Annotated in this window: 100 protein-coding genes (1 of these 100 running past the window's edge); 56 read left to right on the top strand and 44 right to left on the bottom strand. The window is 32.2% G+C overall.

The window, feature by feature from the left end; all coding sequences use genetic code 11:
- Positions 1-267 precede the first annotated feature (267 nt).
- From HSX10_RS06515 to HSX10_RS06550, 8 genes are all read left to right on the top strand, one after another.
- Complete coding sequence (locus HSX10_RS06515) at positions 268-741, top strand: hypothetical protein (RefSeq protein WP_173587413.1); 474 nt, start codon at positions 268-270, stop codon at positions 739-741.
- Positions 742-885: 144 nt separating this feature from the next.
- Positions 886-1,251, top strand: coding sequence for a hypothetical protein (locus HSX10_RS06520; protein WP_173587414.1), 366 nt, complete (start codon positions 886-888; stop codon positions 1,249-1,251).
- A 26-nt stretch (positions 1,252-1,277) separates the two neighbouring features.
- A complete protein-coding gene (locus HSX10_RS06525) occupies positions 1,278-1,703 on the top strand; it encodes a DUF4328 domain-containing protein (RefSeq protein ID WP_367651262.1) in 426 nt (141 codons plus the stop codon).
- A gap of 185 nt (positions 1,704-1,888) precedes the next feature.
- Entirely contained in the window at positions 1,889-2,863 is a 975-nt protein-coding gene (locus HSX10_RS06530; protein WP_173587415.1) for a GH25 family lysozyme, read from the top strand.
- A gap of 284 nt (positions 2,864-3,147) precedes the next feature.
- Positions 3,148-3,732, top strand: coding sequence for a hypothetical protein (locus HSX10_RS06535; RefSeq protein WP_173587416.1), 585 nt, complete (start codon positions 3,148-3,150; stop codon positions 3,730-3,732).
- Between the two features lie 131 nt (positions 3,733-3,863).
- Complete coding sequence (locus HSX10_RS06540; RefSeq protein WP_173587417.1) at positions 3,864-4,484, top strand: hypothetical protein; 621 nt, start codon at positions 3,864-3,866, stop codon at positions 4,482-4,484.
- 65 nt (positions 4,485-4,549) lie between these two features.
- On the top strand, positions 4,550-5,062 hold the full coding sequence (locus tag HSX10_RS06545; protein WP_173587418.1) for a DUF6933 domain-containing protein: 513 nt from the start codon (positions 4,550-4,552) through the stop codon (positions 5,060-5,062).
- Between the two features lie 61 nt (positions 5,063-5,123).
- The gene (locus HSX10_RS06550) at positions 5,124-5,675 is read left to right on the top strand and encodes a GRAM domain-containing protein (RefSeq protein WP_217363242.1); all 552 of its coding nucleotides are present in this window, start codon (positions 5,124-5,126) and stop codon (positions 5,673-5,675) included.
- Between the two features lie 153 nt (positions 5,676-5,828).
- On the opposite strand, the gene HSX10_RS06555 is transcribed toward HSX10_RS06550, so the two are convergent.
- Positions 5,829-6,509: a Lipl32 family lipoprotein gene (locus tag HSX10_RS06555; protein WP_173587419.1), complete on the bottom strand. Its 681-nt coding sequence runs from the start codon at positions 6,507-6,509 to the stop codon at positions 5,829-5,831.
- A 300-nt stretch (positions 6,510-6,809) separates the two neighbouring features.
- Between HSX10_RS06555 and HSX10_RS06560 the strand changes: the two genes are divergently transcribed.
- From HSX10_RS06560 to HSX10_RS06575, 4 genes are all read left to right on the top strand, one after another.
- Positions 6,810-7,439 (top strand): hypothetical protein, encoded by a 630-nt coding sequence (locus HSX10_RS06560; protein WP_173587420.1) that lies wholly within the window; start codon positions 6,810-6,812, stop codon positions 7,437-7,439.
- A gap of 18 nt (positions 7,440-7,457) precedes the next feature.
- A complete protein-coding gene (locus HSX10_RS06565; RefSeq protein ID WP_173587421.1) occupies positions 7,458-7,979 on the top strand; it encodes a hypothetical protein in 522 nt (173 codons plus the stop codon).
- 13 nt (positions 7,980-7,992) lie between these two features.
- Complete coding sequence (locus HSX10_RS06570; protein ID WP_173587422.1) at positions 7,993-8,835, top strand: aldo/keto reductase; 843 nt, start codon at positions 7,993-7,995, stop codon at positions 8,833-8,835.
- Positions 8,836-8,990: 155 nt separating this feature from the next.
- The gene (locus HSX10_RS06575) at positions 8,991-10,511 is read left to right on the top strand and encodes a pyruvate kinase (protein WP_173587423.1); all 1,521 of its coding nucleotides are present in this window, start codon (positions 8,991-8,993) and stop codon (positions 10,509-10,511) included.
- Here HSX10_RS06575 and pheS read toward each other — a convergent pair.
- Positions 10,508-11,527 carry a phenylalanine--tRNA ligase subunit alpha gene (gene pheS / locus HSX10_RS06580; RefSeq protein WP_173587424.1) on the bottom strand — a complete coding sequence of 340 codons (1,020 nt, stop codon included), beginning with the start codon at positions 11,525-11,527 and terminating at the stop codon, positions 10,508-10,510. The genes HSX10_RS06575 and pheS overlap by 4 nt on opposite strands.
- A 140-nt stretch (positions 11,528-11,667) precedes the next feature.
- Positions 11,668-12,024 (bottom strand): hypothetical protein, encoded by a 357-nt coding sequence (locus HSX10_RS06585; protein ID WP_173587425.1) that lies wholly within the window; start codon positions 12,022-12,024, stop codon positions 11,668-11,670.
- 204 nt (positions 12,025-12,228) lie between these two features.
- On the opposite strand from HSX10_RS06585, the gene HSX10_RS06590 reads away from it, so the two are divergent.
- Entirely contained in the window at positions 12,229-12,762 is a 534-nt protein-coding gene (locus HSX10_RS06590; RefSeq protein ID WP_173587426.1) for a CvpA family protein, read from the top strand.
- Between the two features lie 55 nt (positions 12,763-12,817).
- Here HSX10_RS06590 and HSX10_RS06595 read toward each other — a convergent pair whose 3' ends face one another.
- From HSX10_RS06595 to HSX10_RS06655, 13 genes are all read right to left on the bottom strand, one after another.
- Entirely contained in the window at positions 12,818-13,444 is a 627-nt protein-coding gene (locus HSX10_RS06595) for a carbonic anhydrase (protein WP_173587427.1), read from the bottom strand.
- A 164-nt stretch (positions 13,445-13,608) separates the two neighbouring features.
- Positions 13,609-14,247, bottom strand: coding sequence for a carbonic anhydrase family protein (locus HSX10_RS06600; RefSeq protein WP_173587428.1), 639 nt, complete (start codon positions 14,245-14,247; stop codon positions 13,609-13,611).
- A gap of 158 nt (positions 14,248-14,405) precedes the next feature.
- Positions 14,406-15,998: a SulP family inorganic anion transporter gene (locus HSX10_RS06605; RefSeq protein WP_173587429.1), complete on the bottom strand. Its 1,593-nt coding sequence runs from the start codon at positions 15,996-15,998 to the stop codon at positions 14,406-14,408.
- Positions 15,999-16,089: 91 nt separating this feature from the next.
- Positions 16,090-16,386 carry a hypothetical protein gene (locus tag HSX10_RS06610; protein ID WP_173587430.1) on the bottom strand — a complete coding sequence of 99 codons (297 nt, stop codon included), beginning with the start codon at positions 16,384-16,386 and terminating at the stop codon, positions 16,090-16,092.
- 47 nt (positions 16,387-16,433) lie between these two features.
- A complete protein-coding gene (locus HSX10_RS06615) occupies positions 16,434-17,192 on the bottom strand; it encodes a tetratricopeptide repeat protein (protein ID WP_173587431.1) in 759 nt (252 codons plus the stop codon).
- A 1-nt stretch (position 17,193) separates the two neighbouring features.
- Positions 17,194-18,966, bottom strand: a complete 1,773-nt coding sequence (locus HSX10_RS06620) for a BatD family protein (protein ID WP_173587432.1) — start codon at positions 18,964-18,966, stop codon at positions 17,194-17,196.
- Between the two features lie 94 nt (positions 18,967-19,060).
- The gene (locus HSX10_RS06625) at positions 19,061-19,912 is read right to left on the bottom strand and encodes an aerotolerance regulator BatC (protein ID WP_173587433.1); all 852 of its coding nucleotides are present in this window, start codon (positions 19,910-19,912) and stop codon (positions 19,061-19,063) included.
- 149 nt (positions 19,913-20,061) lie between these two features.
- On the bottom strand, positions 20,062-21,102 hold the full coding sequence (locus HSX10_RS06630; protein ID WP_173587434.1) for a vWA domain-containing protein: 1,041 nt from the start codon (positions 21,100-21,102) through the stop codon (positions 20,062-20,064).
- The gene (locus HSX10_RS06635; RefSeq protein WP_173587763.1) at positions 21,095-22,099 is read right to left on the bottom strand and encodes a vWA domain-containing protein; all 1,005 of its coding nucleotides are present in this window, start codon (positions 22,097-22,099) and stop codon (positions 21,095-21,097) included. Before HSX10_RS06635 ends, HSX10_RS06630 begins: the two co-directional genes overlap by 8 nt.
- Positions 22,099-23,787 carry a hypothetical protein gene (locus HSX10_RS06640; RefSeq protein WP_173587764.1) on the bottom strand — a complete coding sequence of 563 codons (1,689 nt, stop codon included), beginning with the start codon at positions 23,785-23,787 and terminating at the stop codon, positions 22,099-22,101. The genes HSX10_RS06635 and HSX10_RS06640 overlap by 1 nt, the downstream gene beginning before the upstream one ends.
- A 74-nt stretch (positions 23,788-23,861) precedes the next feature.
- The gene (locus HSX10_RS06645; protein WP_173587435.1) at positions 23,862-24,728 is read right to left on the bottom strand and encodes a DUF58 domain-containing protein; all 867 of its coding nucleotides are present in this window, start codon (positions 24,726-24,728) and stop codon (positions 23,862-23,864) included.
- 98 nt (positions 24,729-24,826) lie between these two features.
- Positions 24,827-25,828: an AAA family ATPase gene (locus HSX10_RS06650; protein WP_173587436.1), complete on the bottom strand. Its 1,002-nt coding sequence runs from the start codon at positions 25,826-25,828 to the stop codon at positions 24,827-24,829.
- Positions 25,829-25,987: 159 nt separating this feature from the next.
- Positions 25,988-26,554: a DUF4382 domain-containing protein gene (locus tag HSX10_RS06655; protein ID WP_173587437.1), complete on the bottom strand. Its 567-nt coding sequence runs from the start codon at positions 26,552-26,554 to the stop codon at positions 25,988-25,990.
- Between the two features lie 105 nt (positions 26,555-26,659).
- On the opposite strand from HSX10_RS06655, the gene HSX10_RS06660 reads away from it, so the two are divergent.
- Genes HSX10_RS06660 through HSX10_RS06675 form a run of 4 tightly spaced genes read left to right on the top strand, consistent with a single transcriptional unit; the run spans position 26,660 to position 30,123 of the window.
- Positions 26,660-27,523 carry an aldo/keto reductase gene (locus HSX10_RS06660; RefSeq protein ID WP_367651256.1) on the top strand — a complete coding sequence of 288 codons (864 nt, stop codon included), beginning with the start codon at positions 26,660-26,662 and terminating at the stop codon, positions 27,521-27,523.
- 49 nt (positions 27,524-27,572) lie between these two features.
- Complete coding sequence (locus tag HSX10_RS06665) at positions 27,573-28,331, top strand: SDR family NAD(P)-dependent oxidoreductase (protein ID WP_173587438.1); 759 nt, start codon at positions 27,573-27,575, stop codon at positions 28,329-28,331.
- Complete coding sequence (locus HSX10_RS06670; RefSeq protein WP_254453208.1) at positions 28,331-28,957, top strand: HD domain-containing protein; 627 nt, start codon at positions 28,331-28,333, stop codon at positions 28,955-28,957. The genes HSX10_RS06665 and HSX10_RS06670 overlap by 1 nt, the downstream gene beginning before the upstream one ends.
- A gap of 32 nt (positions 28,958-28,989) precedes the next feature.
- Positions 28,990-30,123, top strand: coding sequence for an ATP-binding protein (locus HSX10_RS06675; RefSeq protein ID WP_173587439.1), 1,134 nt, complete (start codon positions 28,990-28,992; stop codon positions 30,121-30,123).
- 13 nt (positions 30,124-30,136) lie between these two features.
- Here HSX10_RS06675 and HSX10_RS06680 read toward each other — a convergent pair whose 3' ends face one another.
- The 3 genes from HSX10_RS06680 to amaB form a co-directional block, all read right to left on the bottom strand.
- A complete protein-coding gene (locus tag HSX10_RS06680) occupies positions 30,137-30,841 on the bottom strand; it encodes an outer membrane beta-barrel protein (protein ID WP_173587440.1) in 705 nt (234 codons plus the stop codon).
- Positions 30,819-31,511, bottom strand: a complete 693-nt coding sequence (locus tag HSX10_RS06685; protein WP_173587441.1) for a carboxypeptidase-like regulatory domain-containing protein — start codon at positions 31,509-31,511, stop codon at positions 30,819-30,821. The genes HSX10_RS06680 and HSX10_RS06685 overlap by 23 nt, the downstream gene beginning before the upstream one ends.
- Before the next feature lie 124 nt (positions 31,512-31,635).
- A complete protein-coding gene (gene amaB, locus HSX10_RS06690) occupies positions 31,636-33,189 on the bottom strand; it encodes an L-piperidine-6-carboxylate dehydrogenase (protein ID WP_173587442.1) in 1,554 nt (517 codons plus the stop codon).
- A 314-nt stretch (positions 33,190-33,503) separates the two neighbouring features.
- On the opposite strand from amaB, the gene HSX10_RS06695 reads away from it, so the two are divergent.
- On the top strand, positions 33,504-39,077 hold the full coding sequence (locus tag HSX10_RS06695) for an Ig-like domain-containing alpha-2-macroglobulin family protein (protein WP_173587443.1): 5,574 nt from the start codon (positions 33,504-33,506) through the stop codon (positions 39,075-39,077).
- 232 nt (positions 39,078-39,309) lie between these two features.
- Positions 39,310-40,161: an SH3 domain-containing protein gene (locus tag HSX10_RS06700; protein WP_173587444.1), complete on the top strand. Its 852-nt coding sequence runs from the start codon at positions 39,310-39,312 to the stop codon at positions 40,159-40,161.
- 48 nt (positions 40,162-40,209) lie between these two features.
- Here HSX10_RS06700 and HSX10_RS18875 read toward each other — a convergent pair whose 3' ends face one another.
- Positions 40,210-42,660: a T9SS type B sorting domain-containing protein gene (locus tag HSX10_RS18875; protein ID WP_173587445.1), complete on the bottom strand. Its 2,451-nt coding sequence runs from the start codon at positions 42,658-42,660 to the stop codon at positions 40,210-40,212.
- Between the two features lie 78 nt (positions 42,661-42,738).
- Here HSX10_RS18875 and pbpC point away from each other — a divergent pair, with 78 nt between their 5' ends.
- Entirely contained in the window at positions 42,739-45,090 is a 2,352-nt protein-coding gene (gene pbpC / locus HSX10_RS06710; protein WP_173587446.1) for a penicillin-binding protein 1C, read from the top strand.
- Positions 45,091-45,139: 49 nt separating this feature from the next.
- Complete coding sequence (locus HSX10_RS06715; protein WP_173587767.1) at positions 45,140-45,580, top strand: hypothetical protein; 441 nt, start codon at positions 45,140-45,142, stop codon at positions 45,578-45,580.
- A gap of 75 nt (positions 45,581-45,655) precedes the next feature.
- On the opposite strand, the gene HSX10_RS06720 is transcribed toward HSX10_RS06715, so the two are convergent.
- Positions 45,656-46,717, bottom strand: coding sequence for an endonuclease/exonuclease/phosphatase family protein (locus HSX10_RS06720; RefSeq protein WP_173587447.1), 1,062 nt, complete (start codon positions 46,715-46,717; stop codon positions 45,656-45,658).
- Positions 46,718-46,853: 136 nt separating this feature from the next.
- On the opposite strand from HSX10_RS06720, the gene HSX10_RS06725 reads away from it, so the two are divergent.
- The 3 genes from HSX10_RS06725 (at position 46,854) to HSX10_RS06735 (ending at position 51,626) form a co-directional block, all read left to right on the top strand.
- On the top strand, positions 46,854-49,625 hold the full coding sequence (locus HSX10_RS06725) for a TonB-dependent receptor (RefSeq protein ID WP_173587448.1): 2,772 nt from the start codon (positions 46,854-46,856) through the stop codon (positions 49,623-49,625).
- A 78-nt stretch (positions 49,626-49,703) separates the two neighbouring features.
- On the top strand, positions 49,704-51,137 hold the full coding sequence (locus HSX10_RS06730; protein WP_173587449.1) for a DUF5689 domain-containing protein: 1,434 nt from the start codon (positions 49,704-49,706) through the stop codon (positions 51,135-51,137).
- A gap of 129 nt (positions 51,138-51,266) precedes the next feature.
- Entirely contained in the window at positions 51,267-51,626 is a 360-nt protein-coding gene (locus HSX10_RS06735) for a hypothetical protein (RefSeq protein ID WP_173587450.1), read from the top strand.
- A gap of 84 nt (positions 51,627-51,710) precedes the next feature.
- On the opposite strand, the gene HSX10_RS06740 is transcribed toward HSX10_RS06735, so the two are convergent.
- Positions 51,711-52,250, bottom strand: a complete 540-nt coding sequence (locus HSX10_RS06740; RefSeq protein WP_173587451.1) for a cation transporter — start codon at positions 52,248-52,250, stop codon at positions 51,711-51,713.
- 315 nt (positions 52,251-52,565) lie between these two features.
- Here HSX10_RS06740 and HSX10_RS06745 point away from each other — a divergent pair, with 315 nt between their 5' ends.
- Positions 52,566-52,796, top strand: coding sequence for a DUF3781 domain-containing protein (locus HSX10_RS06745; protein ID WP_217363244.1), 231 nt, complete (start codon positions 52,566-52,568; stop codon positions 52,794-52,796).
- A 196-nt stretch (positions 52,797-52,992) separates the two neighbouring features.
- Here the strand turns inward: HSX10_RS06745 and HSX10_RS06750 are convergent, their stop codons facing one another.
- Together HSX10_RS06750 and HSX10_RS06755 are read right to left on the bottom strand one after the other, a co-directional pair.
- Positions 52,993-55,050, bottom strand: a complete 2,058-nt coding sequence (locus tag HSX10_RS06750; RefSeq protein ID WP_173587452.1) for a M16 family metallopeptidase — start codon at positions 55,048-55,050, stop codon at positions 52,993-52,995.
- A gap of 19 nt (positions 55,051-55,069) precedes the next feature.
- A complete protein-coding gene (locus tag HSX10_RS06755) occupies positions 55,070-56,389 on the bottom strand; it encodes a M16 family metallopeptidase (RefSeq protein ID WP_173587453.1) in 1,320 nt (439 codons plus the stop codon).
- Positions 56,390-56,678: 289 nt separating this feature from the next.
- Between HSX10_RS06755 and rplU the strand changes: the two genes are divergently transcribed.
- The 5 genes from rplU (at position 56,679) to HSX10_RS06780 (ending at position 63,344) form a co-directional block, all read left to right on the top strand.
- The gene (gene rplU / locus HSX10_RS06760) at positions 56,679-57,320 is read left to right on the top strand and encodes a 50S ribosomal protein L21 (protein ID WP_173587454.1); all 642 of its coding nucleotides are present in this window, start codon (positions 56,679-56,681) and stop codon (positions 57,318-57,320) included.
- Between the two features lie 41 nt (positions 57,321-57,361).
- Entirely contained in the window at positions 57,362-57,622 is a 261-nt protein-coding gene (gene rpmA, locus HSX10_RS06765) for a 50S ribosomal protein L27 (RefSeq protein ID WP_173587455.1), read from the top strand.
- Between the two features lie 141 nt (positions 57,623-57,763).
- Positions 57,764-59,335, top strand: coding sequence for a tetratricopeptide repeat protein (locus HSX10_RS06770; protein ID WP_173587456.1), 1,572 nt, complete (start codon positions 57,764-57,766; stop codon positions 59,333-59,335).
- 156 nt (positions 59,336-59,491) lie between these two features.
- Positions 59,492-62,326 carry a TonB-dependent receptor gene (locus HSX10_RS06775; protein ID WP_173587457.1) on the top strand — a complete coding sequence of 945 codons (2,835 nt, stop codon included), beginning with the start codon at positions 59,492-59,494 and terminating at the stop codon, positions 62,324-62,326.
- A 4-nt stretch (positions 62,327-62,330) separates the two neighbouring features.
- Complete coding sequence (locus HSX10_RS06780) at positions 62,331-63,344, top strand: phytase (protein WP_173587458.1); 1,014 nt, start codon at positions 62,331-62,333, stop codon at positions 63,342-63,344.
- A 59-nt stretch (positions 63,345-63,403) separates the two neighbouring features.
- Here the strand turns inward: HSX10_RS06780 and HSX10_RS06785 are convergent, their stop codons facing one another.
- The 5 genes from HSX10_RS06785 to HSX10_RS06805 form a co-directional block, all read right to left on the bottom strand.
- Complete coding sequence (locus HSX10_RS06785; protein ID WP_173587459.1) at positions 63,404-65,176, bottom strand: MutS-related protein; 1,773 nt, start codon at positions 65,174-65,176, stop codon at positions 63,404-63,406.
- 112 nt (positions 65,177-65,288) lie between these two features.
- Positions 65,289-66,035: a succinate dehydrogenase/fumarate reductase iron-sulfur subunit gene (locus tag HSX10_RS06790; protein ID WP_173587460.1), complete on the bottom strand. Its 747-nt coding sequence runs from the start codon at positions 66,033-66,035 to the stop codon at positions 65,289-65,291.
- Between the two features lie 10 nt (positions 66,036-66,045).
- Positions 66,046-68,058 (bottom strand): fumarate reductase/succinate dehydrogenase flavoprotein subunit, encoded by a 2,013-nt coding sequence (locus tag HSX10_RS06795; protein ID WP_173587461.1) that lies wholly within the window; start codon positions 68,056-68,058, stop codon positions 66,046-66,048.
- A gap of 12 nt (positions 68,059-68,070) precedes the next feature.
- Positions 68,071-68,733 carry a succinate dehydrogenase cytochrome b subunit gene (locus HSX10_RS06800; RefSeq protein ID WP_173587462.1) on the bottom strand — a complete coding sequence of 221 codons (663 nt, stop codon included), beginning with the start codon at positions 68,731-68,733 and terminating at the stop codon, positions 68,071-68,073.
- A 183-nt stretch (positions 68,734-68,916) separates the two neighbouring features.
- Positions 68,917-70,533 (bottom strand): aspartate:alanine exchanger family transporter, encoded by a 1,617-nt coding sequence (locus HSX10_RS06805; RefSeq protein WP_173587463.1) that lies wholly within the window; start codon positions 70,531-70,533, stop codon positions 68,917-68,919.
- Positions 70,534-70,843: 310 nt separating this feature from the next.
- Here HSX10_RS06805 and HSX10_RS06810 point away from each other — a divergent pair, with 310 nt between their 5' ends.
- Positions 70,844-72,133: an aminopeptidase P family protein gene (locus tag HSX10_RS06810; protein WP_173587464.1), complete on the top strand. Its 1,290-nt coding sequence runs from the start codon at positions 70,844-70,846 to the stop codon at positions 72,131-72,133.
- A gap of 82 nt (positions 72,134-72,215) precedes the next feature.
- Here HSX10_RS06810 and HSX10_RS06815 read toward each other — a convergent pair whose 3' ends face one another.
- From HSX10_RS06815 to HSX10_RS06825, 3 genes are all read right to left on the bottom strand, one after another.
- Positions 72,216-73,544 carry an aspartate kinase gene (locus HSX10_RS06815; RefSeq protein ID WP_173587465.1) on the bottom strand — a complete coding sequence of 443 codons (1,329 nt, stop codon included), beginning with the start codon at positions 73,542-73,544 and terminating at the stop codon, positions 72,216-72,218.
- A 152-nt stretch (positions 73,545-73,696) separates the two neighbouring features.
- Complete coding sequence (locus tag HSX10_RS06820; protein ID WP_173587466.1) at positions 73,697-74,992, bottom strand: branched-chain amino acid transport system II carrier protein; 1,296 nt, start codon at positions 74,990-74,992, stop codon at positions 73,697-73,699.
- A 3-nt stretch (positions 74,993-74,995) separates the two neighbouring features.
- Positions 74,996-76,546, bottom strand: coding sequence for a serine hydrolase (locus HSX10_RS06825; protein WP_173587467.1), 1,551 nt, complete (start codon positions 76,544-76,546; stop codon positions 74,996-74,998).
- A gap of 93 nt (positions 76,547-76,639) precedes the next feature.
- On the opposite strand from HSX10_RS06825, the gene HSX10_RS06830 reads away from it, so the two are divergent.
- The 3 genes from HSX10_RS06830 (at position 76,640) to HSX10_RS06840 (ending at position 78,036) form a co-directional block, all read left to right on the top strand.
- The gene (locus tag HSX10_RS06830) at positions 76,640-77,416 is read left to right on the top strand and encodes an alpha/beta fold hydrolase (protein WP_173587468.1); all 777 of its coding nucleotides are present in this window, start codon (positions 76,640-76,642) and stop codon (positions 77,414-77,416) included.
- A gap of 65 nt (positions 77,417-77,481) precedes the next feature.
- Positions 77,482-77,724, top strand: coding sequence for a DUF1660 family phage protein (locus tag HSX10_RS06835; RefSeq protein WP_173587469.1), 243 nt, complete (start codon positions 77,482-77,484; stop codon positions 77,722-77,724).
- A gap of 81 nt (positions 77,725-77,805) precedes the next feature.
- Entirely contained in the window at positions 77,806-78,036 is a 231-nt protein-coding gene (locus HSX10_RS06840) for a DUF1660 family phage protein (RefSeq protein ID WP_173587470.1), read from the top strand.
- Here the strand turns inward: HSX10_RS06840 and thiL are convergent.
- Positions 78,020-79,072 carry a thiamine-phosphate kinase gene (thiL, locus tag HSX10_RS06845; protein ID WP_173587471.1) on the bottom strand — a complete coding sequence of 351 codons (1,053 nt, stop codon included), beginning with the start codon at positions 79,070-79,072 and terminating at the stop codon, positions 78,020-78,022. The genes HSX10_RS06840 and thiL overlap by 17 nt on opposite strands.
- Positions 79,073-79,370: 298 nt before the next feature.
- On the opposite strand from thiL, the gene HSX10_RS06850 reads away from it, so the two are divergent.
- From HSX10_RS06850 to HSX10_RS06910, 13 genes are all read left to right on the top strand, one after another.
- Positions 79,371-79,610: a hypothetical protein gene (locus HSX10_RS06850; protein WP_173587472.1), complete on the top strand. Its 240-nt coding sequence runs from the start codon at positions 79,371-79,373 to the stop codon at positions 79,608-79,610.
- A 147-nt stretch (positions 79,611-79,757) separates the two neighbouring features.
- A complete protein-coding gene (locus tag HSX10_RS06855) occupies positions 79,758-80,087 on the top strand; it encodes a HesB/IscA family protein (protein WP_173587473.1) in 330 nt (109 codons plus the stop codon).
- A gap of 65 nt (positions 80,088-80,152) precedes the next feature.
- Positions 80,153-81,601 (top strand): Fe-S cluster assembly protein SufB, encoded by a 1,449-nt coding sequence (gene sufB, locus HSX10_RS06860; protein WP_173587474.1) that lies wholly within the window; start codon positions 80,153-80,155, stop codon positions 81,599-81,601.
- 63 nt (positions 81,602-81,664) lie between these two features.
- Positions 81,665-82,075: a hypothetical protein gene (locus HSX10_RS06865; RefSeq protein ID WP_173587475.1), complete on the top strand. Its 411-nt coding sequence runs from the start codon at positions 81,665-81,667 to the stop codon at positions 82,073-82,075.
- A gap of 4 nt (positions 82,076-82,079) precedes the next feature.
- Positions 82,080-82,832, top strand: a complete 753-nt coding sequence (gene sufC, locus HSX10_RS06870) for a Fe-S cluster assembly ATPase SufC (RefSeq protein ID WP_173587476.1) — start codon at positions 82,080-82,082, stop codon at positions 82,830-82,832.
- Between the two features lie 93 nt (positions 82,833-82,925).
- Positions 82,926-84,239 carry a Fe-S cluster assembly protein SufD gene (gene sufD, locus HSX10_RS06875; RefSeq protein ID WP_173587477.1) on the top strand — a complete coding sequence of 438 codons (1,314 nt, stop codon included), beginning with the start codon at positions 82,926-82,928 and terminating at the stop codon, positions 84,237-84,239.
- 60 nt (positions 84,240-84,299) lie between these two features.
- Positions 84,300-85,514: an aminotransferase class V-fold PLP-dependent enzyme gene (locus tag HSX10_RS06880; protein WP_173587478.1), complete on the top strand. Its 1,215-nt coding sequence runs from the start codon at positions 84,300-84,302 to the stop codon at positions 85,512-85,514.
- A gap of 45 nt (positions 85,515-85,559) precedes the next feature.
- Positions 85,560-86,381 (top strand): META domain-containing protein, encoded by an 822-nt coding sequence (locus tag HSX10_RS06885; RefSeq protein ID WP_173587479.1) that lies wholly within the window; start codon positions 85,560-85,562, stop codon positions 86,379-86,381.
- Positions 86,382-86,414: 33 nt separating this feature from the next.
- Positions 86,415-86,837, top strand: a complete 423-nt coding sequence (locus HSX10_RS06890) for a SufE family protein (protein WP_173587480.1) — start codon at positions 86,415-86,417, stop codon at positions 86,835-86,837.
- Positions 86,838-86,898: 61 nt separating this feature from the next.
- On the top strand, positions 86,899-87,225 hold the full coding sequence (locus HSX10_RS06895) for a DUF59 domain-containing protein (protein WP_173587481.1): 327 nt from the start codon (positions 86,899-86,901) through the stop codon (positions 87,223-87,225).
- A gap of 13 nt (positions 87,226-87,238) precedes the next feature.
- The gene (locus HSX10_RS06900) at positions 87,239-89,074 is read left to right on the top strand and encodes an ABC transporter ATP-binding protein (protein ID WP_173587482.1); all 1,836 of its coding nucleotides are present in this window, start codon (positions 87,239-87,241) and stop codon (positions 89,072-89,074) included.
- Positions 89,075-89,092: 18 nt separating this feature from the next.
- Positions 89,093-89,599 (top strand): DUF2480 family protein, encoded by a 507-nt coding sequence (locus HSX10_RS06905; protein WP_173587483.1) that lies wholly within the window; start codon positions 89,093-89,095, stop codon positions 89,597-89,599.
- 196 nt (positions 89,600-89,795) lie between these two features.
- A complete protein-coding gene (locus tag HSX10_RS06910; RefSeq protein WP_173587484.1) occupies positions 89,796-90,743 on the top strand; it encodes a DUF3078 domain-containing protein in 948 nt (315 codons plus the stop codon).
- Between the two features lie 80 nt (positions 90,744-90,823).
- Here the strand turns inward: HSX10_RS06910 and HSX10_RS06915 are convergent, their stop codons facing one another.
- A complete protein-coding gene (locus tag HSX10_RS06915) occupies positions 90,824-93,094 on the bottom strand; it encodes a penicillin-binding protein 1A (RefSeq protein ID WP_173587485.1) in 2,271 nt (756 codons plus the stop codon).
- Between the two features lie 15 nt (positions 93,095-93,109).
- Positions 93,110-94,321, bottom strand: coding sequence for a GTPase HflX (gene hflX / locus HSX10_RS06920; protein ID WP_173587486.1), 1,212 nt, complete (start codon positions 94,319-94,321; stop codon positions 93,110-93,112).
- 73 nt (positions 94,322-94,394) lie between these two features.
- Here hflX and HSX10_RS06925 point away from each other — a divergent pair, with 73 nt between their 5' ends.
- The 4 genes from HSX10_RS06925 to HSX10_RS06940 all read left to right on the top strand — a co-directional run bounded on the left by HSX10_RS06925 (position 94,395) and on the right by HSX10_RS06940 (position 103,685).
- Positions 94,395-95,345 (top strand): endonuclease/exonuclease/phosphatase family protein, encoded by a 951-nt coding sequence (locus HSX10_RS06925; protein ID WP_173587487.1) that lies wholly within the window; start codon positions 94,395-94,397, stop codon positions 95,343-95,345.
- A 240-nt stretch (positions 95,346-95,585) separates the two neighbouring features.
- A complete protein-coding gene (locus tag HSX10_RS06930; protein WP_173587488.1) occupies positions 95,586-100,805 on the top strand; it encodes an FIDD domain-containing protein in 5,220 nt (1,739 codons plus the stop codon).
- Between the two features lie 34 nt (positions 100,806-100,839).
- Positions 100,840-101,745 (top strand): PorP/SprF family type IX secretion system membrane protein, encoded by a 906-nt coding sequence (locus HSX10_RS06935; protein ID WP_173587489.1) that lies wholly within the window; start codon positions 100,840-100,842, stop codon positions 101,743-101,745.
- Positions 101,746-101,765: 20 nt separating this feature from the next.
- Positions 101,766-103,685, top strand: a complete 1,920-nt coding sequence (locus tag HSX10_RS06940) for an OmpA family protein (RefSeq protein ID WP_173587490.1) — start codon at positions 101,766-101,768, stop codon at positions 103,683-103,685.
- Positions 103,686-103,739: 54 nt separating this feature from the next.
- Here HSX10_RS06940 and HSX10_RS18880 read toward each other — a convergent pair whose 3' ends face one another.
- Genes HSX10_RS18880 through HSX10_RS06950 form a run of 3 tightly spaced genes read right to left on the bottom strand, consistent with a single transcriptional unit; the run spans position 103,740 to position 104,749 of the window.
- Entirely contained in the window at positions 103,740-103,934 is a 195-nt protein-coding gene (locus tag HSX10_RS18880) for a YciI family protein (RefSeq protein WP_367651257.1), read from the bottom strand.
- A 21-nt stretch (positions 103,935-103,955) separates the two neighbouring features.
- The gene (locus tag HSX10_RS18885; protein WP_367651258.1) at positions 103,956-104,288 is read right to left on the bottom strand and encodes a hypothetical protein; all 333 of its coding nucleotides are present in this window, start codon (positions 104,286-104,288) and stop codon (positions 103,956-103,958) included.
- Positions 104,282-104,749, bottom strand: a complete 468-nt coding sequence (locus HSX10_RS06950) for a CYTH domain-containing protein (RefSeq protein WP_173587491.1) — start codon at positions 104,747-104,749, stop codon at positions 104,282-104,284. The genes HSX10_RS18885 and HSX10_RS06950 overlap by 7 nt, the downstream gene beginning before the upstream one ends.
- A 92-nt stretch (positions 104,750-104,841) precedes the next feature.
- Here HSX10_RS06950 and dinB point away from each other — a divergent pair, with 92 nt between their 5' ends.
- Positions 104,842-105,951: a DNA polymerase IV gene (gene dinB / locus HSX10_RS06955; RefSeq protein ID WP_173587492.1), complete on the top strand. Its 1,110-nt coding sequence runs from the start codon at positions 104,842-104,844 to the stop codon at positions 105,949-105,951.
- A gap of 89 nt (positions 105,952-106,040) precedes the next feature.
- Here the strand turns inward: dinB and pyk are convergent, their stop codons facing one another.
- The 5 genes from pyk to HSX10_RS06980 form a co-directional block, all read right to left on the bottom strand.
- Positions 106,041-107,480 carry a pyruvate kinase gene (gene pyk, locus HSX10_RS06960; RefSeq protein WP_173587493.1) on the bottom strand — a complete coding sequence of 480 codons (1,440 nt, stop codon included), beginning with the start codon at positions 107,478-107,480 and terminating at the stop codon, positions 106,041-106,043.
- 4 nt (positions 107,481-107,484) lie between these two features.
- Positions 107,485-107,964, bottom strand: coding sequence for an IPExxxVDY family protein (locus HSX10_RS06965; protein ID WP_173587494.1), 480 nt, complete (start codon positions 107,962-107,964; stop codon positions 107,485-107,487).
- Between the two features lie 134 nt (positions 107,965-108,098).
- Complete coding sequence (gene rnc, locus HSX10_RS06970) at positions 108,099-108,839, bottom strand: ribonuclease III (protein WP_173587495.1); 741 nt, start codon at positions 108,837-108,839, stop codon at positions 108,099-108,101.
- Positions 108,840-108,846: 7 nt separating this feature from the next.
- A complete protein-coding gene (gene fabF, locus HSX10_RS06975; RefSeq protein WP_173587496.1) occupies positions 108,847-110,097 on the bottom strand; it encodes a beta-ketoacyl-ACP synthase II in 1,251 nt (416 codons plus the stop codon).
- Positions 110,098-110,110: 13 nt separating this feature from the next.
- A complete protein-coding gene (locus HSX10_RS06980; protein WP_013869581.1) occupies positions 110,111-110,344 on the bottom strand; it encodes an acyl carrier protein in 234 nt (77 codons plus the stop codon).
- Between the two features lie 272 nt (positions 110,345-110,616).
- Between HSX10_RS06980 and purN the strand changes: the two genes are divergently transcribed.
- A complete protein-coding gene (gene purN, locus HSX10_RS06985) occupies positions 110,617-111,177 on the top strand; it encodes a phosphoribosylglycinamide formyltransferase (protein ID WP_173587497.1) in 561 nt (186 codons plus the stop codon).
- Positions 111,178-111,278: 101 nt separating this feature from the next.
- Positions 111,279-111,920, top strand: a complete 642-nt coding sequence (locus tag HSX10_RS06990) for a ribonuclease H1 domain-containing protein (RefSeq protein ID WP_173587498.1) — start codon at positions 111,279-111,281, stop codon at positions 111,918-111,920.
- 119 nt (positions 111,921-112,039) lie between these two features.
- Here HSX10_RS06990 and HSX10_RS06995 read toward each other — a convergent pair whose 3' ends face one another.
- Positions 112,040-113,641 (bottom strand): T9SS type A sorting domain-containing protein, encoded by a 1,602-nt coding sequence (locus tag HSX10_RS06995; protein ID WP_173587499.1) that lies wholly within the window; start codon positions 113,639-113,641, stop codon positions 112,040-112,042.
- 327 nt (positions 113,642-113,968) lie between these two features.
- Here HSX10_RS06995 and HSX10_RS07000 point away from each other — a divergent pair, with 327 nt between their 5' ends.
- Positions 113,969-114,682, top strand: a complete 714-nt coding sequence (locus HSX10_RS07000) for a phage tail-like protein (RefSeq protein WP_173587500.1) — start codon at positions 113,969-113,971, stop codon at positions 114,680-114,682.
- A 232-nt stretch (positions 114,683-114,914) separates the two neighbouring features.
- Positions 114,915-115,343: the 5' portion of a PfkB family carbohydrate kinase gene (locus HSX10_RS07005; protein ID WP_173587501.1), read on the top strand. The gene runs 498 nt beyond the window's last position; the window shows 429 of its 927 coding nt (coding positions 1-429); its start codon is at positions 114,915-114,917; its stop codon lies off the right edge, out of view.

The raw sequence follows: 115,343 nt of genomic DNA on the forward strand, positions 1-115,343 counted from the left end.
AAGGACAAGCTACGCGAGTTTCAACGACTTAAAATCGAGGTCTAAACGCCTCATAGAACTGTACGAAATCTGTGTAGTAAAAGAGAGGGGATTTTCAATGTTGACGAGATCTGTAGTCTCTGCGTATATATTAACCTTATTCCTCTCTTTTGTGCTTTCTTTTTATAGGTCTTAAATTTAGTGTTTTTATTAAAATGCTAACTTAAGCCGTGTATAATTAATTGCTTAAACACGTAACAATACATACACACGTTAGCAAACATTTGAATGGAACAAAGAAAGAAAATATCATCTAACATTAAATTCAGAAAATACTTCCTTTCTTGGTTTGTGATGTTAATAGCTTATTTAATTACTCAATTTTTTAATTTAAGTCGATTATGGGATTATGGAACTTGGGCTATAGCATTACTGACGTTCACTTTATTTATCACTTTAAAAAAAGTAGAATTTTCAAAAAGTGCTGTTTATTTTGATAATAAAAGAGTTGAATACAAATCAATAATTGATTTAAAAATATTCGAAATTCAGAATAGACCTTTCTATCTATTTAAAACAAACAACGAGAATATATTTAACCGTTATTATCTAACCCAATTAGAAGGTATTGGTTATTTTTCTATTATTAAAATTTTAATTTCTAAAAAAAATACTGCTAAATTACCTCTCGCTGAATTTTTGGCTCTTTTGGATGAGAAATCAAATATTCAAAAAAAAAAACTAAAAATGAATAAAAAATGATTTTACAAACACCATATTTATTTATGGCTTGTACAATTGCTTACTTAGAAAAGTACTTCGAAATATTATTTTGCTCGTGTTTGTTCACTAAATTAGTTGCTTAACAAAAAATACGTTACCACAAATAAAATATTAAACTCTAAAATGACAGTAGAACAATTCGAAAATTGCAAACAATGTTTAAATCGAAAAAAAGGAGTAATTGAAAAAGAAAACATCTGTAATCTAAAAGGAAAAAGTATAGAATTCGAAAATACTTGTACAGACTTTAACCTTGATAATCGTGTTGTTTTAGGAAAAGAAAATAAAATCAATGCCATTAGACCAAATTTTAAGAGAGCAAAAATCGCCCAATTATTCATTTGGATAGTCATGGCTTTAGATGTTGTTTCAATATTTTCTTCTTACTCACAATACAACCTTCTTAAGTCATTACAAAACAATGAAGAGGTAACGGATCAAATGTTAAACTCAAATGACACAAGACAACAAATTATAGGGATTTTATAGTTTTTATAATTTCTGCGGTAACTTTTATACAATGGTTTAGAAGAGCTTATTATAACCTGAATATTAGAACAAATTGCAACCATTCTGAGGGTTGGGCATCCGGAAGTTGGTTTGTGCCAATAATTTCATTGTACAGACCATATCAAATAATGAAAGAGATGTCGACTAAAACAACCCAATTAATAAAATCTAAAAATTCAGATTATTTAGAGAGCAACACAATGACAATTGGTCTTTGGTGGACTTTATGGATTGTATCTAATTATATTGGAAATTATGCTCTAAAAAGTGCTTTTAAAGCAGAAACAATAGAAAACTATATAAACAGTACAACTGGAGATATAATATTATCAATAATAGGAATCCCATTAGCTGTTATAACGGTAATGATTATTAAATCATACGCTTTAAAAGAAGAAGAAATTTCAAAATTAGAAAAAACAGAAAATTAAAATGTGGGTATTTAACCAAACCGTTAGGAAATTAATGAACGAAACAACTTAAACACAGCTAAAAACCAACATAAAACACATATAATTCACTGTATTTATATTTATTACAAAAATCCAACCGGATTTTATATTCAGTTTTTATTTGCTAACTTTCGAGCTCTCAAGACAAAAGAAACTACAGATAAATGAATGACGTTTACTATTATTTAATAAATTATAAAGAAATTCATCCTCTTAGATTCTGGATAATACTTGTAGGCATAACACTCCTATTTATTGCAATAATTTTTATTCTTTATAAAAACTTCCTACCTCTTATAACTAAGATATTAAATATCCAGAAAAAAGAGACTATAGTAACTTCAAAAAAGAATAGAAAAACACCCAATGTAAAAAAAGAAAAGAGAAGTATTTTAAAAGATTCAAGATTCTTAATTAGTGTTATTCTAATTCAATTTCTAATAATAGCATCTGTTATTTTCTACAATTATGCTAAGTCAACAACTAAAAGACCAGAAAACTTAGCAATCTCGAACTCAGAATATCTTTTCGGAATTGACATTTCTCATTATCAGAGTAAAATTAATTGGAGTGAACTAAGAACATCACATCACCCAATTGAGTATATTTTTATACGAGCAACAATGGGACAGAATGGAGAGGACATACAGTTTGACAGAAATTGGGAAAACGCAAAAAAGCACAATTATTTACGTGGTGCATATCATTACTACAGACCTAACGAAAACTCAACACAACAATTTGAAAATTTCAAATCTGTAGTAAAATTAGAAGAGGGTGATTTTATCCCCATACTTGATATAGAAAAAGACAGCAAATTTGGGAGAGACAACCTCAGAAAAGGTGTATTAAATTGGTTACAACTAGCAGAAAAAGAATATGGAAGAAAACCAATGATATACACAGGTTTAACCTTTTACAAACATGTTTTAAAAGGCCATGTTGATGACTACCCTTTATGGATTGCTGCTTATTCTGGTAAACATCGTTTAAAAAATGTTGACTGGAAATTCCATCAATTCACTGAGCAAACTAAAATTAAAGGTATTATAACAACAGTAGATGGCAATGATTTTATAGGTGATATAACCGAATTAAACAAAATGAAAATCAGCAATTCAACACCAACTACTAACTAAAATAAATATGAGGAAATTGTTGCAAGAATTCATAAATCATTCAGCTTAATTAGAAAGGGAGAATGTGAAAAAGCAGAAATTGAATTAAAAATAATTAAAAGGTATATCAACAAAATTGACAACTTAGAATTTCAAGCTTAAATGGAATTACTGACACAACAGCAAAACAGGTTAAATTATTTTTTCCTTAATGCTTTTAGGAGGAATAATCGGAATGTATTTAATTACGAACTTAGTTACTTTCCCAAACAATATTCTATCCACAAACACACTAGACATACATTTTGAGAAAAACACTGTCCATACTGTCTATTTTACTGATTTTAAGTTGTGAAAACAAAACAACAGAAATTCGATATTATCCGACCGATCGAAATTTTTCTGTTGAAACTAAAGAAATAATCGGACTTGATACTACTCAATTAAATTTTAGAGAAATAACAAATAAGGTTGGAACATTCGATAAAGATTATGGGAAATTGGTTGTAGAATTCGATGATGGAAAAATAAAAAAAAGAGTTACTCCATACGTTTATGATAACGGACTAATTAAGTCTAAAAATATATTGCGTATAAAATCTGATTCAATTCTAATAGATAACAAATACTCAATTAACGAACTGAAACGCATTTTAAAAAGACATTATTTAAATAAAGATAAAGTTCCATACTATCCAGACTCCCCTAAAAATGGTCTTGTAGAAATTACTATTAATACAAATAAAACTGGAAAGGAACTCAAAAAGGTTTTGAGTAAATTAACACAGGTATTTGACGAGATAAAAGAAGAAGTAAACGACACTATTGAATTGAGAATATATTTTGATTATTTAAGGCAAATTCCACCACCTCCACCACCTCCAAAATGAAAACCTAAAGAGAAAGATTTCTATGAAGTCTATTAGAAAGTTACAGACGCAAAACTATAGATAATTTATTGCTAAATTAGCTAATGAAACAAACAGTATATTGACTCGCTATCAACTATAATTTTAAATAAATGAAAAATCTAATTATAATTTGTTTACTAATCTCTTTTAAACTTTTTTCACAAGACAAAAAAGTTGTTTATCTCAATGATAGTCATCAAGAAATAGATAAAAGCGAATTTGTAAAAGGAAAAAGTTCTAGAGAATATCTTGACTTATATTTTGAAAATGATTCTTTAGTTCAATGCTTACTAGTAAGAAGAAAACCTATTGGGAAATTGAATAAAAATCAGCTTAATGAATTAAAAGACAATTTAGCTATCAAAGATAGTATTGATAATAAACTAATTGTAATAATTTATTATCCAGGTAAAGACAATTGTAATGGTATGGAAGAATACTCTACGTGGAATATTTTTGACAAAGACTATTTAAAAAACTTAGAAAAAATTAGTGATATCAGTCATCATTGGATTTATAAAGATGATGAAAACTTAAAATATTATTATAAAAGAAAGAAAGGATGGAAAAAGGATAGTAAGCAATTTGTTGAAAAAATGTTTTTTAAATATCATTACCCTTGTTTTAGTTGTGTAGTTATTGACTCTAAAGGAAATTTTATTGCCAACTATGGCGAATTTGGTAAACAAACAGTTTGGGAAATTTCAGAAGAACTTAAAAAAATCAAATAAAAATGATACCTAATGCCATCTGTAATTTACCTGCTTAATTACGCATAAAAATCTTACAAAAACTGATGACAGAAATATTCACAACAAAAAAACTAGAAAAAATAATAAAAAAAAGAGTTGAAAATAAGACCATAACTGTTGAAAATATTTTTGGAAAATGGAACGCTTCAGTCTTATATATTGCCAGAAAAAAATGTCTGATTTTTGTAAATTCAAAAAGTTTCTACTCTGTTATTATTCCAAGATTCTCAACTAATGAATTAGATAAAATTCATTTATTATTTCTTGAAAGTTTTTACGCCCAATTAGATTTTGAAAAAATTAAGGTTGATGCCGAATTTCTTGTTAGCAGTGTTGGAGAGTTAAAATTCTACCCAACGGATAACGATAGAAAAATGACAGGAATCATCAACTATAATATTTCAAAAATAGATTACCTTAAATATGAATATGATATTTTTAATTCTTCTGTTATTAGAGAGTTAACAGAGAAACTAAACCTTACACCTTTTAAGCAATTAAACTGGAGCATCCCTAAAGAAGTAATGACTGAAATAATAGAAAAAGCTAATGTGTAATTAAAACAAATGTACAAGAAAAGCATAAAGACACGCAAATTTAGAAATTAATAAAAACATCATGGAAATAGGTACTAAATTAACCAAACCAAGCTTAAAATTCCGAATACTATTCGTAATCATAACTACAATTATGTATTCTATGACGCTTTGGTTATTTGATTATTTTTCTGAAGAAAAACTGTATTCAGTAAATAATTTAATCATTCAAGGAATCTTATTTGGACTATTTTTCGGAATCGGATTTCCATATATAAATGAAAAGCTTGCTGGTAAATTCACTAATAAAATTGGAGTAAAAATAAAACCCGATTTAGAAGAAAATGAAAATATTGAAATTGAAGGACCTGCAAATTTGTATCAAGGAATCGAAGGCGTTGGTGGAAAAATTTTTCTAACAGATAAAAAACTGATATTTAAATCTCATAAAATCAATATTCAAATAAGGCAAACAAACATTGAATATAAAAACATAGATAAAATCAGTAAAAGAAAAACGATAAAACTAATAAACAATGGAATTAGAATAATAACCAATGACGGAAATAAATATGATTTTGTGGTGAACGAAAGAGATTTGTGGTTAGAAAAAATAAATGAGCGAATTGAATAAATAAATTTAAAGAGAATAACATTTCAATTGGAGATATAACAGAACTAAAAGACTAAAAAATAATTACAGTAACATAAAAAATGGTTATAATTAAAAACACCTCTTTATAAAAATAAAGAGGTGTTTTACAAAATACGAATGTCTGCTTTTGTATTATAGTCCTTTTAAAAGTTCTTCTATAGTTTTAGCCATTACAACACCTGGTAATTTTACCGGAGCCGCAACTTCTGCTAAAAATGTTCCTTTAACTTCACCTGTTTTATAAGTTGTAAAACCAATACGGTATAAACCAGCTGTTAAAGCTTTTGTAGGGCTACCTACTTCACTTTCATATCTTAATAAAGAGTTGTAGCTGCTTCCACTTGGTTGCTTTGGCATTTCACTACTATCATCATTCTTAGCAAGTGTAGTCCAAGTTGCACTTTTAGCAGCTTCTTCTGTAATATCTTCTTTTTTCAAAATAGTAGAACGCTCTAAAGTAATGTAAGTATCAAAATAATCACTAGAAGATTCGTTTGCTTCGTAAGCCTCAGACTTAATAGCATCTTTAACTTTAGTTTTAGCAACAGGAGAAAGCATTCTTACACCCAATTCTGGTGCAACAGCAGGAACCCATAAATAAATGTAATAGAATTTTTTACCATCAACTACTTCATCTTCATTCCCTTCAGAAGCATATCCTAAATAAGAGATCACATCTGTGTAAGGTACTTTAATTGTTTTTGGTCCAATTTTCTTTTCAACTGAACTTCCAAACTTTTTTAATTTTTGAGCTTCTGCGTTAAATACACAACAGAAAGCGAATACTGATAATACTAGTAATTTAATTTTCATATTTGTTTAAGTGATTTTAGTTAATTTATAGACATTCGTAATGGTTTTAATTTAAAACAACAGCTAATTTATAAGCTTGTAATGTTTAACATAATTAATTATGTTTCTTACATTTCGATGCAAATATATAGAACTTAACTCTTCAGCAAAACCCTTAATTTAGTAAAACGAAAACCCCTGAAAACAGGGGCATAAATATGTTTAACTCAAAACGAATAGTTTGCAGTATTCAATTTTTATTTCCTAAATTAGGTCTTTCATAAGCTAAAACATATTTAACGCAACTAAATAAATCTTCTTATGCTTTCAAATGAAGAAATTGGTAACCAATTAAAAAGTGAATTAGAAATCGCTATTTCTGAATATAAGTCATCCAATAAATTTAAAAAAACTGAAAAAGTCTTTAATAAATTAATGTCTTATGATTTTGATGAATACAAAAGCGACTTAAAAAAGAAGGTTGTAAAGAAAATTAAAAAGAGATGGACAAATCCTAAAGAAGGGATAAACCCAGAACAAAAATTAGATGCCATTTTATTTGAACACGAATTCCCGCAAGAAAAAGATCAAAAAACCAAACTATACGGAATTATTAATTGGAAGAAAGAAACCATTAAACATGTAAAGGTTAAAATGGGATTCTCTTATGATTTCGCTGACGGATTAGAACAAATTAAAGGTATAAAAACTCAATTCTTTAATCCATTTGTAAAAAAGAAATTAGGGAAATCTTATTACGAAAATGGGGTTTTAATTACCGAAGACAGAGAGTTAGCAAAATGTTTTCAGCTCAAAGGAATTATAGCCATTCATGAAGTATTTAATGAACTAAATGACAAAAATGCTTTTGATAAAATAAACAAAAACGAGAATTTTCATTTCGTTTTTGGCGAACATGATGATGAATACTATTTAATTCTATCCATATAAAATTCAACTTATCATTTAATGGATTTAGCAAGACATTGTCGTTTATGCGATCACCAAATAACGAGTTTAAAAATTGGTACAACCTGTGGTCTAAACAATCGAAAGCCAGAATTTAATAAAACTTGTTCTAAAATCGAGCTAAATAAAAAGTTTGAAGATCAACTAGAATATGTTAACATAGATTACCAAAATTATAAGCGAAAAAAGCTTTTAACCTACACCTATTTTGTTGTATTTGCCGTAATGGGAATCGCAGTAATAATTGGAGGATTTTTATTTGGTAAATTCACCTTAGAAAGCAGAATTATATCCTCAGTAACAATAACGATTATAGTTATCGGGATTACCTTACTCGGAAAAGCATTTGGAACATTAAACACATACCGACAAGACATTGAGATCGCTAAAAGCAAAAAAGATAACATTGATGAAGTTCTAAAAGAATACAACATTACATATGATATTCAGATGATGTTTGGAAAAGAAATTCACGGAGCTCAAGATGTTTATGCAGAATTAAAAATAAAAGGAATTAGATAAAAATAGATTACTAATGAAAACATATTTCACACTTAACAACGGTATTAAAATTCCATCTTTAGGTTTCGGAACCTGGAAAACACCCGATGGAGAAACGGCTATAGAATCAATAAAAAAAGCAGTTGAAATTGGTTATAAACATATTGATGCAGCAGCCATTTATGCAAATGAAGAAGGCGTTGGAGCAGGGATTAAAGCCTGCGGAATTGAGCGCAAAGACCTTTTTATAACCAGTAAACTATGGAATGCTGAACGTGGATACGAAAGCACATTAAAAGCGTTTGAAAAAACCTTAGAAGACTTACAACTCGATTATTTAGATCTGTATCTTATACATTGGCCAGCTGCAGCACATCAGTTTGAGAATTGGCAAGAAATAAATGCAGAAACATGGAGAGCCATGGAAAAACTACACAATGAAGGAAAAATTAAAAGCCTTGGTGTAAGTAATTTTATGCCGCATCACTTAGAGCCTTTAATGAAAACAGCTAAAATTCAACCCTCTATAAATCAGATAGAATATCACCCAGGATTTACACAACCAGACTGTGTAAAGTTCTGTACGGATAACAATATTCAAGTTGAAGGTTGGAGCCCGCTTGGTCGTGGTGAAGTATTAGATAATGAAATGCTGAAAAACATCGCTGAGAAATACAATAAATCAGTCGCTCAGGTTTGTATTCGTTGGGCTTTACAAAACAATGTAATTCCTTTACCAAAATCTGTAACACCTCATCGCATAGAAGAAAACTTTAATGTCTTTGATTTTGAAATTTCAGAAGCAGATATGATTGCAATTGATGCGATGGAAAATATTGGAGCATCAGGATTAACCCCAGATACAGTTGAGTTTTAATCGCTGAATATTTTAAATATAATTGAAAGAAAACAAAGGTCATATCCACAAAGATATGGCCTTTGTTTATGATGGAAATCATGAAATATCTTCAACATCATTGCTACCTTTATATCTTATATTTCAGATAAATAAAATATTAAAATTTGCGTCTTATGAAATTGGAAAAATTAACCAACGGACTAGAAAATATTCTTCATACACTAGAAAAAAATGAAGATAATATTAATAGAATCACAGAGGAAATTCACGACAATTATAAGCTTAGTGCAAAAAACCTGTGTCGCTATTTAATTTTAAGAACTTTCGATTTAAGAAAGTACCAAGACAATTTATCTGAAGTTGGTGTCTCCTCTATAAGAACATCTGAAGGTTATGTATACAGCAACATTTTTAACGTAGTAAGAAATCTAAAACTGCTACAAGGCTTACCAAAATCAGAGCCTTCTAATGTGGAATTAATTGGTTATAAAAAAAGCAAAAAACTGGTTAAAAACCACGCTAATCTTTTATTTAAAAGACCACGCACAAAGCATTTTGCTGAAATTATGGTCACTTTACCTAATACAGCTGCAAAAGACAAATCTATCATTAGAGAAATGGCTGAAAACGGCATGGAAATAGCCCGAATAAATCTAGGTCATGATACAATAGAAGAATGGACACAAATGGTCACTTACATTAAGGAAATTAACAACCAGACCAATTTTAATATTAAAATTTATATGGACTTAGCAGGTCCAAAATTTAGAACATCAACCATAGAGATTAGAAATGAAAATGGTAAAATAGGAAAAAGTATTCCTATAAAAAAAGGAGATCATATCATTCTAACAAAACGAAATACTAAAGGAAAAGCTTCTAAATTTGATAATAGCAATACACAAATTGAAAAAGCCGAAATTGGAGTAATGCTACATGAAATCGTTGATGAAATTAAAGTAGACGATGTTGTGTTTTTTGATGATGGAATGATAAAAGCACAAGTACTTTCTAAATCTAAAAAAGATGTTGAACTTTTAATTACAGATTGCTATAAATCTAAATTATCATCAGAAAAAGGCATCAATCTGCCACATACCAAATACAAATTACCTGCGCTTACCGAGCAGGATATTAAAAACTTACCTTTTGCTTGCGAAAATACAGATTTACTAGGCTATTCTTTTGTACGAAACAAAGAAGATGTAGAATGTTTGTATGAACAGTTAAGAAAACAAAAAGCAAAAGATATAGGCGTTGTCTTTAAAATTGAAAATGTAGAAGCTTTTGAAAACTTACCAGAAATATTATTAGAAGGCATGAAACACCACAGAATTGGAGTAATGATTGCTCGTGGAGATCTTGCTGTTGAAGTTGGATTTGAACGAATTTCTGAAGTACAGAACCAAATATTATGGATTTGTGAAGCGGCACATATTCCTGTAATTTGGGCTACTCAAGTACTTGAAAATTTAGCAAAAACCGGAATTCCAACCAGAGCAGAAATTAGCGATGCTACACAAGGTGCTTATGCAGAATGTGTAATGCTAAACAAGGGTTCTTATATCAATAATGCTATAAAAACCCTTGAGAATATTTTGATTAGAATGGAATCTAATTCTTTTAAAAGAAAGAATGCTTTACGACCTTTAAACATCGCAAAACAAGCTACCGATAAGATATTTAACGGTTAAAGTGAACTTTTAAACTGTTCTAAGAAGCGAACATCGTTTTCGCTTAGTAAACGAATGTCACTAATTTGGTTTAATAACATTGCTATACGATCAATTCCCATTCCGAATGCAAATCCAGAGTATACTTTTGAATCAATACCACAATTTTCTAAAACATTAGGGTCTACCATACCGCATCCCATAATTTCTAACCAACCTGTACCTTTAGTAATTTTATAATCGGTCTCAGTTTCTAGTCCCCAATACACATCAACTTCTGCACTAGGTTCTGTAAATGGAAAATATGATGGACGCAATCTAATTTTAGATTTCCCAAACATTTCAGTTGTAAAATATTGAAGTGTTTGCTTTAAATCTGCAAAACTGACATCCTTATCAATGTATAAACCTTCTACTTGATGAAAGAAACAATGTGCACGTGCAGAGATAGCTTCATTTCTAAATACACGACCTGGAGAAATTGTTCTAATTGGAGGCTGATTGTTTTCCATATAACGTACTTGTACCGAACTGGTATGCGTACGTAATAAAATATCTGGATCCGTTTGAATAAAGAACGTATCCTGCATATCTCTTGCCGGATGGTATTCTGGCAAATTCAATGCTGTAAAATTATGCCAATCATCTTCAATCTCTGGTCCTTCACTTACATTAAAACCAACACGAGAAAAGATGTCTATAATTTCATTTTTTACAATAGAAATTGGGTGACGTGCACCTAAAGCAATAGGTTCACTAGGTCGAGATAAATCACCATAGATTCCTTTGTCTTCATCTGCACTTTCTAAAGCTTCTTTTAAAGTGTTTACTTTAGCTTCTGCCGTAGTTTTAAGCTCATTAATAATTTGCCCGAATTCTCTTTTTTGATCATTCGCCACATTTTTTAATTCGCCATAAAACGCTTTCAAATGTCCTTTTGAGCCTAAATATTTAATTCTAAAAGCTTCAACTTCTTCTTTTGATTGTGCTTTAAAAGCTTCTGCTTCTGCTATAAGTTCTTTTATCTTGTCTATCATAGTATGTAAAAGTAGGAGGCAAATTTAGTGATTTTATGTAAAAACCTTATTGAATATTTATATTTAATAATACTTCTTTTACCCTATTAAGAGTAACTCTAATCAATATTAAAAGTAAAACCCTATAAAATTATAAATTGCTATTTTATATACTCTGATTCTACAAAGTAATTGACAATAGCTTCTTTCATTAGTACACTTTGTTCACCTGCTCTAAGGTGTGGCAATTGCGCCAATACTTTGTAGTGTGGCCAACCATCATCATCTACATAATCAAATTCATAAAAACCATAAGGCTCTAACACTTTACAAATAGCAATATGCATTAAATCTAGTTTATGATCTTTTTTGTATTCTCTATGTAACTGACCAAGCTCTTGCACTCCAATGAGATATATTATAGAATCGAGATCTAATCTATCACCATCTGCAAATTGATTTGAGAGTTTTTCTACCACCAAATCCCATCGTTCTTTTAATTGTTCGTCTCTTGCCATGCTCATTTCCCATAAAAACGGGAATTTCTTTAATTATTAAAAATCTTATTCTTAGTTGAAAATTATAACTTCAGATTCAACTCTTATTCAAGACTTCAAAGTTAAGAAACAAAAGTAGCTTCAATTAGGTTATTATTTATTTAATTGAAAAGCTCAAATTTCAACTTAAAAAATTCATGTATTTTTGCCTAAACCGCCAATTATATGAGTGTTATAGATATTGTTTTAGCTGCCCTATTATTATTTGGGTTTGTTCGTGGATTATTTAAAGGACTTTTTGTAGAAGTTGCTTCTTTGGTGGCATTAGTTTTAGGAGTTTGGGGCGCAATTCATTTTAGTGATTATGCCGCTAATTTTATAGAACCTTATGTTGATTGGGATGAAAAAACCATGAATATTGTAGCCTTTGCCATCACTTTTGTGGTTATTGTTTTAACTATAGGTCTCGCCGGAAAAGCTTTAACAAAATTAGCAGATTTTGCTGCTTTAGGATTAATAAACAAATTAGCAGGTGGTGTTTTTGGCGCACTTAAAATTGGTTTAATTCTAAGTGTATTATTAGGTGTATTTGATAAAATGAATGATACACTTCCCTTTATGGAAAAGGAAGATTTAGAAGAAAGTATACTTTATAGCCCAATACAATCTTTAGCACCAATGATTTTTCCGACTATAATTAAGAAATCTGAAACTATAGAAGAAAACACTTCTAATGAAGAAGAAAAAGAAGAGGTTTAATTTCTAAAAAAAGACCTGTAAGTTTTAAAACTCACAGGTCAATAACTATCTTTTTTTAGTCTAAGTGATAGATTTCCATAATATCCTTAAGGTATTTATCGAAATCTATTTTTAAGTCTATCAATTTTCCTGTGTGGACATCAAAAACCCACCCATGTACTTTTAATCCACGCTCTCTATAAGCTTTTTGTACTGCTGCTGTTTTAATTAAATTAACACATTGTTCCTTTACATTAAGCTCTACTAAACGATCGTACTTTTTTTCTTCACATTCAATGGCATTAAGCTCATCCTTATGCATTCTATACACATCTCTAATATTTCTTAACCATCCGTTTAAAACACCTAAATCTGCTGATTCCATAGCTGCTTTTACACCGCCACAAGCATAATGCCCACAGACTAAAACATGATCTACTTTTAGATGTGTTACTGCATAATTGACTACAGACATACAATTAGAGTCTGTACCAACCACCATATTGGCAATGTTTCTATGTACAAAAACTTCACCAGGACCTAATCCCATTAAATCCTCAGCAGTAACTCTGCTATCAGAGCAACCAATGTATAATAACTCAGGAGTTTGCCCTTTACCTAATTTCTCAAAATAATCGGGTTCTATAGCAAGCTTTTCTTTTATCCAACTTTCGTTATTCTTAAATACGTTATCTATATCCATATTATTTCAGGTGTTTTATACCATATACAGTTTTAATCAAATTTACTAAAAATGCTATGTATTAAGATGAATCTTTTTAATTATCTCAACTATAAAAAAATTAGGCAGTATTAACGTTTATGTCAATACTGCCTAACTATATAAATTAAAAAAGTCTTATTAGACTAATTCTCATATTCGTAAAAATCTACAGCTCCTGTATTTACATCATACATAGCGCCAATGATTTGAATCTCATTGTTTTTTTCCATTTCTGTAAGTACCGGACTTTCAGCATGGATTCTTTTTATGGTTAAATCTACATTCATATGAGATACCTCATCAACAAACTTTAAATTCTTAGAATTTCTTAAACTGGCATCTTGAGGCTCTTTAACCGCTTCTACTGCCGGCTTAATTTTCTCTATCAACTTGGTTAAGTTTCCTAATTTTGCGTCATCACAAGCCCCTTTTATAGCTCCACATCTTGTATGTCCTAAAACAACAATAAGTTTAGTACCAGCTAATTTAGAAGCAAATTCCATACTTCCTAAAATATCTTCATTTACAAAATTACCTGCAATACGTACACTAAAGACATCGCCTAAACCTTGATCAAATACTAATTCTGCAGATACACGAGAATCGATACAGCTTAATATTGTTGCGAATGGAAATTGCCCTTCGCTTGTATCATTAACTTGTTCTAATAAATTTCTATTCGCTTTTAAGTTATTTTGAAATCTAACGTTTCCTTCTTTTAAAAAATCTAAAGCCTTTTGAGGCGTCATTGTTGATTGTGTTTCTCTTGTATGTGCTTTCATGTGTTTTCTTTTCTCTTAATAATTACTATTAATACCCATCAAAAAACTTAGGACATATCATTAAACTCTTATTTAAATAATATGTACGACTAATTGTTCTTCATTTTCAACAGAAGGGTTTTTCTGTTTAGTTAAAACTTACGATTAATCATCTTGTTTTAACTTAAACTGATTTTAGATTTAGGTCTCAGTTTAAAGAACTCTATAAAGCTTTCTGGATTTTCAACAATTCCACGCTTAGAAATTAATTTGATATTAATATTTCGTTCTTTAGCTTTAAAAGCAAAATCTTCTAATATTTCAATAATATCATAATCGAGATATCTCGTTTTGGTAACATCAAATTCTAAATAACTACCTTTTGGTAAATTATCTAATTCTTTTAAAATAGCACCTTTATTAAAGAAAGTTACTTCTTCTGCAAGTGTCATTTTTATAACACTCTTTCCGTTACTTTCATCTTCAATATGAAGGAAGTGTGAGTTTTGGTAGTTTTTCAATAAAATAACTACAATACCTACTAATAACCCTAAACTAATACCTACTAATAAATCTGTAAATACAATTCCTGCTACGGTTACAAAAAATGGCACAGATTGCTTCCAACCTAAATCGTACATCTTTTTAAATAATGATGGCTTAGCTAATTTATAACCTACTAATAATAGGATTGCTGCTAATACAGATAATGGAATTTTATTTAATAATGTAGGAATTAAAACTACAGATATTAAAAGTAAAAAACCGTGAAAAATAGTCGACATTTTAGATTTTCCACCCGATTGGATATTCGCAGAACTTCTAACAATAACTTGAGTAATAGGTAAACCTCCAATTAAACCAGAAACAATGTTACCTGCACCCTGAGCTAATAATTCTCTGTTTGTAGGGGTTACATTTTTATCAGGATCAATTTTATCAGATGCTTCTACACATAATAATGTTTCTAAACTTGCTACTAAGGCAATTGTAAATGCTACGATCCAAACTTCAGGATTTGTAATGACACTAAAATTAGGGAAACGAAATTGACCAATAAAAGAGTCAAAACTATCTGGAATAGGCACACTTACCAAATGAGATTCTGCAATAGCAAAGCTTTCACTAGATTGTGTTAATACATAAAAAATAATACCAACTACTACAGCAACTAATGGTCCTTGAATAATTTGGAAAAACTTACCTTTTTTAGATAATACGTTACTCCATAGTAGCAAAATACCCAATGCTATAAAGCCTGCAACCATTGAGCCTATAATAATGTTATCGAAAATACCTAATATTGCTGAAAACGTATTTTCTCCCGAAGTTTCTATAAAACTATCTGCTCCTTCTGGTTCTGCATCATAACCAAAAAAGTGAGGAATTTGCTTAAGGATAATGATTATACCAATACCGGTTAACATTCCTTTAATTACAGATGAAGGAAAATAATAACCAATAATACCGGCTTTTAATACCCCAAAAATTAACTGAATAACTCCTCCTAACACAACGGCTACTAAAAAGTTTTCATAGCCTCCCAATGATCCAATTGCAGTTAGCACAATTGCTGCTAAACCTGCTGCAGGTCCACTAACTCCAATTTTAGAACCACTTAAGGCTCCTACTACAATTCCTCCAATAATACCAGAAATTACTCCTGCAAAAAGAGGCGCGCCACTGGCTAATGCAATACCTAAACATAAAGGTAATGCCACAAAAAATACAACGATACTTGCTGGGAAGTCGTTTTTAATAGTTTTAAACATGTATAAATAATTAGGGCAATAGGGTGTTCACTAAAGCCAATTTTCAATAATTTTTTTTGAGACTAAAGATGGTCTCCCTTTTTTACAAAAATTATGAAATAGAATCCGGGGGTGGAGAAATTAAATTAAAATGCGGTTTTGGATAATGCCCAAATGTGTACCCCACTAAATGTTTATCTGTATTATTTTCAAACACACACTCTGATGTTTGGTGATTTTTATCAAAAAGAATCTTAACACTGTGGTTGTCTTCTTCTTCACTTATGCTAAAGAAACAAGTCGTGTCTATAGAATCATCTACAGACATTATTACTGAAGGCGCAGAAATAAGCGCCACAAATAATATGAATAAAAAAGCAGTAATTATATGTTTTGAAGCTTTTGGCATAAGCGCCAAATATAATAAGTTAGACTTAAAAAACCGTTAAATAAGTTCTAAAAAACTTTTAATAATTTAATTTCTTTTGAAGGAATCCAACCTGTAGAATTATCAGATAGTTTAATTTTATTCCAATCCTCATAAGTTTCAACAACTTGAACCTTTGTTCCCTCATGTAATCTAAACACCTCTTCACTAGTAGGATTAGGGTCTGATTTCACTCTACTTTCTTGTACAAAAACAATTGCTGGATTATTCTTTTTATCTAAACCCGACTTTTGAAAAGCCATGGCTACGGCTAAAAAAGCCACTATTAAACTCACAATACTCACAACAAAAGCAACACGTTTTTTTGATGTTGAATACGAAAAATGATACATTAAAAATATAATCACAAATAAAAGAACACCTCCAATTGCAATTTCTGCCCAAGTATCCGTATTAAATGTGTTCACAATATTATTAATAATCTTAGAAAAACCAACATCAGGCACTTTCTCAATAGCATCAATCGTCATGTTTTGTGCAAATGCTAAGTTGCTCTGTATATCCTTATCTTTTGGATCTAGCTGTAGTGCTTTTTCGTAATAATATATACTAGGTGCAATATTATTAAGCTTATAATTCGCATTTCCTAAGTTAAAATATAATTCTGCTGAATGCTCTTTTGAATCTAAAATAGCTTCATACTGATCAATAGCTTCTGCGTATTTTCCGTCGTTGTATAACGCATTAGCTTTATCAAATTGTTGGTCATTTTGAGAAAAACCAATAACGCTAAAACAACAAAAAAGTAAAATGGTAAGCGCTCTCATATTATCTGAGTTGTTTATCTATTAATGAAATTGTTTTCGCTGCTTTATCATAATCATTCTGCATCGTAACCTGTGTAATTGGCGTATAACGTGCTAATTCGCAATTTTCTAAAATTGAAATAAAATCTGAAACAACTTCACTTTCAACATGACGATCAATTAATAAGCTTTCAATTTTCTCTTTATTAAAATCACTTGTTTCGATATTTAATTTTGCTTTTAAATAATTATGTAAAGCTTTCTCTAGAGCTAAGTAAAATGCTTCCTTTTGACCCATAGCTTTTTTAGCCTCGGTAAGATATTTTTTAGCTAAACGATCTGCTTTTCTTATACGATTACCTTGAACATCTGCACTACGAGCATCTTGCTTTCTTCTCACAATAATAGCCAAAGGAATTGCTAAAAACGGCAACAATAACAATGACCAAAAGCTTTTTGATTTAAAGAACTGTTCTGATTTTACAGACGTCCAATTAGATGATGTTTTAATAAACGCAAATGTATTAGTATTAGCAGTAACTGTTTGCTTAGCGTTTTCAGCTGTAGCATTTGAATTATCATTAGCTGCCGTTGGACCTTCAACTACATCAATTACAATTTCGTCTGAGGTAATACGATTATAAGTTTCCGTATTTGGATTAAAATATGAAAATGATATACTAGGCACAGGATATTTTCCTCGATACTGAGGTACAATCGTATAAGTATCCAAAATACTTCCCTGCATACCACTTAAATTAGTTCTAACTTTTTCTTCATGTTCAGGCTCATAAACCTCTAACGAACTTGGAACAGTCAGTTTTGGCAATTCAAATAATTTTAAATTCCCTTTCCCTTTCACTTCAATTTTAGCTTGAAGGGATTCTGTTGCATTTAATTCCGTTTTAGAAGTTGATACCTTAAATGAAAAATTACCTACTGCACCTTTAAAATCTGAAGGTTTACCTTTTTCTGGTAATGGTTTTACATTAATTGTTCTACTACCCGCAGTAACCACCTGTGGTACTTTTGTAGGTATTTGTCTTCCAAAAATATCTACACGACCTGTTGGAACTTCAGCTATAATATCCATAACTAAAGGATCTATTTTAAGAGGTCCTGTTTTTTGTGGATATAAAACTGTTTTTCTAAGTATAACATAACGGTATTTTTCACCTTTATATTCACCTTCTAAAATATTAAGCCCTTTAATTTCTATATTTTGACTCCAAAAATCATTAAATCTAGGCGTTTCTTTTTCACGCCAGTTACTACTTACTCCAATATCTGGAGAAACATACAACTTATAAACTACAGTTATAGCTTCGTTTAAATATGGACTTGAATTAGAAATTTCTGCAACTAAATGAATTTTATCTGAGGCCACATCTGAAGCAGCCCCATTACCATTAGGAGCTTTAACAGCTTCTGTTACGGTAACTTTAATAGGGAACGTTTTATAAGATTCTCCATCAATTTCAATTGTAGCTTGCTTAATGGTAAAATTTCCTCTTTTTTTAGGAGATAAAAAATAACTATATGTTTTAGAATACGAACGCTTTCCGTTTCTAGAATAATTACTTACAGATGTATTAGGACCACCAACAACATCAAAATCAGAAAAACTAGGCGGTACAAAATTATCACCGTCCTGATTCATTTCGAAATCTATACGTAAACGTTCATTAACTCCTAATTGCTTTTTACTGACTTTAGCTTCAAATTTCACTTGTGCAGAAGCTATACTTGTTGCAAGTATGAAAAGTAAAATTGATATGTTTTTAATTAATCTCATAGCTATTTCTGTCTTAAAGACATCTTTAACTCTATTTTTTTGTTGTAAATACCGACTTTTATAAGAAAACGCAAACTAACGACTTTCTGCAAGTTTACCAATCTTTTTCAGTCTTAACCTTAGCACCTTTTTGTTTTTCGGCATTCATTTTCTCTTGAACTTTTTGTTCTTGATTTTGCATCGCCTCTAAAATATTCTTTACCTGCTGAGGAGACATTTGTCCTGGTTGAGGCTTAGGTTTTTGGTTCTGATCCTTGTTATCTTCATTCCCTTTACCATCATCCTTTTTATCATCTTTAGGTTTTCCGTCTTCATCTTCATCTTTATCACCATCCTTTTTATCCTGATCTCCTTCGTCTTTCTTATCCTTATTATCTTCTTTATCGTCCTTTTTATTCTCGTCCTCTTTCTTTTCTTGATCTTCTTTATCTTGCTCTTGATCCTTATTTTCGTCTTCCTTATTATCATCACCTCCACCATCTTGCTTTTGTTGCTCTGCACATTCTTTAGCTAAAGCGTAATTGTATCGTGTTTCTTCGTCAGTAGGATCATTTCTAAGCGCATTCTTAAAAGCTTCAACAGCCTCTTTACATTGTTCATTTTTCATTAAAATATTACCAATGTTATGAAATGCTCTGTGTTTTTCGTCTTTACTCGTTGCATTTTTAGCTGCTTCTTGACTTCTAAATAAAGCCTCATTAAAGCTTCCTTTTTGATAATAAGAATGTGCTAAATTATAAGAACCTACAGCTTTTGATGGGGCTTCTGAAATGGCTTTTCTATATTCCATTTCTGCTTCAATATAACTATCATCACTAATTAAAGTATTCGCTTTATAAACTAAATTAGTGGCGTTTTTGTCTGCTTCAAGTTGTTTCTCATTTAATTCTTGAGAAAAACCTAAACCTCCAATAAAAAGTATGATAAGTAGTATGTAAAATTTCATATGTTTCTTTATTATGAAAACGACCTCTAAATTACTAAAGCCTTTAATGACTTAGCGTTAAAAAAAATCTAAAAAAGTTAGAATTCTATAAGCTTTTGTTTTTGTCACAAATTGAATAGCTAATTTTTAACAATTATTCAATGCAAATACTAAACTCCAGATTCGTTAAATAGATTCAACTTAGTTAACCAAGCTGTTTTTCGCTCTAGGAAGAAGATATCAATAAATAAAAGCAAAATTCCGATCCCTAAAAACCACTGAAATTGATCTTTAAAATCTGCGATTTGTTTAGACTCAAATTCTTGTTTGTCCATTTTATCTAATTCGCCTTTAATAGCACTTACAACATCTGCTGTATTACGACCATTAATATAGACACCGTTTGCTTCTGAAGCAATATCCTTTAGAGTAGTTTCATCTAAACGCGTAATAACAGTTTCTCCATTATTATCTTTTTTATAGCTTAGAATAACACCATTTCGTTTTATAGGAATTGGCCCTCCTTTTAGATCACCAACACCAACCGTTAGTATTTTTATACCTTGTTCTGCTGCTTCTTCTGCGACATTTAGTGCTTCTCCATCATGATCTTCTCCATCTGAAATGATGACTAAAACACGATTGGTTTGATCTTCATTATCGAAATAAGTTTTAGAAAGTTGAATCGCTTCGCTAATTGCTGTTCCTTGTGAAGACATCATATCGGTATTCATATTCTGTAAAAACATCTTTGCAGAAGCATAATCTGTGGTTATTGGTAATTGCGGAAATGCTTTACCCGCATAAGCAATAATACCCACACGATCACTCACCAAACTATTTACAATTTGCGTTACCAATTGTTTAGATTTCTCTAAACGGTTAGGTGCAATATCTTCAGCAAGCATACTTTTAGAAACATCTACTGCAAATACTATATCTACACCTTCACTACGTACGGTTTCTAATTTTGTTCCGATTTTTGGGTTGACCAAAGCAATAGATAAACATGCAAAAGCAGCACAAAGTACAAATACTTTTAGCACACTTTTAAATAGGGATTGATTTGGGCTTAAACGTTTTAATAAGCTAGAATTTGCGAATTTCTTTTGTACAGAACGCTTCCAAATTTGAAGTCCTATAAACAAAAGAATAATTACCGGTATGACCAATAACGTCCAAAACCATATGTTTTCATCGAGTCTAAACAAAGCTTCTAAATATTGTGTTTCTTAATAATAATTCTATCAATAATAATAGTCCAGCTAGTAATACTAATGGTCTATATTTTTCTTCGTAATTGTAATATTTCTTTTCTTCGACATCGGTTTTTTCAAGCTTATTGATTTCGCCATATATTTCAGCTAACTTGTCATTATTAGTTGCTCTAAAATATTTTCCACCGGTTTCTGCTGCAATATCTTTTAATAAGGCTTCATCAATTTCTACTTGAGAACGGCCATATCTAAAAGTTCCGTTTGGATTAATACCAATTGGTGATAATGCCATTCCATTAGTCCCTAAACCAATAGCATAAACTTTAATTCCGTATTCTACGGCTAATTCACTAGCAATTTTAGGATCTATAAACCCTGAATTGTTAACACCATCCGTAAGTAGAATAATAACTTTACTTTTTGCTCTACTATCTTTTAATCGGTTTACAGAAGTTGCGAGTCCCATACCGATAGCGGTTCCTCCTTCAATAATATTATTGTAATTAATATCTCTCAAAGATCTTTTTACAATAGATTTATCACTTGTAATTGGTGTTTTTGTATACGCTTCACCAGCATACTCTACTAAACCAATTCTATCGTTAGGTCTACCATCTATAAAATCTGCAGCGACCTCTTTTAAAGCTTCTAATCGGTTGGGACGTAAATCTTTTGCCAACATACTAGCCGAAACATCAATTGCCATAACAATATCAATTCCGTTAGTGGTTTTTGTCTTTGTAGATACATCTACTGTTCTTGGTCTTGCTAAAGCTGTAATTAAAAGGGCTAAAGCAATTAAACGTAAAGCAAAAAGAGCATGTCTAAATTTAGACCAAAAAGACGATGATGTCTTAAAGCCTTTAGTGGTAGACATTTTTAGCTCTGCCGTTTGCTTACTGTGCTTTAGAACATACCAGATTATCGCTATTGGCAAAAGCAATAACAACCAGAATAATTCTTTATTTAAAAATTCTATATTTTCAAACATCATTTTGTCTCTTCTTGTAACTCTTCAGGGTTCAGTTCTATAGAGTTTGTAATTCGCTCTACCATATCATTGGCATAATCATCATCAGTTGGCCAAGTAATTATAATTTGCTGTAATACATTTTCGTTTGCAAAACACAGTACTACATATTCTGCGTCTACTGTGCTTTCAGAATTTGGATTTTTTAAAGTTAAAGTTCCAAATGTTTTTAATCCTTCCGCTTTATTTGGTGTAATGTATTTATCTTTCTTAACCGCAATGTTACTCGCACCTTTTGCTTCGAAATCTTTAATGGTTTGTTCTGAAACTTCTAATAAATCGAAAGTTGGATTTTCTTTATTTTCTTCACCTTGTGCAGGTTGTTGTTTTGGCACATTTAGCGTTGTTGTATTTATAACAACACTAAAGACATCTGTCATTGATCCATATGCAAACGTAGTCATTGACATTTTTTGCTTAACCTCATCTGGAAGTTCAGTCTCAACACGTTTTAAAACTTTTGGTGTTTCTATAAAAACAGGTGGAAAACCATAAGCGCTTTCTACCCAGTTACCTTCTAGAAGCTCTTTATTTTCTTGACCAAAAATAGTATCTGCTACATAACCAAATCCGTATTTAAGCCCAAAACCAACATAAGTCGCAACAAGAAGAAATACTGAGACACCAACAGTAATCCATACTTTTTGGCGTTTCTTTTTACGCGCTTGTTCTTCCTTATATTTTTGATCTAATAATTTTTCTTCTTCAGAAGGTTCTGGAAGACTCACTTTTACATGGTCGATTGCTTTACCAATGGTTGACTTATCCATTTCGGCAAGTGCTGTATCTGGTGCTGATTTTGCAAACTTTACTAAATCGGCACGTTGAAGAATCGATTCTATATGTAAAATTGTTTCTTTAGAAAGTGGTATTTGATTGCCTTCTTTTAATAAATTTAAACGTGTAATTAATTCTGAAGTTGTACTTTCTAAAGCACGATCATAAACTTGCTCATCTAAATATTTTCTAACAATAAAAGTCAATTCAGAATAATATTCCTTAACCTCTGAACGTATTAAATATTGACTTTCATCTAATTTCTGTAATGCTAATTTTGCACGATCGTAAGGTGGTAATAAGGCAATTTCCTCTTCTTCTGTTAGTGGTTTTTTCCTCCAAATAAACCAATACAATAAAAATGCCACTAATGCTACGATTAATACGCCCCCCAATAACCATTTCCACCAATTGCCGCCTACTTCTTCAACCTCTATAATTGGTTTTATATCGTAAAGCTTTTGTTTTGTAGTATCTACTACAATGGTATTGACATCAACTTTTAACGAATCTGTAAAAAAAGCTTTTTCGCCTATAATTACTTTCTGTCTTGGAATGGTATACGAACCCGAATCGAATTGGGTTAATTTATAAACTCTAGATAATAAAAACTTCGCTTCTCTTTTTGTAGTGTCTATTTTTAAAGCCTCAACATTTTCTAAAGGCATAAAAGTTTGCCCTTCTGGAAAAACAACTAAAGCCAAAGAATCTGCTTCGACATTAATTTTATAGTTGATTTGCTCTCCAACTCTAATTTTGGTGGTATCTATTTCTGTTTTTACTTGAGCCGATACAAGTGTTGAAGACAGAAAACAAAAAACAAAAAACAAGCCTAAAACCGAAGCCTTTTTAGAGACAACAGTTAAGCCAATATTTCTTGTTAATACGTTATATATGGATTTAAAACTTTTCACTTTTTCAATTCTTACTTTTACTTCTTAGAGCTTTATCCTCTTCTTTTAAAATAGCCTAGTAATTTTTTTACATAGCTTTCATCAACACGGCAATCAATAGTACCAGCTCCAGATTTGGTAAAACTATCTTTATAATAAGTCACTTTATCATCGTAAAACGTACTATAATCAAGTCTTACTTGTTTAGAACCCGTATTAACCAACATTATCTCACCTGTTTCAGCATCTTCCATTTGCACCATTCCTAAATTAGGAATTTCAGCTTCGTGCTGATCGTAAACTCTAATCCCTGTAATGTCATGTCTTCCTGCTGAAATTTTTAAGTTTTGCTTATAATCGTCTGCTATAAAATCTGAAAGCACAAAAACAATCGCTTTCTTCTTCATTACATTAGATAAAAACTTAAACGCATTAGAAACATTTGTTTTTTTACTTTTAGGCTGAAACTCTATTAATTCTCTAATAATTCTAAGCACATGAGAACGTCCTTTTTTAGGGGGAATATAAAGCTCAATGTCATCTGAAAATAAAATCAACCCTATTTTATCATTATTCTGTGTTGCAGAAAATGCTAAGGTTGCTGCGATTTCTGTTACAATTTCATTTTTAAATTGATTGTGCGTACCAAACATTTCACTACCAGAAACATCTACCATAAGCATCATGGTAAGCTCTCGCTCTTCCTCGAATACTTTAATGTGTGGCTGACTGGTTCTTGCCGTAACATTCCAATCTATATTCCTTACATCATCTCCAAATTGGTATTGACGTACTTCAGAAAAAGTCATACCACGACCTTTGAAGGTAGAATGGTATTCGCCTCCAAATATATGATCAGACAAACGACGTGTCTTAATCTCTATTTTTCGTACTTTTTTGAGTAATTCCTTAGTATCCATTTTTTCAGTTTGCAGTCTTCAAGCTTCAGTTCACAGTTAATATAAATCAGATTTCTAGTCAGCGATCACTAACGGATTACTGATTTATCAACCGCCATTTATGGTACTTCGATAACATTTACAATCTTATTGATAATATCTTCTGAAGTTATATTTTCTGCTTCAGCTTCGTAAGTAATACCAATTCTATGACGTAAAACATCATGCACAATAGCACGTACATCTTCTGGAATTACATAACCTCTTCTTTTTATAAAAGCATAACATTTAGCTGCTGTTGCCAAGTTAATACTACCACGAGGTGATGCACCAAAAGAAATTAAAGGTTTTAAATCTCCTAGTTTATATTTTTCAGGGTAACGCGTTGCGAAAATAATATCGAGAATATATTTTTCAATTTTCTCGTCCATGTAAACTTCTCTAACTGCTTTTTGAGCACTTAAAATCTGAGCTACAGAAACAACAGGATTTACTTTTTCGTAAGTTCCTCTTAAGTTTGCTCTAACAATCATTTGCTCTTCATCAATTTTTGGATAATCGATGACAGTTTTCAACATAAAACGATCCACTTGTGCTTCTGGCAAAGGATATGTTCCTTCTTGCTCAACGGGGTTCATTGTTGCCATTACTAAAAATGGTTTATCTAAAATAAAAGTTTCATCTCCAATAGTCACTTGCTTTTCTTGCATTGCTTCTAACAAAGCAGATTGCACTTTTGCTGGCGCTCTGTTAATCTCATCTGCTAAAACGAAGTTTGCGAAAATCGGTCCTTTTTTAATTTTGAAGTCATTCTCCTTCATATTATAAATCAATGTACCAACAACATCGGCTGGTAAAAGATCTGGAGTAAACTGAATTCTACTAAAACTAGCATCTATTGCTTTAGAAAGTGTATTAATCGCTAATGTTTTTGCTAAACCAGGAACACCTTCTAATAAAATATGCCCTTGACCAAGTAAACCAATAAGCAAACGTTCTACCATATGCTTTTGCCCTACGATTACCTTATTCATTTCTAAGGTTAGTAAGTCTACAAATGCACTTTCTTTTTCTATCTTTTCATTAATTGATTTAATATCAACTGTACTCGTTTCTTCCATTTTTTGTGGGTTTAAGAACAAAACTATTTTTAGAAATATTTTATATGTTGCAAAGTGTTAAAATTATTTGTTAGTTGCTGTTAACAATTGGTTAAAAAAAAGAAAGAGTAACACCGAAGCATTACTCTCTTTATAACTATTAATCATGGATTAGGATAATTAATATTCAATTTGTCTTATTTCTGTATATGACTTAGGCTTAAAAGTCATCATGCTTTCATTTTCATCAAAGCTTACAGACTCATCTAAATCTAAGTTTATAATCACATTATAAAAGTGATTGGCATTAAATTCAGTTTCAATTATATTAGATGGTGTTTTACATCCTTCTCCTGTAACATCTAAGCTTACTAAAGTTTCATTCATGTTTAAAAAATTATTATCACCTAATACCAATCTAATTTCATAAATATAAGTCGATGACATTTCAGATTGATTAACAAGCATTAATTCTAAGTCACCATTAAGATCACTTACATTATGTATCCCTGAGTTAATCGTTTCTAAACTGGTCCAAGAACTCGCTAAACTAGCATCTTTACCTATTCTAACCTGCACATCTTCAATCTCTAAAAATACAGCATTAGTATCATTAGAAGTTGTTTTAAGACTTACTGTAATGCCTGATAATTCTCCATCAGAAAGCTCATCTTGAGAGCAACTTGTAATACTTAATAAAATAATAAAGGCGAATGCGAAAAGTTTGGTTAGGTGTAAATGTTTCATAATTTGGGGTTTAGAATAATTACTCTACAATGATACCTTCATTGCTAATGTTTTGAGTACTTTTATACATGAATAGCATAAAAACCCGTATAAACAGAAAACAAAGTGAAATATTCTCGATTAATAGCAGGTACAATGACTTGGGGGAGCTGGGGAAAACAACTCTCAAAGAAAGGAATGGAGTCATTAATAAACTTCTGCATTTCTAATAACATAACCACATTTGACCACGCAGATATTTATGGTGGCTACACCACTGAAGCCGAATTTGGAAAAGCTTTAAAGGACTCTAATATAGACCGTGAAGCTATTCAGCTTATATCAAAATGTGGTATTCAACTTCTATCTGGTAACCGAAGTAATGTTGTTAAACATTATAATTACTCTAAAGAACATATTATTCAGTCTGTTGAAACATCTTTAAAAAATCTAGAAACAGAATATTTAGACCTATTACTTCTTCACAGACCCAGCCCTTTAATGGTGGCTGAAGATATTGCGGAAGCCATAACACTATTAAAAAAAGATGGAAAAATAAGAGATTTTGGAGTTTCTAATTTTACACCACCACAAATGGAAATGATTGGTTTACGTATGGATATTGACGTCAACCAAATAGAATTTTCGCTTACAGAACATTCTGCAATGTATAATAGCACTCTAGATTACATGACAACAAGTGGTATAAAACCCATGGCTTGGTCACCGCTAGGAACTGTTTTTAAAGAAGACCATGAGCAAAACAGGCGTATACACAAACAACTTGGTGAGTTAATGGAGAAATACAATGCTACTGAAGACCAATTATTATTGGCTTGGATTATGAAACATCCCTCAGGCATTCACCCTGTTGTAGGCACAACAACTGAAAAAAGATTAAAACTAGCTATTGAAGCTACAAAAATTGAATTAGAAATAGAAGATTGGTTTTTAATCTTAGCTGCTGCACAAGGACACGAAGTTCCTTAAAACAAAAGCACTTCATAAAAACAAACTTTTACAACTCAAAAACAATATTATGAACACAAAAAAAGTTGCCTTAATTACTGGAGCAACAAGCGGAATTGGACGAGCAACGGCTCATGAATTTGCTAAACACGGCATTAAGTTAGTTTTATGCGGCCGTCGCCAACAGCGATTAGACAGCATAAAAAAGGCTTTATCTAAAGAAACTGACGTGCATACTCTAAATTTTGATGTGCGTGATAAAACACAAGCTTTAGAAGCCATTGCATCATTACCAGAAGAATTTAAAAACATAGATATTTTAATTAATAATGCCGGAAACGCACACGGCTTAGACCCAATACAAACTGGAAATTTAGACGATTGGGATGCCATGATGGATATTAACGTAAAAGGTTTACTCTATGTTAGCAAAGCCATTATCCCCGGAATGACAGAACGTAAATCGGGACATATTATTAATATTGGTTCTTCTGCAGGAAAAGAAGTTTATCCTAATGGTAATGTTTACTGCGGAAGTAAACACGCTGTTTTAGCTATAACCGAAGGCATGCGAATTGACTTAAATCCATTTGGAATAAAAGTAGGTGCCGTGAATCCTGGTTTGGTAGAAACTGAATTTTCAGAAGTAAGATTTAAGGGGGATGCTGCAGCAGATAATGTTTACAAAGGCTACAAAGCATTGCAGCCCGAAGATGTTGCTGACGTTATTTATTTTGCGATTTCTAGACCTGCACATGTAAATATTGCAGATGTCTTAATGTTTTGTACAGCACAAGCAAGCTCTACAATTGTAAAAAAAGAATTGTAATGAATCATTGGCTAGAGAATGAATGGAACAAATTAGTATTAAACTATACTGACAATTCTCTAGCCAAAATTATGTGGAAAGATATTGAGAATCATTACAATTCTAAAAGCAGACATTACCACAATCTTTCTCACCTCTACAACATGCTGCTTCAATTAGAAGATTTTAAAAATGACATTGAAGATTTAAACGCTGTAAAATTTGCCATTTGGTATCACGATATTATTTATAAATCAACCCATAAAGACAACGAAGAGCAAAGTGCCAATTACTGTGAGAAAGGCCTGAAAACATTAAAGATTGATGATTTTAAGATTGAAAAGATAAAAACACTAATCATTTCGACTAAAAAACACCAATTAGCTTTAAATAAAAATACAGATAACGCCTATTTATTAGATTTAGATTTATCCATTTTAAGATCCGATTGGGAGACCTACAAGAGCTACACGGAATCTATAAGAAAAGAATACGCAATTTATCCAGATATTCTTTACAAACCTGGACGAAAAAAAGTTCTCAAACAGTTTCTAGAAAGAGATTCGTTATATTTTACAGATAGGTTTAAAACTAAATTTGAAAAACAAGCCATAGAAAACCTAAAACAGGAAATCGAATTACTTTAATAATGAGATTTTTAATTTTATAAGAAGTAACCATGATCAATAAACGCCTTCTCATAAAACATCTGCTTGCTCATAACGATGAGAACAGTTTTTATGACAAAAAGCGAAAAATTGATATTGGTTCTAAAGAAGGAAAAGGGAAATTTTTAAAACACATCTGTGCACTTTCTAATAGTAATCCAGAAAACAATTCTTACATTGTAATTGGGGTTGAAGATGAAGATAACAAAATTATTGGGGTTGATTTTTTTGACGATAGTAAAATTCAAAATCTCATTAATGCCTATCTCACCAATCCTCCAATTGTTCAATACGAAAACATTCCTTTTCCGCATTTACCAGAAAACAAAGTTGTAGGCTTAGTTACCATTAGACCTATTGACAGCATAACATCGCTAAGAAAAAACATCTGGAAATATTATGGTGGTTCTGTATTTTTTAGAGACGGAAGCATCAGTATGCCTAAAGTTTTTGATCTTGAAATTAAAGATGTGAACTCTAAAATTGTTGCTGCGATTGAAAACAATGCTCAGAACAATATTCAACTCACACTCGATGGTGTTTTTCATTTCTTAAATAAACGCCAAGATTTTAACCCACAATACATGGTTTTTAAAGAGTACTTTGTGCTGTGTTGGTCTGGTGCTAAAAAACAGGTGAAGAACGAAATATTCTTTTCTAGGGTTGACATTGAAATGGTAAACGAACATGTTCTTCTGTTTTATTCTGCTTTAGATGAAGTGGCTATTTCATATACCGAAGATTCTTTTAAAATAGTTGAATATGTAAAACTCGGTCTGCACCAATCTTACAAGTACTATAAACTTGAAGAAAAAATTATTCACTTTAATGATAATGCCAATTACTCTATTGAAACAAATCTTATTTTCGAGCCGCCTCAATTTGACAAAAAAGTATTGCATCATATCTACAATACAAACAATACTATTTTAAAAAAGCTTCAAAAAAACAGACCTCTTAAACGAAATGAAGAAGAGGATCTAAAGGATTTAGCGGCTAGTTATTTAATCTGTTATTTTAATGGCTTTGAAAACGCGCTATTAAAACTAGAAATTGCTAAGCCCTATTTAAAAAAACACAGCTTAAAACTATATAGCGCCTATAAAGAAACGATTAGGATACTTAGAAAGGTTAGATATAATTAAATTTTTCAATCCATTATTTTATAAAACGAGATATTAAATCACGACTACCAATTGTAAAAGCGAGCCCCAAACCTATGGTGCTATAATTCCCTTTTCCAAAAAAATCGTTTAATTCTGATGGCACTTCAATATCTGTTTTACTCACATTATAACCATAATCGAGATAAATCATAAAGTGTTTTCCTAGCTCATAATTGAGATAAAACCCATAACGATTTAAAGTTGCCGTATCCTTTTGATGATTAATATCTAGCGTATTAAAATCATAATTTTTGTAAGCTAGGTTGCCATCTATGGAGATATTAACACCTAGTCTTAGTTTATCGGCCGGAAAAAACTCATAACCTATATAGACATAATCGTAGGCAACCCTTGATTTTTTATACAGACCTAATAACTCTTGATTTTTAACTTCAAAATAACTCGAACCCGTTGAGAGACCAACAAACAAGTGCTTATACACATACATCTGCACTTTAAAATCAAACCCTGATTTACCTTCTAATCCTTCACCCATAAAATTATCTCCACTAGTAAAAGGAATATGACCACCAACCGTAATGGCAAAAAATCGTTGACGTTCTACTGCGTTATAAAAAGTACTACGCTGCTCCGTTACGGGTTCATCTGCATCTAACGTATTTTGGCTAAAACCAATAGAGCAGAATAATAATCCTAACGTTATTATCAATCCTTTAATAGCTGAAGGTAAAGTCATAATTTTCTTGATTAATGGTGATCATTTCAGTTATTTCAGGCTCGTCATTTATGGTATATGTAAACTGTACAGTCTCACCAAATGGTACACGTAAAGTAGTATCGTAATTTGGGTTATCATCATTCGCAGATCTATTTAAAATATACTCTTGGTAACACATACTTTGAGACGCATTAAGTTGCATGCCTTCATAATATTCTAAACAGAAATCCTCAATATATTTAATACTATAATTGATAGAGTTAGAATCTCCACTCGTTCTAACCATATTAAAATTAAAGTTTGCCAGCCTTTTTAAGGCTATAGATTCTAGATTAAAAGTTAAGTCTAAGGGTGTAAAATCTAAGGTATTTGTTTTATAGACATAAGTACTATAGTTTTCACCGGCATCGATTTCAATTGCAAAATCCATATCCTTATCATAAAATGAGAGTATCGAAAAACTACCGTCATTGTCACTATATCCTTCTCCTATAACATATTGTTCCTCTCCAAAGCTGTAATTACTTCTTCTAGTCTGAACACTGATTTTCGCGTTTGAAATAGGTAAATTATCTTGATCCGTTACAGTTCCTTTGGCTAAAATTCTAACATTAGGTTCTAATTGAACATCACAACTTACTAGTGTTATTGTGAAGCCGTATAAAATTAATAGTAATAGTTGTTTCATGTAAACAAAGACTTTTATTTACCAATAGATGTTATTTAAACAAAAAGGTTGCGTCTCACAATATAAAAAAATAAAGCCACATCTTTCGATGTGGCTTTTATTATTTTTATAACTTAACCTTCACTTAAAGGTCAAACTTTATTCCTTGAGCTAATGGTAATTCATCAGAGTAATTAACTGTGTTAGTTTGTCTACGCATGTAAACTTTCCAAGCATCAGACCCAGACTCGCGTCCACCTCCTGTTTCTTTTTCACCACCAAATGCTCCACCAATTTCCGCACCAGAAGTTCCGATGTTTACGTTAGCAATTCCACAATCAGAACCTGCATAAGATAAAAACTTCTCAGCTTCTTTTAATTCGTTAGTCATAATCGCAGAAGATAAACCTTGAGCAACTCCGTTTTGTTTATCAATTCCATTTTCAACCTCTCCAGAGTACTTCATTAAATATAAAATTGGAGCAAATGTTTCATGCTGTACAATTTCAAAATGATTTTCAGCTTCAATGATGGCTGGTTTAACGTAGCAACCACTTTCATACCCTTCACCTTCTAAAACACCACCTTCTACTAAAACATTTCCACCTTCAGCTTTTGCTTTTTCAATAGCAGCTAAATAAGTATTTACAGAATCCTTATCTATTAATGGTCCAACGTGGTTATTTTCATCTAACGGATTCCCTATTTTAATTTGTCCGTAAGCTCCAACAATTGCATCTCTTACTTTATCGTAAACCGATTCATGAATAATTAATCGACGTGTAGAAGTACAACGCTGACCACAAGTCCCAACAGCACCAAAAACAGCACCAGGAACCACTACTTTTAAATCTGCAGTTGGTGTAATTATAATAGCATTATTCCCTCCTAATTCTAATAAAGATTTACCAAAACGTTCCGCTACTTTAGCACCAACAATACGTCCCATTCTTGTAGAACCTGTTGCAGAAACCAAAGGAATTCTAGCATCTGTTGTCATCATTTCACCAACTTTGTAATCACCATTAATGATACAAGAAATACCTTCTGGTAAATTATTCTCTTTTAATATTTCTGCTATAATATTTTGACATGCTATAGAGCATAACAATGATTTTTCAGAAGCTTTCCAAACACAAACATCACCACAAATCCAAGCTAAAGCAGTATTCCAAGCCCAAACAGCTACAGGAAAGTTAAATGCTGAGATAATACCAACCACACCAATAGGATGCCATTGCTCTCTCATTACGTGACCTGGTCTTTCCGATGGAATAGTTTGCCCATTTAATTGACGAGATAATCCAACTGCAAAATCACAGATATCAATCATTTCTTGAACCTCACCATAACCTTCTTGCAAAGATTTCCCCATTTCGTAAGACACTAATTTACCTAACGGTTCTTTTAAGTCTCTTAATTTGTTTCCAAACTGACGTACAATTTCTCCACGCTGTGGTGCTGGCACATCTCTCCAAGTTTTAAATGCACCAGTTGCTGCATCCATTACTTTATCGTAATCTGCTCTTGTCGTCGTTTTTACTTTAGCAATTAACTTGCCATCTACAGGAGAATAGGATTCAATAACTTCTCCGTTAGAAAAACTATTAGACCCCGTAGAAGACCCTTCATTTATAGCGTTAACACCCAACTGTTGCAAGGCTTCTTTTATTCCGAAATCGGCAGATACTGCTTCCATATGTGCTTATTTTTTATAAATTATTAAATTTCTTTACGAAGTTACTAATAAAATGTTAGTTAGTCGAAACACAACTCTCTTTAATAATGTAACTTTGAAGTGCAATTAAATTGATAAAATTGCTTGTCTCGTTTAATAAAAAAAACAAAATTGTATAATAAAACAGTTTTGATTTGATTAACTCATTTAAATATAAAGACAAACTTTAAGACCAATTTAACAAAAACAACAAGTCCAAATACTAAAAAATTAGCGTACTTATTTAACAAGAATAAACTTACCTTTATCTAGCCAAGATTTTAATTATACACATCATGAACATCAAAAAACACCTCATCCTACTTTTTATTTTAGCTTTTGCGTTTTCTTGTAAAGACAAAACTGTAGAAACTGATAATATTTTTAAGTTTAGAGATTACATTAGCTACACAACCTCTGGTTTAGTTTCTGTTACTGACCCAATAAAAATTAGTTTATCAGACACCGTTAGCGGATGGGAAATTGATAAAACTTTACCTTCAGAATTGGTAAAAATAACACCTCACGTTCAAGGAGAATTAAAAGCAATGAACAATCATACGCTTCTTTTTACTCCAGATGAAAATTTAGAATCAGCAACAGAATATACCGTAAACGTAGATTTAAGTGATATCTATCAAAATATACCATCAGAATTTGAAGGTTATACCTTTCAGTTTAAAACCATAACTCCAAGTTTTAATATTACCACACAAAATTTACAATCTTACAGTAAAGCGTGGCAATATCTACATGCCCAACTGCGCTCTGCCGATATTATTTCTTTAGAAAAAGCTAAACAATTGGTATCTGCTTCGCAAACCAATAAATCTTTAAAATTAGTATGGAATGAAGCCAATACAAGTTCAAAATTCTTTGAGTTTAAAATTGACAGTATCAATAGATTATTAGAAGACAGCAAAATTGATGTACAATGGGATGGAAAAGCTATAAAAGCAGAAAACAAAGGTGAAAATTCTATAACAATTCCTGGCAAAAATAATTTTACAATCGTTAATACTGATATCATTCAGAGTCCAGAACAATTCTTATCTCTAAATTTTTCAGACCCCTTATTAAAGCAGCAAAATTTTTCAGGATTAGTATCTATTCAAGGCGTTAGAAATCCAAAATATATTGTAGACGGAAACGTATTAAAGGTTTACCCGAATACTAAATTAACTGGAGATATTAGAGTTGAAGTATTTAAAGGTATCAAAAGTACAGATGGTTTTAAATTAAAGAATCCTTATTCTGAAATCTTAACTTTTGAAGAATTAAAACCTCAAGTAAGATTAATCAGTAACGGAACAATTCTTCCAAATTCAGATAACTTAAAATTCAATTTTGAAGCTGTTAGTTTAAGCAAAGTAGATGTTAGGATTATTAAAATATTTGAAGATAATGTACTTCAGTTTTTACAAGATTATAATATTGATAACACTAATCAATATGCTATTAAAAAAGTAGGAAGACGTATTGCAAAAGAAACCATAACATTAATTCAAGACGAAAACCAAAACACAGGTAAATGGAAAGCTTATAGCATCGATTTATCTAAATATCTTACATCAGACCCTGGTGCTATTTACAGAGTAGAGTTGAGCTTTAAAAAGGACTATTCTTTATATAATTGTGACTCAAATGCTACTACAACTAATATTGAAGAAGACGATTATTACGACGACTATTATGATGACGATTATTATGCTCCACAAGATTTATCAGAAGCCGAAGAAGATCAATTAGAAGAACGCTATTGGGATAATTTAAGTTACAGCTATAAAAACACAGATTACAGATGGAGAGATAGAGAAAACCCTTGTACAAATTCTTACTACAACTATGAAGGCCATACTGTATCTCAAAATATCATTAGTTCTAATCTTGGTATAATTGCCAAACAGGGCACAGACAATAATTACTTCTTTGCAGTAACTAATATTTTAAACACAAAGCCAGAAAGTGGAACAAAAATCACTTTATACAATTACCAACAACAAGAGTTAGCAAAAGGAACCACAGACGACCAAGGAATCTTAAAAATTGATGCTAAAAACAAAGCTGCATTTGCCATAGCAATCAAAGGTAAAAGTGTAAGCTACATAAAACTAGAAGATGGAAATTCTCTATCTCTAAGTAAATTTGATGTTTCAGGAAACAGACTTCAACGCGGATTAAAAGGTTACATCTATGGAGAACGTGGTGTTTGGAGACCTGGTGATAGCTTATTTTTAACTTTTATGCTGAATGACAACGCCAATAAATTACCAAAACGTCATCCTGTAAAATTAGAAATCACAGATCCTGTTGGAAAATTAGTTTACAGAAAAATCTCTATAGACAACCTCAATCATTTCTATGATTTTATAGTTCCAACCTCAACCGATTACAAAACCGGAAACTATAATGCAAAGGTTTCTGTTGGTGGTGCTACATTTTCAAAAAGTTTAAAAATTGAAACTGTAAAACCAAACCGACTTAAAATAAAAATAGATTTCGAAAACGAGATTTTAAACAATAACCAACCACTTCAAGGTGACTTAAACGTGACTTGGTTACATGGTGCACCTGCAAAAAACTTAAAAGCTGAAGTTAAAGTGAAATTCGCATCGACTTCAACAAGTTTTAAAGGCTATAAAAATTATGTTTTTAACGACCCTACACGAACGTTTGATTCTGAAGAAACTAATGTTTTCGAAGGTAATTTAGACGAAGAAGGTAATGCAACAATTAACTCTAGACTAAATATTGGTAGAAACGCACCAGGGATGCTAACGGCTCAGTTTTTAGTTAGAGCTTTTGAAAATGGAGGTGATTTTTCACTAGATGCTTTCACCATGCCTTATGCACCTTATCAAAGTTTTGTTGGTCTGCAATCACCAAAAGGAAATAGTTATGGTTCATTTTTTACAGATGAAAATCAAAAGTTTGATGTAGCAACTGTAACAGCTGAAGGCAAACCTGTACAAAGAGAAAATGTTGAAGTAAAAGTTTATAAAATTGAATGGCGCTGGTGGTGGAATTCTTCTTACGATAACTTATCGAGCTACATATCTAGCAGTTACCACAGACCTGTTCAAACATTTTCTATAAATACAGACGCAAACGGTAAAGGTCATTTTAACCTTAAGATTCCTGAAGAAGAACGCGGGCGTTATTTAATTAGAGTTGTAGACCCTGTAAGCGGACATGCAACAGGTAGAACGGCTTACTTCTATAAAAACTGGTGGTCTACAAACCCTTCTAGTGATAAAGAAGCTGCTAAAATGTTAGTGTTTTCAACAGATAAAGAAAAATATAATGTTGGTGAAACGGCTAAATTAACATTCCCTTCAGGTTCTGAAGGAAGAGCATTGGTAAGTATAGAAAATGGTTCAGAAGTATTGCAACATCAATGGGTAAAAACAACCACTGGAGAGACTACTGTTGATATTCCGGTAACACCAGAAATGGCACCAAACGTATTTATCAATATTTCATTATTGCAACCACATGCCATTACGTCTAACGATTTACCAATTCGTTTATACGGTGTAATTCCGGTGATGGTAGAAAATCCAGCAACAAAATTAAAGCCTGTAATAAACATGCCAGATGTTATTCAACCAGAGCAATCTTATAAAATAGAAGTTTCTGAAAAAAATGACAAAGCCATGACGTATACTATTGCAGTTGTTGAAGAAGGCTTACTAGATTTAACGCGTTTTAAAACCCCAAATGCTTGGGATAGTTTTTATGCCCGTGAAGCATTAGGTGTAAAAACTTGGGATATTTTCGACGATGTTATTGGTGCTTATTCAGGTAGTATTGATCAGGTATTTGCTATTGGTGGTGATGGAAGCGCAGCTGGCGGAAAAAACAAAAAAGCAAATCGTTTTAAACCTGTAGTTACCTATTTAGGACCTTTTCTTTTAGACAAAGGGCAAACCAAAATACACCAACTTAAAATGCCAAATTATATAGGAGCTGTTCGTACTATGGTTATTGCTGGTAACAATACAACTGAAGCTTACGGAAGTGCTGAAAAATCAGTTCCGGTTAGAAAACCACTAATGGTATTAGCAACTTTGCCACGTAAATTAAGTCCAGGTGAAAAAGTAACCCTTCCTGTGACTGTTTTTGCCATGGAAAATAAAGTAAAAAATGTAAAACTATCTTTAAAATTAAGTGATGGAATTACGGTAAAAGGAAGCGCTACGCAATCTCTAAAATTTGATAAACCAGATGAAAAAATGGTGTATTTTGAATTAGATGTTACCAAAGCAAAAGGTGTAAACACCGTGGAAGTGATCGCGACAGGAAATGGTGAAAAATCAACGTACAAAGTAGAGATTGATGTAGAAAATCCTAATCCGTATACGTCTCGTGTTATGGATTATGAACTAGAAGCTAATGGCAAACAAAATATAGATATTACCACTTTTGGAGTTACAGGAACAAATTCTGCAACCGTAGAATTCTCAACCTTACCACCAATGGATTTTACAGGTAGGTTACAATACTTGGTTCGTTATCCACACGGCTGTTTAGAGCAAACAACCTCTAGTGTATTCCCTCAATTATTCTTGGGTGATATCTTTGATTTAACGACTCAAAAGAAAAAAGAAGTACAGCAAAACATAGAAAAAGGCATTAAGCGCTTGGGTAATTTTCAACAACCTAGCGGAGGAATGAGTTATTGGATGGGAGAAAGTTCGGCCAATGACTGGGGAACAAGTTACTCAGGTCATTTTATGATTGAAGCAGAGAAAAAAGGATTCGTATTACCGTTAACTTTTAAAAGCAACTGGATTGCGTACCAAAAGCAAGCGGCTAGAGATTGGAGACCAAGTTATAAGGTTTACCATTCTGATTTAGCACAAGCCTACCGTTTATACACGTTGGCTTTAGCAGGTAGTGCCGATTTAGCAAGCATGAATAGGTTGCGTGAGTTTGATGAAATTTCTAACGAAGCAAAATGGCGTTTAGCTGCCGCTTATGCTTTAGCAGGACAAAAGGAAGCGAGTGATGCCATTTCAAAATCGGCTAATATCGATTTTCACCCCCCTAAATCTAACTATTATACTTATGGTTCTGTAGATAGAAATAGAGCTATGGCTTTAGAAACTATGATTATTACCGGTAATCCTAAAGCTAGAGATTTAGCAAAATCTATCGCTAAAGATTTATCTAGCAACCAATGGATGAGCACACAAACCACGGCTTATAGTTTATTAGCTATGGGGAAAATGGTTATTAAAAATGGCGGAAAAGATTTAAAATTAAGCTATACTATTAATGGTAAATCAGAAACTATAGAAACTAAAAATGCTATTGCACAACGTACAGTTTCTATTAAAGACGGAAGCAACGCAATTGCTATAAACAATGCTAAAAATAACTTAGTCTATGTGAGAGTGATTAACTCTGGGAAATTAAAATTAGGCGAAGAATTAGCAGAGCAACGTGGCTTTACCATTTCAACGACTTATAAAGATTTACAAGGCAATACTATTGATGTAACAAAATTACAACAAGGTCAAGATTTTGTCGCTACAGTTAGCATTTCTAACCTAACAAGTGATTTTGTTAATGATGTTGCTCTAACCCAAATTTTCCCTTCTGGTTGGGATATTGTAAATACACGATTTACAGATTTTGGAGATACAACCGTAAGTCAGGCTAGATACACAGACATTAGAGATGATCGTGTAAACTTCTATTTTGATATGAATGCAAAAGGAAGATATGGCACTAAAACATTCTCTGTTATGTTAAACGCATCTTACTTAGGAACCTATTATTTACCAGGTACACAAGCTGAGGCGATGTACGATAATGATTATTTAGTAAGAAATAAAGGACAGTGGATTACTGTTGAAAAATAAAGAAAAATTAACTTAACGTCAATTCGAGTGATTCTGATCTTTTATCAGAATTGTATCGAGAACATTTGTAAATATATCTGTTTCTCGACACAAATTTGAAGCGCTTCAAATTCACTCGAAAAAGACTTCACCATAAAAAACCATACATAAATTAAAAACTCGCCGTCCGGAAGGCAAGCATGCTAAAAAACAAAACCGCTAAAACAAATGTTTAATCTTAAATCACAAAATTATGAAAATCACAAAACAGATTTTAGCGATTGTAATGTTACTGAGTGTAGCATTCGTAACAGCACAACAAAATGCTTATGTAGCCGCAGAAAGCGGATTATCTCTTAGAGATCAACCAGACGTAGACGGAAAATTATTGAGTAAACTATCTTATGGTGAAGCCATAGGAATATTAGAAAAAACAGAACACAAACTCGTTATTCTCGATGGCGGAAAAAAGGTAAGTGGAGAATGGGTAAAAGTGGAAACAAGAAACCATATCGGTTATGTATTTAATGGGTATTTATCACCAACTAAGATTTCTAAAACGATAAGGTTTGATTTTAACGCGTTGAATGTCGAATTAAAGAATCTAGCCACTAAAGACTATAAAAGAAACTACAATTTAAAACAGTTAGACTCTGCTAAAATTAGTGTTGATCTAGGCGCTTCGCCCGAAGGCAAAAAAATTGTGTTGGTAGATAACGACTATAAACATGTAAGTATTTTTCAACGTTACGAGAATAGTATCGCTTTTATAGATACAAACACACCTTGCGATGTTAAAGATTGGACGCAATTTGATTCGGAATGGAAACCTTTAAAACAATTAACATCTAATACATTTCAGACTTTAACTTATACCGAAAATGACTGGAAAAAGTTTGTAACCTCAGCTATCGAAGAATTAAAAACAGATATTATAGATCAATGTGGTGAAGCATGGTTAACCGAAATAACCAACACAGATAATCTTAAAACGAATCCTGTTGGTTTAGCCACTAACCGCATGTTTTTAAAATTCATCATTACCGATTCTGAAAATAATATTACAGAAAAAGTTATTGAATTTGAAATACCTAAAGGTTGTTAATTTGAAAAATTCATCCTGGTAAGTTTTAAAACCTGCCAGGATTGTATTTTAACGTTTCAAACCAAAGTGTCCAACAAATTCTTCTCCATCTAAAACAATTCGGTACCAATAATCTGAAGTCGGTAAATCTTCATTATTAAATGTACCATCCCAAAATACGTTTCTATTAATAGATGAGAATAATAACTTACCGTATCGGTCAAAAATATAAACTTCTGACGTTCTAAAATACGGAACCAAATTTAAAGCAAAGAAATCATTCTGACCATCACCATTTGGTGTTATAAATTTTTGTATAAAAAAGTGAAAATAATTCATTACTATGATAACATCACAATCAAAAGCTTTCACATAAATGGTATAAGAACCAGCATCCATATTAGAAAATATAGAACTAAATTGAAATGAAATACCATCTAATGAATATTCAAAATCTCCAGAATTAGACATATTTACAATTATTGAGCTGCCATCAGACGTAATGCTTTCTATATTTGGAGTTGGTATTTGTTCTACATAAATCGTTTTTTCAATTGTAAAGCACCCATCTGTAATTAAAACTTCATAAGTCCCAGCAACGTCAACGGTTTTGAATTCAGTAACCTCACCTGAACTCCATTGATAGGTTGGATTAACGATATCTGAATCTGCTTGCATTACAACCTCATTTCCATCACAGAAACTCAAGAATTCTTCAATAAATTCTATTGGTTGAGCTCCAACTATATCCCAACTACATGTGGTGGTATTAAATATTGTAGTTTCCCAACATTCTAAAGTGGGTTGAGCAGGTTGCGCACCCGAAACATCCCATGAGCACGTAATATCATTAAAAGTTGCTATTTCCCAACATTCTAAATCTGGTTGTACTGGTTGTATTCCGGAAATATCCCAAGTACATGTTATAGTATTGAATATTGTAGTTTCCCAACATTCTAAAGTAGGTTGAACAGGTTGCGTACCTGAAACATCCCATGAACACGTAATATCATTGAAAGTTGCTATTTCCCAACATTCTAAAGTGGGTTGTGCTGGTTGTATTCCTGAAATATCCCAAGTACATGTTGTAGTATTAAATATTGTAGTTTCCCAACATTCTAAAGTAGGTTGAACAGGTTGCGCACCCGAAACATCCCATGAACACGTAATATCATTAAAAGTTGCTGTTTCCCAACATTCTAAAGCTGGTTGTACTGGTTGTGTCCCTGAAACATCCCAAACACATGTTGTAGAATTAAAGGTTGCTGTTTCCCAACATTCAATATTTGGTTGTACTGGTTGCGCACCTAAAATATCCCATGTACACGTTATATCATTAAAAGTTGCTATTTCCCAACATTCTAAAGTGGGTTGAATAGGCTGCGTTCCATTTATTTCCCAAGTACAGGTATTTGTATTAAAAAATGTAGATTCCCAACACTCCAAACCTACGGGTTCAACAGGCTGTGTTCCTACAACCGTCCAACTACACGACAAATCATCAAATGTTGCCGTTTCCCAGCATGCCATTATTGGGGGTGGTGGAGCTTGATTTATTACAATTTCATAAACGTCAGAAAACGTTAAGCAGTCAGAATTATTCAAATTTGCAGCATATTCTGCAACTTTAGCTCGGTAATAAGTTGTTGTCGTAATTCCTGAGACACCTATAGAAGCATTTATTTCACCTGCAAGGTCAGTCCAGTTCACTCCATCATTACTCACTTGCCATTGGTAAAAATGAGTACTAAAAACAGTATTATCAGGAATAGCCGTAATGGTATCTGAAAAAGGAGCCTGAGTACTACACATCTCAATAGAGTTTCCAGTGCCATTATCTTCTGTTGCAATTAAGTCCCCACAACTTTTAAAGATAATATCGTCTATGGCCAAATCATTACCACAACCACCGGCTCCGTTATTAATAATTTTTAAGATAACAGAAGTTTGACCAGGCAGCGTTTGAAACACTAAACCATATTGTTCCCAATTCGGAGTAGCGGATCCATAAATATCCCCAGTATTACCATTCGCTAAAAGGCTGGTATTTGTATCATCCCAAATCTGAAATTCAACATTAACAGGTATCCCGTTTCCACCGCAACCCGAGCTCGGTAAGATATTTATCAACCAAGAAGAAAATTCATACGTTGTGTTTTCGCACAAACCGCTAACTGCTATGTTATAAAATTCACCTGTTGTAAAACTTGCATTGACAATGAGCGCCTTTCCATTAACGTCTCCTGTGTGATCACTAGGTAAATTCCACCCATAAGAAAATGTGTTTTGAGAAATGGTATACTCACCATCTTGTGGTCCTGTAGTATTAACAAATGTATACGTCGTAGTGCCTGTGGGTAAGCCAGGTCCATAATCTGTTCCCGAACCAAAGGTTTCAGAAAAGATAGGATCTCCAGAGTTCCCTTGACAGAATCCTAATTGCCCATGCATTTCTTTTGAAAATAATAAAGAAATACTAATAAATACAAGTAACTTTAAGTCTAATAATGAATTTCTCACGTTTAAATATATAAATATCTTTGTCTAATAATCTTAAATTTTAAGCAGAAGTTTGGCAAATCAGCTTTTGTATAGTCTATGTATAGGTTAATTAATTTTTTAAAGCGAAATAGAATCAAATCTGTAGTGGTGACATTACTTTTAATTGCTTATTATTTTTGTTTACCCCACCAATTATTTAAAGATCCGACAGCAACCATTATTACAAGTCGATCTAATGAATTATTAGGCGCATTAATTGCAGAAGATGGCCAATGGCGTTTTCCTGCTAATGATAGTGTTCCTGATAAATTCAAAATTTGTATTCTTCAATTTGAAGACGAATACTTCTACAAACATCCTGGTTTTAATCCTGTTTCAATATTTAAAGCTCTTAAACAAAATTTAAACTCAGGATCTGTAAAACGAGGAGGAAGTACTATAACGCAGCAAGTTATTAGACTCTCTAGAAAAGGACAATCACGTACTTACTTTGAAAAACTGAAAGAACTTATTCTTGCCACACGATTAGAATTTAGATTGTCTAAAGATGAAATTTTAAACCTCTATGCGAGTCACGCACCATTTGGAGGAAATGTTGTTGGTATAGATGCTGCAGCATGGCGCTATTTTAATAGAAATGCTTCTAATTTATCTTGGGCCGAAAGTGCAACTTTAGCCGTTTTACCTAATGCCCCTAGTTTAATTTACCCTGGAAAAAATCAGAAGCGATTGTTAGACAAGCGGAATAGATTATTAAAAAAACTTTATGACAACGCAACGATCGACGAACTAACCTATAAATTATCTATTGCAGAAGGTTTACCACAAAGACCATATCCTTTACCACAAATCACACCCCATTTGTTACAAAAAGTAGCTAAAAGTAATAGAGGTGAACGCGTAAAAACAACCATTAATATTAATTTACAAGAACAGACTAATACTATTGTAGAACAGCATTATAATCTATTAAAACAAAACGAAATTCATAATCTTTCAGTTTTAGTTTTAGATGTAAAAACAAGAGAAGTCCTAACTTATATAGGTAATTCTCCAACGGATAAAGCCCATCAAAATAGTGTTGATATTATTGATAAACCAAGAAGTACTGGTAGTGTTTTAAAACCTTTTTTATATGCAGCAATGTTAGATGCTGGCGATTTATTACCAAATACTTTAGTTGCAGATGTACCAACTCAGTTTGGAAGTTATCAACCCGAAAATTATAACAAAACTTACGACGGAGCTGTACATGCTAACGAAGCTTTATCACGTTCATTAAATGTACCCGCAGTAAGAATGCTTCAAGAGTTTGGACTCGATCGTTTTTACCATTACCTAAAAGCACTTCAACTTAAAGATTTAAAATACAACACCAATCATTACGGTTTATCTCTTGTGCTTGGAGGTGCAGAAAGCAACCTTTGGGACTTGTGTAAAAGTTATGCCGGCATGGCCTCTACATTAAACCATTTTAATGCGAATTCTAGTCAATATTACTCAAACGAGTTCACACAACCCGTTTTCGATTCGAAAGAAAATGTTGATTTCGGCAAATTATCGAAAGAAAAAAATGTTTTTGACGCCGCTTCCGTATATTTAACGTTTGAAAGCATGAAACAAGTTAATCGGCCAGAAAGCGATGAAAGTTGGGAATATTACGACTCTTCTCAAGAGATTGCTTGGAAAACTGGAACAAGTTTTGGCTTTAGAGATGCTTGGGCAATTGGTACAACTAAAGATTATGTTGTTGGTGTTTGGGTTGGTAATGCAGATGGAGAAGGAAGACCCGGTTTAGTCGGTGTACAAACTGCTGCTCCTATTCTATTTGATGTTTTTGACCTATTACCAAAGAGCAATTGGTTTGCAAAACCCTATGACGAAATGCTAGAGGTAAGCATCTGTAAGAAAAGTGGCTATAGAGCTTCTACTATTTGTGATGATACAGAAATGCGATACATTCAAGCTAGTGGAAAAAAAACACAAGCCTGTCCATTTCATGAATTAGTCCATTTAGATAGTTCAGAACAGTATCAAGTAAATTCATCTTGCGAAGCCATTTCAAATATCACTAACAAAGCGTGGTTTATATTACCACCTTTACAAGCTTATTATTACAAGACTAAAAACCCTTTTTACAAACCCTTACCTCCATACCGGTCTGATTGTGCCGAATCTACTGGAGTTTCTATGGAATTTATTTATCCCAATCAACAAAGCACTATTTATTTACCTAAAGATTTTGATGGAAAAACAAACGATCTCATCTTAAAAGTAGCCCTTTCTAAACCAGAGTTAGAACTCTATTGGTATATTGATAATCAATACATAGGAAGCACAAAGGATATTCACGATATGGCCATTTTACCAAGTCCTGGTGAACATATTATAACGGTTACAGACGAACTAGGAAATGAATTAAAACATCGAATTACGATTTCGGAGTAATAACTTTCATGAGTAAATCCCTATTTTTGCAGAAATAAATCAACTTATCATTATGGGAACTATTCAATTTATACATTCAAAATGGGCATATTTAGTACTTTTAGTATTAGTACTTGCTACATTTAACGCACTTATTAAATTTTTTGGAGATAAAGAATTTGATGCTAAAGATTTTAGATTATCTCTATTTGCTCTCATAACAATGCACATTCAATTGCTACTTGGAATTGTTTTATTTTTTATGAAAGATTACTTCTCATTAATAGAACAAGTTGGTGGAATGGGAAAATTAATGGGTAACAAAGCATTAAGAAACCTTGTTGTAGAGCACCCACTTACAATGCTTATTGCGATAGCTTTATTAACAATCGGTTATTCTAAACACAAAAAGAAATTGACATCTAGATCTAAATTTAAAATGTTGGCTATTTTTTATACGCTAGCTTTAGTATTAGTATTAGCTAAAATACCTTGGAGTATTTGGTTTTAAATTTCAAATTATAACACATAAAAAAAGCGTCTAGAAATTATTTCTAGACGCTTTTTTTATAATGTAATAAGTTGACTATTTCTTATTATCTTCTTTAATTAAGTAAATATAGACAGGAAAGTGATCACTATAACCACCTGAAAGACCTGCATTTTTCATTCTTAAAGGATAATCTTTGTAACGCCCTTCTTTGTTTGTTAAATAGCTTTTATTAAAAATACCAGCTTTATAAAATCTATAAGAAGAATAATCCTTTTCTAATAAAGGTTGTGTAAATAAAATCATATCAAACAAACTCCAAGCATCTCTATAACCTGTTGTTCCTAAACCTTGTTTTTTATATAGATTCTCAAAAGGATTATAGACACCTTTAAGCTTTACATCTTCTTTGTCAGCTTCAGTTTTTATAGCTTTTTTCATACTATCATTTGTTGGGTTATCATTAAAATCTCCCATAGTCATGATTTTAGCATAAGGATCATTAGCTTGTAATGAATCAATAATTTGCTTATTCAATTTACCAGCGGCAATACGCTTAAATCTACTTCTTGCTTCACCACCACTACGAGATGGCCAGTGGTTAACAATGATGTGAATTAAGTCTCCTTCTAATTCTCCACTAACTAACAATTGATCTCTTGTAAATACACGTTTTCTTGTAGAATCGTCATATATAAGTAACTCATGAGAACTCGTTTCTAGGGGCTTAAAAAGTGCTTTTTGATATAATAATGCGACGTCAATTCCTCTTTTGTCAGGAGAATCAAAATGCACAATACCGTAATCTTTATCTAATAATTGAGGATCATTAACCAAATCCATCAAGACCTGAAGGTTTTCAACTTCAGAAACACCAATTACAGCAGGAGAGTTATGTGTGTCATCATAACCTATATCTGCAATTACTTTTGCCATATTATGAAGTTTTTTCTTATAAGCCTCACCTCTTAGAGACTCATTCAATTCCATCATAGGACTGGCTTCATCATATATAGTTGTGTCATTTATAGTATCAAATAAATTCTCTAAATTATAGAAAGCTACGGTATGTATTTTGTATTTCTTTTTTTCTTGTGCACTTATGCTTACTGACACTAACAACAGTATAGCTATAAATTTGAACCTCAAACTTTTCATCTTGTGAATATTAAATTAACATTAATTACTTTACAATTCTTGGGCCAAAAGTATATATTTATTATAAATAATGTAGATTTGCACGCCTTAAATAACTATTATTTAATAATCAAACATTATTAACTTAAATTTAATTATGAAAAAAAGTCTAATTATTTTACTCTTTGGAGTTTTAACTTCCTTTACTATGATGGCGCAAAGCACCATTATAAAAGGTAGTGTAAAAGATGCTACATCTTCTGAACCAATTCCAGATGTAACAATAACTATTGAAGAAACTCAAAAATCAACATTAACTGATGGCTTCGGAGAATTTACTTTCTCCAGCAATGTTCCATTAGGAGAGCAAGTTCTAAGAGTTTCTAAAACAGGATATAAGACTAAACGCTATCCTATTATCGTAAACAAAGGACAGACAGTTGATATTACAGATATGACTTTAGATATCGATGTATCCGATGTACAAGATATGTTTACAATTACATTATCTGATGATGAATTAAATGATGATACTAGTGGGGCAGATAACATCTCTGGTTTATTATCTTCTTCATTAGACATTTTTCAGAGAACAGCAGCATTCGAATTTAGTTCTTCATTTTTTAAGGTAAGAGGATTAGATTCTGAAAACGGTTCTGTTTTAATGAACGGTATTGAAATGAACAAACTTTACAACGGAAGACCACAATGGAGTAATTGGGGTGGATTAAACGACATGATGCGTAACCAAGTGTTAACAACAGGTCTTACACCTTCTGAATACAACTTTGGTGGTGTATTAGGAACATCTAATATTATAACAAGAGCGTCTTCTTACAGAAAAGGTGGTAGAGTTACTTTTTCTAATTCAAATAGAAGTTATACAAATCGTGCTATGGCAAGTTACGCTTCTGGATTACTAGATGACGGATGGTCTTTTGCTCTTATGCTTGGTAGACGATGGGGAGATGAAGGTTTTGTAGATGGAACCGTATATGATTCTAACTCATTTTTCGCTTCTGTAGAAAAGAAAATAAACGATAAACACAGTATTAACTTTACTTCTGTTTACACACCGAATAGAAGAGGAAAATCTTCAGCTAACACTCAGGAGGTTTATGACTTAAAAGGAATTAAATACAATGAATACTGGGGTAGTTTAGATGGTGAGCAAAAAAACTCACGTATTAAAGAAGTTGAAGAACCTATCTTTATGTTAAATCATTATTGGGATATTTCTTCTAAAACAAAATTAAATACTAATGTAGGTTACCAATTTGGTAAATTAGGAAACAGTAGATTAGATTACTCTGGAGGAGGAAACCCAAGTCCTGCATATTACCAAGATTTACCTAGCTATGCCTTATCTGACACAGACGGACCTGATTATACTGGTGCTTACTTATCTGAACAAGAGTTTATAAATGATGGACAAATAGATTGGAATCGTATTATAGACGCTAACGTTACTAATAATATCAATGATATTAGTTCTGCTTATGCGTTATATGAAGACAGAGCAGATGATACCCAATTAACTGTTAATTCTATATTCACTTCAGAGCTTAACGACCATATTATTTTAAATGGTGCAGTAAACTATAAAAACCTTAAATCAGAAAACTTTGGTGAGGTTTTAGATTTATTAGGATCTAATGTTGGTTTATTAAACGTTGATTCTTTTGATGGATTTGAATACGATAACAAAAATGCGGGAAGATTAGTTCAAGAAGGTGATAAATACAGATATAATTACAACTTATTTGCTGAGGTTGTTTCTGGTTATGCACAAGGACAATTCACTTATAATAAATTTGACTTCTATTTATCAGGGAACATCACAAGCACAACATACCAAAGAGAAGGATTATGGGAGCACAGTAGATTTTTAGGTGATCTTTCTTACGGAAAAGGTGAAGAATTATCTTTTACAGGCGTTGGGGGTAAAGCAGGATTTACTTATAAAATTTCTGGAAAACATTTAATTGATGTTAACGGTGGCTATTTAACAAGAGCTCCTAATTTACGTAACACATTCTCTAACTCAAGAGAAAACCACAGTGTAGTAAGAGATATCAGTGAAGAAATTGTAACATCTTTTGACGCTAGCTATATTTTTAGATCTCCAATAGTAAACGCAAAAATAACAGGATTCTACACAAAAATTGAAGATGCTAACGAAGTAGGATTCTATTACGCAGATGGTTTAAGTGGTGGAAATGATATTGCAGACAATGATACTTCTGCCTTTGTACAAGAAGTTTTACAAGGTATAGATAAAAAACACTTAGGTGTTGAGTTAGGTGTTGAAGCACAAGTAACACCTACAATTAAATTAAAAGGTGCTGCATCAATAGGTCAATACACTTATGACAACAATCCTAACTTGTATTTAACATCTGCAAGTTTTGAAACGGAAAATGGCTCTATCGATTACGGTCAAGCTAACCTAAAAGATTACAAATTAGCCGGTGGCCCTCAAAGAGCGGCTTCTATTGGTTTTGAATATAGAGATCCTAACTTCTGGTGGTTTGGTGCAACAGCCAACTTCTTTTCTAATGCTTACATTGATGTAAATGCATTAACAAGAACAGAGAATTTCTACTTAGATTCTGACGGACTTCCTTTAAATGATTACAATGAAGAAATAGCTACTGAATTACTAAAACAAGAAAAAATCAGCGATTATATGGTGGTAAACCTTGTTGGTGGTAAATCTTGGAAAGTAGGCGATTATTACATTAGCCTTTTTGCTAGTGTTGGTAACATTTTAGACGAAGTATACAAAACAGGAGGTTTTGAGCAAGGTAGAAATGCTAATTACACAGAGTTAAGAGATGACAATGCAGGTGGAGCACCTAAATTTGGATCAAAATATTGGTACGGTCGTGGTGCTAATTATTTTGTTAACCTTAACGTAAGATTCTAAAAAAGAAAAATTAATTAAAATACTACAATTATGAAATGTATTAATTTCATAAATTCAATAATTATAAACAAAAAAGTTATGAATAAAGCGATTAAATCTTTAAAATTAATGCTAGTCTTAATAGCTTCTGTTGCTATAACGTCTTGTGTACAAGATGATGACTACACCATTCCTAGTAGCTTAGGAGATGAAGAAAACGAAAATTTACAAGAACTTCTTGCTAAACTAGATTCAGAAGACTCTAATTTAACAGAAATTTCTATTTCTAATTTAAAAGCACTTTACGAAGCTTATGAGGAAGGTCAATCTGGTTTTGACTATAATCATTTCATTCAAATAACGGACAGCTTATTAGTAAAAGGATATGTATCATCTTCAGATGCTACAGGAAACTTTTACAAAGAATTTTATATGCAAGATGCTCCTGAAAATCCAACAGCTGGTATAGGTGTTGTTTTAAATCAAGTCGATTCTTACAACCAATTTAATAAGGGACGTGAAATTTACATCCTTCTTACTGACACTTATGTTGGTTATAATTCTAACGAAATAATTTCTATAGGAGGAAAAGAAGATGGTGATGAAGTAGGACAGTTTACAGAAGCTCAAGTTAGTGATTACATTTTTAGATCTTCAAACACAGAGACAATCGTTCCTTTAGAGCTTAGTTTATCTGAAATTAATGCCTCTCATGTTGGTATGTTTGTAACCTCTAACAATGTACAATTTCCAGAAAGCTTAATTGGATCTACTTACGGAGACCCAACAGAAGACTTTGATACATCAAGAACACTTCAAGCTTGTGAAGGATTTGGATACAGTACTTTTACTTTAGAAACAAGTTCATTCGCTAGTTTTTACAACACACCATTACCAACAGAAAAAGGAGGTAATATTTCTGCAGTAGTATTAAAATCTTATGGTGGAGACAATCTGGTATTTTTACTTAACGATTTATCAGATGTTCAATTTACTAATGACCGTTGTACGCCTGATGATCTTAATGATTATAATGTTGTTTTTTCTGAAGATTTTAGTAATGGATTAAATGATTGGGAAGTTACAAATACAACAGGATCAAATAGCTGGTATGCTAGCAACTATGACGGCACATATTATGTAAGAGCTTCAGGATATTCTAGTGGTGATATTGATAATATGGTAAGCTGGTTAATTTCTCCTTCTATTGATTTTGATGCACAAGAAAACGAGCAATTAATATTACAGATTGCTGATGCATATAATAACGGACAACCATTGCAATTATACTATTCTAATGATTACACTTCAGGTTCTAACCCTGATGATGTAACTTGGACAACAATAGACTCTTCTGCAATTGCAGCACTTGCTGTAAATGATGGATATTTTGATAATAATTATGATACTACCGGTTTAATTGATCTTTCTTCAATTTCTGGTAATGCAGTTATAGCTCTTGTATATGATAGCAATAACGGAACAATATCATCTACTATTGATTTAGGTGATGTAAAAATACTTGCTCAATAAAAGTTTTTAATTTATAAAAAGAGACTGTCTACAAAAGTAGACAGTCTCTTTTTTTTTTACAAAACACAGCACTTACTTACAACAAATCACTTTACCTAAAATAGACACAACAATTAAAAACATTCCTCTATGCTAGACATTTACTACATTTCCATTTTTAAACACTATAAAAAAGCATTTGGCAAAAAAAGTATCTCAATAGCTTTATTTTATATTAATGCCTTAGAGATTAGTATAATTCTTGTCTTAGGTGCGTTTTTAAAAGCATTTGCTACTCAAATGAAGATAACTGTAATGTCTACAACAAAGTTTTGGGTATTATTTGTTTTGATAGCATTATTTGTAATATCTAAAAATTGGATGCGCTATAATGGAAAGAAAAGAACCATTCTTAATGCAAAAGCTAAGCCTAACACTATGCCTATATATTTATTATGGATCATACCTGCTGGCTGTATTACACTAGCCCTTATACTACTTAAAGTTTAATAAGGTCTTGTTTAAAATGGTTAAATAAAAAAACGCAACCCTTTTCGGATTGCGTTTTTCTATATGTGTTTTTTGTAAAACTAACTACTTAGCTTTTTCTTCAGTTTTCTCTTCTGTTTTTTTATCCTTGCTGCAACATTCTTTTTTACAATCTTTAGAACAGGCTTTCTTATCAGCTTCTGTTTTATTTGCACAACATTCTTTTTTACAGTCAGCACTACAAGCTTTTTTTTCACCACCAAAAGCATCAACTTTATGCATGTCTTTAACTTTATAGATGTCTGCAACTTTACCAACAGCTTCTTCTAAAGACTTAGGTGTTACTTTAGCTTCATCATACTCAACCATCGCTAAACGTGTATCAAAATCAACCTTAGCAGATTTTACACCATCCATTTTAGCCATTTTCTTTTCAATAGTTTTGGCACAACCCATTGCACAAGTCATTCCTTCAATTCCAAATTCTACTTTAGCGTAAGTTGCATTTGGATCTAGAGTTTGAGCAACATCTTTTTTAGCCACTGCCACCTCTACTGTTTTAACTTCTGGTTGTGTTTCATTTTTACAAGATGTAAAAACAAAAGCCATAATTGCGACTAAACCTGTTATTCTTAATGTCTTCATTGAATTAACTAATTAAATTTTGCCTAAAACTAATAAATATTGCCCTTTCATACGTGATAATTAACGAATTTTATGACTCATTTATATTAATTTCACATAAAAAACCTTTATTTAAAATCGTTATAACCAATAAAGTGATCTAACTATTTTATTAAAGTGATGAAGACTAACAAAAACAAATTAAAATTTCATCTGAAAGGAGTTCGCGGACATTGAAAAAATCTCAAGTTAAAAATTTAAAACGGATGATTATCTGTTTTAATAGAACAAAGCAAACTCTATAATTGACATATATTTACCAATAAAAACTAACAAATGAACACTTACAAAAAAGATATTTTAAACAAAATTTGTTACACAGAACTTGTTTACGGTAGAATAAATAAAAAGTTGAATTTAGAACTTTCTAAAGATAAAATTGAAACATTGATTTCTGAAATTCTATTAGAAACTAACGAATCTGAATTTATTAAAAAAGGCAAAAATATTTATATAACAAATACCGAAAGAAAGATTAGACTAACAATTAATTCCTTTTACACATAGAATAATTACAGCGGATAAACTGAATAATTAATTTATTTATAAGTGATCATTTAAAATATTCTTTATAAATATCTACCGGTTCGTAGATTTACATGAGTTAATTTAGCATGGCATATAATTAAGAACTCAAAGGATTAGATATAAAAAAAAGCCGAAGTTTTCACTTCGGCTTTTTTAAACATGTATGTTATTCTAATTATTTAAAATCAGCATCTGTTACACCTGAATTTAATTTAGCTTCTAAAAGCTTATAAACGATCAGTTGTCCCATTTGAGAACCTTCTCTAGTTGTTGGAAACTTAACTCCTTCGAAGTCTTTATAATCTTTTAAAACTACTTCTTGACTCTGAGTTTGACCTTGCATAGAAGTCGTTTGTACTTCTTTTACTTTAAGTCCTGTTTCAACATCATAAAAATAAGCTAAAGAAACTACCTCTCCAGAAACCTGAACTTTGTAAGCATCTTTACCTTCTACTTCTTCAATACTAGTGATTTTTGAATTATCAGAATTTAATAAATTTAATTCTGTAAATAAACCACCTAAAGCTTTCATATCAGCAACCATATTTTCTGGAAGTGGATTTTTGTTCATAGTCACAACTTCTTGTGTAGTTAAAACTGTCATCATAGCATTTCCATTCATAAAAATGGTTTGTAAAAGTTTACCATCCATACGTTTTTCTTCACTAATAATAGTAGACCCCATTGCACTAGCTTCATATTTTAATAAAATAGAACTTAAAGCTTCAACTTTGTCTTTACCACCAATAGCATCAATGTATTTATTCATTACAGATTTGGCATTTACACCTTCTGGTAACTTAACATCAAATACAGGTTTTTCAGTAGCATTTGCATACTCATCAAAATACATAATTGGAATTCCTGTTTTCTCTAAATTATCTAATACATCTGCACCATTACCTACTACTACAATTCTTAAATTATCTGTCTTGAAGTATTTGTTAGCGACACGTTGAATATCTTCAACTGTTACATCATTTATTTTTTGCAAATAAGTTGTGTAAAAATCTTCAGGTAAATCATTTAATTTAATGTTTAAAGCATAACTAGCAATTGTTTGCGGACGCTCTAAAGCCATTACAAAATTACCAACGTATTTTGCCTTAGCATCTTTTAATAACTGTGGATCTACAGGTTCAGTTTTAATTCTATTGATTTCTTTTATAGCTTCAACTACAGCACTATCAGTAACTGCATTTCTAACTTTAGCAGTTGCATTAAAACGAGATGCACCATACCTATCTGTTCCTAAACGAGAATAAGCTCCGTAAGTGTAACCATGCTCTTCTCTAAGGTTTTTAAATAAATAACCTTCTCCACCACCACCTAAGATGTTGTTCGTAATTAAAGCTGCATGATAATCTGGATCATTCATCTTTAAATTTACATTATTAGTAAGAGAAATATTAGATTGTGTTGCGTCTGGTACATTTACAAAATTAATTTGTGTGTACTGTACATTAGGACTAGGTTTTGGAACCGTAGTACTTACATCTACAGACTTAGTCCAATCTTTAAAGTATTTTTTAATTTTCTTCTTAACATCTTTAAACTCTACATCACCAATAACAACTAAATATGCATTATTAGGATTGAAGTTTTTTTCATAAAATGCAACAGCATCACCAAAAGAAACATTATTTATAGTTTCTTCTGTCACAAACTCTCCGTAAGGATGTTTTGTTCCGTAAGCCAAAGCAGAACCAACTCTACCCGCAATAGCATCTGCACTTTTTGCATCAGATTTTAAACTTTCTATTAATTTTGTTTTTTCTTTATCAAACTCTTCTTCAGTTAATAGAGGATTAATAACTGCATCAGCCATTAATTCTAATATTCTGTCTGAGTACTTAGTTAGTGAACTTCCAAAACCTCCACTAATTCCTATATTTAAACTTGCACCTAAGAAATCTATTTCTTCATTAAATGCGTCTTTAGAAATTGTTGTTGTTCCGTTACCTAACATACTTCCAATTAAACTTTCTACTCCAGCTTTTTTACCTGTTGCAATTGGACTGTTATCTATACGTAAAGAATAAGATACTCTTGGTAAAACGTGGTTTTCTACCACAAGTACTTTTAATCCATTCTTTAAGGTAAACTCTTCTGGCTTGTCTATTGAAATTTCTGGTTCAGGACCAGCCACAGGTGGTTGAGATCTATCTATTTGTGCATTGGCACTAATAGTCATTATAAATAATGCGAAAAACGCTACTATTTTAGTGTTCATGTTAAATGCTGTTTTCATATTATTGTTCGTCTTTTGTTGGTAGATACTGAATTTCTACTCGTTGGTTTGGACTTAAATACTTTTTAGCTGCTGCTTGAATATCTTCTCTTGTTATAGATCTGTAAGTCTCTAATTGATTATTAATGATATTTACATCACCATACAATAAATAGTATGTTGCTAAAGAACTTGCAATACCAGCAACACTAGAGTTAGAACTTACAAAGTTATTCTCGTATTGATTTAAAAGCTTTTCGTAATCACGTTCACTAATTAATTCATCTTGAATTTTTACAATTTCCTCATCCATTTCGGCTAATAAAGTATCTAAACTAACATCACCTAATGGTAAAGCAAATAATGCAAAAATATTATAATCAACTTGACCGATATTAACGGCTTGTACACCTAAAGCTTGTTTTTGTTCATCCATTAACTTTTTTTGAAGTACTGAACTTTTTCCTGCACTTAAATAAGTAGATATCATATCTAACACATAAGCATCTCTGGTTGATTGACCAGGCAAACGGTAAGCAGCAATAATTGCAGGTATTTGAATATTTTTATCGTAAGCTATAGCTTTTTTAGTTTCAGTAATAGGTGCTTCTTTTGGAAAGTTACGCACTACTTCAGGTCCTTTTTTAACAGCACTAAAATAATCTTGCACCATTTTTTTAGTTTTAGGATAATCAATATCACCCGCTACTACTAATACAGCATTGTTTGGTACATAATATTTATCAAAAAACGCATTAAATTCTTCTAAGGTTGCAGCATCTAAATGCTCCATTTTACCAATGTTTTGATCCTTGTAAGGATGTGCACTGAAAAGATTCTCACCAATTGCTTTTAATAAACCACCATAAGGCCTGTTATCCATACTTTGACGTTTTTCTTCCTTTACAACCTCATTTTGTGTATCAACACCTATTTGGTCAATAACCGGGTGTAACATACGTTCTGACTCTAACCACAATCCTAATTCTAATTTATTAGAAGGAAAAATCTCGTAGTAATAAGTTCTATCTTGAGAAGTGTTAGCATTAAAAGTACCTCCGTTTGCAGGGATAATTTTCATAAATTCTCCACGACCAATATTTTCTGATCCTTCAAATAATAAATGCTCAAAAAAGTGTGCAAATCCGGTACGAGCACGGTCACCATCTTTTCCTCCAACATCATACATTACAGATGTTATAACAACAGGCGCTGTATTATCTTTGTGCATAATAACATGTAATCCATTGTCTAGATCAAATTCCTCAAATTCAACTTTTTGTGCTATAGCCTGATGGCTAAATAACAACAAAGAAGCCAAAGCCAGTAAATAGTTTTTCATTGTAGTTTTGTTTAAAATGTTTACGTATTGGTCTATACTTATTGTAATTTGTTACATAAGTCTCACAAAAATAAACAATGATTTTACTTTAGAGCATAATAACATCTAAAAACACGAAGACTTAAACCAATCAATACCAATAATATCGCTCATATTTATCTATTTAACACTAAAGCATTTTGAAAATACTCAAAACGTTTGTAAATTAAGAAATTAGGAGTATATTTGCATCCGCTTTCTGAGAAGAAAGCATTATTTTTAATAAACAAATTAATAAAAACGTTACGCTATGTACGCAATTGTAGAGATAGCAGGGCAGCAATTTAAAGTTGCAAAAGACCAAAGAGTTTTTGTTAACCGTTTAGCTATAGAAGAAGGTCAGGAAGTTTCTTTCGACAATGTTCTTTTAATAGGTGATGGTGACAATATTACTTTAGGCGCCCCAGCTATAGATGGAGCACAAGTTAGTGCAAAAGTCTTAAAACACCTTAAAGGTGACAAAGTAATAGTTTTCAAGAAGAAAAGACGTAAAGGTTACCGTGTAAAAAACGGACACAGACAATCTTTAACTGAAATCGTAATTGAAAGTATTACTGCTTCTGGAGCAAAAAAAGCTGCTCCAAAGAAGGAAACTAAAAAAGCAGAAGCACCAAAAGCTAAAAAAGCAACTGGTAAAGCTGATGACTTAAAGAAAATCGAAGGTGCTGGACCAAAAGCTGCTGAAGCATTGGTTAACGCTGGTTTAGAAACTTTTGCTAAAGTTGCAGAAGCTAAACCTGAAGAATTGAGTAACATCCTTTCTGAAGCTAGCTCTAGATTATCTCACATCGTTACTGATACTTGGCCAAAACAAGCTAAATTAGCTGCAGATGGTAAGTGGGACGAGTTAAAAGAATTACAAGACAGATTAGACGGTGGAATTGAAAAGTAATTTTCAACTACATTAATATTAACAAAATAAAACCTTAGATCATGGCTCATAAAAAAGGAGTTGGTAGTTCGAAGAATGGTAGAGAATCAGAATCAAAACGTTTAGGCGTAAAGATATTTGGTGGACAAGCTGCTATTGCTGGAAATATCATTTTAAGACAACGTGGTAATACTCATCACCCAGCTGAGAACGTATACCAAGGAAAAGATCATACTTTACATGCTAAAGTTGATGGTTTAGTAAAATTTACTAAGAAAAAAGATAACAGATCTTACGTTTCTATAGAGCCTTTTGAGGCTTAAGAACATCTTTTCTTAAAATATTAAAAAGCGTCTAATATATATTAGACGCTTTTTTTATTATATAACATTATCTTCACAAAACAAGATCATTCAATTAATATACATCGCTTTACTTTACAAGTTATCTAAATAGATGTTGCTTTGCTTAAATTGAAATTTATTGTTTTTATCTTCTGTGCTTTAGGAATAACATCTCACGCACAAAACACAAACAGAGAACTGAAAGATCTCGACGTAAAGCTTTATGAATTAAAACAGAGCTTACATAAAGCAAAATTCTCACAAGATTCTACACAAATAGCACAGTTGCACCTTAAGTTAGGTGATTTCTTTTACCAACTAAGTCTATTTAGTGAGGCTATAAAATATTATCAAGATTTTCGTAATATTTATAAAACAAAAGACACTAGTTATGTCTATGTAGAAAATGCTTTAGCGCGAATAAATCTAGATTTAAAGAAATTTGATGACGCTAAAAACCACGCCTCAAAAAGTCTTCAAATTTCAAAAACACTTAATTACAATAAAGGTATTGCAAATGTTCATGCTTTGTTAGGAAGCATTGCCGAAAAACAAGGGGAATATAAAAAAGCATTAGAATACCAAAACATTAGCTTGTTAACGTTTCAGGTTTTAAAAGACAGTACTGGTTTAGCTATAACTAATGAAAACATTGGGAGTATTTACGAAGATTTAGAACAATACAATTTAGCATATAATTATTTCAAAAAAGCATATGGGTATGCTAAAAACAGTAATTCTGATATCAAGATAAACATTATTAATAATAAAGGAGATGCTAATAGCAAAAATGGTTATTTTGAAAAAGGGCTTAAATACACTAATGAAGCTTTAAAATTAGCAAAAGAAACAAACAACAGCTCACAAATAGAGAGTGCTTATAAAGACTTTGCCAGAACTTACTCTGACATGGGTAATTATGAATTAGCCTATAAATACCTCAACAACCAAAGTATAGTAAACGAACAAGAATTAAAGAGAAAGAATATAGAAGTCGTTAGTACTATGGAAGTACTTTATGCTGTAAAGGAAAAAGAAGCCGAATTACTATTACTAAACAAACAAAAGCAGATTACAGAAGTGAGACAGTATATCATTGTAATAAGTGCTGCTTTTATAATCTTAGGATTAATAGGTGGGCTGATTTATTGGAAAAAAAGAAGGAAACACGAGAAACACATTTTAGAATACAAACAACAATTACTTCAGGTTGACCTAGATAAAAAAATAGCTCAAGAAACATCTTTAAAGCACGAAATAGAAATTAAAGTATCTGCACTAACTAATTACAGTTTAAATATTGCTCATAAAAACAAGATGCTTTCTGATGTGTCTAAGACACTTTCAAAATTAAAAGACAGAAACATCACCTTAATAAAAACGAAGTTAATAGCTATATCAAAAGAAATAGAAGCCGATTTAGCTAACCAAAATGAATGGACAGAACTTATGGGTTACTTCAGTCAAATACAACCTAATTTCTTTGAAAATTTAACCAAAGTAGCATTAGCACAACTTTCTGCTTCAGAAACGAGATTAAGCATGCTTTTAACTCTTAATCTATCCTCTAAAGAAATTGCAAATATTCTTCATATTACACCAGACAGTGTAAGAATTGCGAGATATAGACTTAGAAAAAAATTACCAATAGATTCTAAAGACGATCTTTTGGTATTTCTACTCCATTTATAAACTACATATCCTTAATCTTTTTTCAATGTTATCTTAATGTAAATGTTGCTCTTATATATGCCTATTTTACTAGGTTTTGTTACTTTTTGATAACACATACTTTCGCTAAAAAATAGTGCTTAAGTCTAGTTTTGTAAAAAACAAAACCAACCTAAAATGAAAAAATTTTTTAATCTATTCCTCTTATTAGCATTACCGATTTTGGGATATGCACAAAATGGAAATATCCAAGGAATCATAACCGATGAAAACGGACTAACAGTTCCTGGATCTACCGTTTCAATAGTAACTATAAACAAAGGAACTGTTTCTGATTTTAATGGTAAGTATACCTTAGTAAACATACCTCAAGGTAACTACAATATTACTATAGAGTATTTAGGCTATGCAGACATTACACATCCGGTTGTTGTAAAACCAAATGAAACTGTAACTCTTAATTTTACATTAAATTCTGAAGACACTAGTTTAGACGAAGTATTAATTTCTGGATTTGGACTAAGCGGACAATCTAGAGCATTAAACACTCAAAAGAACAAACAAAATATTACAAACATTGTTTCTACAGACCAAGTTGGTAAATTTCCAGATTCAAATATTGGAGATGCTATTAAACGTATTCCTGGTATTACCATGCAAATGGATCAAGGTGAGGCAAGAAACGTTATTATACGTGGATTATCACCACAATTAAATTCGGTAACCTTAAACGGAAGTAGAATTCCTTCTGCAGAAAGTGATAATAGAAATGTACAGATGGATTTAATTCCATCAGATATGATTCAAACTATAGAAGTTAATAAAGCAGTAACTCCTGATATGGATGCCGATGCGCTTGGTGGATCAATAAATTTAATTACCAAAACATCACCACAAGGTTTCCGTTTATCTGCAACAGCTGGTTCTGGTATCAACTTTATTTCAGATAAAAGAATTTTAAATGGTTCTTTCTTAGTTGGTGATCGCTCTAAAAACGACAAATTTGGTTGGGTAGTAGCTGCATCTGTTAATGATAACGATTTTGGTAGTCATAATGTAGAAGCAGAATGGACTGACGAATTTGAATATAATGCAGGAGATGAAGACAATCTTCTAGAAGTAGATGTTAATCCTTACGCCAATGTATTTGAAATTAGAGAATACCAAGTACAACGTATTAGAAGAAGTTTTTCTGCTAATTTCGATTATAAATTAGACGAAAACAATACTATTTTCTTCAAATCTATCTATAACTGGAGAGATGATAGAGAAAATAGATTTAGATTAGAACACGAAATTTTAGATGGTGAAGATATCGGAGCAGGAGATTTCTCTGTAGATGCTGATGGAAACCTTACTAGCTTTCTTGTAGAAGCTAAACGTCAGTCTAAAGGTGGTATTAATAGCGACCGTAACCAAAACACACGTTTAGAAGATCAAAGAATGCAAAACTACAGTTTAGGTGGTGAGCACTTATTTGGTGATATGCAATTAGATTGGACCGCGTCTTTCTCTAAAGCCTCTGAAGAACGCTTAAACGAACGTTATTTAGAATACGAAAGCGAATACGGAATTACATTTAATAACAATGAAGATAAGCCATTATACACGCCATTAACTGGAGAAGGTAGTTTTGAAGATTTTGAATTTGGTGAATTAACTGAAGAAAATCAATATACTGAAGAGAAAGATTTCAACTTGTTTGTAAATGCACGTTTGCCATTATCTTTAATTGAAGGCAACGAAGGGTTCTTAAAAATTGGTGCAAAAACTAGAATTAAGAATAAAAATAGAGACAATGATTTTACAGAATATGGAGATGAAACAGGTGCTTTAGATTTATTAGGAATGGTACCAACAAGAAACTATACTAATTCAGATTTCTTAGCAGGTAGCCAATATCAAATAGGAAATTTTGCTAGCCCAGAATTCGTCGGGAACCTAGACCTTTACAATACAGAATTATTTGAAGGTGAAGATCTTCCTGAAGAATACATTACAGGAAACTTTGACGTCAATGAAGATGTATATGCTGGTTACGTGATGTTAACTCAAAATTTATCAGACAAATTCAGCATATTAGCTGGTATAAGAGTAGAACATACGTCTATTGAAAGTGAAGGTAGCGAGTTAGTTTTTGATACAGATGGTGATGTTTCAGGAATTAATACGTTGAAAGATAAAAACACTTATACTAACGTATTACCAGGTGTGCATTTAAAATATGATATTAATGACAACACGATATTAAGATTTGCTTGGACAAATACTTTAGCGCGCCCAAACTATGTAGATTTAGTAGCTTACCGTGAAATAAGCAATGAAGATGAAGAGATATTTTTAGGAAATCCTGAACTTAATCCTACAACATCTATGAATTTTGATATTATGGCAGAACATTACTTTAAGTCTGTAGGTATTATTTCTGGTGGTGTATTTTATAAAGATATTCAAGATTTTGTTTACACTTTTCAATCAGAAGATGAAAACGGTTATGAAGTTTACCAACCATTAAACGGTGATGATGCTTCTGTTTTAGGTGCTGAATTTTCTTTCCAACGTCGTTTAGACTTCCTACCTGGTTTTGCTAAAAACCTTAGTGTGTATTTAAACTATACATACCTTACTTCTAGTACAGACGGAATTAGAAATGAAGATGGTGAAGAGCGTTTAGACTTAGATTTACCACAAACATCACCTAACATGTACAATGCTTCTTTAGGTTATGCAGGAAAAAAATTCAGTTTACGTATATCTACTAATTATTCAGATTCTTACATCGATGAAATTGGTGGAAATGCTTTTGAAGATCGTTATTATGACGAGCAGTTTTTCTTAGATTTTAATGCAAACATTGCACTTAGCAACAACTTAAGCATGTATGTTAACTTAAACAACATCACTAACCAACCGTTACGTTATTACCAAGGTGTAAAAGGCAGAACAATGCAAATGGAGTACTACGAAAAGCGTTTAACTGTAGGATTAAAATATGACCTATTTAAAAAATAAGAAGATGAAGAAAGTAATAATATTAAGTATCATGTCTATGGTAATTGTTTCATGTGGAAACGGTTTACCAGAAATAGCACCAACTTTAATAACCGAAAAATTACCACACGATAGTGATGATCCTGCAATATGGATTAACAAAGAAAACCCTGAGCAAAGTATTGTTTTCGGTACCAATAAAGACGAAGTTAATGGCGGTGTTTATGCGTTTGACTTAGATGGAAAAATTATCAAAGAAAAAAGTCTAACAGGAATTGCTTATCCTAATAACGTCGATGTAGAATACGGATTTAAAATTAACGACTCTACAGAAACGGATATTATGGTATTTTCAGAAAGAGAAAAACATCAAATACGTATGTACTCTATTCCAGATATGACACCTTTAGATAATGGCGGATTTAAAGTATTTACTGAGGAAACGGATATAGAAATGAAACGACCAATGGGAGTTTCTATATATAAAAATCCTAAAACAGAAGCTATTTCTGTATTTGTAAGTCGAAAAAATGGTCCTGTAGAAGGTTATTTACACCAGTATAGTTTAGAATCTGATTCTTTAGGTGTTCATGCTAATCTTTTAAGAAAAGTAGGGAAATTTAGTGGAAAAAAAGAAATCGAAGCTATAGCTGTAGATGATGAATTAGGTTTTGTGTACTGCTCTGATGAAGGTGTTGGCATTAGAAAAATATATGCAGATCCTAAAATGGGAAATGAAGAGATTTCGCTATTTGGTGGTGAAAACTTTAAAAAGGACATTGAAGGTATTGCTATAGCAACTTACCCAAATGGTGAAGGTTTTATTATCGTATCTAACCAACAAGATCATAGTTTTAACTTTTATAAACGTAGTGATAACAGCTATGTTAAAACCTTAAATTTAGGAACACTAGAAACGGATGGTTGCGATATTGTAACGACGTCCTTAGGAAAAAAATTCCCTAATGGTTTATTTGTATCTATGAATGATGAAAAAGACTTTTTCTATCATGCTGTAGATGCTTTAAATTTGAAATAACAGCAAACACATAATTACTAAAAAACCCTTTCTTATATATTTAAGAAAGGGTTTTTAATTTATATAATTTCCATCTTCTTCAGTAGGAAACTGGCATTCATATTTTGGCAAACACCTTGCTTTAATTTATAATCGAAGAAGAGCTCATCATTTATAATTTCGGCATCAAAATAATAGTTTTTTACGGCTACTAATTCTTTTTCAATTTCAGTAAGACTTAAATCGTGGGTTGCAATAATACCTGTAGCGTTTTGTTTCACTAATTTTTCAACAAACTTACGAGAGCCAATTGCTTTATCTGTACTGTTTGTTCCTTTTAGAATTTCATCTAGAATAACAAAATAGTTTTTATCATTTTCAATGGTATCTACCACAAACTTTAAGCGCGTAAGCTCACTAAAGAAGTACGAACTATCATCGGTTAATGAATCTGTAGTTCGCATACTTGTAATTAACTTAATAGGCTTGTATTTACTTTGTTTTGCACAAATTGGTAGTCCAACATTAGCCATCACAATATGAAGCGCTATAGTTCTTAAAAACGTACTTTTCCCAGCCATGTTTGCACCGGTAACAATGAAAAATTGTTCTTCTTTTAACTCTAAATCACTATCTACACGTTTTTCTGCATTTAATAACGGATGCCCTAAACCTTCTGCTAAAATAGTCACCGGATCTTCCGTTATAATTGGGTAAGTAAAATCTTGATGATTAAAGGCATAATTACCAAAACTATTAAAGGCATCAAAAAAGGTAACAACCTCAAACCAATCATCTACTTTATGCCCGTATTTAGAAATCCATTTTTCAACATTAAAACTATTTCTAATATCAATAAGAAGAAATCCATTCCCAAAAACAGCAGAGATCAAATTGTTTCTATTATCTAAAGCATCTAAAACCTTTGAGAATTTTGAAAATATCTCGGAAGCTTTTACATCTTCAGACTGAATCAATTTTTGCTTTTCTTTTAATAATTCGGAAGTAAATTCTGTGGTTTCAATCGCTTTTAACAACAATGCATATTGTCTAAAAGTATCTTTTGCGCGTTCCGTATGTTGTGAAAGGTTATTAATCTGTTTTAAATAACGACCTGTAATCCCTAAACCTAATAATAACCAATAACCTGCTATAGAAATCGATATAATTTCAGTAATTCCTAAGCCTAAAAGTACAACCGATGCCATAGCATATACGATGGTTAAAATATACTGTGTTTTACCTAAAAAAGGTTTATATTCTTTTAACCAGGTAATGATTGACGTTGCAGAATGCTCTATCTCCACGCCTTGAGCTACAGCAACATAATTTTGTCTCCATTTTGGTAAATCTGCTAATTCGTTTATAGCTTCTTGTCGCTCTTTGATATTAGTTATATCGTTAGAAAGTAAATTTTCACTCAATTTCTGAGCACCTTCTTTAAGTGCTGTTCTATTCATAAATTGAAAGAAAGAGCCTTTACCAAATAAATCGATATCTAGACTAAAAAAGTGTTTAGGGTTTTGAAACGCTTCCCCATCTGCTCTTTCATAAAAATCACCTTTTGCTATTTTTAATTCTTCCTCATTAATAGCAATTAACCTTTTATGTAAGTTTCGTTTCGATTTTAGATCTGTATAGCGAGTTAATAGAAACAAAAAACAAGCAATACCAACTAAAGCAATTCCTGCAGCGATTTGCCAGTTCTGATAGGTAAAATAAATTCCTGTTACTACAAGTACAAAAATGGTAAGTCTAAGTATACTATATAAGCTAAGCTTTTTAAATATTTGTTTAGAAGCTGCTTGATTTATTTCTAGTTGTTCTTTGTAAAAAGACGCTGGATTTTGCATAAGTCTATAATAAAATTGAAATATAAGAAAAGAAAAAATCCCAAGACATAATTATGCTTGGGATTTATATATCATTTAACGTCTTCTGTTGAGAAGAAATTAGGTTTTAATCTTAACCTTTAATGTTTGCTGACATAAATTCACGGTTCATACGAGCAATGTTTTCTAAAGAAATTCCTTTAGGACATTCTACCTCACATGCACCAGTGTTTGTACAGTTACCAAAACCTTCAAGATCCATTTGTGCTACCATGTTTTTAACACGATCTGCAGCTTCAACTTGTCCTTGAGGTAATAAAGCATATTGAGATACTTTAGCTCCTACAAATAACATAGCAGAAGAGTTTTTACAACTCGCTACACAAGCACCACAACCAATACAAGTTGCTGCATCCATAGCTTCGTCTGCTGCGTGTTTAGAAATAGGAAGTGAGTTAGCATCTTGTGTATTACCAGAAGTGTTTACAGAAATATAACCACCTGCTTGTTGAATACGCTCAAAAGCCATTCTGTCTACAATTAAATCTTTAATTACAGGAAAAGCTGCTGCTCTCCATGGTTCAATTGTAATAGTATCACCATCGTTAAACATACGCATGTGTAACTGGCAAGTTGTGATTCCACGGTCAGGACCATGAGCTTCACCGTTAATATATAAAGAACACATTCCGCAAATTCCTTCACGACAATCATGATCAAAAGCAACAGGTTCTTCACCTGTATTTACTAATTGTTCATTTAAAACATCCATCATTTCTAAGAAAGACATATGTTCTGAAATATCAGTTACTTTATAATCGACCATTTGACCCTTATCTTGTGAGTCTTTTTGTCTCCAAATTTTAAGTGTTAAATCCATAATGTCAATCTTATTTGTATGAACGTTGTTTTAGTTCAATATCTTTAAATTCTAATTCTTCTTTATGTAAAACCGCATCTGCTGGTTCTCCTTTGTATTCCCAAGCTGATACAAAAGCGTAATCTTTATCGTTACGTTTTGCTTCTCCTTTTTGTTCTCCATCTAGTTCTACAGACTCTTCTCTAAAGTGTCCACCACAAGATTCGTTTCTTTCTAAAGCATCTTTAGCAAATAATTCTCCTAATTCTAAGAAATCTGCAACACGACCCGCTTTTTCTAATTCTACATTCATTTCGTTTGCAGTACCAGGAACTTTTACTTCTTTCCAGAATTCTTCACGAATCGCTTTAATTTCAGCCATAGCTTCCGTTAAATCTTTTGCGTTTCTAGACATTCCTACTTTGTCCCACATTACTTTCCCAAGACGTTTATGGAAATGATCGACAGATTTAGTTCCCTCATTATTAATAAAGAATTCTATTCTATCTCTTACTTCTTTTTCAACTTCATCAAATTCTTTTGTTTCAGTTGAAATTTTTCCTGTTCTAATATCATTAGATAAGTAATCACCAATTGTATAAGGTAATACAAAATAACCATCAGCTAAACCTTGCATTAAAGCAGAAGCACCAAGTCTGTTTGCACCATGATCAGAGAAGTTAGCTTCACCAATACAGTATAAACCTTCAACAGTAGTCATTAAGTTATAATCAACCCAAACACCACCCATTGTATAGTGTGTTGCAGGATAAATCATCATTGGAGTTTCATATGGATTTTCAGCGATGATTTTTTCATACATCTGAAATAAGTTACCATACTTACTTTCTATAATTCCTTGACCTAATTTTTTAATTTCTGCGTCAGAAGCATTTTTAATTCCATGAATCTTTGCTTGCTCTTTACCATAACGTACAAAAGCAGATGCGAAATCTAAATATACAGCTTCTCCTGTTCCATTAACACCATAACCAGCATCGCAACGTTCTTTTGCTGCTCTAGATGCTACATCACGTGGTACTAAGTTACCAAAAGCAGGGTAACGACGTTCTAAATAGTAATCTCTATCTTCTTCTGCAATATCAGTAGGTTTTAATTTTCCTTGTTGTATTGCTTTAGCGTCTTCTAATTTTGCAGGAACCCAAATTCTACCATCATTACGTAATGACTCTGACATCAACGTTAATTTAGATTGGTAATCTCCTGAACGAGGAATACACGTTGGGTGAATTTGTGTAAAACAAGGATTTGCGAAATACGCTCCTTTTTTATGTATTTTCCAAGCTGCAGTGGCATTAGACCCCATAGCATTTGTTGATAAAAAATATACATTTCCGTAACCTCCAGTTGCTATAACTACGGCGTGAGCTGAGTGACGTTCTATTTCTCCTGTAATTAAATTACGAGCAATAATACCTCTTGCTTTTCCATCAACTTTTACAACATCTAACATTTCGTGACGGTTGAACATCTCAATCTTACCACGAGCAATCTGACGGTTCATTGCAGAATAAGCTCCTAATAATAATTGTTGTCCTGTTTGTCCTTTAGCGTAAAACGTTCTTGATACTAATACACCACCAAATGAACGGTTATCTAATAATCCACCATAATCACGTGCAAAAGGAACACCTTGAGCAACACATTGGTCAATAATATTACCAGATACCTCAGCTAAACGATATACGTTTGCTTCTCGTGAACGGTAATCTCCACCTTTTACAGTATCATAAAAAAGACGGTAATTAGAGTCACCATCTCCCATGTAATTTTTTGCTGCGTTAATACCACCTTGAGCCGCAATTGAGTGCGCTCTACGAGGTGAATCTTGGTAAGCAAAAGCTTTTACGTTATATCCTAATTCTGCTAAAGTTGCTGCTGCAGAACCTCCAGCTAATCCTGTTCCTACTACAATAATGTCGATATGACGTTTGTTTGCAGGGTTTACAAGATTGATATTATCTTTATAAGTTGTCCATTTATCTTTAATTGGACCTTCTGGTACTTTTGAATCTAAAGCCATATATATTTAAGATTAATGGTTAAAGTGGTGAAATAATGCTACGATAACAAAACCTAAAGGAATGATAATTGAATATGCTAACCCAAAGTTTTTAAAGAATTTCTTTCTACTAGAAGCAACTCCCATTGACTGTAAAGAAGAAGTAAATCCGTGCATTAAGTGTAATGATAAGAAGACAAAAGCTACTACATATGCTATAACTCTCCATATTGGAACAAACTTATGTTGTAACTCACCAAAGTATCTTGTTGGATCTTCTGGTAATACTTCTATATATTTATGGTTAATTTCTGGAACCCAAAAATCAATAAAGTGAAGTACAATAAATGCTAAAATAGCAAGTCCACTGTAAATCATGTTTCTACTCATCCATGATGAGTTTGCTGCTCCATTATTTTTTTTGTAGCTAATATTCCCTACAGCTTTTCTATTTCTCACTTCTAAAACAAACCCAAGTACAAAGTGAAAAATCACTCCGAAAACTAAAACGGGTTGTAGCGCAAATTGTACTAACGGATTGGTTCCCATAAAATGAGATAATTCGTTAAACAAGTCAGCACTAAAAACTGACGTAATGTTAACTGCTAAGTGAATAATTAAGAAAAAAATTAGGAATAACGCAGAAAGTGCCATGGCAATCTTTCTTCCTATCGACGAATTTAGAATTCCGCTCATTGTTGATTTGATTAGTTTTTATGTTTAACAAAGATACACAGCAAATGGGTTTTTGACAACTTCACCGTGTTATAAATAATTTATTTAGAATCAATTTAATTAGCCGTCAATGCCATTGTTAGTCCTCCTCTAGAACACATCATAAAGTCAATGAATACAACACTTTAGAACACGCTCTATCAATTACAACACTGCCATTATTTCGGCAATTATTATAATTAAGACCAATGAAAAAGGATAAACTGCAGCATAAGCAATTTGAGGCGCTTCAGATTCTGTCATAGAATCCGCAGCACTTAAACCCGGTGTTGATGTCATTCCACCTGTTAAAGCACCTAAAATAGACAAGAAATTAATCTTCATAAAAAAGCGACCTACAATAACTGTTATAATCATTGGCACTAATGTAATAATTGCTCCATATAGAAATAAAACAACCCCATGCTCTTGAATGGCTGAAACCAAACTTTGTCCTGCATTTAAGCCAACGGGAGTTAAAAATAACAACAGTCCAAATTGACGTAATATTTGATTTGCAGGACCTGTCAAATTCCAAATTACACCAGCAAATTTACCTTTCCAACTTAAAAATATTGATGCTAAAAGTACACCCCCTGTTAAACCCAATTTAAGATGCATACTTCCTAATGGAATAGCAATAAAACCAAGTATTACACCGATAGCGATACCAAATGCAACAGGTAAAAAACTTGTTTCTCCTATTCTTTTTAAACTATCACCAAAAAGCTGTGTTACTGCTGACACATTACCCTTAGAAGAAGATACTAAAACTTTATCACCATATTTAACTCGAGTTGTAGGGTGAGGTGCTAAATCTATACTAGCTCTTCTTATTCGTGTGATGGTTGCCGAGTAATTTTCAAAAAGGTTAAGTTCTTTTATTGTTTTGTTAACCACAGTATCATTACTAACAACATACCACTTAATATCGTATTTGCCACTACGTGGTATTTCTATATCAGTAACTTTACCTAACAATAGCTCTATACGACTTAATGCATTGACAGTCCCAACCGCTTTTATAATATCACCTGTCTCTAAAATAGTATCACGTGTTGGATAGAACGGAAGTTGATTAGGTTTCATTATACGAGAAATATTCGCCTTAGTCATAAAACGTATTCTCAATTCTTTAATCGTTTTCCCGTTTACATTTTCATTAGAAATAATTAAATTCTTATTAATTACCGGAGGTGTACTTGATTTTGATATCTCTTCAAAATTCTTCTCTTCAGTTTTAATATTCACTTTAAATAATAAAGGCCCAAGCTTTACAAATAAAATAACTCCTAAAACACCAAACGGATATGCAATACCATAACCAATGGATGCTAACGGTGACCCTGAAGCTTCTATAGATGCTGCCAAACCCGGTGTAGAAGTTAATGCACCTGTTAGCAAACCACTCATCATGTTCATATCTACATCATAAATATAAGAAATAGATATAGCTGTAAGCCCACCGGCTGTGACACTAATTCCTGCAAGCAGAATAAGTTTTGCTCCATTCTCTTTAAATGAACTAAAAAACGAAGGCCCAGCTTGCATACCAATTGTGTAAATAAACAATACTAAACCTACACTCTGTATAATCGGTGGAATACTAAAATTTACGCCATAAAAATTATATAAATACCCAAAGAAAATAGCCACAAAGATAACTGCCGAAGTATCAAAGCTAATTCCCTTTATTCGCACATTACCAAGCGCAATCCCAAAGCCAATAACTAGGAATAATACAAAGTAGTCTTTGGTGAGTAATTCTGAAATAAATCCCATATTCAATAACTATTTTTATTTAGCTGAACAAAAGTATACGGTTGCTCAATTCAATTTTATGATTAATATCACTTTATAGGTCATCACCACAAATAATAATTAAATTTTTATTCTTGAATACCTCGTAAACATTGAGCGAATACGTTGTAGTAAGTTTTTATATTTAATTTCAACCTCAACTTTCAGGTTCATTATAATTGTAAAATTAACAATGATAATGAAATGTTAAAAACCTAAGATACAAAACTCCTATTTTAAGTATTCGTTAAATAAAACCTTAGCTTTGTAATTCAAAATAAATTCCAAAATTATGAAATACAATCAAATTAACTCCGATCTCTTCATAAACAACAGAAAAAACTTTAAAAACAAAATGGTTAGCAACAGTTTAGCTGTTTTTAACTCTAATGATGTTTACCCAATTGGGGCTGATAGTACTATACCTTTTCAGCAAGATAGAAACATATTTTATTTAAGTGGTGTAGATCAAGAAGAAAGTGTTTTAATACTTTTTCCTGATTGCCCGAATCCAAAACATCGAGAAATTTTATTTTTAACCGAAACAAATGCACATATCGCTGTTTGGGAAGGTGAAAAACTAACTAAAGAAAAAGCTTTTGAAACCTCTGGTGTAAGTACCGTTTATTGGCTTCAAGATTTTGACCGTGTCATGAAAGAAATTATGTCTCAAGCAGACACAATCTACATTAACACTAATGAACATTACCGCGCTAGCGTAGCAACTGAAACACGCGAAGATCGATTTAATAAAGCTGTTAAAGCACAATTCCCTGCGCATAAAGTAGAAAAAAGCAACCCTATTTTACAACGTTTACGTTCTGTAAAACATCCTTTAGAATTAGACATTATACAAGAAGCTTGTAACATTACAGAAAAAGGATTTAGAAGAATCTTAGAATTTGTAAAACCAGATGTTTGGGAATACAATATTGAAGCGGAGTTTATGCACGAGTTTTTAAACAATCGCTCAAAAGGATTTGCATACACACCAATTGTCGCTTCAGGAAACAACGCCAACGTTTTACACTATATTGAAAACAACAAACAATGTAAAGCTGGTGATTTAATTCTTTTAGATATCGGAGCAGAATACGCTAATTACGCAAGTGATATGAGTAGAACGATTCCTGTTTCTGGTAAATTTACTAAACGCCAAAAAGAAGTTTACAATGCTATAAATCGTGTAAAAAATGAAGCAACCAAAATGTTAACTCCCGGAACAATTTGGGCAGATTACCATAATGAAGTAGGAAAAATAGCAACTTCAGAAATGTTAAGCTTAGGACTACTAGATAAAGCTGATGTACAGAATGAGGATAAAGATTGGCCTGCTTATAAAAAATATTTTATGCACGGAACATCTCACCACATGGGATTAGATACTCATGATTACGGTATTCTACACGAACCAATGAAAGCCAACATGGTATTTACCGTAGAACCTGGCTTTTACATTCCAGATGAAGGTTTCGGAATCCGTATTGAAGATGATGTTGTTATACAAGAAAGCGGTGAACCTTTCAACTTAATGCGTAATATCCCTATTGAAGCAGATGAGATTGAAGATCTTATGAACTAAAAATCTTCATCTAAATCACATATTAAAAAGCCAAAACATTTATTTGTTTTGGCTTTTTTTTGAACAAATAAAAATTAATCAATTAAACAGCAACGCTATTGTCTTCAAAAACATAGCGTTGTAATTTTTGCAAGGTCTCTAATTTATCACTCGTATTTACTAAAAGTGATATATTATTATAACTACCACCATATGCAATCATTCTTACATTTACATCTTGTAAAACTTGAAATAATTCTGGTGTATCTGGGTGATAAATAATATGGTTTCCAACCAAACAAACGATACTCATATAGTCATCGATTGCAACTTTTGCGAATTTTTCTAATTCCCCTGTAATAGACTCTAAATGAGTCGTATTATCTATCGTTAAAGACACCGCAATTTCAGAGGTTGTAATCATATCTATTGACGTTTCATATTTCTCAAAAATCTCAAAAACTTTCTTTAAAAATCCGTGTGCTAATAGCATGCGTACAGATTTAATTTTAATCGCTGTAATATTATCTTTTGCCGCAATCGCTTTGATTCCTTCACCATTAACCTCATTAGTAATTAAAGTTCCATGAGCTTCAGGATCCATTGTATTTTTTAATCGAAGCGGAATATCTAATGCGCGCATTGGCATTACCGTGTGAGGATGTAGAATTTTAGCTCCAAAATAAGCCAACTCCGCAGCTTCATCATAAGATAAATGTGATAAAGCTGTTGTGTTATCTACAAAACGAGGATCGTTATTATGAAATCCATCAATATCAGTCCAAATCTGTACCTCTTCAGCTTCTATAGCAGCCCCAATAATAGTTGCTGTATAATCACTACCTCCACGTTCTAAATTAGTTATTACACCATCGACATCTAAGCAAATAAAACCCTGAGCAATATAAACATCAGCTTCATTTGTATTCTGCATTAAACGCTCTAAATTCTGTTTGATATAGAAGTTATCTGGCTCATTGGCTCTATCCGTTCTCATAAATTCTAAAGCAGGCAATAAAGCAACTTTTAAGCCATCTTGTTGCAGTAATCTACTAAACATAAATGTAGAAAGTAATTCTCCATTCGCTAAAATGGTATTGTGAAGTAATACAGAATGTGGTTGATTTACAGCAGCTAATAAAGATTCAAAAATTGAATTAACATACTGAATCACCTCTTGATATAAAGCTTTATTCTGAATTAAATCGAAAACTGTTTTTCTATAAGTTTCGTTTAATGCCTTAATTTTTGCTTCTGCTTCATTAGTTTCATTCCCCTTAATTAAACTTGAAATTTCAACCAGAGCATTTGTAGTACCAGACATTGCTGATAAAACCACAATCTTCTTACCCTTAGTGCTTATAATATCTTTAACGTGGTTCATGTTAACTACAGAACCTACTGACGTACCTCCAAACTTATATACTAACATAATTTTTAATTTTATGATACAAATGTAGAGGTGACATTTGGAATAAACATAAAAATTAAAAAAATAGTTATTTTTTACACAGTTTGTTAAATATATAACAAAAATAGAATAATTAACCGTGTAATTAAGACTTTAGAAGAAATAAATGACCTCTATTTCTTTAGTTGAAAAACAGAAACACTCAAAAAAGTAATAAAAGAAGGTAATACCCAACCTAAACTATAATTTGCCATAGGGATATAATTCGTTATACTTTTTAATCCTTCAGTAGGACTTAAAAAACCAATAACATCTGGAATGCTAAATAAAATTGTAATGACAACAACCGCTCTAAAAACTAAAGGAGTTGCTATTTTTTCTGGTAAGACATTCAACAAAATAAGAATGATAGTAATTGGATATATAAATAATAACACCGGAATACCCACTAGAATGATAGAATTAAAATCTAACTGACCAACTACAACTCCAAATACACAAGCTAGAACTGCCGAAATAATATAAACCGTTTTAGAATCATTAAGTAAACCTTTAAAATAATCTGCAGTACCAGCCACGATACCAATAGCTGTAGTTAAACAGGCTAATGAAATTAAAACACTAAGAATCGTGTTTCCAAATTCACCTAAGGAAGCAATACTAATACCACGCAATAAATTAGCACGTTGCATATCATTACTTAATCCTGAATCTATAGAAATATCCGAACTGTAATAAGCACCAACAGCAATTAAACCAGCATAAATAACAAAAAGACCTAACCCCGCTATAAAGCCCGACTTTCTAATTAATGTTCGTTTAGAACTATAAGCCTCGACTGACATGTTTTTAAAATTTAAGGACACAATAATCACAGCACCTACAACAACAGAAGCAATAGCATCAAAGGTTTGATAGCCTTCTAAAAAACCTGTAATAATTGGTGTTTTAGATTGTGAAACTCCTGTATTAAATTCTGAAGAAGCCAAAGCAATACCAATAACAGCCAATAAAAGCAACACAATAAAAGGCGTTAAAAATTTACCGATAACATTAAGAATTTTTGCCCGGTTAAGCACAAAAATCAAAACCAAAGAGAAATAAATTGAACTTGTTAGTAAAGGACTTGTTCCAAAAGCAGGAAACACAGCAACTTCATGTGTTGCCACAGCAGTTCTTGGTGATGGAATAGCAACAGCAATGACATAAATTAAGATACAATAAATTACACTAAAACTTTTAGATACTTTTTTGCCAAAATCAAATAGTGTTCCTTGTAATCTTGAATGAGCGAGAATCCCGAGAATAGGAATAACAACAGCTGTAATCATGAAGCCAATGGTTACTAAAAACCAATTCTCTCCTGCATTATAACCTAATAATGGCGGAATTAATAAATTTCCTGCTCCAAAAAATAAAGAGAACAGACCAAAACTAGTTATTAAAAGTTCTTTACGTTGAATATTCACTTACTACTTTTTCTTAAGTTCTAAATCTCCAAAATCGAAACTAAAATCGGTAATTGGAGCAATGTAATTCATTGTTGCAGAAACAGCTTCTCCTTTTTCATTAAAGGTAAATTGGACATAAACATCAGCATCAAAACTTCGATTATTCCACTTAGCCACAAAAGTTGTTGAATTATATGGTAATAACTCACCAAATAACTGGGAAGATCTTACACTCTTAATTGTATATCCTTTTTTAGCTTCATGAGAAATAACAATATCCCCAAACCAATCATCCGCATAAGTCCCCACAATCTGTTCTGGTTTTGGTATCGTTTTTAATTTCTTTGCTTTTTTTACTTTAGCATACACCTCAGCTTTTACACTATCATTAAATTTAATGTAATCAGCGTTTCCTGAACCATAATTCTCTAACCAATTTCTATTGCCATAACCTAAATAAGCATCTTTAATAGTATTTGTAATGGTACTAAAAGCAGAACCATTCATTTGGTTGGTTAAAACAACAATCCCTAAGTCTAAATCCGGAATCATTGTAAACTGAGTTACGGTACCTAATAAACCACCGGTATGATAAACTTGTTTATGTCCACCTTTTACATCAGAAACAAACCAACCTAAACCGTAACCTTTAAAGTTAGAATTATAAGAATCATTTGGATACACTTTTAATGGGGTTTGTAATTGCCAAAGCTCATGAAATTGTTTTTGGCTCAATAGACGCTCTCCATTTTTAGTTACAGCATTATTCATTAAAAACTGAGACCATGTTAGCATGTCTGTAATATTACTTACAATTCCACCAGCTGGGTTTGCAAGCGCACTCCAATCATGCGGAATCTGAATAACCTCACCTTCAGTCATTGTATGCGCATCAATAATATTCGATTTATCGGTAACACGATTGTATGATGCTTTACTACTTGTCATTCCAACAGGTTGCAAAATTTTAGTTTCAATAAATTCTTCCCAAGACAAACCACTTACACGTTTTAAAACTTCACCCGCAATGATAAACATGTTATTATTATACTTAAACTGACTTCTAAATGAACTTTCAGGTTCTAAATACTGAACATTAGCAATAACATCGTCAATTGTAAAATCTCCTCCCTCAGGAAAAAACATTAAATCACCTGCACCTAAACCCAATCCGCTACGATGTGTTAATAAGTCTCTAACCGTAAATTGCTCAGTTACCCAAGCATCATGAAGTTTGAATTCTGGAATATACTGACGAACTTTATCATCCCAATTCAACTTACCCGCATCCACCATCATTGCTAGAGCAAAACATGTAAATCCCTTACTATTTGAAGCGATGCCCACTAAAGTCTCGTCATTCATTTCCTTTTTATTAGTCAATGAACGTACACCATGACCTTTAGAATAGATAATTTTCCCATCCTTATAAATACCAACAGAGATACCAGGAACATCAAACGTGGTTAATGTTGCTTCAATTAAGCTATCTAAGGATTGTTCTTTAATTTGTGCATTTAACAAGAAAACTGAAACAAATAGAACCGAAGTAAAAAATCGTTTTAAAAACATGAAATGAAAATTTAATTTTGAATGCCACCAAAGATACTAAAATGTTATAATGATTAATGGTCCATAATGTTTTCAAAATATATCTTTGCTAATATGATTTTAGACTATAAAAACAGCACCATACATTTTACTACCGAAGGAAAAGGACAATCTGTTGTTTTACTGCACGGTTTCTTAGAAAGCGTAAATATGTGGAATGATTTAGTTCCAAAACTAACTAACGCACACCAGGTTATTTGCATCGACCTCTTAGGTCACGGACAAACAGAATGTTTAGGTTATGTACATACTATGGAAACTATGGCCGAAGCCGTTTTTGCTGTTTTAGAATATTTAAATATTGAAAAGGCACACTTTATTGGCCATTCCATGGGTGCTTATGTTGCTTTAGCTCTCGCTGAAAAACACCCAAATCTATTTAACGGACTCTGTTTAATGAATTCTACATTTGAAGCCGATACAGAAGAACGAAAACTAATTAGATCTAGAGCTTGTAAAATGGCACAAACCAATTATGAAGCTTTAGTAAAAATGTCCTTTGCTAATTTATTTACAGCTGAAAGTAAAATTAAACATGAAGCCGATTACAATAAAGCACTTCAGCAAGCCTTATTAACACCTGTTCAAGGTTACATTGCTGCACAAGAAGGTATGAAGCTACGGCCAAACTATATAAAACTCTTTAAAAAACTACCAATAAATAAAATTATAATTATTGGAGAGGAAGATGGCTTAATAGATAGCGATTCTCTAACTCTTCAAATTAAAAACACAGATATAGATTACGCACTAATATCCGGTGGACATATGAGCTATATTGAAAATAAATCAGAATTAACCTACGTATTATTACACTTTATCGAAAAATAAAGTCTTTTAACGCTTTGTTTTCGTATATTTTTTATGTTTACGTAAGAAAATTAAATATCACAAGTATGGCACCTAGCAAAATCTACTGTGATTTATTTGGTCATAACTACGAAATCACCAAAAAAGTCACTAACCACGTAAACGAATACACTTGTAAATGCTGCAAAAAACAGTTAACTACAGGTAGTAACGGAAAGCTCACAGAATTAACACCTAAACATCAGGACATAAACTCTGCTTTAGAGCGTATATACAACCATAAGTCGTTACGTTTAAAGCAAAAAACACTCCGTTCGTCGATTTATTAATTGTTGATAACTTTTTTTCTACTATTTTTCTTACATTCCAATTCCATTTAATAGCGCACTAACTCCTAAGAAGACTCGTTAATGAAAAAACTTTATTGCGCATTGTTTGGACATAAATACAAAGTGTCCAAAAATGTAACCTATCACGTAAAAGAATATCGATGTAAAAATTGTAAAACTGAAAGAACAATTGATGGTGACGGAAAATTTATTCCTTTAACACCAAAATTTAAAGAAATCAACACCGTACTGAATCAAGTACACAACAAGCGACTAGAGAAAGGGCAAAAAGTCTTTATGATTGATCTTTAAGCGCATTCCAACCTTTAGCTATAATAGGAATTTTCTCTTCACTTCTAGTAACTAAATGCATTCCTCTGTCTTCTTCTGTCATAAAACCAATAACAGTTAAATTAGGATTTGCCTTAATTTTAGGAAAATCTTCTTGAGATATAGTCATCAATAATTCATAATCCTCGCCACCACTCAAAGCAATTGTAGTACTATCTATATTAAATTCTTCACAAGTAGAAATAACCTGAGGATCTAATGGAATCTTATTTTCATAAAGATCAACACCTACCTTACTTTGCTTACATAAATGTATCACTTCTGAAGATAAACCATCACTCACATCAATCATACTCGTTGGTTTAACATCTAATTCTTTAAGTAATTCAACAATATCCTTACGAGCTTCAGGCTTTAATTGTCTTTCTATAATATAAGTATACATCGACAAATCTGGTTGATTTTGCGGATTCACTTTAAAGACTTCTTTTTCGCGCTCTAAAACTTGTAATCCCATATATGCTCCACCTATATCTCCAGATAGAACTAACAAATCATTAGGTTTAGCACCAGATCTTAAAACTTCATCACCTTTTTCAACTTCACCGATAGCGGTAACAGAAATAATTAAACCAGAAGTTGAAGAGGTCGTATCACCACCAACGACATCTACATTGTAAACTTGAGCAGCAGTTGTAATACCTGCATATAATTCTTCTAAAGCCTCTAAAGGAAAACGGTTAGATACAGCTATAGAAACAGTAACCTGAGTTGCTGTTGCATTCATAGCATAAATATCAGAAAGATTAACAACAATAGCTTTATAACCTAAATGCTTTAACGGCGCATAACTCAAATCAAAATGCACACCTTCGACAAGTAAATCAGTAGAAACAACAACTTGCTTCTTACCAAAATTAAGTACAGCAGCATCATCACCAATACTTTTAATTGTGGATTTCTGTGTGACTTTAAAATGTTCAGTTAAGTGCTCAATTAGTTTAAACTCTCCTAATTCACTCAAAGGAGTTCGCTGTGGGTTTTTATCTTCAATCATAATGCAAAAATATTATGCTTTTTTTTAATAAGCTGAATTAAAACAATTATTTATAAAACAATTTAATAATAATTTAAAGACACCAAACAGAACAACGGCTATAAACAGTTAATAAAAGACACTCTAAACAACTTAAATTCAAACCTTAATAATTCATTTCCGATTAAAAAAACATAAGGTTTTTGAGATAAATCGACTCAAAACCAACAAAACAAGTGCATTTCATCGAAAAATTAAGCACTTCAACCTGTAGCAATCAAAATTTATATAAATTGCTCACCCCCAAACACCCTAACTAATGAAACCTAAGACTACCAAAGCTCTACCTTGTGCTATTTTTGGCCATAATTATGTAAAATCTAAAACAAATATAGATCACACGATAGAGATGACATGCACACATTGCGACACAGTTGTTGTTACAGATCATCATGGAAATTTTGAAAACAATACTGTTGCAAACAAACAAATATCAGAAACATTACAAGAATTATATCGACTTACAAAATGCATCGCAAAAACAAAAGTCGCATCCTAATTCACTTTTCTACTTGGCCTTTACTTGGTTAACCTACTATAGTCAACGCTTATCTAACCATATACTAATATAATGTTAGTACCTATGGTTAAACACTTGCTATATTGTATATTTGCATTCTATTTAGAATTAATCTAGCTATGAAATATGATTAAAGTCTCTGAACATGCAAAAAAGAAAGTCATAGAACTTATGACTGATGATGGCTTCGACCCAAGCACCGATTTCGTTAGAGTTGGTGTAAAAAGTGGTGGTTGTTCTGGTTTATCTTACGATTTAAAGTTTGATAAAACACAACTAGAAGACGACAAAATCTTTGAAGTAAATGATATAAAAATCATTGTAGACAAAAAAAGCTTCCTTTATCTCATTGGTACAACCTTAGAATATTCGGGTGGACTAAATGGAACAGGTTTCGTATTTAATAACCCTAATGCAAATCGTACTTGTGGTTGTGGAGAATCTTTTTCTCTTTAAATCAAGAAATCAAAATTACCTCAACCTTCCAATTCGGAGAAGCTTAAACAAACGTAAAAATTATTATGAGTAAATATACAGAAGACGATCTTAGAGAAGAATTAAAAACCAAAGAATACGAATATGGTTTTTTCACAGATATAGAATCTGAAACTTTCCCTATTGGTCTAAATGAAGAAATTGTTATCGCTATTTCTAAGAAAAAAGAAGAGCCAGAATGGATGACCGAATGGAGACTAGAGGCTTTTAAGGCTTGGAAAGAAATGACCGAACCAGAATGGGCAAATGTACATTACAAGAAACCAGACTTTCAATCCATAGCATATTATTCTGCACCAGTTGCAATAGACCCTAATAAAACATTAGACGATGTAGACCCAGATCTATTAGCAATGTATAAAAAGTTAGGGATATCTGTAGATGAGCAGAAAAAAATGAACAATGTTGCAATGGATATTGTTGTAGATTCTGTTTCTGTAGCAACTACTTTTAAAAAGACTTTAGCTGAAAAAGGAATTATTTTTATGTCTATTTCTGAAGCTATAAAAGAGCATCCAGAATTAGTAAAAAAATATATAGGAACAATTGTACCTATTAAAGATAACTTCTATGCGGCTTTAAATTCTGCTGTATTTAGTGACGGATCATTCTGTTATATTCCAAAAGGTGTAAAATGCCCAATGGAACTGTCTACTTACTTCAGAATTAATCAAGGAGGAACAGGACAATTTGAAAGAACACTTCTTGTTGCAGACGAAGGAAGCTATGTTTCTTATTTAGAAGGTTGTACTGCACCAAGCAGAGATGAAAATCAGTTACACGCTGCTGTTGTAGAGCTTATTGCTTTAGATGATGCTGAAATAAAATATTCAACAGTACAAAACTGGTACCCTGGAAACTCTGAAGGTAAAGGTGGTGTTTACAATTTTGTAACAAAAAGGGGGCTTTGTGAGAAAAACGCAAAAATTTCTTGGACACAAGTTGAAACGGGTTCTGCTGTAACATGGAAATATCCTAGCTGTATATTAAAAGGTGATAATTCAGTAGGTGAATTTTATTCTATTGCTGTAACTAATAATTATCAGCAAGCAGATACAGGAACTAAAATGATTCACTTAGGTAAAAACACAAAATCAACTATTATTTCAAAAGGTGTTTCTGCTGGTAAGTCACAAAACTCGTATCGTGGATTGGTTCAAATAGGACCTAGAGCAGATAACGCTCGTAACTTTTCACAATGTGATAGTTTATTAATGGGTAACGATTGTGGCGCACACACATTCCCATATATAGAAGCAAAAAACAAAACAGCAAAAATAGAACACGAAGCAACAACAAGTAAAATTGGTGAAGATCAAATTTTCTATTGTAACCAAAGAGGTATTGATACTGAAAAAGCTATTGCATTAATTGTTAACGGTTTTAGTAAAGAGGTATTGAATAAGTTACCAATGGAATTTGCAGTTGAAGCTCGTAAATTATTAGAGATTAGCTTAGAAGGTTCTGTTGGATAACAAACCAAAAGTTGGTCACTAAGCTTAGTTGAAGCAAAAGTATTATAGATATAAAATTTAAATATGAAAAAAATCAACTTAATCATCGTTTTAGCTTTAGCATTATTTGCTTGTAAAAACGAACCAAAACAAGAAGAGGTAAATCTAGAAGCAAATCGTGCAAAATCTTACGATCAAAACGATGGCTTTATTACTTTAAGAGGTGAATTTGTGTATTACGGAGATGCAGCAGTATTACAAACAGCAAATGAAATTTACGGTGTGGTAATAGACCAGAATATGCACCAACTAGATAAGCAAGTAAAAGCTTATAAAAAAGAAGATACAGATATGGTACCTGTTACCGTCAGAGTTAGAGAGTTTGAAAAAAACGAAGGCGAAGAAGGATGGCAGTACCGAGTAGAAATAAAAGAAATTTTAAAGGTGGAAGCACCTGATCCAGAATCAAAAGACGTTATAAAATTAGCAAAATAAGACTATGTTAAAGATTAATAATTTACACGCAAGTATAGGAGATAAAGCCATATTAAAAGGAATAAATCTTGAAGTAAAAGCAGGAGAAGTTCATGCTATTATGGGACCAAATGGTTCTGGTAAAAGTACTTTAGCTTCAGTAATTGCAGGTAAAGAAGACTACGAAGTTACTGAAGGTTCTATATTATTAGAAAATGAAGATATAGAAGATTTAGCTGCAGAAGAAAGAGCACACAATGGCGTATTCTTATCATTTCAATACCCTGTAGAAATACCTGGAGTTAGTGTAACTAATTTTATAAAAACAGCTATTAACTCTACTCGTAAAGCTAAAGGTTTAGAAGATATGCCTGCTAAAGACATGTTAAAAATGATTCGTGAGAAATCAGAATTACTAGAAATTGACCGTAAGTTTTTATCACGTTCTTTAAACGAAGGATTTTCTGGAGGAGAAAAGAAAAGAAACGAGATCTTTCAAATGGCAATGTTAGAGCCAAAATTAGCCATTTTAGATGAAACTGATTCAGGTTTAGATATCGATGCTTTACGTATTGTTTCTAATGGAGTTAATAAATTAAAATCTAAAGACAACGCAGTAATTGTAATTACACACTACCAACGTTTATTAGATTATATCGTACCAGATTTTGTTCACGTTTTATTAAACGGAAAGATTGTAAAATCCGGAGGTAAAGAATTAGCACATGAGCTAGAAGAAAAAGGTTACGATTGGATTAAAGAAGAAGTAAACGCATAAGCTTAGCTTGTCATTCCTGAAAAATCAGGAATCCATAATAAACTTATAAGTTAACATTAAAAAGATTCCTGCTTTTGTAGGAATGACAGAAATATGGAATTAAAAGAAAAATTAGTATCGTCATTTATGGCATTTGAAGATAATGTAGATGTACACTCTTCTATACATGACATACGAACAGAAGCTATAAAAATATTTGAAGCAGAAGATTTTCCTACTAAAAAACAGGAAAACTGGAAATATACATCATTAAATTCCGTTTTAAAACAGGATTATAGTGTATTTCCTAAAAGCGAAAAAGCACTTGAATATAAAGATGTTAAAGAATATTTTATCCATGAAATTGATTCGTATAAAATCATTTTTGTAGACGGAAAATATTCATCACACCTATCTCAAACAACACACGATGGTTTAGATGTCTGTTTAATGTCTGCTGCTTTATCTAAGCCTAAATACAAAGTAATCATTGACAATTACTTTAATAAAATAGCTAACAAAGACAGCTTATCTTCTTTGAATACTGCATTCTCTATGGAAGGTGCTTACATCAATATTCCAAAAAACAAAGTTGTAGATAAGCCAATTCAAATTATACATTTTTCAACAGGTAACGAAGCTGCAATGCTATTACAACCTCGTAATCTAATTGTTGTAAATGAAAATGCACATGTGCAAATTATTGAACGTCACCAGAGCTTAACAGAAAATGCTGTTTTAACGAATTCTGTGACTGAAATTTTTGCTAATAAACGTGCCATAGTTGACTATTATAAAATTCAAAATGACAACCAAAGTGCCTCTTTAATTGATAGTACTTTTATTAACCAAAAACAAGAAAGTTTAGCCAAAGTGCATACATTTTCTTTTGGAGGTAAATTAGTAAGAAACAATCTTGAATTCTACCAAAACGGTGAGCGTATTGATTCTACAATGAAAGGCATAACCATTATTGGTGATAAGCAACATATAGACCATAATACTTTAGTGCATCATATTGAACCAAATTGCGAAAGTCACCAAGATTACAAAGGTATTTTTGATGATAAATCTACAGGGGTATTTAATGGTAAAGTTCTTGTTGAAAAATTAGCACAGAAAACAAATGCTTTTCAAGCTAATAACAATATTTTAATTAGCGATAAAGCAACTATTAACACAAAACCTCAACTTGAAATTTTTGCAGATGATGTAAAATGTTCTCACGGTTGTACTATTGGTCAATTAGATGAAAGCGCAATGTTTTACTTACGTTCTCGTGGTATTCCAGAGAAAGAAGCTAAAGCATTATTAATGTTTGCATTTAGTAATACCGTTTTAGATTCTGTTAAAATTCCAGAAATGAAAACAAGAATTACTAAACTTATTGCCGAAAAATTAGGCGTAAATATTGGGTTTGATTTATAAACTAAAATTTTAAACCTGTTTTGTTTCAACAGCACGACAGGTTTTATATTTAAATAAACTATGTTCGACGTACAAAAAATAAGAAAAGACTTCCCTATCCTTAATCGTAAGGTTAACGGAAAACCATTAGTATATTTTGATAACGCCGCAACATCGCAAACACCTCAGCAAGTTATAGATGTTATTGTAGATTATTACACAAACTACAATGCAAATATTCATAGAGGCGTTCATAGTCTAAGCCAAGAAGCAACAGACGCTTATGAGCAAGCACGTATTAAAATTCAAAAACATTTTAATGCCAAGCAACCCTACGAAATTATTTATACAGCAGGTACAACTCATGGTATTAACTTGGTTGCTACAGGTTTTACTTCATTATTAAATAAAGGCGATGAGATTATAGTATCTGCCTTAGAACACCACAGCAATATAGTGCCATGGCAAATGCTTTGCGAACGCACAGGTGCAATTTTAAAGGTCATTCCTATGAATCAGGATGGCGAATTAATTCTACCAGAATTTGATGCTTTACTAAACGAAAACACAAAATTAGTCTTTGTAAATCATATTTCTAACGCTTTAGGAACTATAAACCCTATTGAATATATTATAGAAAAAGCACATAGTGTTGGAGCTGCTGTTTTAGTAGATGGCGCACAATCTTGTCCGCATTTAAAACCAGACGTTCAAGCATTAGATGTTGATTTTTATGTTTGTTCTGCACACAAAATTTGTGGACCAACTGGAGTAGGCGTTCTTTACGGAAAAGAAGAATGGCTTAAAAAATTACCACCCTACCAAGGTGGTGGTGAAATGATAGACCAAGTAACCTTTGAAAAAACAACTTACGCTGGACTACCACATAAATTTGAAGCAGGAACACCTAATATCTGTGGAGGTATTGCTTTTGGAGCTGCTTTAGATTACATGAATAATATTGGCTTTGATACTATTGCTAAATATGAAAATGAACTTTTAGATTACGGTACAGAAGAATTGCTTAAAATTGAAGGCGTTAAAATTTACGGTACAGCAAAAGAAAAAACCTCAGTAATCTCTTTTAATGTTAGCACTATTCACCCTTATGATATCGGAACTATTTTAGACAAAATGGGTATCGCAGTTCGTACAGGTCACCATTGCGCACAACCTATTATGGATTTCTACAAGATTCCAGGAACTATAAGAGCTTCCTTTATGTTCTACAATACTAAAGAAGAAATTGACGCTTTTATTGTTGCGCTTAAAAAAGCAATCATGATGCTTTCTTAAACCTTGGCATTAAAAGTGTAACTTAAATCGTTAAACACTTAACAGATGAAATTTTTACTTAGTTTTTTTACCTTTATTTTGACATTCACCTCTTGTGATTCGTCTAAAAAAGCCCTTGAAAACAGCAAACAAATGCAAGAAACACCTTCGGGCACCTATTACATAAACCAAATTGGTGATAACGATGCCTCTTCAAACAAAATAGCTATTCATTTTGATGAAGCTACAAATAAAGTTACAGGATTTTCTGGGTGTAATAATTTCTTCGGATCATATAATGTAGACGGCAACAACATCAGCTTTTCTAATATTGCTACTACAAAAAAAATGTGCAGTAAAGATGTTAATGCCATTGAAAAACAGGTTCTAAAACACTTAAATTCTATCAATACTTTTTCTATCAAAAATGATGTAATTTCATTTTCAAATAATGAAAAAGTATTAATAACAAAAATACCTCAAACTATTCCTTTAGAAAAAAATAAAAAAAGCGATATCAATTACCAGACCTCTGTTAATTACAAATATTACTCAAGAAACTCTTTTGATTATATCCTTATTTCAAAAGATCAAATTTTAATTTCAAAAGACGAAAGCCTTATCAATAATGAGACCTTTCAAATTGAAACAAAGGATTGGGAGGCCATAAACGAATTAGTAGAAGCTATTGATTTAGAAACACTCTATAAGTTAACACCACCATCTACAAAACATCAATATGATGGAGCACCGCACGCAAATCTGTCTATTACTGTTGGAGACCAAATGTACATGACAAAAACTTTTGACCACGGTAATCCACCACAAGCTATTGAAAATTTAGTTAATAAAGTGTTATCCGTAAAAGAAAAACTAGCAAAGCAATAGCGATTTTGTAATTTTGCCACAAACAATGAGACTATGACTATTGAAGAAGTACAAAACGAAATTATTGACGAGTTTTCTATGTTTGAAGATTGGGAGGAACGTTACCAATACATGATAGATCTAGGTAAAGACTTACCAATAATAGAAGAAAAATATAAGACCGAAGATAATATTATTAAAGGTTGCCAAAGTAAGGTTTGGGTTCATGCCAATATGCAAGACGATAAAGTAAACTTTACTGCAGATAGTGATGCCATTATAACTAAAGGTATTATTGCGATATTGATCAGAGTATTTTCTAACCAGCATCCTAAAGCAATCCTTGATGCAAACACCGATTTTATTGATAAAATTGGCTTAAAAGAACATTTATCACCAACAAGAGCTAATGGCCTTGTAAGCATGATAAAACAACTAAAATTGTATGCTATTGCATACCAGACACAATTGAATTAAGTTTAAATATTAGAGTTTTACATCACTAAACTCTAAATCTTTAAACACATAAACTAAAAAAATGAGCGATAATACTATAGATACGGCAGAATTAGGAGAGAAAATCCTTAGAGTTTTAAAAACAATATACGATCCAGAAATCCCTGTAGACATCTACGAACTAGGATTGATCTATGATGTTTTTATAAATGAAGATTATGAGGTTAAAATCTTAATGACACTAACAACGCCTAATTGTCCTGTTGCAGAAACTTTACCTTTAGAAGTGGAAGAAAAAGTGAAGTCTCTCAACGAGGTTAAAGATGCTGAAGTAGAAATTACTTTTGACCCACCATGGTCTCAAGAATTAATGAGCGAAGAAGCCAAGTTAGAGCTTGGAATGCTTTAATTACAATTTATAAATGCCAAGAAGACATTTTACATCACTAAAAGACGATAAGAAAACTAATTTCAAATCGTCTTTTAATGCTTTAGTATATATTCCTCGATTTTTTAAAGAAATTTGGAAAGTCAACAAAGGCCTTTTTCTTCTATCTGCATTCTGTAGGTTAATAGGTGCTGTACTTCCTGTTATTATTTTATGGATAGGAAAACTTATTGTAGATGAAATTATCTTACAAATTTCATTAGACAATCCAGATTATTACACACTTTGGACTTATGTAGGGACGGAATTTGGTTTAATTATTCTTTCAGATTTAGTGAGCAGAGCTATTTCATTAACCGATGGTTTGCTTGGTGATGAGTACAATATAACCAGCTCTGTCACTATTATAAAAAAGACCAATCAAATAAATATTAGTTTATTAGAAGATTCTGAATTCTACGATAAATTAGAACGTGCCAGAACACAAACCAACGGACGTGTTGGACTTATGTCTAACGTACTTTCTCAAGTACAAAGCGGTATTTCTATCGCCACACTTGTTGCAGGTTTAATTTATTTTGAACCGTATTTAATAATTCTGTTGGTTCTAAGTATTATCCCTTCATTTATAAATGAGGTACGCTTTAGCCAACAACAATATTCATTAGCACGAAGCTGGACTTCTGAACGTCGAGAATTAGACTATTTACGTTTTATAGGTGCTAACGATAAAACAGCAAAAGAAATTAAGCTTTTTGGCTTGACAGATTTTATTGTGAATCGTTTTCAAAACCTGTCCGAAGAATATTACCAGCTTAATAAAACACTAGCCATAAAGCGTTCTGCACTTGGCTTTCTATTCAACGTTTTAGGTTCTATTAGTTATTACGGAGCTTATGTGTTTATTATCTATCGCGTACTATCAGGAACAATAACCTTGGGTGAGTTAACCTTTTTATCGGGTGCATTTAACCGCTTAATGAAGAATTTACAAGACTTCTTTTCTAAATTCACACGTATTTCTGAAAGTGCTTTATATCTTAAAGATTATTTTGATTTTATTGATATTTCAATCGTTTCTAAAGCAAAAGAAGATATTAAATTACCAAAACATATCAAAATAGGTTTTGAGTTTAAGAATGTACATTTTGCGTATCCAAATTCTGATAATGAAATTCTAAAAGGAATCACTTTCACATTAAAAGCAGGTGAAAAACTAGCTTTTGTAGGTCAAAATGGTGCCGGAAAAACCACATTAATCAAACTACTATTGCGTTTTTACGAACCTACTTCGGGTGAAATATTATTAGACGGCGTTAATATTAATCGTTTCAACATAGCCGAATATCAGGAATATTTTGGTGTTATTTTTCAAGATTTCTTTCGATATGAATTTACTGTAAAAGAAAATATAGCCATTGGAAATATCAACGAACTAGAGAACCAAGCTAAAATTGAAAATGCTGCAGAACTAAGTCTGGCTAACGATGTTGTTAAAGAACTAAAAAAAGGCTACAATCAACAATTAGGAAAACGCTTTTTTAACGGACAAGAATTATCAGGCGGACAATGGCAAAAAGTAGCCTTAGCAAGAGCTTATATGAAAAACGCAGAAGTTATGGTTTTAGACGAACCTACTTCTGCCTTAGATGCAAGAGCAGAAAGCGACGTTTTTGAACGCTTTATTGGTTTAACCGAAGGAAAAACTAGCATTATTATTTCCCATCGATTCAGCACCGTTCGTCAAGCCAATAGAATTTTGGTATTAGAACACGGTAAAGCTTTAGAAATTGGAACCCATGAAGAACTCATGAAAAACCAAAACCTGTATGCTGAATTGTTTACACTACAAGCAGAAGGCTATCAATAAAATAATTACCTTTAAATTATGGCAGAAGACATTATAAATAGAGTTGCAAGTAGCAAACTAAGAGTTATAGATTTGGAAGATTACTATCCTAAAGGGAAACGTGTTCTTTTTGATATAAAAGATTGGTTATTGGAAGGCTTTGTACTTCGTGAAAAAGAATTTAGAGCGCATGTTGCAGCACAAGATTGGTCCCAATACCAAGATTGTTTTGTAGCACTACACTGCTCTACTGATGCTATTGTACCCGATTGGGCATATATGCTTATTGCTATAGAACTAGAAACCTACAGTCAACAAACTATTATAGGTACTTTAGATGAATTAGAATCTTTACTTTACGCTCACATTATTTCTAACTTAGATGTTTCAGAATATGAAGGATTTCCAGTGATCATCAAAGGCTGTTCTAACAAACCTGTACCAGCAAATGCATTAGTACTACTCTCTCAAAAATTAAAACCAATTGCCAGATCTATTATGTTTGGCGAGGCTTGCTCTGCTGTTCCTCTATATAAAAAACGATAGAACATAAGCAAATCTTAAAATTTTATTAAAATCTATTTTTGAGTTGGCTTACTAGATGAAAACAAAATAATTTTACACCTTTAAATTATATTATTATCGAATATAAATTGTGACTTCACTCAATAAAATGGGTCTAACAATAGAGTAATTTAATTAATGTAACCTAAAACAATAAAAAAATAAAATTTACCTTATTATGAATATCAACAAGAAATTATTTTTATCAGCATCGTTAATGTTAGCCATTAGCTTTGGTTTTTCTCAAACAAAAGAAGAATTACAAACTCAAAAAGCCGAGAAACAAGCAGAAGCAAACAAGTTTCAAGGAGAAGCTAATGCTTTACAAGCACAAATTGACGCTTTACCAGGTTGGAGAACAGGTGCTTTTGGTACCATTGGTGGTAACTTATCTGAATTTAGCGACTGGTACTCTCAAGGAACACCAAATAACAGTTCTGGAAATATTGGAATTTCTTTTAATGCATTTGCAAATAAAATTGAAGACAAATATTTTTGGAGAAACGCTTTAACTACAAATTTTGCATGGGTAAAATTAGATGATAAAGATGATAATACGGACAGCGATTCTTTCGAATCTACTACTGATGTCTTTAATATTTCTTCCCTTTACGGTAGAAATATCACTAAAACAATAGCTATTTCAGCTTTAGGAGAATACAGAACAACACTTTTAGATAACTTTAATGATCCTGGATATTTAGACCTTGGTATTGGTGCAACATGGACACCAATTGAAAACCTAATCGTAGTAGTACATCCTTTAAACTACAATTTTGTTTTTGCTGATGAAGACACTGTTTTCGAATCTTCTTTAGGTGCTAAAATTGTAGCAGATTATACAAGACAAATTGGAGCTATCCACTTCAAAACAAACCTATCTGCTTTTCAAAGCTATGAATCTTCTGATTTATCTAACTGGACATGGACAAACTCATTTAGTTATAAATTATGGAAAATGATTGGTGTTGGTTTTGACTTTGGTTTACGTAGCAACAAACAAGAAGCTTTAAATTACATACAAAATCTACCTGTTGCAGATGGAGGTAATCCTTCAGAAACTTTCGATTCTGTAGACAATAAATTACAATCTTATTACACTGTTGGTTTATCATACTCGTTTTAATTAACCAACTTATAAAAAGTACAAAAGCCTGTCTAAATTATCTTTAGACAGGCTTTTTTTTATGCAATTACATCACAACTTTAGTTGAACTTTTTCTTCTTATCCTTCTTCTTAAACAAGCGTTTAATAAAGCCATCTCGTTTAGTTGGCTCACAATCTAAATCTTCTAATACTTTATCTGAAGGTTTTTCAAACTTAGCCCTTGTTATCGATTTATAGTCGTTATCCTTGTTTAACTTCTGATAGAATTTGGCAAAAATCGGTAAAGCTGAATTTGCACCTTGCCCCATTCCTGTAGATTTAAATCCAATACTATGGTTGTCATTACCAACCCAAGTTATAGTGACTAAATTTGGCGTTAAACCAACAAACCAACCATCTTTATTGTTTTGTGTAGTTCCTGTTTTACCTGCAATATCATTGGTTAAACCATAAGTATTTCTCAATCGTGTTGCGGTTCCTTTATTTACTGTAGATTTCATCATCTCTAAAAGCACCTGCCTTGTATAATCACTGAAGGCTTGTTTTTCGGCAATTTCAGGTTCGAAGGTTGCAATAACATTTCCGTTTTTATCTTCAATTTTAGTGATATAATAAGGGGTAACGGATTTACTTTTATTTAAGTAACTCGCATATGCACCTGTTAATTCTTTCAAATTAATTTCAGCAACACCTAAGGCTAAAGAAGGTTCTTCGGGCATTTCTTTTGTGATTCCTAGTTTTTCAACTTGCTCAATCACCTTTTCAATTCCGACTTCTTCTAACACCTTAACAGAAATGGTATTTACGGAATTACTCAAGGCTTTTTCTAGTGTATAATTGATATACGGATCTTCTTCAGAGTCTCCCGAATTACTAGGTGCCCAATCGTCATAATCTGTGTAAGTCACTTTGCTTAATGAAAAATACGTGCAAGGATCTAAACCATCATCTACAGCTGCAGTATATACAAATGGTTTAAAAGTAGAACCGACTTGACGTTCACTTTGAGAAACATGATCGTATTTAAAATAACGATAATCAACACCCCCAACATAAGCTCTCACAGCTCCTGTAGTTGGCTCAATAGATAGCATTCCTGTGTTTAAAAACTTTAGATAATGCTTCAAACTATCTAGTGTAGATATATTTTTAATCGTATCGCCTTGCCAAGTAAATAAATCTGTTGGTCGTTTAATGCTTAAAGAATCTTTAATTTGTTGATCCGTAAGTCCTTTTTCTTTGTAAGCTTTTACCTGAGGTAATTTATTAATTTCACTTTCTAGAAGTTTCCTATTTGTTTCCCAAGGTCCAAATTTCCCGTAAGAACTTTCAAAAGCAGCTTGCAATTTACTCATGTGCTCTTGCATGGCCATTTCTGCCAATTCTTGCATTTTGTAGTCTAGAGTGGTATGTACAATAAGTCCATCTTTATATAAATCATACTTTTCACCATTTGGTGTTTCTAAAGTATCTAAAATAGATTCTAACTGCTTTTTAACTTCAGCTCTAAAATAAGGGGCTAAACCTACATTGTGATTAAAAGAGCGATAATCTAATTCTAACTCTTGATCAGAATAATAAGTTAAGGAATCTTCAGACAGATAACCATAATTTTTCATCTGAAATAAAACCACATTACGTCGGTCTTTACTGCGATCTAAGTGTACTCTGGGATTGTAATAGGTATTCGCTTTTAGTGTCCCAACTAAAGTTGCTGCTTCATTAATAGAAATATCTTTCACCGATTTATTAAAGAATTTAAGCGACGCACTTTCTATACCATAGGTATTATCGGAAAACGGAACGGTATTTAGGTATAAGGTTAAAATTTCGTCTTTAGAATAAACCTCTTCAATACGTTGTGCTACAATAGACTCTTTAAACTTATTAATTAGCATACTAAAAAATGCATAATTCTTCCTTCCATATAGATTTTTAGCCAACTGAAGCGTAATTGTACTTCCTCCTCCGGCTGATTTATCTTGAAGAATTAAATTCTTAACAAACACACGCATTAAACTAATATTATCTATACCGTCGTGCTCATAAAAACGAGAATCTTCTGTCGCAACTAAGGCTTCAATAAGATGTTTGGGTAGGTCTTCAAACTTTACAGGCTGTCTGTCATAAATATAGTATTTACCTATTAATTTTTCGTCTTTATCTAAAAGCTGCGTGGCTTGTTCTTGTTTAATAGAACTGATATCGTCTATGGTTGGAACTTTTCCAAAAAAACCAGCATATATGCTAATGTATAAACCAAAAAGAAATAATAAAATGGCTGCTATTAAAATAACGAGCCATTTTATCCATTTGCTTTTTAATATCTTTTTAATCGAAGTTTTAAAACGCGATTGGGAAGTATTCATAAAAAGGAAAGGTTTTTATTCTATATCTTCAACATCTGGATATAGGAAATGATTGTATGGAAAACGTGTCACATGGATTTCTCTGACTTCTTTATAAACGCGTTTTCTAAAATCGTCCATGTTCTCTTTATTTAATGCTGAAATAAATAAAGCGTTATCACCAACTCTAGACATCCATGTTTTTTTCCATTCGTCAATAGTAAAATTAGCTTCTGTGCGTACTTCAACTAAATCTTCTTCGTCAAAAGGTTCTGGCTCATAAGCATCAATTTTATTAAAAACCATGATAGTTGGCTTGTCTTTACTATCAATTTCGTCTAAAATCTGGTTAACCGAATCGATGTGCTCTTCAAAATTAGTATGAGAAATATCTACAACGTGAAGTAATAAATCTGCTTCGCGAACTTCATCTAAAGTACTTTTAAAAGATTCCACCAATTGTGTTGGTAATTTTCTAATGAAACCAACAGTATCACTCATTAAAAATGGCAAGTTACCAATCACTACTTTTCTAACAGTAGTATCTAAGGTTGCGAACAATTTATTTTCAGCAAAAACATCACTTTTACTAATGACATTCATTAACGTAGATTTCCCAACATTGGTATAACCAACTAATGCTACACGTACCATTTTACCACGATTACCACGTTGTACGGCTTGTTGTTTATCTATAACTTTAATCTTCGCTTTTAGTAAAGCAATTTTATCGCGTACAATACGTCTATCCGTTTCAATCTCTGTTTCACCAGGTCCACGCATTCCAATACCCCCTTTTTGACGTTCGAGGTGTGTCCACATTCCTTTTAGTCTTGGTAATAAATATTCACATTGAGCTAATTCTACTTGTGTTCTAGCATAACTCGTTTGTGCACGTTGCGCAAAAATGTCTAGAATAAGATTGGTTCTATCTAAAATCTTACAATTTAGTATGCCACTAATGTTTCGTTCTTGAGCAGGCGATAATTCATCATCAAAAATAACAGTACCTATATCATTTGCTTCAACAAACAACCTTACATCTTCCATTTTTCCTGTACCAATGAAGGTTTTAGGATTAGGAATAGCCATTTTTTGTGTGAAACGCTTTATAACTTCACCACCGGCAGTAAAGGTTAAAAACTCTAATTCATCTAAGTATTCTTTAGATTTTTCCTCATCCTGGTTTTGAGTTACAACACCAATGAGTACTGCTTTTTCTAAATCTATATCTTTTTTTTCTATCATATTTAAAGTAAAGTACAAAGTTAAGCATTTGGTTTATCCCAATATAATGTTTAAAAACCTATATTTATTCCCTATGAATAATACACCTACAAATTACACTATTGCATTCTATAATATCGAAAATTTATTTGACATAGAAAACAATAACCTAATAAATGATAATGACTTTTTACCAACATCAAGAAAACAATGGACAAAAAAGCGTTATGATAATAAAATATTAAAATTAGGATCCGTAATTTCTAAAATAGGTAATGATAATAATGAAACAGCACCAGTATTAGTTGGCTTAGCTGAAGTAGAAAATAAAAAAGCACTTTCAGACTTAATTAATAGTCCTGATCTTAAAGGTGAAAACTATAGTTATATACATTACGACTCTCCAGATGAAAGAGGAATTGATGTTGCATTACTATATAAGAGTGCTATATTTAAAGTAAGCCACTCTGAAACTTTCTCTGTGTATCTTGAAAGAGAAAATGGAGAACAAGATTATACTAGAGATATCTTACTAGTAAAAGGTGAACTTAATAATGAAAAAATTAATGTCATTGTTAATCATTGGTCTTCACGAAGAGAAGGGATTAAAGAAACCGAATTTAAGCGTATTGCTGCGGCAAATGTGGTTAATTCTGTTATTAAATCATTAAAAAAAGATGATCTAGATGCAAAAATAATTGTAATGGGAGACTTTAATGATAATCCCAATACCAAAAGCATACAATTACTAGAAGACGAAAGCCTTCTTTTTAATCCTTTTAAAACGGTTTGGTCTTATGATAATGGAAGTTCTAGTCATAATTTTCAATGGCAATTATTCGATCAAATTTTGTTTAGTACTAATTTTTTTGACCCCAATAACTCCAAACTAGCATTCCATAATGCTCAGGTTTTTAACAATAAATTTATCACTCAGCAGCAAGGTCGGTACAAAGGCCAACCTTTTCGAACTTTTGTGGGGCAAAAATACCATGGTGGTTATAGTGATCACTTTCCTGTTTTCATTGAATTGAAGCCTTCATAAAAAATCCACAGACCATTTATCGATTAATCTTGTAGTTAATCTATTTTAGCAGTGTTAACAAGATGTTAATAGACATTTTTTATATATTCGGGTTTGTATTGTATGATCGTCTAACTAGCGAAATCAGTACATTTCACACCTCTTATTCTCTACAAAACCAACAAAACTATTTGTAATCAACTAGTTACAAAAAGAAAGTGTTTTATAGAGAACGAATAATTTTCAACAAACTGATTAACTATGAAAAAAATTACTCTTTTTTTAATTATGCTGGGATTTTTCCTAACGGCTAGTGCTCAGTATAGTTTTCCAACAGTAGTAGGTCCCACAAACGTGGTTGAAGGAACACCTGTTACTATTGAACTAAATGACGTTGCAAACTCATCTGGAGTGCCAGCTTCATCATCAGGATCTTATAATTCCTTTTTAGTAACTGCAGATTGGTCTGCAGGGGCTGGAGGTCCTTGGTCTTCAGAGGCTGATATAACACTAACAACATCAGCTGGTAGCGTTACAATAGATCCACCAACAACTAATGGTAGTTTGGGAAGTGATGCCGTTATAACATTTGCTGGCGAGTTACCAGGAGCTTATGCCCCAACAACAGACGGAACCTTAGACTTAATTCTTAATCAATCTTATTTTATCTCTGATGCAAACTGGTCTAATATTGTTGTAACATTATATGAAAGTCCTACATGTATTATACCTTCTGCGATGTCTACTTCAATGTTAACAACAACATCTGTAGATTTAGCTTGGAATGCTGGAGATACAGAAACATTATGGAATTTAGAATACACTAGCGAAACTGATTTTGTCCCAGGAAACGGTGAGGAAGAATTTGCTACTAACATAACAGGAACACCAGAAATATCTTTAACAGGTTTAACAGAGTTTACAACCTATTATGTATACTACCAATCTGACTGTGGTACAACAAACGGATCAAGCGAATGGGCTGGACCTTTTACTTTTTATACAGGTTATTGCGATTCTACACCAACAAGCAATGATGGTAATGGTATTGGACAAATACAATTAGGAAGTGAAGTATTTACATCTGGTGGAGATATTACTTATGAAGATTTTACAGCTACAACAGTTGATTTAGCAGCTTCTATAACAGCTAACATGCAAATAACATTTCTTACAGGATATACATATAATGTAAATGTTTGGATTGATATCAATAATGATTTAGTATTTGATAACGATACAGAGCTATTTTATCAAGGAGAATCTACATTTAATAATCCAACGATATTAGACGCATCTTTTTTAATGCCAGATGCTCCTTTAGGTGTATACAATATGAGAATAGGTACAGCTGACTCTGGACAATTTACGCCCAACCCTTGTTATTCAGGTCTCTATGGTGTAACTGCGGATATGACTATAAATATTACAGAAGCACCAGATTGTGTTCCTCCAAGTGCTTTAACAGCAACAGGAATTGGAGCAAGTAATGCAGAACTTAGCTGGGAACAAGCAGGAACAGTATCGCAATGGAATGTTGAAGTTGTACCTAATGGAACTACACCGACAGGGACACCAACAGCAACAGATATTTCTAATCCATATACAGCAACTGGCTTAAGCGGATTAACAACATACGACTACTATGTACAAGCTAATTGTGGCAGTGAATTTAGTGCATGGGCAGGACCTTATACTTTTACAACATTATGTGATGTTTTTATACCTGATTATATTCAAAACTTCTCAAATATAACTCCAGATTGTTGGGATGAGGCTGATAGTGGAGATGCAACAACAGGACCATCAGATTTTGGAAATGGATCTTGGTTAGAGGACGGATTTCTTAATGATGGAAACACAGGTGCTTATGCTATTAACTTATGGCTAGCTTCAAAAAGCGATTGGTTACTTACCCCTCAATTTGATTTAACAGGCGGACCATTTCAAGTAGAATTTGATTTTGGTATTATGGATTATGCTAGTTCAACCGTTGCAGGAACTTTAGGTTCTGATGATATTGTACAACTACTTATGTCAACAGACAATGGAACTACTTGGATAAGTCTATTAACTTATGATAATACTTCTGTAGTATCTGCAAATGGAGAACACCCTGTAGTAGACTTAACAGCATATAGTGGTCAGATTGTACAATTTGGAATTTTAGCATCTGAAGGAACTGTAGATGACTCTGAAGATGTTCAAGTCTTTGTAGATAACTTTAGAGTAAGAGGTATTCCTACATGTCCTGAACCTGTAGATTTAGCCGCGACAAACTTAAGTTTAACTTCAACAGAATTAAGTTGGACAGAAGCTGCAGGAGCTACATCATGGAATATACAATATGGTGAAGCTGGTTTTCAAATGGGTACAGGTACTTTTGAACTAGGTATTACCTCTAATCCATATGTATTATCTGGATTAACAGCTGATACAAGTTATGAATTTTATGTACAAGCAATATGTAGTCCTGGTGACGAAAGTTCTTATAATGGTCCTTTTGAATTCTATACAGGGTATTGTGTTTCACTCCCAACAAGTAATACAGGTGATGGGGTTAACAATGCTAGACTTGGAGTTATAGATTTCCCTAGTTCTGGAGATGTTAATTATGAAAACAACACATCAACTGTTGTTAATATATTTAGAGGAATAACAACAGATTTCGAGATAGAATTTGGACATACTTCAACCTATAACACTAGCGTATGGATTGATTTTAATAATGATTTAATTTTCGATGATACAGAATTAGTCTTCGATGGTGAATCAGCAGGTGCAGATTTTACAGATTCATCACATTTATTTGACGCTTCTTTTATAGTACCATTATCAGCTCAAGTCGGTGAGCACAGAATGCGTGTCGTAACTACTAATTTTTCAACACCAACGCCTTGTTATACAGGTACAAGTGGGGTAACTTTAGATTTCATCGTTAACATTGAAGATTTAACTTGTACGTTAGCTGAAGCAGAATACGAAACAGTTATAGATTGCGATAATGATCAATTTTTTATTAATGTAACTATTAATGATTTAGGTAGTGCAACTTCACTTGAAATTTCAAATAATTTTGATACAAATACAATACAAGCGCTAAATACAGGTACTTACCAAGTAGGTCCTTTTGGATATGGAACCGTAGCAAAAGTTTTCGTTGAGAATGAACAAGATAGTAATTGTCTTATAAGTAGTTCTAATTACGAAATTACAGGATGTCCACCAGAAAATGATAATCCTTGTAATGCGACTATTGCATTTGTTAATGATGATATCTTATGTGTACAGAGCACACCAGGTACATTATTAGCTGCAACACCAACAGAACCTAGTATTGCAGATCCATCATGTGGTGGAGATCCGGATGATGATGTTTGGTTTCAGTTTGTAGCACAAAATGAATCTCAATTAATCTCGTTTGCAAACATAGGAGGCAGTAATACTACTGATTTAGATCATTCAGTTTACGAGGGCACTTGCGACAACTTAACAGAAATTTCATGTACATCTGGCTTCTCTGAAGTATCTAGTGCAGCAACGGATCTTACCATTGGAGAAACATACTATATTAGAGTATATTCTGGTGGCAATTCTAATGAAGATACAACTTTTGATCTATGTATTACACCATACCTTGCTCCTCAAAACTTGGAATGTGACTTAGCTGAAAACTATTGTAGTGGTAGTGATGAAAGTGATATATTATATACTTATAATACAATAAACGTAACTCCTGGTGATGGTACTATAGACTGTCTATTTTCAACACCAAACCCTACCTATAGTCTTTTAGAAATAGGAACATCTGGAGATATTTTAATTGAAATGGTACAAAACACGGCTTTTGATGCTAACGATAATCCAATTGGAGAAGAATTAGATGTCGATTTTATTCTATGGGGACCATTTGCAGAAGATGACGATTTATGTGATTTATCAGCTGTAGTAGACTGTAGTTATTCTGCAGCTGCAGTTGAAGATGTTACACTTACAGGAGCTCAACAAGGTGAAATATACCTACTATTAATTACAAACTTTGCACAAGACGTAGGTGTAATACAAGTAAGACAAACAAATGTTGGAGGTGCTGGTGCCGGTAGTACAATAGCAGATATAACCGCTTCAATTGTAAGTGATGATATTTATATAGACCCTACTAACGATGTATCAGAAATAGATGAAGTTCCTGTTTGTGATTATGATTCAATTACAATTGAAACAGACTCACCTTTTGCAGATGATTTTATCTGGACTAAAGATGGAACTACAATAGATGGTGAAAACGGAAATAGTCTTATCGTTACAGAATCAGGAGTCTATCAAGTACAAGCATTTGACACTCAATGTAATTCAAACGCTTTATCTCAATTGGTAAATATTAATCTATACGTTAAACCAGATCCTATTGACCCACAAACAATTACAGTATGTGATGGACCTGAAGCAAATGGAATAGAAGAGTTTGATTTAGATGCATTAACAACATCACTTGGCCTTACAGGATTTACGGTAACGTATTATACGAGTATAGGTGATGCATATCAAACTTTAAACCCTGTTAGTTCTCCATATGAATCTGCAGGAGAAACATTAACAATAAGAGTAGAAGATACAGCTGCATTTAACGATGGTTATTTAGGATGTCCTGAATTAGCTGATGTAGAATTAATAGTGAATGAAAGACCAGTAATTAACCAACCTCAAGATTTCATTGTATGTGATGATTTAGATGGTGCAGTTGATGGTCTTACAGATTTCAATTTAACATCAATTGACAGTGAAGTTACTTCTGAAGACAATATGGAAGTTTCATATTACACGTCATTAGAAGATGCAGAAGCAGGAACAAATGCATTATCAAATACGTATACTAGTGGTGGAGAAACTATTTATGTAAGAGCATTAAATACAGTAACGGGATGTTACGAAACAACATCATTTAATATAGAGATAAACCTTGTGCCATTGGCTGATATTGACGCTCAATATAATAATATTGTATGTCCAGATGCAACTACACCGGTTACAATTGGTATATTACCTTTAAATTTTGATGAAGCAGATGTAACTATAAGTTGGGAATTAGAAGGTACACCAATTGAAGGTAGTGGCTTAACTCTAGATACTGTTTTAGAGTCAGGTGAGTATACAGCAATAATAGAATTTAACGATTCAGGCTGTATAAACCCAATAGATATTACTGTAGAAGAAGCTGAATCTTGTGTTTTCCCAGAGGGTATTTCACCAGGTGTTACACCAGGTCAAAATGATACTTTTGACTTAAGCAGTTTTGGTGTAATTAAACTAGAAATATTTAATAGATACGGAACACTTGTATATTCTAAAGATAATTATAGAAATGAGTGGCATGGTCAAACAAACGATGGGGATGATTTACCTGTTGGAACTTATTTCTACACCGTTATTTATGAAGGTGGAGCAAAATCTAAAAGTGCTTGGGTTTATATTAACAGATAATCAAAATAAAAACTAACCGAATCAAATAATTACAATGAAAAAACTCACTATTATAGTGGTCTTGCTTTTAGCATTTAAAATGCACGGTCAACAAGATCCTCAGTACACCCAGTACATGTATAATATGAACATAGTAAATCCTGCTTATGCTGGATCAAAAGAAAACCTTTCTTTTGGACTATTATACAGAAATCAATGGACTAAGATTGATGGGGGACCTGAAACAGGAACATTTTTTGGACATACACCAATTGGTAATAACCTAGGCTTAGGTCTGTCTTTAATCTCAGATCATATTGGGCCGGTTACAGAAACCAATGCTTATGTAGATCTTTCATACACTCTAAAGCTTGGCGGTGAACACCGCCTTGCCTTTGGTGTAAAAGCCGGTGCTACATTTCATGATATCGGTTTAACAAGTTTAGATGTTGTAGATCCAACTGATGCATTCTTTTCTCAAGATGTTAATGAGGTCACTCCAAACGTTGGTGCTGGATTATTTTACTATACCGATAAATACTATGTATCCTTATCTGCACCTAACTTATTATCATCAGTGCATTTAGATGCAAATGGTTATAAAATAGGATCTGAAACGCAACACTACTTCTTATCTGGTGGTTATGTGTTTGATATTTCACCTAATACAGAACTTAAACCTTCTGTAATGGTAAAATCTGCTTTTGATGCACCGACGTCTTTTGATGTTAACTTAAATGCTAGATTCTTTAAGAAATTTGAAATAGGAGCTTCTTACAGATTAGATGATTCGTTTTCTGGTTTAGTAAACTTTGCTATTACACCGTCTGTAAGAATTGGTTACGCATACGATGCTATAACATCAGACATTAAAGAGTACGCGCCTGCATCTCATGAGATCATGTTATTATTTGATCTTAATTTCCCAAAACGTGTTTCTCGTTCACCTAGATACTTTTAATCAGTTAAGCTAAAACAATTATGAAAAACTTTAATACATTATTACTTATTACGTTGATGAGTGGCTTTTGCTTAACTGCTCAAAACAAAGACACAAAAAAAGCAGATAAACATTTTGACCGTTACGAATTTGTAAAGGCTGTAGATGATTATAATAAGCTTGTTGAAAAAGGAAAAGCAGACAGCTATGTTTACGGACAATTAGCAGAAAGTTATTATAACATTTTTAATACCGTAGAAGCAGAACGCTGGTATGCTAAAGCTTTAGAAACTTCAAGTGATCCTGAAATGGTTTTTAAGTACTCACAAATGCTCAAGGCTAATGGAAAGTATGAAGAATCTAATGTGCAAATGGATAAATTTGCTACAATGAACCCTTCAGATAATAGAGCTATTGCATACAGGGAGAATCCAGATTACTTACCTAAAATTTTAGAACAAGGTAAAAAGTTTAACATTCAAAATGCTGATTATAATTCTGAACAATCAGACTTTGGAGGTATTATGAATGATGGTAAACTTTATATTACTTCTGGTCGTAATGATAATAGAAAAAACTATGGTTGGAATGATCAACCATTTTTAGATATCTATACAATTACTAAAAACACAGATGGTACTTCTCAAGAAGCTACATTAGCAAACAATGAGATCAATACAAAATACCATGAAGGTTTAGTATCTTTTTCTCCAGATGGAAAAACAATGTACTTTTCAAGAGAAAGTTATTTTGAAAAAGACTACGAAAAAGATTCAATTAGCAGCGCTAGATTTAGTCAACTTTATTTATTTAAAGCAACTAAATTAGGTGATGATTGGGATACTGTAGAAAGTTTAGCTATTAACAGTGAAAACTATTCTGTAAAAAATCCTTCAGTAAGTGCAGATGGTAAAACAATATACTTTGCCTCTAATATGCCAGGTGGATATGGAAACTTTGATATCTACAAAGCTTCTATTAATACAGATGGTACTTTAGGAGAACCTGTTAACATGGGACAAAAAGTAAATACTGAAGCACAAGAAATGTTTCCATATATCAGTAGTAACAATACATTATATTTCTCTTCTAATGGTCATTTAGGACTTGGTGGTTTAGATGTATTTTATACAAAAGAAATAGATGGTAAAATAGCTACAATTCGTAATTTAGGAATTCCTATAAACAGTAATACTGATGATTTTGCCTTTATAATTGACGAAGAAAATGACCAAGGTTTAGTATCTTCTAACAGAGCTGGCGGAAAAGGAAGTGATGATATTTATGAATTTAAAAAACTACAACCGCTTTGTGATGTATTAATTAATGCTACAGTTTTAGATGATAAAACACGTGAGCCAATTGCAGGTGCAACAGTAACATTATTTGATGCAGAAGGTAATAAGGTTGTTTCTAAAACATCAAACGCAGAAGGTCTTGTTGAATTCATGATAGAATGTGAAGAAAACACAGAATTGGAAGTTGTTATGGATGGTTTTGACAGTAAAAAAGTACAAGTCAAAGGAACTAACGAAGAAGAAAACAATGTTCAGATTTCTTTAGATCCTATCGAAAAATTAATCTTAGCTGAAACAATAGATTTAGCTCCGATTTTCTTCGAATTTGATAAGTCAAACATTACAGCACAAGCAGCATTTGAATTGGATAAATTGGTTCAGATTATGAACAAATATCCTGAAATGAAAATTTATGCAACCTCTCATACAGATTCTAGAGGACCTGAATCTTATAATACAGGGCTTTCTGATCGTAGAGCTAAAACTACGGTACAGTATGTAATCTCTAAAGGTATTGACGCATCTCGTATTACAGGTGAAGGTAAAGGTGAAACAGAACCTAAAGTAGATTGTTCTACTGGATGTACTAAAGCACAACACGCTGAAAACAGACGTTCTGAATTTATTATTGTAACTGAAGAAACAGAAACAATAGAAGAATAAAAATCAATTAATGATTTATAAAAAAAGCTCTGAAGAAATTCAGAGCTTTTTTATTTACCGTAAATGATGACCTTTTGCAGCCCACCAGGGATGAATTTCAATAGTTAGCCTCCCCTCTTTAACCATAGGATCAGAATTTGCTAAACTATCAGCTATTTTTAATGTAGGTACATTATAAATTGTAACACCTCTAATATCTCCATCATCATCAAATGGACCAGAGATATCAGCCAAACCTAAACTATACATTTTACTTAAGTGTGCTAAATGTTACTCTTGTAGTAAAGCAGCCTCTTCTTCATTCTGATTACGAATAGGTCCTTCTTTCAAGAAAGCCATAAAATATTGTTGCATTAATATTGTATCTTGAGTCTTATTGTCTACATAATCAAACACCTTAAACCCATCAGCTTCTAACTGTTTCTTTAAATCAGCTACTGATATTTTTGGCTCTTTTAATACTTTATCTAATTCAATTACAGGTTGCTTAGAATTAACAACTTGTGGAATTTGTGCATTAACTTCCGTTGTCGTTTCATTCTTACAACTAAAAAAACTACAAACAACCAAAGAAGAAAAAAGTACTTGTTTTAATTTTACCATGATTTATATGGGGATTTACTTAATATTGAATTATAATATTTTATATCACCAGTAACTTCCTTTCCTAACCAATTTGGTTTTTTATAGGTTTCATTTTCAGAAATTAATTCAACTTCAGCAATAATTAAACCTTCATTGTCACCATAAAATTCATCAATCTCAAAAACATGATTATTAGATTTAACTTCATAACGTGTTTTATCTATAATACCAGGTTCACAAAGTAATAATAAAGCTTCAGCTTCCGTTTTAGATATTTCTTTTTCCCACTCAAAACGCGTTAACCCATTTACTGAAGACTTTCCTTTAACGGTAATAAAACCTTGATCATCTTTTAATCTTATACGTACAGTTCGTTCTTTATGACTATTTAAAAAACCTTGCTTTATACTGTAACTATTAAAAGCTTCCGATTTAAAAACATTAGAAGTCACTAAAAATTTACGTTCTATTTCTTCCATTTTTTGTCCTGAAAAATACAGGGATATTATTTAATTAATTATAATCTCAAATTAGAGATTCCTGCAGCCACAGGATTTCATAAATTTACAGTATGCTAAGCGATTTACCAATAAGAAAGATAATTCATGTAGATATGGATGCATTTTATGCATCTGTAGCACAATTGGACAATCCGGAACTGAAAGGTAAAGCCATAGCTGTTGGAGGTGGAGGAACAAGAGGTGTTGTAAGTGCTGCAAGTTACGAAGCTAGAAAGTTTGGTGTAAAAAGTGCCATGTCTGGCCGATTGGCGATAAAACTTTGTCCTGATTTAATTTTTGTTAAAACAGATTTTGAGCGTTATAAAACTATTTCAAAAAAAATAAGAACCATTTTTTTAGATTATACAGACTTAGTAGAACCATTATCACTTGATGAAGCTTACTTAGATGTAACAGAAAACAAAAAAGGGCTTTTTAGCGCTTCTTTAATTGCTGAAGAGATAAGACAAAGGATATATGAAGAAGTAGGCCTTACAGCTTCCGCAGGCATCTCTATTAATAAATTTATAGCAAAGGTTGCTAGTGATTACAATAAACCAAATGGACAAAAAACCGTAAACCCCGAAGATGTACTTCCTTTTCTAGAGGAATTAGATATTAGAAAATTTTATGGTGTAGGTAAAGTAACCGCCGAAAAAATGTATCAAAAAGGGATTTTTACAGGGAAAGACTTAAAAACTAAATCTATAGATTACTTAAGTAAAAACTTTGGGAAATCTGGTCTGTACTATTACAATGTTGTAAGAGGTATTCATACAAGTGAAGTGAAACCAAATCGCATTCGTAAATCGTTAGCTGCAGAACGCACCTTTAGTGAAAATCTTTCTTCTGAAATCTTTATGCTAGAAAAATTAGAGCAGATTGCTGAAGAAGTAGCCAAACGATTGCAAAAAAGCAATGTATCTGGTAAAACAATAACTCTTAAAATAAAATATAGTGATTTTACATTACAAACACGAAGTAAAACTTTGCCCTATTATGTGAAAGAAACTTCAATTATTTTAGAAACAGCTAAGGATTTATTATACCAAGATAGGCTGAATAACTCCGTTCGTTTATTAGGAATTTCACTATCTAATTTAAATATCAATGCTAAACTTCCTGAAAAGGATTTAAAAGAAAAAAAGTCAATTAGTGTACAATTAAAGTTTAAATTTTAATCGTTCAATAATTGACTTTAGAAATATAGTAAGCTAACGAATTAACCTAAAGACTGAAACAGAGTCTAAGTTATCATTAACAAAATTATTTATAAGCTACAGCTTTCAATCTCACTAACTCTTAGTGTATTTACCATACCTTTATCTTGTATTGGCATCGCTGCTAAACTAATAAGCATATCTCCAACATTAGCATAACCTTTTTTACAAGCTATAGTATTAACGTCATCAATAGTTTCATCAGTACTTACAAACTTATCATAGTAAAATGCTGTAACACCCCATAATAAACTCAATTGAGTAAGAATACGACGGTTAGAAGTAAATACTAAAATATGAGCTGATGGTCTCCATGCTGAAATTTGAAATGCCGTATACCCACTATTTGTTAATGTAGATATCGCTTTTGCATTAATTTCATTTGCCATATTGGCTGCATGATAACAAATCGCTTTAGTTATGTAACGTTTAGTACGAATATGTGGTGGAGATTGTGGTACTTGAATAAGTGGAGAATGTTCTACAGTACGAATAATATTAGCCATTTGTCTAATAACCTGTACAGGATATTGACCAACTGAAGTTTCACCAGATAACATTACTGCATCAGCACCATCCATAACAGAATTGGCAACATCATTAACCTCTGCACGTGTTGGTGTTAAACTTGTAATCATTGTTTCCATCATTTGGGTAGCAATAATTACAGGAATTCTAGCACGCTTAGCTCTAAGTACTAATTGTTTTTGTATTAAAGGAACTTCCTCTGCAGGAATTTCAACACCTAAATCACCACGAGCTACCATTAAACCGTCACAGTAAGCAACAATTTTATCGATATTTTCTACTGCTTCTGGTTTTTCAATTTTAGCTATAATTGGAATTTTATGTGCACTATGCTCACTGATTAATTTTTCAAGTTGCATTAAATCTTCAGCATGACGTACAAAAGATAAAGCGATCCAATCTACTTCTTGACCGATTGCAAAAATTGCATCTTCTATATCTTTTTCTGTTAATGCAGGCTGAGAAATATCTGTATTAGGAAGGTTAACTCCTTTTTTAGACTTTAATGGACCTCCTTGAATTACTTTAGCTTTTACTTCACTTACATTATCTGTAGATACAACTTCAAAAATTAATTTTCCGTCATCTAATAATATACGTTCACCTGGTTTAGCATCTTGAGGAAACCTATCATAAGTCATGTAAACACGATCCTTAGTTCCTTCAAAACGTTCTCCTGTAGCAAAAATAATTTCGTCACCTTCATTTACGATGACTTCTTCTTTCATTACTCCAACACGTAATTTAGGACCTTGTAAATCTCCTAAGATTGAAGCATTATAACCATACTCTTTATTAAGTTCGCGAATCATTTTAATACGCTCTTCAACATCTGCATAATCAGCGTGAGAGAAATTGATTCTAAATACATTTGCCCCCTCATCTAGCATTGCTTTTAAAACTTCTTTGCTACTTGTTGCTGGGCCTAATGTGGCTACTATTTTTGTTTTCTTGTGTGACATCTATTCAAAAAATTAAGTGGTCTTTTGATTTTATTTTTAACGGATCTACCGTATAACTTGTTATAATTTGTGGAATACTTTTTAACTTACTTAAAATAGAGTTTTCATCAAAATTGTGTGATTCTTCAGAAATTTTAAGAAAAAAATCTACTTTTTTATATTCAGAAATTAGATAAAATGTTTTCAGTACTTTTTCGTTATCATCAAATAACGTCCCAGAACTAAGCAGACTATCTTCTTCCTTTTTACATACATTTGAAATTAAATTCCATAATACATATTCGGTTTCATTATCCCATTCAAAAATACTGTAAGAGGATTCCAAATATTTAAAGTCAACATCTTGATCTTTACGCTCTAATCTAAGCTCTAAATGTTTATTAAGCAAATAAGCCAACCGATAATCTTCTAACCTACAATGAATCGCAATTAATGTATAGGAGTCATCATAAAAATCATCAACCTGAAGTTTGTGTAAAGCCATTCAATTATAACTTTGAATTGCAAATATACCACTTTAAAAGATTAGTTAGCTTAAGAAATGGTTAAGATTAGTTCTTAAAACCAGCGAAAACGTTCTCGTTAAATGCTTTTAATTTAATAGGAAGAAATTACGGATTAATGAGAGCTGTTAATTTTGTTTTGTAAAGCAAAAAAAGCGCGTTTAGAAGCTTTTTCTTCGGCCTTTTTCTTAGATGTGGCACGAGCTTTAGAAACGACTTTATCGTTAATAGAAAGTTTTACAGAAAAATGTTTTAACTCATCTTTACCTGTATCTTCATAAACCTCATAATTAAAGGTATTCTTTTCTTTTTGGCACCATTCTATAAGTAAACTCTTATAACTTATCACCTTACCTTCTAAGGACTCAATATCTACATGTGGCGTAATAACACTCTTGTAAATAAATTTTTCACTAAAACTATAACCTCTATCTAGGTAAATGGCTCCAACTAAAGCTTCAAAAAGATTACCATGTATGTTATTACCAAAATTAGAAGTCGGAATTCTACTTTCTACAAAGTTTATAAGTCCTAGATCTTCACCTAACTTATTAAGATTTTCTCTGCTCACCACTTTAGAACGCATCTTAGTTAGATAACCTTCATCACCATGTGGAACCTCTTTAAACAAGTATGCGCCGACAACTGCCCCAATTATGGCGTCACCAACAAACTCTAGACGTTCATAGTTAATTGCATTTCCTTTAGCGTCCTTAATATTCATAGAACGGTGCGTAAATGCAGTAATATACAACGACTTAGTCTTGGGTTTAAACCCAATAATTTTCTTAAGTTGAATAAAAAAATTCCCGTCTTCTTGAGAGCGGGAATTTAATATGTTACGAATGAAGCTCATTCGGGATTTAATCTAATTTTTTGAATAATACGCAGGCGTTATGACCACCAAATCCAAAGGTATTACTCATTGCTACTTTAATGTCTCGTTTCTGAGCTTTATTAAGCGTTAAATTTAATTCTGGATCTATGTTTTCGTCAACCGTTTCGTGGTTGATTGTTGGTGGTACAATACCATGCTCCATCGCTAATATTGAGGCAATAGACTCAATAGCTCCAGCAGCACCCAACAAGTGACCTGTCATAGATTTTGTAGAATTAATATTTATGTTCTTAGCGTGGCTTCCAAATACTTCAGATATAGCTTTTAACTCTGCAACATCACCTAAAGGTGTAGATGTTCCGTGTGTATTTATATGATCTACGTCTTCCGGTTTTAAACCAGCGTTTTCTAAACAATTTTTCATTACAGCAACAACTCCAATCCCATCAGGATGTGGCGCTGTCATATGATATGCGTCAGAAGATAAACCTCCACCTAATACTTCGGCGTAAATTTTAGCTCCCCTTGCTTTTGCATGTTCATACTCTTCTAAAACAATCGCACCAGCACCTTCACCTAACACAAAACCATCACGGTTAGCATCAAATGGTCTAGAAGCTGATTGAGGATCGTCATTTCGAGTACTCATAGCATGCATAGCATTAAATCCGCCCATACCAGCAATAGTAACTGCAGCTTCACTTCCTCCTGTTATAATCACATCACAAGTCCCTAAACGTATAGTGTTTAAAGCATCGATCATTGAGTTTGCAGAAGAAGCACACGCAGATACTGTAGTATAGTTAGGACCCATAAAACCATATTTTATAGATATGTTTCCAGGTGCTATATCAGCAATCATTTTCGGAATGAAGAAAGGATTAAAACGAGGTGTACCATCACCAGCAGCAAAGTTTAACACTTCATTCTGAAATGTTTCTAAACCACCAATACCAGCTCCCCAAATAACACCTACTCTTAGTTTGTTTAAAGAATCTAGATCTAGTTTCGAGTCTACAATTGCTTCATCAGAAGCGACCATTGCATACTGCGAAAACTTATCCATTCGCTTTGCTAATTTCCTATCAATAAAGTCAGTAACTTCAAAGTTTTTTATTTCACAAGCGAACTTAGTCTTGAATTTTTCAGGATCAAAATGTGTTACTTCGGCAGCACCACTTTTTCCACTAATAAGAGCATCCCAATATTCATCTTTGGTATTTCCTATTGGTGTAAGTGCACCTAAACCTGTAACTACTACTCGCTTTAATTCCATAAAAATAGAGTTATTATTTTGCTGCTTCTATATAAGAAACTGCTTGACCAACTGTTGCAATGTTTTCTGCTTGATCATCTGGGATTTGAATATCAAATTCTTTTTCGAATTCCATTATCAATTCAACAGTATCTAATGAATCCGCTCCTAAATCGTTTGTGAAGCTTGCTTCAGTTACAACTTCGTTTTCATCAACACCTAACTTGTCTACGATAATCGCTTTTACTCTTGATGCAATGTCTGACATAATTTTTTAATTTTAAGTTTTATTAGACGGCAAAAGTAAAAAACTTTATTTTAAAAAACACCTTTACCGATAAAATGTACACATAAAATAATGCAAATCGATAGAAGTATTTGGTTTTTACCGCTAATTGTAAATTATTATTCTTTTTTTTGTTCGAATATTTGAAACAAATATAACTGTAAATGCAATGAACTGAACTAAAGTTTGCTAAACATTCTGTAAATTTTAATTCATAAATTACATTTCAATATAATCTAAAATAAAATTAATTGATGAAACGTATTGTGATTTTTGCCTCCGGAAGTGGATCTAATGCAGAAAATTTAATTAAGTTCTTTCAAAACAGCGATACTGCGTCTGTTATTCAGGTATTAACAAACAATCCTCATGCCAAAGTTTTAGAGCGCTGTAAAAAACTAAATGTTAGCGCATTGTCTTTTAATCGAATTGCTTTTTCTAAGTCCGAAGATGTTTTAAACATTTTAAAAACGGCACAACCAGACCTTATAATATTAGCTGGTTTTCTTTGGAAGTTTCCCGAATTCATATTAAAAGAATTCGAAAATAAAGTTATTAATGTTCACCCTGCATTGCTTCCTAATTATGGTGGAAAAGGCATGTATGGCATGAATGTTCATGACGCTGTGGTTGCTAATAAAGAAACTGAAACAGGTATCACAATCCATTATGTGAACGAAAATTACGATGAAGGTGCTATTATTTTTCAAGCAAAATGTGAAGTTTTACCATCGGATTCAGCAGATGATGTTGCAGGAAAAATTCATTTGTTAGAGATGGAGCATTTTCCTGTAGTAGTTAATGAGTTATTATAAAATTAATCAAATGTCATGCTGAACTTGTCGAAGCATCTTTATGAGATTCTTCATTTCATTCAGAATAACAAAAGAGATTCCCGTTTTCACGGAAACTGAAGATGAGTAAAAAGAAAAAAAAATATTATACCGTTTGGCAAGGACACAAAAAAGGTGTCTTTACCTCTTGGAATGCATGTAAAACCCAAATAAAAGATTACCAAGGTGCGCAATACAAATCATTCCCAACACTTGATGAAGCCGAAAAAGCATTAAAAGGAAATTATTTTGATTACATCGGTAAGAACAAAACCTTTAGTAGTGGTCTTACTAATGCAGAACTCAAGAAAATTGGATTACCAAATTACAATTCTATTTCTGTAGATGCGGCTTCTAGTGGTAATCCTGGGATTATGGAATATAGAGGTGTAGATACTAAAACAAAAAAGCAACTCTTTATTCAAGGCCCTTTTGAACAAGGGACTAATAATATTGGCGAATTTTTAGCACTCGTACATGGCTTAGCTTTTTTAAAACAACATAAAAGCGAGCGCATTATGTACACCGATTCTAGAACCGCTATGAGTTGGGTACGTAAAAAAACATGCAATTCTAAGTTAAAACGAAATGCAAAAAATAAACCTGTTTACGATTTGGTAGATCGTGCTGTAGAGTGGTTAAAAACTAATGAATATTCTACAACGATTGTAAAGTGGGAAACAAAGGCTTGGGGTGAGATTCCTGCGGACTTTGGAAGAAAGTAACACAAACACCTATCTATTACTAGAAGCTAGCTAAAACACTCCTGTTTTAAGAATAACAAACAAAAAAGGGTTCGTATTAAATTTAATACGAACCCTTTATAATTATATATAATTCCTTATTATTTAATAATCACTTTTTTAGTAAGCTCTTGTTTACCATTAGCCAATTTAACCACATAAATACCTGTGCTTAATTGTGATGCATTAATTTTATTTGCATCAGAGCCTGTTTCTAAACTAGAAGACATTACTATACGTCCTAAAGTATCATAAACATCAACCTGAGTTGTTGCTAACAATTGTCCGTTTACAAAAATATTTTTATTCGCAGCATATAAGCTTAAACTATTAAAGTCATTATCTACTTGAGATAATGTAACGTTACCTATGTTTAAATAAAATCTCCCTGTTCCACTAATTGCAGTATCTGCCGTAAATGTATAACTACCCTGATTTAATAATGTATATGTGTTTTCAATATTATCTTCAAGATAAACCTCAACATCAGCAGGCAAAGTAGAAGTTTCAATACTAAAAGTAATTTGTTGTCCTTGAGAAGCCTTAAGACCTAAAGGAATAACAACATCACTAAGATCTGAAGACCCTAAACTTTGAATAGCCATACCATTTCCTTCACTATCCTCTAGTAATTCAGAGTATAATGAAAAACTAAGTGATGATGCTCCAAAAAGCTTTGCATCATAACCACGATCTACACCATGTGTAGAATTCTCATTAAAATATATTTCTGTAGCAAAATCACCGCCAGCATGTTCTGCCTTTAATCTTACCATTTCATTTACATTTTCATCTCTTCCTAATATAAAATCATCAGAGCCACTAAAAACACGCATTGCAGGTGTAAAGCTTATGACGTTAGAGGCATCAGTGAAATCATTAGCAACTAAAAACCCTTGACCAGGAGTTATACTAAGACCTATATTAACCAATCTATTAATTATTGTAAAATTACCAATAGTACCAGTACCAGACTGCGTACCGCTATTATAACCATATATACCTGCAGCATCTTCTGCTAATTGATCTTCATTTTCATCTAAAAACAGAGTAGAATTTAAATATGTAGGATATGGATTCCCTACTGAATTCCAATTTTTTGGATCACCAGTTGTATCTGGTGCAATTATTGGATCTGTAGTAGTAATCGTTACGTTTTCAGTATCTTTAGATATAGTACCAGAAAATCTCAAGGTCTGTCCACTACTTGTTGCAGCTCTATAGCCAACACCTCGCTGTAATAAAACCGTAGCATTAGAAATTGAATTATAATTAACATACGACTGACTAACATTACTGTAAGGACCAAATGCATATAAAGCTCCTGAACTTGGAATATAATTATAATTAGCCATGCTATCATCGCCATTAACAGTACCATAATTTAAAAAGTCATTATAATCTGTATCGGTAGCTTTAACAGGTAATGACACCAAATCATTTCCTCCGTTTGCTCCAGAAGTACCAACAACATTAACATACCTATCATAATTAACAACAGTTCCATCAGTAATGGTTCCGTCTAACATAACACAAGCAAAACTGTCTGATGTAGATTTTAGATTTAACTCATCAGCAGTAAAAATAGCACCATCTGCAATTGAAACAGATGTACCTTCACGAACAGTCATTGTACTTGATAAATCTTGAGCTTCAAGACTTAAACAAAAAATTGACAATAAAACAATAAAATTATATTTCATTTTGATCCAAATTTATCAGGAAGTATGCAATAAACGCCAATAATTTTAATTATTCAAGTGAAATTGCAATAATCTATGTGACACACAAACATTTAAAAATATTTCACTCAACAAAATTGTATATTTAAAATAAATACCCACCTTAAAACCGCAATTTAAAAACCTGAAAATCATATAATTAAACAAACTTTAATCAATTTAAAAAAAACTGTAGGAAAAATTCCCCAAGAAAAGCCCCATATGCGATTTAAAAATTAAAGCATCGAAGCTTGATAAATTACATTTTTTAATGTTAATTTGTCATCTAAGTTCAACAAAACAAGAATCATGAAGTCTATTTTAAATTTATTAGGTGCTTTTTTAATATGCACAACAACATGTTTTGCCCAAGTAGGTATTGGTACAGAAAATCCAGATGCATCTAGTATTTTAGAATTGCAAAGTACTGAAGGTGGTTTATTATTACCTAGAATGACAACTACAGAGCGTGATCTTATTGCGTCTCCTGCTGAAGGTCTTACTATCTATAATACAACTACAGAGAGTCTTGAAGTCTTTGAATTAAGCTCAACAAGCTGGAAGCGTTTAACTACAGAATCTGAAGGAACACCTTCTTTAACAATGTATAAAAATCTGAATGGAGCTAGCCTTACAACATCTAGTAATACTACTAATTTTGATAATTTTCCTTTAGGTGCTTCTGAGGTTACAGAAAATGATTTAGATTATTTTGAAGTGTTGGGTGAAGGTGAAATAAAAATTCTTCAAGCAGGAAGTTATTTAATTAATGCAAGTTGGGCTACTAGAAATTTAGAATCAGGTAGTGTAAAATACATTTTTGCAATATTTATAAATGGAACTCGTACTGGGTACATGGCAAGAGGTGCTGTAAACCTGCCTTCACAAGATTATTTTGGAGCTTCAGGCACATTTCAATATGTATTTGCAGCTGACGATATTGTAGATATTAGTTATTTTATTGGTAATACTGCCAGCAGCGTCAGTGGTGATTTATTACACATAGGTATTGTTAAATTATAAGTTAATTAAGTACTAACATATATAAAAGGCCACAATTTAAAAATTGTGGCTTTTTTGTGCAATCTAACGTTGGTATTAAGTATCATTGAGAACTAAAAACACAACATATTAGTACTTAAAGTAATATTTGGTTTAAGATAGAAAGAATTAAAACCTAACTACCATTGTTTAATTTCATGTTTCACATAGAATATATTTTACGTAAATTTGCGACTTAATTCAAATTAAGGTAATGAGCAAGTTAGTAATTGTTGGTACAGTAGCTTTTGATGCTATTGAAACCCCTTTTGGGAAAACCGATAAAATCCTCGGTGGAGCAGCAACATATATAGGTTTATCAGCTTCAAATTTTAATGTAGATTCTGCAGCAGTTTCTGTAGTTGGAGGTGATTTTCCACAAGAATATTTAGATCTATTAAAAAATAGAAACGTTGATATTGAAGGTATAGAAGTTGTAAAAGATGGTAAAACCTTCTTTTGGAGTGGTAAATACCATAACGACATGAATTCTCGTGATACGTTAGCAACTGAGCTTAATGTATTAGAACACTTTAATCCTGTTGTTCCTGAAAATTACAAAGATGCAGAAGTCGTAATGCTAGGTAACTTACACCCTTTAGTACAGCAAGGGGTATTAAACCAAATGACTAAGAAACCTAAG

The organism is Winogradskyella undariae (assembly GCF_013285155.1).
GTDB lineage: Bacteria > Bacteroidota > Bacteroidia > Flavobacteriales > Flavobacteriaceae > Winogradskyella > Winogradskyella undariae.

Bases quoted from the DNA above. Each gene is read 5' to 3' on its own strand.
- HSX10_RS06515 (WP_173587413.1), top strand. From the start codon at position 268: ATGGAACAAAGAAAGAAAATATCATCTAACATTAAATTCAGAAAATAC.
- HSX10_RS06520 (WP_173587414.1), top strand. From the start codon at position 886: ATGACAGTAGAACAATTCGAAAATTGCAAACAATGTTTAAATCGAAAA.
- HSX10_RS06530 (WP_173587415.1), top strand. From the start codon at position 1,889: ATGAATGACGTTTACTATTATTTAATAAATTATAAAGAAATTCATCCT.
- HSX10_RS06540 (WP_173587417.1), top strand. From the start codon at position 3,864: ATGAAAAATCTAATTATAATTTGTTTACTAATCTCTTTTAAACTTTTT.
- HSX10_RS06545 (WP_173587418.1), top strand. From the start codon at position 4,550: ATGACAGAAATATTCACAACAAAAAAACTAGAAAAAATAATAAAAAAA.
- HSX10_RS06550 (WP_217363242.1), top strand. From the start codon at position 5,124: ATGGAAATAGGTACTAAATTAACCAAACCAAGCTTAAAATTCCGAATA.
- HSX10_RS06555 (WP_173587419.1), bottom strand. From the start codon at position 6,509: ATGAAAATTAAATTACTAGTATTATCAGTATTCGCTTTCTGTTGTGTA.
- HSX10_RS06560 (WP_173587420.1), top strand. From the start codon at position 6,810: ATGCTTTCAAATGAAGAAATTGGTAACCAATTAAAAAGTGAATTAGAA.
- HSX10_RS06565 (WP_173587421.1), top strand. From the start codon at position 7,458: ATGGATTTAGCAAGACATTGTCGTTTATGCGATCACCAAATAACGAGT.
- HSX10_RS06570 (WP_173587422.1), top strand. From the start codon at position 7,993: ATGAAAACATATTTCACACTTAACAACGGTATTAAAATTCCATCTTTA.
- HSX10_RS06575 (WP_173587423.1), top strand. From the start codon at position 8,991: ATGAAATTGGAAAAATTAACCAACGGACTAGAAAATATTCTTCATACA.
- pheS (WP_173587424.1), bottom strand. From the start codon at position 11,527: ATGATAGACAAGATAAAAGAACTTATAGCAGAAGCAGAAGCTTTTAAA.
- HSX10_RS06585 (WP_173587425.1), bottom strand. From the start codon at position 12,024: ATGGCAAGAGACGAACAATTAAAAGAACGATGGGATTTGGTGGTAGAA.
- HSX10_RS06590 (WP_173587426.1), top strand. From the start codon at position 12,229: ATGAGTGTTATAGATATTGTTTTAGCTGCCCTATTATTATTTGGGTTT.
- HSX10_RS06595 (WP_173587427.1), bottom strand. From the start codon at position 13,444: ATGGATATAGATAACGTATTTAAGAATAACGAAAGTTGGATAAAAGAA.
- HSX10_RS06600 (WP_173587428.1), bottom strand. From the start codon at position 14,247: ATGAAAGCACATACAAGAGAAACACAATCAACAATGACGCCTCAAAAG.
- HSX10_RS06605 (WP_173587429.1), bottom strand. From the start codon at position 15,998: ATGTTTAAAACTATTAAAAACGACTTCCCAGCAAGTATCGTTGTATTT.
- HSX10_RS06610 (WP_173587430.1), bottom strand. From the start codon at position 16,386: ATGCCAAAAGCTTCAAAACATATAATTACTGCTTTTTTATTCATATTA.
- HSX10_RS06615 (WP_173587431.1), bottom strand. From the start codon at position 17,192: ATGAGAGCGCTTACCATTTTACTTTTTTGTTGTTTTAGCGTTATTGGT.
- HSX10_RS06620 (WP_173587432.1), bottom strand. From the start codon at position 18,966: ATGAGATTAATTAAAAACATATCAATTTTACTTTTCATACTTGCAACA.
- HSX10_RS06625 (WP_173587433.1), bottom strand. From the start codon at position 19,912: ATGAAATTTTACATACTACTTATCATACTTTTTATTGGAGGTTTAGGT.
- HSX10_RS06635 (WP_173587763.1), bottom strand. From the start codon at position 22,099: ATGTTTGAAAATATAGAATTTTTAAATAAAGAATTATTCTGGTTGTTA.
- HSX10_RS06645 (WP_173587435.1), bottom strand. From the start codon at position 24,728: ATGGATACTAAGGAATTACTCAAAAAAGTACGAAAAATAGAGATTAAG.
- HSX10_RS06650 (WP_173587436.1), bottom strand. From the start codon at position 25,828: ATGGAAGAAACGAGTACAGTTGATATTAAATCAATTAATGAAAAGATA.
- HSX10_RS06655 (WP_173587437.1), bottom strand. From the start codon at position 26,554: ATGAAACATTTACACCTAACCAAACTTTTCGCATTCGCCTTTATTATT.
- HSX10_RS06665 (WP_173587438.1), top strand. From the start codon at position 27,573: ATGAACACAAAAAAAGTTGCCTTAATTACTGGAGCAACAAGCGGAATT.
- HSX10_RS06670 (WP_254453208.1), top strand. From the start codon at position 28,331: ATGAATCATTGGCTAGAGAATGAATGGAACAAATTAGTATTAAACTAT.
- HSX10_RS06675 (WP_173587439.1), top strand. From the start codon at position 28,990: ATGATCAATAAACGCCTTCTCATAAAACATCTGCTTGCTCATAACGAT.
- HSX10_RS06680 (WP_173587440.1), bottom strand. From the start codon at position 30,841: ATGACTTTACCTTCAGCTATTAAAGGATTGATAATAACGTTAGGATTA.
- HSX10_RS06685 (WP_173587441.1), bottom strand. From the start codon at position 31,511: ATGAAACAACTATTACTATTAATTTTATACGGCTTCACAATAACACTA.
- amaB (WP_173587442.1), bottom strand. From the start codon at position 33,189: ATGGAAGCAGTATCTGCCGATTTCGGAATAAAAGAAGCCTTGCAACAG.
- HSX10_RS06695 (WP_173587443.1), top strand. From the start codon at position 33,504: ATGAACATCAAAAAACACCTCATCCTACTTTTTATTTTAGCTTTTGCG.
- HSX10_RS06700 (WP_173587444.1), top strand. From the start codon at position 39,310: ATGAAAATCACAAAACAGATTTTAGCGATTGTAATGTTACTGAGTGTA.
- pbpC (WP_173587446.1), top strand. From the start codon at position 42,739: ATGTATAGGTTAATTAATTTTTTAAAGCGAAATAGAATCAAATCTGTA.
- HSX10_RS06720 (WP_173587447.1), bottom strand. From the start codon at position 46,717: ATGAAAAGTTTGAGGTTCAAATTTATAGCTATACTGTTGTTAGTGTCA.
- HSX10_RS06725 (WP_173587448.1), top strand. From the start codon at position 46,854: ATGAAAAAAAGTCTAATTATTTTACTCTTTGGAGTTTTAACTTCCTTT.
- HSX10_RS06730 (WP_173587449.1), top strand. From the start codon at position 49,704: ATGAATAAAGCGATTAAATCTTTAAAATTAATGCTAGTCTTAATAGCT.
- HSX10_RS06735 (WP_173587450.1), top strand. From the start codon at position 51,267: ATGCTAGACATTTACTACATTTCCATTTTTAAACACTATAAAAAAGCA.
- HSX10_RS06740 (WP_173587451.1), bottom strand. From the start codon at position 52,250: ATGAAGACATTAAGAATAACAGGTTTAGTCGCAATTATGGCTTTTGTT.
- HSX10_RS06745 (WP_217363244.1), top strand. From the start codon at position 52,566: ATGAACACTTACAAAAAAGATATTTTAAACAAAATTTGTTACACAGAA.
- HSX10_RS06750 (WP_173587452.1), bottom strand. From the start codon at position 55,050: ATGAACACTAAAATAGTAGCGTTTTTCGCATTATTTATAATGACTATT.
- HSX10_RS06755 (WP_173587453.1), bottom strand. From the start codon at position 56,389: ATGAAAAACTATTTACTGGCTTTGGCTTCTTTGTTGTTATTTAGCCAT.
- rplU (WP_173587454.1), top strand. From the start codon at position 56,679: ATGTACGCAATTGTAGAGATAGCAGGGCAGCAATTTAAAGTTGCAAAA.
- rpmA (WP_173587455.1), top strand. From the start codon at position 57,362: ATGGCTCATAAAAAAGGAGTTGGTAGTTCGAAGAATGGTAGAGAATCA.
- HSX10_RS06775 (WP_173587457.1), top strand. From the start codon at position 59,492: ATGAAAAAATTTTTTAATCTATTCCTCTTATTAGCATTACCGATTTTG.
- HSX10_RS06780 (WP_173587458.1), top strand. From the start codon at position 62,331: ATGAAGAAAGTAATAATATTAAGTATCATGTCTATGGTAATTGTTTCA.
- HSX10_RS06785 (WP_173587459.1), bottom strand. From the start codon at position 65,176: ATGCAAAATCCAGCGTCTTTTTACAAAGAACAACTAGAAATAAATCAA.
- HSX10_RS06790 (WP_173587460.1), bottom strand. From the start codon at position 66,035: ATGGATTTAACACTTAAAATTTGGAGACAAAAAGACTCACAAGATAAG.
- HSX10_RS06795 (WP_173587461.1), bottom strand. From the start codon at position 68,058: ATGGCTTTAGATTCAAAAGTACCAGAAGGTCCAATTAAAGATAAATGG.
- HSX10_RS06800 (WP_173587462.1), bottom strand. From the start codon at position 68,733: ATGAGCGGAATTCTAAATTCGTCGATAGGAAGAAAGATTGCCATGGCA.
- HSX10_RS06805 (WP_173587463.1), bottom strand. From the start codon at position 70,533: ATGGGATTTATTTCAGAATTACTCACCAAAGACTACTTTGTATTATTC.
- HSX10_RS06810 (WP_173587464.1), top strand. From the start codon at position 70,844: ATGAAATACAATCAAATTAACTCCGATCTCTTCATAAACAACAGAAAA.
- HSX10_RS06815 (WP_173587465.1), bottom strand. From the start codon at position 73,544: ATGTTAGTATATAAGTTTGGAGGTACGTCAGTAGGTTCTGTAGTTAAC.
- HSX10_RS06825 (WP_173587467.1), bottom strand. From the start codon at position 76,546: ATGTTTTTAAAACGATTTTTTACTTCGGTTCTATTTGTTTCAGTTTTC.
- HSX10_RS06830 (WP_173587468.1), top strand. From the start codon at position 76,640: ATGATTTTAGACTATAAAAACAGCACCATACATTTTACTACCGAAGGA.
- HSX10_RS06835 (WP_173587469.1), top strand. From the start codon at position 77,482: ATGGCACCTAGCAAAATCTACTGTGATTTATTTGGTCATAACTACGAA.
- HSX10_RS06840 (WP_173587470.1), top strand. From the start codon at position 77,806: ATGAAAAAACTTTATTGCGCATTGTTTGGACATAAATACAAAGTGTCC.
- thiL (WP_173587471.1), bottom strand. From the start codon at position 79,072: ATGATTGAAGATAAAAACCCACAGCGAACTCCTTTGAGTGAATTAGGA.
- HSX10_RS06850 (WP_173587472.1), top strand. From the start codon at position 79,371: ATGAAACCTAAGACTACCAAAGCTCTACCTTGTGCTATTTTTGGCCAT.
- HSX10_RS06855 (WP_173587473.1), top strand. From the start codon at position 79,758: ATGATTAAAGTCTCTGAACATGCAAAAAAGAAAGTCATAGAACTTATG.
- sufB (WP_173587474.1), top strand. From the start codon at position 80,153: ATGAGTAAATATACAGAAGACGATCTTAGAGAAGAATTAAAAACCAAA.
- HSX10_RS06865 (WP_173587475.1), top strand. From the start codon at position 81,665: ATGAAAAAAATCAACTTAATCATCGTTTTAGCTTTAGCATTATTTGCT.
- sufC (WP_173587476.1), top strand. From the start codon at position 82,080: ATGTTAAAGATTAATAATTTACACGCAAGTATAGGAGATAAAGCCATA.
- sufD (WP_173587477.1), top strand. From the start codon at position 82,926: ATGGAATTAAAAGAAAAATTAGTATCGTCATTTATGGCATTTGAAGAT.
- HSX10_RS06880 (WP_173587478.1), top strand. From the start codon at position 84,300: ATGTTCGACGTACAAAAAATAAGAAAAGACTTCCCTATCCTTAATCGT.
- HSX10_RS06885 (WP_173587479.1), top strand. From the start codon at position 85,560: ATGAAATTTTTACTTAGTTTTTTTACCTTTATTTTGACATTCACCTCT.
- HSX10_RS06890 (WP_173587480.1), top strand. From the start codon at position 86,415: ATGACTATTGAAGAAGTACAAAACGAAATTATTGACGAGTTTTCTATG.
- HSX10_RS06895 (WP_173587481.1), top strand. From the start codon at position 86,899: ATGAGCGATAATACTATAGATACGGCAGAATTAGGAGAGAAAATCCTT.
- HSX10_RS06900 (WP_173587482.1), top strand. From the start codon at position 87,239: ATGCCAAGAAGACATTTTACATCACTAAAAGACGATAAGAAAACTAAT.
- HSX10_RS06905 (WP_173587483.1), top strand. From the start codon at position 89,093: ATGGCAGAAGACATTATAAATAGAGTTGCAAGTAGCAAACTAAGAGTT.
- HSX10_RS06910 (WP_173587484.1), top strand. From the start codon at position 89,796: ATGAATATCAACAAGAAATTATTTTTATCAGCATCGTTAATGTTAGCC.
- HSX10_RS06915 (WP_173587485.1), bottom strand. From the start codon at position 93,094: ATGAATACTTCCCAATCGCGTTTTAAAACTTCGATTAAAAAGATATTA.
- hflX (WP_173587486.1), bottom strand. From the start codon at position 94,321: ATGATAGAAAAAAAAGATATAGATTTAGAAAAAGCAGTACTCATTGGT.
- HSX10_RS06925 (WP_173587487.1), top strand. From the start codon at position 94,395: ATGAATAATACACCTACAAATTACACTATTGCATTCTATAATATCGAA.
- HSX10_RS06930 (WP_173587488.1), top strand. From the start codon at position 95,586: ATGAAAAAAATTACTCTTTTTTTAATTATGCTGGGATTTTTCCTAACG.
- HSX10_RS06935 (WP_173587489.1), top strand. From the start codon at position 100,840: ATGAAAAAACTCACTATTATAGTGGTCTTGCTTTTAGCATTTAAAATG.
- HSX10_RS06940 (WP_173587490.1), top strand. From the start codon at position 101,766: ATGAAAAACTTTAATACATTATTACTTATTACGTTGATGAGTGGCTTT.
- HSX10_RS18880 (WP_367651257.1), bottom strand. From the start codon at position 103,934: ATGTATAGTTTAGGTTTGGCTGATATCTCTGGTCCATTTGATGATGAT.
- HSX10_RS18885 (WP_367651258.1), bottom strand. From the start codon at position 104,288: ATGGTAAAATTAAAACAAGTACTTTTTTCTTCTTTGGTTGTTTGTAGT.
- HSX10_RS06950 (WP_173587491.1), bottom strand. From the start codon at position 104,749: ATGGAAGAAATAGAACGTAAATTTTTAGTGACTTCTAATGTTTTTAAA.
- dinB (WP_173587492.1), top strand. From the start codon at position 104,842: ATGCTAAGCGATTTACCAATAAGAAAGATAATTCATGTAGATATGGAT.
- pyk (WP_173587493.1), bottom strand. From the start codon at position 107,480: ATGTCACACAAGAAAACAAAAATAGTAGCCACATTAGGCCCAGCAACA.
- HSX10_RS06965 (WP_173587494.1), bottom strand. From the start codon at position 107,964: ATGGCTTTACACAAACTTCAGGTTGATGATTTTTATGATGACTCCTAT.
- rnc (WP_173587495.1), bottom strand. From the start codon at position 108,839: ATGAGCTTCATTCGTAACATATTAAATTCCCGCTCTCAAGAAGACGGG.
- fabF (WP_173587496.1), bottom strand. From the start codon at position 110,097: ATGGAATTAAAGCGAGTAGTAGTTACAGGTTTAGGTGCACTTACACCA.
- HSX10_RS06980 (WP_013869581.1), bottom strand. From the start codon at position 110,344: ATGTCAGACATTGCATCAAGAGTAAAAGCGATTATCGTAGACAAGTTA.
- purN (WP_173587497.1), top strand. From the start codon at position 110,617: ATGAAACGTATTGTGATTTTTGCCTCCGGAAGTGGATCTAATGCAGAA.
- HSX10_RS06990 (WP_173587498.1), top strand. From the start codon at position 111,279: ATGAGTAAAAAGAAAAAAAAATATTATACCGTTTGGCAAGGACACAAA.
- HSX10_RS06995 (WP_173587499.1), bottom strand. From the start codon at position 113,641: ATGAAATATAATTTTATTGTTTTATTGTCAATTTTTTGTTTAAGTCTT.
- HSX10_RS07000 (WP_173587500.1), top strand. From the start codon at position 113,969: ATGAAGTCTATTTTAAATTTATTAGGTGCTTTTTTAATATGCACAACA.